The organism is Gordonia sp. (in: high G+C Gram-positive bacteria) (genome assembly GCF_052106715.1).
GTDB lineage: Bacteria > Actinomycetota > Actinomycetes > Mycobacteriales > Mycobacteriaceae > Gordonia.
Genome location: NZ_JBQEDL010000012.1, coordinates 1 through 105464, shown reverse-complemented (window position 1 = coordinate 105464; position 105464 = coordinate 1). Strand labels below are relative to the sequence as shown.

Genomic DNA, 105464 nt, shown 5'->3' with positions numbered 1-105464 from the left:
AGCAGCTCGACGACGTCGCCGCGCGAACCGGTCGGCGCACGCAACGACCCCGCGACGATGTCGGCGATCAACGATGCGGCCGTCTCCTGGCCACAGAACCGGTTGGTACCGATACCGCCGGACGCGCCCCGCTTCAGCCAACCCGCGACATAGTGGCCGGGCACAGGTTCGCCGTCGTCGCCGACGACGCGGCCGTCGACGTTCGGCACCACGCCTGCGTCGTCGTCGAACGGGAGCCCATCGACGGCGACCCCGCGATAGCCGATCGACCGGATCACCAGGCCTGCGTCGATGTCCGAGGTCGTCTCGGTCGGCGTCACTCGACCGGAGTCGGGCTCGAACGTGTTGCGCACGACCCGTACGCCGGTGACCCGGCCGTCGCCGAGGATCTCGGCCGGAGCGGTCAGGTACCGGAAGACGACGCGCCGGTCCCCGCCGCCTACTCCGTGGTCCGCGTACTCGCGAGCCAGACGGATCTTCGACCCGATCGTGCTGTCGACGCTGCCGTCGGCCACCTGCGCCGCCACCTGTGGCGACAGTTCGAGGTCGTCTGCGTTCAGGACCACGTCGACCCCGTCCACGAGCCCCATCGAGAGGAACTCGGAGTTCGTGTAGGCGCCGTCGGCGACGCTGCGTCGTCCCAGGATCACGACTTCACGGATCGACGACGACCGCAGGGCCTCGAGTGCGTGCGCTGCGATGTCGGTCGATGCGAGGCCGTCCGGGTCGGTCAGGAGGATCCTAGCGACGTCGAGCGCCACGTTCCCGTTGCCGATGATCACCGCGCGCTCGGACGACAGGTCGAAGACGTCGTCGGCGTGATCGGGATGACCGTTGTACCAAGCGACGAAGTCGGTGGCGGCCACCGACCCGGGCAGCGACTCGCCTTCGATGCCGAGTCGTCTGTCGGTCGACGCCCCGCTCGCGTACACAACGGCGTGATAACGCTCGACCAACTCGTCGTGGGTGATGTCGTCACCGACGCTCACACCCAGGTAGTACTGGAAGTTCTTCTTGCGCGCCGTCGACGAGAAGGTCCGTTCGACTCCCTTGGTCGCGGCATGGTCGGGAGCGACGCCCGCGCGAACCAGACCGTACGGAGTCGGAAGTCGATCGAACATGTCTACCTGGACGGCGGGGTGCCGAACCAATTCCTCGGTCGCATAGAAGGCTGCGGGCCCCGCCCCGACGACGGCGACGTGCACGTCGCCGTCGGGGAGCTTCGGCGTGCGCACGAGGCGCGGCTCTCCCGCCTCGACGTCGTGATCGAGGTAGAAGTCGGCGTTCAGCTGGAGATACGGCTCGTCCTCGTCAGCGAGTTCGTCGTCAGGAAAGATCGCACCCACCGGGCACGCATCGACACAGGCACCGCAGTCGATACAGGTCTGCGGATCGATGTACAGCATCTCCGCGGTGCGGAACTCCGGTTCCTCCGGTGTCGGATGGATGCAGTTCACCGGACACACGCTGACACAACTCGCATCGTTGCAGCACGGCCTCGTGATCACGAACGCCACAGATCAGCGCCCCTTCCACTCCGGCGGACGCTTCTCACGGAAGGCAGTGGCACCTTCCTTCGCGTCGTCGGACGACCGAATCGGCTCGTAGATCTCCCACATCTTGTCGAAGCGCTCAGCGTTGCTCCAGTCGCGGGCCTTCGTCCAGATCTCCTTGGTCCCGCGCACCGCGAGCGGACCGTTCTTCGCGATCCGCTCGGCCAGCTCGATTGCGGTGTCGAGTGCGTCGCCCTCCGGAGTGAGTCTGCTGATCAGACCCGCGTCACGCGCTTGTTCGGCACTGACGAAGTCACCCGTCAGCGCCCATTCGAGCCCGAGCGCGTACGGGACACGTTCGGGTAGCCGGAGCAGTCCTCCACCTCCGGCGAGCAGACCGCGCTTGACCTCGGGCAGACCGAACACCGCGGTCTCGGACGCCACGACGAGGTCGCACGCGAGGACGATCTCGAATCCGCCCGCGATAGCGTGCCCCTCGACCGCGGCGATCACCGGTTTCGCAGGCGGAGTGTGCGCGATTCCGGCGAATCCCCGGCCGTCGACAGAGGGCCGCTCGCCGGCGAGGAACGCCTTGAGATCCATTCCCGTGCAGAAGGTTCCGCCCGCGCCGGTCAGCACTCCCGCCGTGATTTCGGGGGTGGCGTCGAGTTGCTCCATCGCGTCGGCGATGGCCTGGGCCGTAGCGGTGTCGATCGCATTCTTCACTTCTGGGCGGTCGATCGTGACGACGAGGACGCCCCCTCGCGTCTGCGTGTGAACTGTCATTTCGGTGCCATCCTGATCGCGCCGTCGAGTCGGATGACTTCGCCGTTGAGCATGCCGTTGTCGATGATCGCCATGGCCAGACGCGCGTACTCGTCCGGATCACCCAGGCGCGCCGGGTTCGGAATCTGCGCGGCGAGGCCGTCGCGGATCTCCTGCGAGAACCGGGAGAGGATCGGGGTGTCGAACACCCCGGGCGCGATGGAGTTGACGCGAACCAACTTGCGCGCCAGGTCGCGCGCTGCGACGAGAGTCATGCCAACGACGCCCGCCTTCGCGGAGGCGTACGGGATCTGACCGATCTGGCCCTCCCACGCGGCGACCGACGCGGTCATGACGACCACGCCGCGTTCGCCGTCGACGACCTCGTTGTTCACCATGCGGGCGGCGGCGAGCCGCAGCACGTTGAAGCTTCCGATCAAGTTGGTGGTGATCAACGACGTGTAAGTCTCGAGCGAGCCGGGCTCGCCGTCGCGTTCGACGACACGGACGGTGCCGCCGCGCCCGGCGCAGTGCACCACGGTGCGCAACGGGCCCCGGTCCTCGGCGAGGTCGAGCGCCGCGTCGACGGCCACCGGATCGGCGACATCGGCCGGCCCAAACTGGACCAGGTCGCCGAGCTCAGCCGCGACATCGGCGCCCGCCGAGGTCGGCAGGTCGACGATCACGACGTGGACGCCTTGTTCGATGAGGCGATTGACGGTGGCCAGGCCGAGACCGGACGCACCTCCGGTGACGATGGCCGACGAGTTCGCCAGTTGCATGTCAGTGTTCCTTTCTCATGGACGGATCAGTGTCGGTCGAGCGCCGATCAGGCCAGCGACTCGACGATCGTCGCGTTGGCCATACCGCCGGCCTCGCACATGGTCTGCAGCCCGTAACGTCCTCCGGTAGCGGCCAAATGATTGATCATGGTCGTCATGATCCGGGCACCGGAAGCCCCGAGCGGATGCCCGAGCGCGACCGCTCCGCCCACCGGGTTGAGTCTGTCGTCGGCCACCCCGAGTTCGCGTTGGAAGGCGAGCGGTACAGAGGCGAACGCCTCGTTCACCTCGAACGAGGCGATGTCATCGGCGGCAAGTCCCGCCTTGGACAGCGCCTTGCGCGACGCCGGGATCGGTGCAGTGAGCATGAGCATCGGATCGTCGCCAGTCACCGCCGAGGCGACTATTCGGGCGATGGGCGTGAGCCGGAGCGCCGCCGCCTTCGCCTCGCTCATTATCAGCAGGGCTGAAGCTCCGTCGGTGATCTGGGAGGCGTTACCCGCGGTGACCTTCCAGTCGAGATGCGGAAAACGCTCAACGTTGGCTTCGGTACCGAAGACCGCCCGCAACCCGCCGAGCTTCTCGGCGGTGGTCCCGACACGGATCGACTCGTCTGTGTCGACGACTCCCGCCTCGGTCCGCACTCCGACGATCTCGTTGTCGAAGGCCCCGCGCGCAACTGCGGCGGCTGCGCGCTCGTGCGAACGCGCCGAGTACGCGTCCAGCGCGGCCCGCGAGATGTTCCATTTCTCGGCGACGAGTTCGGCGGCAACGCCCTGACCGATGAGTTCACCGAACCGGGCACGGACTCGGGGACCGAACGGGTCGACTTCGCCGCGTGCGCTCCCCATCGGGACGCGGCTCATCGACTCGACGCCGCCCGCGATCACCATGTCGTACGCGCCCGCCATGACTCCCTGGGCGGCGAAGTCGACGGCCTGCTGACCGGATCCGCACTTTCGCTCGATGGTCACCGACGGAACGTGGACGGGAAACCCCGCTGCCAGCGCGGCCATTCGACCCGGGGTCGCCGACTGTTCCAGGTTCTGTCCGACACAGCCAACCAGGATGTCGTCGACCTCCCCCGGGTCGATGCCGGTTCGCCGCACGAGAGAGTCGAGCACCCCGGCCAGCAGGTCGACGGGGTGAACGCCTGCGAGTGCGCCGCCTTCGCGCCCCTTTCCCATCGGGGTACGGACCGCGTCGACGATCACTGCGTTCGGCATAGGGGAACCTCCACGTTCGCATCGCATCGTGCGTGACTACTATTGATGATTATCTTTACCACAATTTATCTCAGGTGACGGGGAATCGGCGGCGACACGGGCCGACACCGCCAACTTGGTGAGACGCAATTCATATTTATGATAATCCTTGTAATGGTTCGGGACATCGGCACCGATCGAGCGGGATCACGCAACCCTGCAGAACAGGAGTTTCAGCATGCCAGTCACACCGGCCGTCGCCGAGAGCGCACGAGAGGCCATGTACCGGTACGCCAGAGCCGTCGATGACGCCGACGAGTCCGCGCTCGCGGCATGCCTGCATTCCGACGTCGTCCTGCACAGAGTCGACGGCGCACGCACAGGCCGCGACGAGGTCCTCGCGTTCTACCGCACCGTGTTCGACGGCCCCACGTCGTGGAGCAAACACTTCGTCGGCAACATCTCGTGCAGCGGAGACGACCTGGCCGTCGATGTGCACGCGTACTTCCAGGCGGTCGCGCTCACCGAAGCTGGCCCCACCCTCGTCTTCGGCGAGTACAACGACCGCCTCGTCGCTGACCGGAGTGGCGGACTACTCCTGTCGATCAAGAGCATCGACGTCCAACTGACGATCCCGCTAGGAGCCCCGAAGTGACCAGCAGACCCACAGTCGTCGTAACCGGAGCGGCACAAGGCATCGGCGCGGCAATCGCTCGCAAGTTCGCCGCAGCCGATCATCGAGTGATCGGGGTCGACCTCGACTCGGATCGATTGTCCGAGACCGTCAAGACATGGGCGGGTTCCGGCCACCTGTCCGTGCGGGGAGACGCAGCGTCACCCGACGACGTCTGCCGGGCGTGCGACCTCGCCGAGGGGCACCTCACCGCCTTCGTCGCGAACGCAGGCTTCGCCAAAGCCGGCGATTCGACCGAGTACTCGCTCGACGACTGGAACGCGATGCTCCGCGTCCACCTGACGGGAGCCATGGTCGGCGCACAGGAATCCGCCGCCCGCATGCCCGAGGGAGGCTCGCTCGTGATGATGTCGTCGCTCAACGGCATATTCGGCTTTCCCGGCCGCACCGCCTACGGCGCCGCGAAAGCCGGAGTGGCCGGGTTGGTCCGTGGCCTCGCGGCAGAGTGGGCGTCGCACGGAATCCGCGTGAACGCCATCGCACCGGGTTCGATCGTCACCGAGTTGTCGCAGGACTTCATCCGACGGGGCGTCGTCCGCGAGCGAGAGTTCCTCGATCGAATTCCGATGAACCGATTCGGCGAACCGGAGGAAGTCGCCGAGCTCGCATACTTCCTCGGAACCTCGCTGTCGTCCTACATCACCGGTGCCACGATTCCGATCGACGGCGGCTGGGCCGCCCAGGGGATCACCTGAACCCGAGTACCGGCGCGCGAAAGTCACCCAAAGCGGAACTTTCTCGCCGGATAGTGCATCTCCGTGCAATTAATGATTATAGTTATTACAGTTGCTACGTCGGAGGTCACACCCGACAGGCCGCGAACAACGGCCACAGGCACCCGACAGCGTTCACACGATACGAGGAGAGGGGTCGCAATGCCGCCGACCACACCCCACACGGACACCGACGATCTTCAGGCCATCAGACAGTTGGCCGCGCAGGTAGCACAAGAGCGCTTCGCGCCGAAGGCTGCACAGTGGGACGCAGACCGCACTGCGGTGCCCCTGGAGGACCGTCAGTTCCTCGGGTCTCTCGGATTCCTCGGCATCGCACTGCCCGAAGAGTACGGCGGCTCGGGCGCCCCCCTCTCCCACGCACTCGCGGTCATCGAGCAACTCGCCTACCACTGTCGGCCCGCCGCGTTCCAGGTCTTCGAGTCCAACACGGGCCCGGCGCAAGTCATCGCACGGCTAGGGACCCCTGACCAGAAGCAACGATTTCTGCCCGGCATCATCGCAGGCGACATCACCATGGCGGTCGCGATCTCCGAACCGGACGCCGGATCAGCTGCCACCGACCTGACCACCAAGGCCGTTGTCACCGACGACACAGTCCGGGTCACCGGCAACAAGCGGTGGATCTCCAACGGCAGCGAAGCCGACGTCTACCTCGTGTATTCGCGGATGTCGGATGCCCCTGGTGCGAAGGGCATCGGCGCGGTGCTCGTCGAGGCCGACCGCGACGGCATCAGCTACGGCGCACGCGAGAAGCTGATGGGATTCCGCGGCATCCCCTCTGCCGACATCTACTTCGACGACGTCGAGGTCCCGAAGGAAAACATCGTCGTCGAGCCCGGCGGCTTCCGGAGACTGTTCACCGCGTTCTCCATCGAGCGTCTGGGAAACTCCACGATGAGCCTGGCCCTCGGTCAGCGCGCCCTGGATCTGACGCTGAAGTACGTGCAGGACCGCGAGCAGTTCGGCAAGCCGCTCATCGAGTTCCAGGCTGTGCAGATGACCGTTGCCGATATGGTGCTGCAGGTGGAGCAGGCGCGCTTGCTCCTCGAACGTGCCGCCGCAGGCGTGGTGACCGGTTCAGACCTCCCGAACCCACTCCACGTCTCGCTCGCCAAGTGCACTGCCAACGAGATGGCCAAGAAGGTCACCGACCTCGCGATGCAATTGCACGGCGGCAACGGGTACACCGAGGAATTCGGCATCGAGCGGATGCACCGTGATGCGCACGGTTGGGCGCTCGCCGGCGGCACGCCGACCATGCAGCGCACCCGCATCGTCTCCGAAATGCTCGGACGCGGCTTTGACCAGCGCAAGTGACAAGGAGAACCGATCAATGGACGTCTACACAGATCTGACCCCGAACTTCGCTGATCCTGACGATTGGACCCTGGCGACAGTGCTGCGCACACACGCCACGCGCACCCCGGACGCGCCGTGTCTGTTCGCGCCGGAGGAGGATGTCGAACTCACGTACGCACAAGCGCTCGCCGAAGCCGAGAAGATCGCGGGCTCGTTCGACGCGGCAGCTGTTCAGCGCGGCGACCGGGTCGCCATCATGGCACAGAATTCCTCACGCCTCGTGCTCAGCTGGTGGGCCACGGCCATGGGCGGCACCGTTCAGGTGCCGATCAACACCAATTACGAGGGCGAGTTCCTCAAGCACCAGTTCACCGTCGCCGACGCGCGTTGGGCCGTCATCGACGACGACTACGCCACGCGGTTCGCGGCTGTCGCCGACCACGACTCGGCGAACGGCGTCAACCGGGTCGAGAAGTTCTGGGTCATCGACACCGGCTCGCTCGACGCCGCGATCAGCACTTTGACCGCGGCCGGATTTCAGGCCGAGCCGTGGGACCGTCTACCTGCAGGCGAGCCGCTGAACGCGCCCGCGCCCGCGCCCGCCGATCTCGGCGCGATCTTCTTCACTTCCGGTACGACCGGGCCGTCGAAGGGCGTGGCGATGCCGCACGCGCAGTTGTACTTCTTCGCCCAGGAGGTCGTGTCACTGACCCGTCTGACGGCTGTCGACCGATATCTGACGGCCACTCCGCTCTTCCACGGGAACGCCCAGTTCATGGCGGTCTTCCCGGCGCTCGTCGCGGGCGCGAGTGCGGTGATCCGACGAAAGTTCAGCGCCAGCCGCTGGATCGACCACGTGCGCGACTCCGAGGTGACCGTCACCAACTTCGTCGGCGTGATGATGGACTTCGCGTGGAAACAGACACCGCGCGAGAACGATCTCGACAACAAGCTCCGATGCATCTACGCGGCACCGATCGCCTCGACGATCGCCGAAGACTTCAAGAAGCGCTACGGCGTGGAGACCTTCGTCAACGCGTTCGGCCTCACCGAGACGTCCGCTCCGATCCTCTCGCCGTACAACGTCGAGATCCCGCCCGGCGCGGCCGGCCTGCAGGCCTCGGACTGGTTCGACATCCGCCTCGTCGACCCGGACACCGACCGTGAGGTGCCCATCGGGGAGGTCGGCGAGCTCGTCGTCCGCCCGAAATCCCCGTACATCTGCAGCATGGGGTACTACGGGATGCCGGAGAAGACCGTCGAGACCTGGCGCAACCTGTGGTTCCACACCGGTGACGCCCTCCGCCGCGACGACGCCGGCTGGTATTACTTCGTCGATCGGTACAAGGATGCGCTACGCCGTCGCGGCGAGAACATCTCGTCGTACGAAGTGGAGCAGGTCGTGCTGGCACATCCGGGGGTGCACGAGTGCGCAGTGATCGGCGTGCCGGCCGACGTGGACGCTGGGGAGGACGAGGTCCTCGCGGCGATAGTCGTCACCGAGACCGTCGATCCGGCAGAACTCCTCGCATTCTGCGACGGCCGCATCCCAGCGTTCGCCAGGCCTCGATACATCCGCACGGTCGACGCGTTGCCGAAGACTCCGTCGGAGAAGGTCCGCAAGGCCGTCCTCCGCGACGAGGGCATCACCCCGGACACCTTCGACGCCGAACGCGCGCCCGTCTGACTTTTCGAGCCCAACGCAGAGAGACACGACATGGACTACACCCCGGATTCCACGCATGAAGACATCCGCACGGCCATCGAGCAACTGTGCCAGCGCTTCCCCGATGAGTACTGGATGGAGCACGACGACTCGCACGAGTTCCCGTGGGAGTTCTACAACGCGATCGCCGAAGGCGGCTGGCTCGGGCTGACCGTCCCCGAAGAGTACGGCGGCGGCGGACTCGGTGTCACAGAGGCGGCCGTCGTCGAACGAGCCATTTCCGCGTCCGGTGCCGGAATGGGCGGTTGCAGCGCCGTTCACATCGGGATCTTCGGATTCGAGCCGATCATCCACCACGGCAGCGACGAGATGAAGCGTAAGTATCTGCCGCGCGTGGTCACCGGCGAACTGCACACATCGTTCGCAGTCACCGAACCCGATGCTGGCACGGACACCACGAACATCAAGACGTTCGCCAAGAAGGTCGACGGCGGATGGCTGGTCAGCGGCAAGAAGGTGTGGATCACAAAGGCCCAGGAGGCCGAGAAGATGCTGCTGCTGTGCCGTACCTCTCCTCGCGAGGAGGGCGGCAAACGCACGGCAGGCATGACGCTGCTGTTCGCGGATATGGACCGCGACCATGTGCAGATCCGCGAGATCCCCAAGATGGGCCGCAACGCCGTCGACACCAACGAACTGTTCATCGATGAGCTGTTCGTCGCCGACGAGGACGTAGTCGGAGAGGTGGGGCACGGGTTCCGCACGATTCTCGGCGGGCTCAACGCCGAGCGCGTCATCTCCGCGAACGCCGCTCTCGGCATCGGTGAGGCAGCGCTCCGCCGCGGCGTGCGTTACGCGAACGAACGCGAGGTGTTCGGTCGTCCGATCGGTAAGAATCAGGGCATCGCATTCCAGCTCGCCGAATCACGCATCAAGCTCGACGCCGCGCAGGCCGTCCTCGACAAGGCCGCGTGGATGGTCGATCAGGGACTGCCGTGCGGCCGTGAGGCGAACGCCGCCAAGTACCTGTGCGCCGAAGCAGGCTTCTTCGCCGCGGATGCGGCACTTCAGGTCCACGGCGGCTTCGGATTCGGTAAGGAGTTCCATGTGGAGCGCTACTTCCGCGAGGCTCGACTCATGCGCATCGCGCCGATCAGCCAGGAGATGGTGCTCAACTACACCGCCGAGCACGTCCTCGGTCTGCCCCGCAACTACTGACGCAACGGCGTACGCGCCGAGAGCACGCACGAGAGAGGCAACCATGCATCCCTACCGTTCCATCCTCTTCGTTCCCGGGCACCGTCCCGCGTGGGCTGAGAAGGCCGTCGCGGCGGGCGCCGACTGCATCGTCCTCGACCTCGAGGACTCGGTACCCGCGGCAGAGAAAGCCGTGGCGCGCGACACCGTCGCCGAACTGATCGGCGACGTCCGTCGGAACAACCCGACGATCGGGTTGTTCGTCCGAGTGAACCCGCTCGCGACCCGCCTGACCGGCAGCGACCTCGAAGCCGTCGTCGTTCCCGGCCTCGACGGTGTCTTCGCTCCGAAGATCGAGACCGAGATCGACGTCGTCCGATACGACGCACTCCTCGACCACTTCGAGATGCGCAACGGCGTCGAGGGCCTCGAGTACATCGTCCCGGTCGAGACGGTGAAGGCGATCTGGAACTGCCGTGAGATCGCTGCGGCGTCACCGCGCGTCGGCGCGATGATCGGCCCGACCGCTGAGCACGCCGACATCGCCCGCGAGGTCGGATTCGAATGGACGCCGGAAGGCCAGGAGTCGCTCTACCTGCGCAGCCGAATCCTGCTCGCCTGCCGGGAATCCGGCCTCCACGCCCTCACCGCGCTCTGGGAGGACTTGGAGAACATCGACGGCTTGCGCGCATTCGCGACTCACGGCCGAGGCCTCGGATTCCGAGGCATGATCGCGATCCACCCGAAGCACGTCGAGACCATCAACGACGTCTTCAGCCCATCTGACAAGGACATCGAGTTCTACCAGGGCATGGTCGACGCCTATGAGAAAGCCGCCGCCGACGGGGTCGGCGCGTTGCGCTACCGCGGTCTGCACATCGACAAGGCCCACTACGACAAGGCCGTGGGCTGGCTCGAGCGCGCCGCGGCCATCACGAACCACTGACCACATCGCAGCTTCGAAAGGAGTCTGTCATGCCTGATGCTGACCAGACCGTAGACCAGAGTTGGGTTCCACCGAACCGCACCCTGCTGATCGGCGGCGCGGACGTCGAACCCACCGGTGAGACCTGGGAAGTCGTCAACCCGGCGACCGAAGAGGTCATCGCCGAGGTCGGAGGTGCCTCGTCAACACAGGTCGACGCCGCCGTCGCCGCAGCGCGCACAGCGTTTCCGAAGTGGGCTGCGCTCTCCGGGGAAGAGCGCAGCGTGCACATCCACCGCTTCGCCGACGCGCTCGAACGCGCTGCGCACAAGTTACTTCCGTCGATCGTCAACGAGGTCGGCACTCCGGTGTCGCTGGCCGAGTACCTACAGGTCAAGATGGCCGTAGACGAGCACCTGCGGTGGGCGGCCGAGGCTGCGAAGACCGACCGCACGCTGCACCTGGGCGAGTACGACAAGCCCGTCCCAACGATGAGCGACGTGGTCCACGATCCCGTCGGCGTGGTCGCCGCGATCACCGGCTACAACTATCCGCTCAATCTGGCGGTGTTCAAGTTCGGCGCCGCACTCGCCGCCGGCTGCACCGTGGTGCTCTTCCCGTCGCCGCGCACACCGTTGACCACGTTGTTCCTCGCCGAACTCATCAAGGAGTCGGGACTTCCCGACGGCGTCATGAACATCGTGATCGGCGGCGTTGACGTCGGCAAGCAGTTGTCCTCGCATGCCGGGGTGGACCGGGTGTCGTTCACCGGTTCGGACGGCGTCGGCGCACAGATCATGGCTCAGGCCGCGACCAACCTGACCGGCGTGACACTCGAGTTGGGCGGAAAATCGCCGAACATCGTGCTTCCGGGCGTCGACGTCCAGAAGATCGCCGTCGAGATGCACCTGCGCTGGTCCCGCAACGGCGGACAGGGCTGCGCCGCTCTCGCACGTCTTCTGGTCCACGACAGCGTCTACGACGAGTTCCTCGAGGCGGGAGCAAGCGCGTTCGACCAGATGATCGTGGGCGACCCCTGGGACCGGAACACCAACATCGGACCGATGATCCGCCCGGATCACCGGGCAAGCGTCCAGAGCTTCATCGACGACTCCGTCGCGGACGGCGGCACCAAGCTCCTGGAGGTGACCAAGCCGCTGCCGGAGAAGGGCTACTTCATCAATCCGGTCCTGCTCGGCGACCTGCCGCCCGACGCGCGTGCCGTCCAGAAGGAGATCTTCGGCCCGGTCGCCGTCATCCTGCCGTTCAAGGACACCGACGACGCGATTCGCCTGGCCAACGACACCCCGTTCGGCCTCGCTGCCAACGTGTGGTGCGACGACCCGATCGAAGCTCGCCGCGTCGCCGAACAGATCCGTGCGGGAACAGTCTGGATCAATGGCGGCGGCGCCATGCGGCCGGATGCGCCGTTCGGTGGCTACGGCAGGTCCGGCGTCGGCCGCGAACTCGGCGAATGGGGTATGCGCGAATACCTCGAGCCCAAACACATCCAGTGGAGGATCTGATGTCAACGAATGGCGCACCCCTCGCAGGCCTGAAGGTGGTCGAACTCGGCACCATGTACGCGGCGCCGACCGCCGGTCGCATGCTCCGCGACTTCGGCGCCGACGTGGTCAAGGTCGAGGATCCGAATACGGGCGACTATGCACGGCAATGGATTCCACAGAAGGACGGCCTCTCGCTCGGCTTCTCACGGCTGAACGCTGGCAAGCGTTCGGTCGGGATCGATCTGCGTACCGAGCAGGGCCGCGAGTTGGTCAAGAAGCTCATCGCCGACGCCGACGTCGTCGTCGAGTCGTTCCGGCCGGGCCGACTCGAGGACTGGGGTCTGGATCCTGACGCACTCCACGAGATCAACCCCGGCCTCGTGATGGCTCGAGTGTCCGGTTTCGGTCAGACCGGCCCGAATCGACTGCTGCCGGGATTCGGCACTGTTGCCGAGACGGCCAGCGGGTTCGCGAACGTCAACGGTCAGCCCGAAAGCCCGCCGACCTCTCCGCCGTTCGGATTCGCCGACTCGATCGCCGGACTGTCGGCAGCCATGGGCGTGTCGATGGCGCTGTTCAACCGCAGCCGTACCGGTCGTGGTGAGGTCGTCGACGTCGCCCTGTACGAGCCGCTGATGTTCATCATCGGCGACATGTTCCTCAAGTACACGGCGCTCGGCGAGGTCCAGCAGCGTATCGGCAACTCCACCGGAGCCGCGTCGCCGCGCGGGATCTATCAGGCAGGCGACGGCAAGTACCTGTCGATCGCCGCGTCGAATCAGGCGATCGCCGCGCGGCTGTTCGCCGCGATGGGCAGGCCCGAGGTCATCGAGGATCCTCGGTACGCGACCAACGCGGACCGTCTCGCCAACAACGACGAGGTCCAGGCCATGGTCATCGACTGGTGCAAGCATGCGCCGCGCGAGGAGATCCTGGCGATCCTGGAGAAGTTCGAGGTGGTGTCGGCAGCGGTCAATGACGCATCCGATGTCGTCAAGGACCCGCACTTCCAGGAGCGGACCCTCGTGGAGATCACCGGAAACGAGATCCTGCGCAATACGCTGATGCCGGGCCCCGTCCTCCACATGGCCGGCTACGACGGACCCGTGTACGACGGCGTCCCCACCGTCGGCGAGCAGACCCGCGAAGTCCTGATCGAGCGTCTCGGTCTCGACGACGCCGAACTAACACGTCTCGCTGCGGCAGGCGTCATCAATCATGGAGGCGATGAATGAGCATCGACGAGACCGGGTTGTTCGCACTCCCCGCGAGATACCTCGAGCTGCAGGAGCACGCGCGTGAACTCGCGGTGTCCGTGCGCGACATCGCGGCCCGCGCCGACGAGTCGAGCGAGACCGACCCCGACGTACGCGCCCGTCTCGCGGCGTCGAGATTGACCGAACTCGCCGTGCCCAAGCGGTGGGGCGGCCGTTTCGACGCCGTCGATTCGCTTGCGATGACCGTGGTGCGCGAGCAGTTGGCCGCCGAGAGCGGTCACCTCGACTCGATGTTCGCGATGCAGGGTATCGGCAGTTATGGCCTGGCCGTCGCCGGTTCGGATGCGGTCCGCGACAAGTGGCTGCCGAAGGTGGCCTCACTCGAGGCCATCGCGGCACTGGGTCTCACCGAACCCGACGTCGGATCGGATCTGAAGGCGTTGACCACGACGGCGATCGTCGACGGCGACGAGCTCGTCGTGAACGGTCACAAGTCGTTCATCACCAACGGTGGCGACGCCGCGATCTACAGCATCCTGGCGCGTGAGGGTGACGGCTACTCGCTGATCCTCGTCCCCGCGGACAATCCCGGCGTGCGCACCGAGCGGCCGCATCAGATCATTGCGCCGCACGTGCTGTCCGATGTGATCCTCACCGACGTCCGAGTCCCGCGCGACCATCGGATCGGCGAGCCCGGAAAGGGCTTCTCGCTGGTGCTCGCCACGTTGGCGACCTTCCGTGTGTCGGTGGCCGGCGCATCGGTCGGCATGGCCGAGGCCGCGCTGCGACAGGCCCTCGACCACGCGAACAGTCGCGAGCAGTTCGGGGGCCCGCTGTCACGTCTCGGTTCGGTCCCCGAACATCTCGCCTCGTGCTGGACCGACATCGAGGCCGCCCGCTCACTGACCTACCGAGCGGCCGCTGCGGCGGCGCGCGATCCGCTCGCCAGCTTGCACCTGTCGTCGATGGCGAAGGTGGCGGCCACCGAGACGTGCGGACGGGTCGTCGACCGGGCAGTTCAGATCATGGGGCGCTTCGGCATCACCCGCGGCACCGATATCGAGCGCCTCTACCGCGAGGCGCGTCCGACGCGCATCTACGAGGGGTCGACCGAGGTCATCTTCGATTCGCTCGCAAAGCAACTCATCAAGAAGGGCATCTGACGCATGGGCATCCTTGACGGAAAAGTCGCGTTCATCACCGGAGCCGGGCACGGCCAGGGCCGCGCGCACGCGGTCACGATGGCGAGAGAAGGCGCCGACGTGATCGTGATCGATATCGACGAGCCGATCGAGAACGTGGCATACGAGCACGGATCTGCCGACGACCTCGCCGAGACCGCGCGACTGGTCGCCGATACCGGGCGCCGGGTACTCTCGCGCATCGCCGACGTGCGATCGTCCGACGCTCTGAACTCCGTGGTCGCCGAGGGTATTGAGACGTTCGGCAAGATCGACGTCGTGGTCGCGAACGCCGGGATCTTCACCCAGGCGCCGTTCTGGGAGATGGACGAGAAGACCTGGGACGACGTTCAGGACGTCAACTTGAAGGGCGTGTGGCGGACGATGAAGGCGGTCACCCCGCACCTGATCGAACGCAAGGCGGGTTCGATGATTCTGACCTCGTCGGTGAACTCAGTCGAGGGCAACCCGGCAGCGGCCCACTACACGGCGGCCAAGCACGGCGTGGTGGGGCTCATGCGGAGCGCCGCGCAGACCCTCGGCGCCTACGGGATCCGCGTCAACTCCGTGGCGCCCGGCCTCATCGACACTCCGATGACGAACTTCCAAGCGATGTACGACCAGATGGCAGGCCACCCGAACGCCGATCGCGCCGATTACGACCGTGCGTCACTGCATTTCGGAGCGATCGCCGGCCAGGGCGCGCTGGCCCCGGAATCGATTGCCAATGCTGCGGCATGGCTGGCCTCCGACGGCGCATTCGCGATGACGGGCCAGAACATCGTTGTCGACGCCGGGCACACCATCCTGGCCGGATTCAACCCCAATCCCGTTCTGCCGGACTGACCCGGACGCGGCGATGCCCGCCCCACGATCGATTCACGACTATAGAAGAGGTGACGCACGATGACGGTACCGACTGTCGATGTGCTCGTTCTCGGAAGTGGTGCGTCCGGACTCTGCGCCGCCCTGTCTGCGGCGCACGCGGGGGCATCGGTCGCTGTCCATGAGAAGGCAGACCAGTTGGGCGGGACCACCGCGTTGTCGAGCGGGGTGGCATGGCTCCCCGCCAACCAGTACGCGGCGGAGGCCGGCGTCACCGACAGCGTCGATGACGGGTTGGCCTATCTGGATGCACTCTCCAATGGGATGATCCTCCCGGAGATGGCCGAGGCGTTCGTTCGGACGGTCGGCCCGATGCTCGATTGGTTCGAGACATCGACGCCGCTTCGCATGCGCCTGGTTCCCGGCTATCCGGACTATCACCCCGAGTTTCCCGGCGGACGGCCGCACGGCGGCCGATCGGTGGAACCGGGACTGTTCGGCTTCGATGCGTTGGGCAATTGGGCCGATCGCATCTTCGGATCACCGCGGCGGATGTACGTGAGCGAATCGCCGGTCGGCGGCGGAACTGGGTTCCTCACCGAGGACGACGACCGAGAACGCACCGCAGGCCAGTTGGAGGGGCTCGGTCGCGCACTTCTCGGAGCGTTACTAAAAGGTCTGCTCGACCACGGAGTCGAGCCGATCCTCTCCAGCGCCGCCACCGAACTGATCACCGAAGACGGAGCAGTCGTCGGCGCGAGATTCGCCGACGGCCACGAAGTTCGAACCCGCCGGGGAGTGATCCTTGCGACCGGCGGCTTCGAGCGTGACCCCGAGTTGACCACGACGTTCCTGCGCGGGCCGATGAGTCATCCCGCGGGCGTACCGACCAACACCGGCGACGGTCTGCGGATGTCGATGCGGATCGGCGCGAAGCTCGGTGTGATGCGCGAGGCGTGGTGGGTTCCCGTCGTCGCCGAGCCCGGGGATCCGGCCGAGCAGTATGCACTCAACGGTGTCCAGCTCGTCCAACGCGAACGCTCGCTGCCGCGCAACATCATCGTCAACGTCCGCGGACAGCGATTCACCAATGAGGCTGCCAACTACAACGCCTTGGGCGGCGCGTTCCACGCGTTCGATCCGACGCAGTTCCGTCATGTCAACCAGCCCTGTTGGATTCTGTTCGATCAGGGCTTCGTCGACGAGTACGGCGGCTACGGCACGCCTGCCGGAGGATCGATGCCGCAGTGGATCACGCGCGCCGACTCGGTAGCCGAACTCGCAGCCGAACTCGGGCTTCCGCCCGGGGAGCTCACCGCCACTGTGGATCGGTGGAACGAACTAGTCGACAAGGGCCACGACGACGACTTCTTGCGTGGAGACAGTGCGTACGACGGCTGGTGCGGCGATCGGTCGCACTATCCCGGCGTGCTGTCGACTCTCGGACGCATCGACAGCGGCCCCTTCTACGCGGCACCGCTGCACAGCAGCACGCTCGGCACCAAGGGCGGTCCGCGGACCACTGTCGACTGCGAAGTGCTCGACGTCGACGGCGATGTCATCCCCGGTCTGTGGGCTGTCGGGAACGCAATGGCCGCCCCTACGGGCATGGTCTACGGCGGCGCCGGAGGCACCCTCGGTCCGGCTCTCGTGTTCGGCTATCGCGGAGGACGGTCGGCAGCCGGACATCCGGTGCGCGGCCAGGTCTCGACTCCGCTCGACCGGCAGAGCTGAAACGCCTTCGTGTGAGTGTTACCCCGTGAACCAACTGCCGAGCATCGCGCGCGGTTCGTCGCCGGGAAGTCGGACCCGGTCGTCGGCGGGAAGGATCTCGCCGTAGCGGTCCGAACGCGCCGCGTAGACGAACCGGATTCGACGGGACGCGAACACCCACCACCCGTCGTGTACGACGTAGGCGTCTTCGTACTCATGCGCGGCAAGGACGACTCCCCGCCCGGTAACGAGTTCGGCGTGCGCCGTCGCGATGCCCTCGGCCCTCGTCCCTTCGACGTGGACGACATGCGTCTCCGGCGTGTGCAGCATTCGCCGGAATCCGCGCATCGACGCGGCCAACAACTCCAGCACCGCGTCTCGTCCGGACACCGTCTCACCGTCTCGCTTGAGCACCATGTCCGGATGGAACATGACCGCCAGCGCGTCGAGGTCGTGAGCGTCGACGGCTATCGCATAGAGGATGGCGAGATCGCGCAGCGATTCGCGGGAGGCAGCGGCGTCCGGCGTCCCACACTCCGATATGCCAGACTCCGATATCCCGCATTCCGACACCGCGGTCCGGGCGCGCACCCACGCCGACAGGTCTCTCATGCCACGTCGAAACTCGGTGCAGGCAACGTCGCCAGGACGTCGAGCATCCGCTGCGGTATCGGGGCCTTCGCAAAGTCTGCGTCGCGGACGGCGAACGTCATCTGCCCCTTGGTGACGAGTTCGCCGTCTCTCGTGAACTCGAAACCCACACTGTACGAAGTGGTTCCGATACGGTCGGCGACCGCTTGGCAGCGGATCCGGTCGAACACCGTCACCGTCTGCTTGTACTGGGCAGACGAGTTGAGACCGACGGTCACGACTCCGACCTGATCCAGCAGCTCACCGCCGCGCAGTCCGTTCGCGAACATCCACGTCGTATAGCACCGTTCCATCCAGCGGTAATAGATGCCGAAGTAGGCGATGCCGACCATGTCGCAGTCGCCATAGGCGAGCTGGAAGTCGAGGGTTCCGTTTGCGATCGGATCCTGCGGGTCCATGTTCTGGTCCGGGTGGTTCACGGTATCTGTCATCGTCTCTCTCACTTCTTCAGGACCACGGTCGCGGTCCCCGACATAGCGCGTCCGGCACCGTCGACGTCCAGCCAGACCTCGCATTGGACCAGTCGGCCGTCCGGCCCGTCCTCGATACCGGTCACCTCGGCACCTGCCCGCACCGTCTGCCCGCCGAACACGTTGCCGAGGAATCGGCAGCGGAAGCTGCAGATCCGGTCGCGGCCGCCCGCCCACTCGGCGAGCATCGTCTGGATGTACCCCATGTTCAGAGGCCCTTGGTTGACGGGTGCCTCGCCGAGTCCAAGCTCGGCCACAGCGCGCGTGTCCCAGTGGATCGGGTTCGGATCGGCCAGGAGCGCCGCCATCGTCTTCATTCGCGCAGGGTCTACGGCGATCTCACGGCCGGTCACGACATCACCTATCGAAACGGTCACGACTCGCCCTTCCTCGGCAGCACAAGTGAATTCCAGCAGGTGGCGACCTTCTGGTCGTCGCGCCACAGATCGAATTCATACCCCACGATGTCGAATGTCCCGGTACGACGGCCGACCTTGCGGTCGAACGAGGTGATCTGTCCGGTGACCTGGTAGTCACCGCAGGTCAGGGGCGCGTGGAATGTGGTCTGGTGTTCGCCGAACATCGGACCGTCCGCAGCCGTCGCACCGAACCAGGCGAACAACTCGTCCCAGGTGATGCCCTTTCCACCGACGGACGCCATCCACGCCATCATCGGGTGCGGCGTCTCGTCGTACGGGTCGTCGCCGAGTACGTCGGCGACCAGCCACGCCCGCCACGGTTCGATCGTGTACGTGCCGCCGGGAAACTCACGACCCACCAGGGCCGTGTACCTCTCGACGTCGTCAGACATTCCCGTCATGCCCCTCCCAGTACGGTCTGCGGAGTTCACGCTTGAGGATCTTCCCTGTGGGAGCCTTCGGCAACTCCGCGACGAACTCGACCGACCTCGGCTTCTGATAGCTCGCGAGATTCGCGCGCGCCTGGTCGATCAATTCTTGCTCGGTGGCGCCCTGCCCGGGTTTGAGGACCACGAAGCCCTTCACCGCCTCGCCCCACTCATCGTCGGGTACGCCGATCACCGCGCACTCGAGAACTGCGGGATGGGTCGCGATCGCCTCCTCGACCTGCACCGAGTAAATGTTCTCTCCACCCGAGATGATCATGTCCTTGGCCCGGTCGACGATGAAGACATACCGCTCGTCGTCCCAGGTGGCGATGTCGCCCGTCCACATCCACCCGTCACGAAGGGTGCGTTCGGTCTGTTCGGGTTTGTTGAGATAACCCACCATGTTGGCCGGGCTCTTCACAATGATCTCGCCAGGCGTCGAGCCGTCGGTCGGCACCAGTTCACCGGTGAGCGGATCAACGATCCTGACCTGCGTCACGAATCCTTCCCGACCACACGACTTGAGTCGCTCGGGGCGCACACCGCGGACGGCGGCGAGGTGGTCTTCCTGCGAAAGGAAGGTCATCGTGGTGCCCTCGGTCTGACCGTAGCCCTGGATCAGAGTGCACGGGAACGAGTCGAGCGCCTGTCGCACGATGTTCGATGGCATCGGACCGCCGCCGTACTGGATGTTCCGCAGACTCGAGAGGTCGTACGACGCGAAGTTCTCTTGCGCCATCATCCAGTTCAACATCGTCGTCACGCCGAGGAATGCCGAAACCTTCTCGTTCTCGATCAGGTCCAACGCGAGTTTGGGCTCGAAGTTCATCAGGACGAGCGGGCACCCGTGCTTCATGTAGTTCATTGCGAGCACGATCGGGATGTGGAACATCTGCCCGGTGAGCATGTAGACGTCGGTGGGGACGACTCGTTCGGCCACCGTCTGGTTGAGCATGCCCGCAGCCGCACTCGCGTGCGTGTGCAGAGCGCCCTTCGACGGTCCGGTGGTTCCACCGGTGTACAGGAGGAAGAACGGATCGTCTTCGGCGACTTGGACGGTGAGTTCGTCCATCGATCCGCCATCGATCAGTTCGTAGAGGCTGCCGTCGCCGCCCTCTCCGAACGAGAGCCAGTGCGGAATGTCGACCGTTCGCTGCAGTTCGGACACCACGTCAGCGAACTCGGCTTCGGCGATCAGTACCTTAGGTCGGGCATCGCCGAGCAGCTCGCCCAACGCAGGCGTCGCGAGCCGCCAGTTCAACGGCTGGGCGACCAGCCCTGCCCGGCCCGCTGCGAAGTACAACGCTTGGAACTCGACGCAGTTGCGCGAGATCATGGCGACGACGTCGCCCTTCTGGAGTCCGAGAGTCAACAAGCCATTGGCCATGCGACGGACGAGTTCGTCGAGCTCTCGCCAGTCGACGCGCCGATCGTTCGTCGAATCGTAGATCGCCTGGTTGCCTGGGGTCAGTGCTGCCCACTTGGCTGGAATCAGTCCCTGATTCATCGTCGTTCTCTGTTTCAGTAGGGCCGGTCGAGTTCTAGATCAAGAGTGCGCAGCCGCGGGTCATCGTCGTCGCCGATGATCTCCAGTCGATACACGCCCGCGCTGAGCACACGGATCTCGCCGTTCTCCGTCGCGAGAAGCGTCAGATAGTGGGTCGTGCGCGTGACACCGTCTTCAGTGCCGTGCACGATGAGATTCGAGTTGACGTGGCGACGCTGGTCGGTCTGGGATTCGGCGGACTGCTTCATCAGCGACAGAATGGCGTCCTTGCCGTCGAAGACGACGGGCTCGTTGCCGGGCAACGTCATCCGGAAGACTGCGTCGTCGGAGAAGCACACGTCGATCGCGTCGAAGTCGGCGGTGTCGTAGCCCAGCGAGTAGCGGCTGATCAGGTTCTCGATCGATTCACGGGTTGGCATGGTTCCGGCCTTTCGGGTCAGGAGGGACAGACGGGGTGGTGTTCATCGGTTCGCCAGAGACCGCAGCCAGGACAGGTCGCCGCCGGTGAGAACGGACGGCCAGTCCGCGGGGCGGGGGTCTCCGTACGCGAGGTTGCGGTCGCCGGTCCGCATCGTCTCGACATAGCGGTCGGCAGGCGTGTAGTAGAAGTACGACATCACTCGATTCGCGATCCGCCAGCCGTCGGACGTGCGTCGATAGGTGTCCGCATAGCGCAGTCCGACGATCATCGGGGTCCCGTTCCGAACCACTTCGGCATGCCCGGTCAACGTGCCCGATGCGACGTCCGGGTCTGCGTCGTCGAACGCGACGATCAGTCCGTGCGAGTAATGGAAGGTAGCACCGAGCGCGTCGAAACGTCCCTGATAGGTCTCGGCGATCGTGTCGAGACCAGTCGCGTCGAAGACTCCGTCGCCCGAGCCGAGATGCGCGTCCTGGGTGAAGATCTTCGGCAGGAGGTCGAGATCCCGTTCGTCCATGACGTGGAAGTACAGCAGGACCAGCTCGGCCAACTCCTGGCGGTCTTCGACCCGCCGCAGTCGGGATTCGAGTTCTGCGGTCATCGCGGGATCACCCCGAAGGTGTCGATTTCGACCGGAGCGAGCATCGAATCGTCGAGCAGTGCGGTGCGGGCCACCGCGATACGCTTCGCGGTCAGAACCCATCGCCCACCGTGCCGGGCCATCGTGTCGTGGTAGCGGCCCCAGATCTGGCGGGCACCGCCCGACGCGTGAGTAGTGATGGCGATGAACGTCGAACGAACGTCGACAGAGCCGTCGTCGTTGGTCGTCGCCACCACGTTGGTCGCCATGTGCTGAGCATCGCGGACGTCGGAGGCCGCGAAACGGCGGTAGAGGTCGAGGAATGCCTCGCTTCCGTGGGTCGTGCCGTCGTGCCTGGTCAGCTCGACATCCGGGTGGACTATCTGTGCCAGACCGTCGATATCTCTCGCGTCGACGAGCGCTTGGTACTCATTCAGAAGACTGGTCGCCGCGTAGCTGATCGTTACGGGGTCTGTGGGGTCCAGCGACATCTGCTTCCCTTCGGTAGACCGGAGTGTTCCTTGCAATCATATTCATAGAATGAGTCACACGTCACGCGATCGACAATCCTCGCGGCAGCATTGGAGATTCTTTCCGACCCTCCCAAATCAGTGCATACTATGCGTATAGTTTACGTCACAAGCCAGGTCTTGTGTCTCGCACACCTCCCAACACAGACACCACTACCGCCGCCGGAAAGAAGGAGCACCGATCCATGCCTGAAACCCTCCCAACGACGTCCGTCGCCGACTACGAAGTCCTCGTCGTCGGCGCAGGTTTCTCCGGCCTGTACCTCCTGCACCGTCTGCGCAACGAAGGGCATCGCGTCCACGTCGTCGAACAGGCTCCCGAGGTCGGCGGGACCTGGTATTGGAACCGCTATCCGGGCGCGCGATGCGACGTCGAGAGCGTCGACTACTCGTACAGCTGGGACAACGATCTTCAGCAGGAGTGGGACTGGACTGAGAAGTACCCCGCGCAAGGCGATATTCTCGCGTACCTCAAGCATGTCGCCGATCGCTTCGACCTGCGCAAGGACATCGATTTCGACACGACGCTCACGAGCGCGGAATGGGATGAGTCGCAAGGTCTGTGGACCGCCACCGCCGCGGACGGACGCATCTACCGCGCGCGCTACCTCCTGATGGCTGTCGGGTGCCTGTCCGTCCCCAAGGACATCGACCTTCCCGGCTTCGACACGTTCGAGGGGCGGGTTCTACGTACCTTCGACTGGCCCGAGGGCGAGCACCTGGCCGGACAGCGGGTCGGAGTGGTCGGCACCGGTTCGACCGGGGCACAGGTCATCCCCGCGCTCGCGGAGACCGTCGCAGACCTGACCGTCGTTCAGCGCACACCGAACTTCGTCATTCCCACGCGTAACCGCCCGCTGCACGACGGCGAACTCGAGGAGATCAAGGCCGACTACCCCGACCGGCGAGTCCGGAACCGAACACACCCAGCAGGGGTCTTCCGAGACGACAACCCGAAGAACGCCTTCGACGTGGACCCCGAGGAGCGTCGATCGACGTTCCAGGAACGCTGGGAGGGTGGCGGCATCAACTTCCTCGGGTCGTTCGCCGACCTCATGTTCGACCAAGCTGCGAACGACGCGGTCGCCGAGTTCGTCCACACCAAGATCGACGAGATCGTCGACGATCGCGAGACAGCAGACTCGCTCAAGCCCACGAGCTATCCGCTCGGCGCGAAGCGCCCCGTCGTCGCCACCGACTACTACGAGACGTACAACCGCGACAACGTCCACCTCGTCGACGTGAAGAAGACCCCGCTCGACACGTTCACCGAGAAGGGCTTCCGCCTCACAGACGGCACCGAGTACGAACTGGACGCAATGGTGCTCGCCACCGGCTTCGACGCCTTCACCGGACCGTTCACCAAGATGGACATCCGCGGCACCGACGGCGGCAGCCTGGCCGAGACTTGGGGCCGACACGGCGCCAAGACGCACCTTGGGCTCGGCACCGCCGGCTTCCCGAACATGATCATCGTGGCGAGCGTCGGCAGCCCGTCAGTGCTCGCCAACATGGTCACCGCCATCGAACAGCACGTCGAGTGGATCTCACAATTGCTCGACACCATGCGCAGGGAGGGCTACACGATGATCGAGGCCCAGGAACCCGCACAGGAAGCCTGGGTGCAGACGGTCGAGGAGGTCGCCGCGATGACTCTGTGGCCCAATGGCGACTCCGGGTCCTGGTATCGGGGAGCCAACATCGACGGCAAAGTGCAGATCTTCATGCCATACGCCGCCGGGATCGTCGAGTACGGCAACGCTATCGATAAGTCCGCCGCCAATGACTACGAGGGCTTCACGCTCTCCTAATCCGAACAGAACTTCCACCGAACTGAAAGAGGAATCTCATGGCAATCCCCAGCTACGAAAAACTGTTCATCGGCGGCGAGTGGGTCGAGCCTGCGACCGACCGCAAGATCGAGGTCGTCTCCCCCATCGACAATCAGGTCATCGCAACGGTCCCCGAAGCCACCGAGGCGGATATGGACCGTGCCGTCGCTGCGGCCCGCGAGGCGTTCGACAACGGCCCGTGGCCGCGGATGACCCCAGAAGAGCGAGCCGGTTACCTCAAACGCGTGGGCGAGGAGGTCGTCAAGCGCAGCCCGGCGATGGCCGAGTCGTTCACACAGGAGATCGGAGCCCCGGCCGCTGTGGCGGACGCCTTCCACGACAATGCGCGCAAGATGTGGGACGACGCATCGACCCTGTACAAGCGCTTCGAGTTCGAAGAGGAGCGCACCTGGGACGAGAGCGGCCGCGGAAAGCTCGTTCGTGAACCCGTCGGTGTGGTCGCCACGATCATCCCGTGGAACGGCCCCGTCGCCACCGGTTCACTCAAGCTCGGCCCGGCGCTCGCCGCAGGCTGCACCGCCGTGTTCAAGCCTGCGCCAGAGGGTCCCGTCAGCGTCATGATGCTCGCCGAGGCGTTTGAGGCAGCGGGGCTGCCCGCCGGCGTCGTCAACGTCGTCCCGGCAGGCCGAGAGGCAGGCCAGTACCTCGTCGAGCACAACGGCGTCGACAAGGTCTCGTTCACCGGCAGCACTGCGGCAGGACGCAAGATCATGGCGTCGGTGGCCGAGCGCATCGGCAACATCAGTTTGGAGCTCGGCGGCAAGTCGGCGGCCATCCTCACCGAGGACGTCCCGTTGGAGAAGGTCCTGCCGACCCTCGTCTTCGGCGGCTTGGGCAACTCGGGCCAGGTATGCGCCGCGCTGACCCGCATCCTCGTCCCCCGGTCCCGTCAGGACGAACTCGTCGACGCCATGGTCGCCGCCTACCAGGAAGTCAAGGTCGGCGACCCCCGAGAGGAGGGCGTCGCCCTCGGACCGCTGGCGGCCAAGCGTCAGCAGGAGCGCGTCCTGGACTACATCGAGATCGGCAAGCGCGAAGGCGCCCGCGTCGCTATCGGCGGCGGCGTCCCCGAGGGATTCGAGGAGGGTGCCTACGTCGAGCCGACCATCTTCGCAGATGTGACTCGCGACATGCGTATCGCCAATGAGGAGATCTTCGGTCCAGTCATCGCCGTGATCCCCTACGACACCGTCGCCGAAGCCGTCGACATCGCCAACAGCACCGACTACGGCCTCTCCGGTGCCGTGTACGCAGCCGACGACTCCACGGCCGAGGCGATCGCACGCCGGGTCCGGACCGGCCAGATCGGCGTCAACACCTGGGACATGTGCGTCACCCAACCGTTCGGCGGCTACAAGCAGTCCGGAATCGGCCGCGAAGGCAACGTCGAGGGCCTCAGCGCATTCCTCGAGACCAAACTGTTGATGTACTGACCCGGGTCCCTGCTCGCGCAGCGAACCCGCCACAACGCAGAGGGGCTCCGGCGGTCGCCAGGCCGAAGGAGCCCCTCTGCGTTGTGGCGGGTCGTAGGCGGACTCAGACGAGACGCGGCCGACACGAAAACCACTGGGCTGTGAGTGGCATTCGTCCCGGCCGCGTCGGATGAGAGGTTGTCACTAGTCGTCGATCACCGTGAGTGCGACCTCCGGGCACGACTCGACGCCGAGCACAGCGCCGTCTTCCAAATCTTCCGGGATGTCACCGGTGAACCGCACGATCACTTGGCCTTCGTCATCGGTGTCATAGACATCCGGAGCCGACATCCGGCACAAACCATGACCCTGGCACTTAGACTGATCTGCTTGAATCCTCATCTTTCAACCTTTCTCCTTCGAGCCGTGACCAGCAGCGGGATCGACCCATGCGATTCACCCGCGGTGATCATCGTCGCGCCGGTCGATGGTCGCGACTTGACGTCCAACTAGTAATAACTATTATCATAGTAACAGTGAGACGGCACACATAAAGGAGAGCACAGTGACCAACGAGCGCCGCTGCCCGGTTACGCAGTTTGATCACCATTCAAGCGAGCACACGCGAGACCATGTGGCCATCTACCGAAAGCTGCGCGAAGAGACTCCGGTCGCGTGGACTGAGACGCACGGCGGATTCTGGGTGCTGTCAGACTACGCGTCCGTCTACGAGGCCTCGCGCGACGACGACTTGTTCTCCTCCGCCCGTCACGACGAGTACGGCGGCGCAGGCCTCGCGGTCACGATTCCGAAGGCTCCCACTGAGTTCCATATCCCGATCGAGATCGATCCGCCGAACTCGGCTCCGTATCGCAAGCTGATCAATAGGGTCACCGCGCCGAAGGCCGCCGAGAAGCTCGAGCCCATGATCAAGCACTACGTGACCGGCATCCTCGATTCGGTGATCGAGAGCGGCGAGGCCGATCTGGCCATCGTCGCCGGCGTCCCGGCCATGGTCGTCATCGACTGGCTGGGCCTGGATCCCGCCGAGTACCAGGTATACGTCGACGCGATGCATACCTTGGTGTCCGCGGCTCCGGACTCCGACGAGTACAAGCATGCCGCCGAGGTATCCGTCCCCTGGGTCGAGGCGACCGTTCGCGAGCACATCCGTCACCGCCGCGAACACCCTGCCGACGACATCACCACCTACTTCATCGACTCCGAGATCAACGGCGAGAAGATGACCGACGACGAGATCTACTCCATCCTCGAACTCGTCATCTCCGGCGGAGTCGGCACCACCGCATCGCTGGTGACCCAGTCCCTGGTGTGGCTGTACCAGCACCCGGACGAGCGTGCGCAACTCATCGAGAACCCGTCGATGATCGACGTCGCGATGGAGGAGTTCCTCCGCGTATTCTCCCCTACCCAGGCACTCGGCCGGACCGTCATGCAAGACACCGAGTTCCACGGCTGCCCCGTGCAGAAGGGCGATCGCGCCCTCCTCTCATGGGCGTCGGCCAACCGCGACGCCGAGCAGTTCACCGACCCCGACGAGGTCGACATCACGCGTTGGCCCAACCGGCACATCGCTTTCGGCGTCGGAGTCCATCGGTGCGCGGGGCTGTACATCGCGAAGGGACTGGCGCGCGAGATCTTCACGCAGGTCTTCGAGCGGATGGGCGACTACGTCGTCGACATGGACAACGTCGTCACCTACCCGGACCAGGGGACCAACGCGGGCTTCCACTCGATCCCGGTCACCTTCACTCCGGGCAAACGGCTCCTCGGCGACACGCCGCTGTTCGCCGAGCACTACACGAAGGTCTGATGGGCACCGTGGAGGAGAGCACTGGCCCCGTTCGGCTCGACGGCCGCGTGGTAGTCGTCGGCGGCGGACTCGCTACGGCCCGCACCGTCTCGACGTTGAGGCGTAAGAAGTTGACCGGACCGATCGACATCGTCAGCGCCGAAGGGCACCTGCCGTACGACCGGCCTCCGCTGTCGAAGGACGTTCTCTCCGGTGCCAAAGACAGCACCGCGCTCCCCTTCGACCCGGTCAAGCTGGACGTCACCGTCCACACCGAGCGAGTCGCGACCGGCGTCGACACCCGGGCACGAGTGTTGCACACCGGCCGCGGCGACCTCCCGTTCGACGGTCTGGTCATCGCGACGGGGGCGGAACCGATCCGACTACCGGGCGACGGCGAGCAGATTACGCTTCGGACGATCGACGACGCGTTGACACTGCGCGATCGACTGACACCGGGGGCTCGCGTCGTGATCATCGGCGCGAGTTGGATCGGCGCCGAGGTCGCAACGGCGGCGACGGCTCACGGCTGCCAGGTCACGTGCCTCGAATACGCGGATGCTCCGTTGGCGAACGCGCTCGGCGCGGACGTGGCGAATCGTCTTGTACCGTGGTGGTCCGGCACCGATCTGCGGTGCGGGACGTCGGTCCGGGAGGTGAGCGGCGAGGGTGTCGTCCTCGCCGACGGCACGGTGATCCCCGCCGACGTGGTCGTCACCGGTATCGGGGTTCGACCGTCGATCGGCTGGCTCGACGGCTCAGGCCTGGCGACCGACCGCGGCGTCCTCACCGATGAGTTCTGCCGTACGAGCGTCTCCGGTGTCGTCGCGCTCGGCGACGTCGCGCAACGCTGGTCCCCGCGTACCGGTCGTCATGTAGCGGTGGAGCACTGGGACGACGCAGGCGGCGCAGCGGCGACCGCAGCCGTCGCGCTGCTCGGCGAGGCTCCCGCGTACGACCCGGTGCCGTACTTCTGGTCGGACCAGTTCGGCCACAAGATCCAGTACGTAGGTGCGCACACATCGGACGACATCGCGACGATCACGACCTCCGATTCCGGCGACCTCGACACCGTCACGTGGACAGCGCCCGACGGCACACTCGCGGCGTGGCTGGGTGTCGACCGTCCGCGCGACGTCATCGCCGCGCGCACCGCAGTCGGCACGTCGGCGACCGACTTCGCCACCGCGCATGCCTGACACCATTCGATCGCCGCACGGCGATCCCAACTGAAGGAGGCTCGCCGATGAGTGGCGTGAACGTGACTCGGAAAGACGACGTCGTCTGGGTCGAACTCGACCGGCCGGAACGTCTGAACGCCTACGACATCGACATGGCGCGCGACATGATCGAGGCGTTCAAGTCAGCGTCGGACGCGTACGCGGTGGTCTTGACCGGTGCAGGCCGCGGCTTCTGCGCAGGCGGAGCCCTCAATCAACTCGATGACCCGGATCCGGCGCTGCTCCGCGAACTCTTCACCGCATCACTGCAGGTGTGCGACGCGATCCGTAGCTGCCCACGTCCCGTTATCGCCGCAGTGAACGGTGCAGCGGCCGGCGGTGGAAACGAGTTGGTGATCGCGTGTGATTTCGCGATAGCGGCCGAAAAGGCGACCTTCGGTCAGACCGGGCCACGCGTCGGCTCATCACCTGTGCTCGGCGCGACGAACATCCTGCCGATTCAGATCGGCGAGAAGCGCGCCAAGGAGATGGCGATGCTGTGCCGCCGATACACCGCTCAGCAGGCGCTCGACCTCGGCCTGATCAACGAAGTCGTGCCGGGCGATCAGCTGACGACGCGCGTGGACGAGTGGATCGACGAGATCAAGGCGCTGAGTCCTCGGTATCTGGAGATCACGAAGCTGAGCAGCAATCTGTACTGGAACAATGCGCAGGACTCGATGCGCAACGGCCTCGGCATGCTTCTGCAGGCCATCGGCAGCCCCGACATGGTCGAGGGCGCGGGTGCGTTCCTCGCCGGACGCGCGCCCGAGTTCCCGCCGCCCCCGCGACCCCGTGACCAGTAGCCCACGTCCCCCTTTTTCACCTGAGCGACAGGAGTGTGCGACGACCATGTCCACAACCAGCTATGACCTGACCGGCAAGGTCGCCCTCGTCACCGGCGGCAGCCGCGGCCTCGGCCGCGCCATGGTCGGGGCCCTCGCCGAGGCCGGCGCCGACGTCGTGATCGCCAGCCGAAAGCTCGACGCGTGCGAGGTCGCCGCAGAGGAGATCCGCGAGTCCACGGGCCGCCGTGCCCTTCCCCTCGCCTACCACGTCGGCAACTGGGACGACGCGCAGCCGACCGTCGACGCGATCGTGAAGGAGTTCGGGCACCTGGATATCCTGATCAACAACGCGGGCATGTCACCGCTCTATGACGGAGTCGAGACGATCAGTGAAGCGTTGTGGGACAAGGTTTTCGACGTGAATCTGAAGGGTCCGTTCGCGCTGTCGATCGCAGCGGGGCAGCAGATGGCGAAGCAGGGCGGCGGTTCGATCATCAGCATCAGCAGCCGTGCGTCCGAGCGCCCGCGTCCCCACACTCTGCCCTATGCTGCGGCGAAGGCAGGGCTGAATGCGATGACGATTGCGTTAGCGCATGCCCTAGGCCCCGAGGTCCGCGTCAACGCGATCATCGCAGGCACCTTCCTCACTGACGTGAGCAAGTCGTGGGACGCCGACGCCTTCGCTGCGCGCGCCCAGACGTTCGCGCTCGGCCGAGGCGGCGACCCGACCGAGATCACCGGAGCCGCCCTGTATCTGGCCGGAGATGCCAGTTCATACACGACCGGTTCGATGCTCACCGTCGACGGTGGCCAGCTCTGATGGTCTCGCCGTCCCCTACTTCTCGAAGGAGATTCCCATGCCCGGCCTCTGGTACGAAGAGTTCGAGATCGGCAAAGAGTATCGTCACGCCTGGTCTCGGACCGTCACCGAGTACGACAACATCCTGTTCACGTCGATCACGATGAACCCGGCGCCCATCCACCTCGACGCCGAGTACATGGCTACGCAGCCACACGGGCAGCGTTTGATGAACAGCCTGTACACGGCGGGTCTCGTCGGCGGCATGATCGTGTACGACCTCACGATGGGAACGACGCTCGGCAATCTCGGGTACACCAAGTTCGACTTCCCGAACCCGGTCTTCCACGGCGACACCATCCGTGCGGAGAGCACCATCCTCGACAAACGAGAGTCCAAGAGCCGCACCGACTCGGGCATCGTCTACTTCGAGCACCGCGGCATCAACCAACGCGATGAGCTGGTCCATATCTGCCACCGCGCAGGCCTCATGCTCAAGAAGCCGAAGGACGCCTGAGCGGGTCCCGATGTCGAGACGACTATTTGACCGAGGCGATCATTTGACCGAGGCGATCATTTGACAAGGACCCCCGCGTCGATCGGCATCGCCACGCCTGTCACGTACCGTGCCTGTTCACCGGTCAGAAAGACGATCGCGTTGCTGACGTCGTCGACCTCCACGTACGGAATGTCCAGGACGTGCATCCCACGCATGATCGGTTCCACCTGGTCGCGCGTCGGGTCACTCTCGTCGGGCAGGAACAGCCGGTAGATGGCGTCGTTGAGCAGCATCGTGGTGTCGACGTTGGTCGGAAGGACCGCATTGACTCGGATCCCGTCGGGACCGAGCTCGTTCGCGAGGCTGCGCATGATCCCGAGGACGCCGTGCTTGGCCGCCGCATAGTGGGCGTTGTTCGGCAGCCCTTTCAGTCCGGCGACCGAACTGGTCAGCACGACCGCGCCTCCTCGACCGGTGGCCCGAAGGTGCGGGACGGATGCCTTCACCGTGTTCCAGACTCCGGTGAGGTTGATGTCGATCATGTCCTTCCAGATCTCGTCAGTGAGGTCGTCGACCGGGAAGCTGCCTGCGATACCCGCATTGGCGACCACGATGTCGAGCCGACCGAACTCCGCGGTCCCCTCTGCCAGGACGGCCGCGACGGCAGCCGAGTCGCGGACGTCGGCCTGCCTCGCACAGATCTGTCGCCCCTGCGCCTCGACGAGCCGTACCGTCTCGTCGAGGTCGTCGGGTTCGGCCATCGGATACGGCGCGCCGCCGACCGGCGCACACAGGTCGAGCGCGATGATGTCCGCGCCCTCTGCCGCCAAGCGCACCGCGTGATTGCGCCCCTGACCTCGTGCGGCCCCGGTGATGAAAGCGACCTTGTCGGACATGCGTGACTCCTCTCAGGGATGTTCTTGTAGCTGACGACGCTCAGGCCGGAGCCTTGAAATCCACACTCTGCAGGTCGGCCAGCGGCTCGACCACTTCACGTCCGACGCGCTCGAGGTACGCCTCGGTCTGCTCGGCGTCCATGCCGGGCCAATGCGGGCGCACCAGGAGCGGGCCGATCGGCAGCCGTCCGGCGATGTCGGTGATCTGCTGGCGCACCTGCTCGCCGGAACCGAGAAGCACGTGGTCCTTCACGTTCTCGAGGAATTCGTGCTCGACCCGCTCCTTGTCGAGCAGCCCCATGCCCTGGCCGGCGTACGAGACGTACTTGACGCGGGCCACGCTCGCGAAGTCATCGAGAGCCTGGTCGAAGGTATCGGCGACCTGCAGCTCGCGGCGCAGGGGAAGTTTGTTCAGCGGCAGACCGAGCGCACGACGTTCGGCTACGTAGAGGTCGACGAGGTCATCGAGCTGCTCGAGTGTCTGCTGAGGGGTGATGGTCCAGACGTCGCCGTGGCGAGCGGCGCGGCGGACGCCCTGTTCTTTCATGGCGCCCAGCCAGATCGGCGGTCGCGGCTTCTGGATGGGGTGCAGATGCGTCGGCCGATCCTCGACCTGCCAGAACTGTCCGTGGAAGGTCACGCGATCCCGTGTCCACAACTGAGTCATCAGATCGATCTGCTCTTCGAGGAGGCTGTACCGCTTCTTGTACTGGCGGTCGAAGACCTCGTATTCGTGCTCGAGATAGCCGGTTCCGATCCCGACCACGAGCTTGCCCTTCGTGATGACGTCGAGCGTCGCAAGATCTTCAGCGAGTTGAACCGGGTGGTGCAGCGGACCGATCAGCACGGTGGTGCCGATCCGCACGTCGTCGTCGAGCTCGGCCGCGAGGCGGGCTAGCAGCGGAATCGGCTGGAACCAGCGGAAGTCCTGATACAGAAAATGCTGCCCGATGGTCAGGTATTTGAAGCCCGCGCGCTGCGCTGCCTCCACTTTGCGAAGCATCAGATCCAGATGCTCTTCCGGTGGCGTCGAGACCGGCTGGTCTCCCATCAGGATTCCGAAGTCCAATGTCGTTCCTCTCGCAGCACTGTCGAATGATCAGAAGCAGACCATGCGGCGACTCCGGCCGGAACAGTGACCCGGCGCGCGGGGCCGCATCGAACGTGAGCGCGGTCTCGCGCTTCACATTATCCGACCATGATCATGAATATCAATTATTTGTCGGTAGCTTTGGCTTCACCCCTTTCCGTTAACGATGATAATCGTTATGGTGATAGTCGTCACTGATCGTCGGTTGCGAGATCGACCCGCACACCGACACCCACCCCTGAAAGGAAGGGTCCCATGACTGACGCCGCCACCACTGAGTCCGCAGCCGACGCCGTCGACGCCGTCGTGATCGGTGCCGGATTCTCCGGCATCTACATGGTCCACAGGCTCCACGAACTCGGGCTCACGGTCCAGGGATTCGAGGCGGGCGACGGCGTCGGCGGAACCTGGTTCTGGAACCGCTATCCCGGCGCGCGGTGCGACGTGATCAGCATGGAGTACGCGTACACGTTCTCCCCCGAACTCATCGAGGAGTGGGACTGGACCGAAAGGTATCCGTCGCAGCCGGAGATCCTGCGTTACCTGAACTTCGCCGCAGACCGCCTCGGCGTCAAGCCGCACTACAGGTTCAACACGCGGGTGGTATCCGCCTGGTTCGACGACGACGCCGACCAGTGGGTCACCACCACCGACACTGGCGCCGTGACCCGGTCCAGGTATCTGGTGACCGCTGTCGGGTGCCTGTCGACGTCGATGACTCCCGATTTCCCCGGCCTCGATCAGTTCGCTGGCGAGATCTACCACACCGCCGACTGGCCCGAGCACGACGTCGACTTCGCGGGTAAGCGCGTCGGCGTCATCGGTACCGGGTCGTCCGGCGTCCAAGTGATCCCCCTTGTCGCCGAGCAGGCCGATCACCTGACGGTGTTCCAACGGACCCCGGCGTTCAGCCTCGCATGCGGGAACCGCGCGCTCACCCCGGACGAGATCCGCGACTTCAAAGACAACATCGACGACCACCTGGAACGCTCGAAGGCCAGCGGCACCGGTCAGTACACCGACACCTTCGAAGAGAGCGCGCTCGACCACACACCGGAGCAGCGGCAGGCGATCTACGAGGAACGGTGGGGTCGCCACCGTGCGATCGATCTGATCGCGTGCTACCCGGATCTGTTCGCGAACCGGGAGGCGAACGAGACGATCGCCGACTTCTTCCGCGGCAAGATCCGCGAGACCATCACCGACCCGGAGTTGGCCGAACGCCTCACCCCGCGCACCTACCCGCTCGGCGCAAAGCGCATCACGCTGGACACGAACTACTACCAGACCTTCAACCGGGACCACGTCGACCTCGTGAGCCTGCGCGAACAGCCGCTCGAGACGTTCACCTCCAGTGGCATCCGCGCGGGAGGCGTCGACCACGAGCTCGACGCGGTCGTCCTCGCGACGGGATTCGACGCGATCACCGGACCGTTGCTGAACATGGACATCCGCGGTGCGGGTGGCCGTCGCCTCAAAGACAAGTGGGCCGACGGACCGGTCACGTACCTGGGCATCGCCGTCGACGAGTTCCCCAATATGTTCATGCTCACCGGACCCGGCAGCCCGAACGTGCTGACCAACGTGGTCTGCGCAATCGAACAGCACGTCGAATGGGCGGGCGACTTCATCGCCTATCTCGAGAGTCGCGGAGTCACGCGCGTCGAGCCCACGGCGCAGGCGTCACGCACCTGGACCGATGAGGCCGCGGACATGGCGAAGGACACCCTCTACCCCGAAGGCGAGTCGTGGTACACGGGTGTCAACATCCCCGGAAAGCCGCAGGTCATCATGTCGTACGTCGGCGGTCTCGACGTGTACCGACAGGCGTGCGACGAGGTCGCGGCAGAGGGCTACCGCGGGTTCACGAGCGTGACCCGTCACGACCAGAGCGCGACGTCACCACGACTGGCGTCGGCCATGGCGCGATGACACGCCGGACAGCGACCGTTACGAGGGCGCGCCCGATCCGATCCGGCGAGCCGCCCATGACTACCGATCACCAGGGAATGGACGTTCCGTGAGCCACGATGCATCGACCCTCGAACACACGATCCGGCGAATCGCCGACAACGAAGAGATCCGCGATGTCCTGATCCGATACGCGATGGCGATCGACGCTCGCGACTGGCGCCTGCTGCACGACGTGTTCACCGCCGACGGCGTCGCGAACTACGGTGAGCTCGCGGGTGTCCACGAAGGACCCGACGCCGTCGGCCAGGCCTGCCACCAAGCACTGTCGGGCCTGGACTCGAGCCAGCACCTCATCACCAACATCACCATCAGGCACGACGGCGACGACAGCGCGTCCACGGTGTGCTATTTCCATGCGCAGCACTACCTCGTCGACTCGCGCGGTGGCAACACCTACGTCGTCGCGGGCACGTACCGGGATCGACTCACGCGGACCGTTACCGGTTGGCGGATCGCGTATCGCACACTCGAGACCACCTGGACCGACGGCGATTCCAGTGTCTTCGAACTCGCGCAGGCCCGGCTCGCCGAGCGCGAAGCCGACGACTGACCGCTCATCGAGAACTCAGGCCCGCCCCGAGAAACATCTCGGGGCGGGCCGCTCGTCGATTACGTCAGTTCGACACTCCGGAGGATGCTTCGCTGTCGAAGGGTTTCGCCCGATCTACTCCCGTCACGGAAGCTTCACCGGTCTCCGCCGACTGCGCAGAAACTATCCGCCAGAGCCGATACGTGGCGATACCGCCAATCAACAGGGGAATGGCAGCTAGCATGTACAGCGCCTCTGGCGAGATCGCTGTGACGAGCACCCCCACGGCCAGCGGCGAGACGATTGAGAACAGTCTTCCGATGCCGACCATTGAACCGGCTGCCGTCACACGCGACTGGGCCCCGTAGAGCGGGACCACGAGGGTTGTAATCGCGACGATCGCGATGTAGGTGAACGTTCCGACCAGCGTAGTCATCAGCAGTGCTGCGCCAGAAATCCCGAATACAGCGGCCAACCCGAGCATGCTCGCCGAAGACACCAGCATCGAGATCCACACCATCGGGGCGGCACTGAACTTGATGCTGAGGACGGCGAAGGCAATGGCTCCGATGAAGCCGCCTGCGCTGAGGATGAGTCCAGCATTGGTTCCGGCGTCGGCATCGCCCGTAGCCGACGTAACCAATTGCGGCGTCCAGGTATTCGCGAAGTAGAACGCGATCATCAGGCAGGCGTACGACACCCAGAGCAGCACTGTGCGTTCGGTCTGGCCGTCTTCGAACAGACCACTGCGCGTCCCGGAGCTCTGCTTCTGACTGGCTTCGGGTCGCGCCGTCGGATCGACGTCTGGGTTGCGTAGTCTTGCGGCGATTCTGTCCAACTGTCGCTGACCGCCTCTTGGATTCTTCGCCACGATGAAATCGACGGATTCTGGGACGCGCCACACACTCAGTAGCAGGGCTAGGACCGTCAGCCCGGTACCGAATGCGAACATCGCCTGCCACGCACCGTCGAAGACATGGACGAGGCCTGCACCGATGTACCCGCCAAGCACACTTCCAAGAGGAAAGCCGACGGAGAAGATTCCGAAGACTATGCCCCGCATTCGGTCCGAGGTGAACTCCTGTACGAGCACCGACACGCTCGATGCCATGCTCCCGACGCCTATGCCGGTCACCAGACGCCAGAACGTCAGTTCCAGTCCGCTTCCGGCCGCGGTGCTCGCTGCCATCCCCACAACGCAGACCAGAAGACTGAGATTGATGACACGCCTTCGTCCGATCCGATCTGCGAGCGGCGCTAAGAGTAGCGCTCCGGCAGCCATCCCTGCGAGTCCCGACGACAGCAGCAGTCCTCGCTCGGAGTCAGTCAGAAATCCGTCTGGAAGATGAGGTAAGGCAAATCCCATGATGAACACGTCGAAGCCTTCGATCGTCATGATGCATAGACATACGATGACGACCACGTATTGGTAGGCCGTCATTCGCGACTGCCTCATTGAAGTCAGGACATCCACCGGTAAATCTCCACTCTCAGGCTCGACGAGAGCCCATCCGTGTGATCGGGATCGGACCGTCCTCGATCACGCGGGGACGCGTTACCAGGCAGCCCGATCCCAAAGGCGGCCTTGTGTCAGCGAGGTCGTTCGTCAGTCGACGACGACGAAGACGGGGACCGAGGCGTGCCGCGGTTCGTCCCCTGAGTTCACAAATCGCACCGACACCCTTCGTCCGGTCAGGACCTGCTGGTTGTAGTCACAACCCGGGACGATCAGCTCCGACCACCACCACGGCCCCTCATCGAGTTCGACGATGCCGATCGTGTATCGGGGCGTCGATGCTCCGTCGCCGTCCTTTCCATAGATGACACTCGATGTGACGACACGGCCGCCGCCTGACGCCGCGAAGGGCGTCACGTCGCTCGCGCCACAGGCGTCTTGAGGGGCGATCACATCGCCTGATGCGGTCCTGAACAGTAGGAACTCTCCCCGTTCGGCGGCGGCGAAGAACTGCTCGGTGCCGATGGCGGGCATCACCGGTGCAAGGTTGGCGAGCGTGACTCGGGGATTCATTCGGCTACCACCAAACCGCTGTTCGCGCCGAGTACAAGAGTCGAGTGGTGGTCGAGCACCCCGCCGTTGCCCGACACCAGAGCGAGGTCATGTGCCGAGACCTGTCTGGCACCTGCGTCACCACGGAGTTGAATGATCGCTTCCGCAAGCGGCGTGAAGCCCCACATGTAATACGACGAGAGCTGCCCGCCACCGGTGTTGAGCGCGAGAGTGCCGCAAGGACCGAGCATTCCTGTCTCAGAGACGAATTGGCCGCCCTCACCCTTCTCGCAGAATCCGTAGTCCTCCAGCGTGACGAGAACCGTGTACGTGTAACAGTCATACAACTCGACGAGATCGATGTCGTCGATGCTCACACCGGCCTGGGCGAGCGCCCGCGGCCCGGCCTGGGCTGCGCCCGTCACTAGACCGAAATCGTCTCGTCGACGCATGTAACGGCCCGGATGCGCTTGTGCCGCTCCCAGGACCGATACTGCGGGGCGACGCAAATCAGCAGCTCGTTCTTCGCTGGTGAGAATCACCGCGACTCCGCCGTTCGAAACCAGACAGCAGTCGAGCAGGTGCAGAGGACCGGCAATCAGTCGCGACGCTTGGTGATCATCGAGCGAGATGGGGTCGCGCATCTGCGCGACCGGATTGCACTGTGCCCATTGTCGCTGTGCGACAGCAATCGACCCCAACTGCTCAGACGTCGTGCCGAATGTGTCGATGTGTCGTTGGACGGCTAGCGCGTACAGCGCATTCGCGCTGTTCACTCCGTTGACGCGCAGGATTCCCTCCCAGCCCGACACAGCCGAGTTCGCTTGTGCGTACGCGTCACCGACTGACCGTCGCTCCCTCAGGGGGGCATCCGCGAATACGCACGCGACCACGTCCGCGTCACCAGCGTCGATCGCACGGGTCGCCATCTGGATCATGAGTCCGGCCGTCGACCCGAATGCCTGCACCTCCGACAGCACCCGAAGATCCTGCATGTCCAGGGCCACCGCGAGCGGGAGACCCAACTCGCCCGTGACACCACTCGAGATGAGCAGCGCGTCGATCTCGTCGAGTTCTAGTCCCGCGTCAGCTGCGGCGAGCCTGACTGCATCCGCGCCGAAGTCGATCGCCGTCCGGCCATAAACCTTGCCCATCTCTGTCATGCCCAGACCGGCAATCGCGGCCGCGGTCATGATCGGGCTCCGGGGAGCCGTACGTCCACAACGGACGGACCGACGGTGACGCCGGCGTCGTCTTCGCTGACCAGCCGGAGTGACACGACTTCGGACTCTGCATCGACAGCGACGACCTCGCCACCGACCCGCGTCGTGGTACCGACTAGGTTGAACCGCCGCATCGTGAATCTCTTGAAAGCGATGATCTGCGCACCCGACCCCGCCCAGTCGCGAACTGCACGCTCCCACATCCCCATGAGAAACAGAACGTTCGCGTAAGCGTCCGGAGCACCGCTCAATCGTGCGTACTCGCGGTTGTGGTGAATCGAGTTGAAGTCCCGGTTGCTTCCCGCCGCCATCGCGAGGCGGTACACGTTCACTGGAAACTCCACCGACTCGATGGTGTCCCCGACCGCGACATCTTCAATCCTCCGCATTCTCCTGACGTCGATCATCACTGAGGCTCCTCGATTCGGTTGTATGCGTATACGACGTTTCGAACGACCGCTACGACGTCGCCGCGATCGCTGACGAGGTCGTACTCCCAGGAGATGAATGCTCCGCGACCGACCGACGTCTGTTTCGGTGTCACCGATACGAGTCGGCGTCCGCGTTGGCCAATCCGTTCTCCCGCAACCACCGGGCGATGAAAACTGAGGTCCATCGAGGCGGTGAAGAATCCTGTCGTGTCAGGTTTCGGATACGGTTCCTCGTTATTGATCGGACTTCGCGTCGGCTGGGCGTCGGCTTCGGCTGAGTCGAACAGTTGCGCTTCACCGGGACGCCACATGGGTGGGATGGCCCATGAGAGGAGCCCGGTCACAGGAACCGCGATTCCTGAGTAACCGGCACGTCGGGCCGCGCCCTCGTCGTAATGAATTGGATCCGCGAGTTCGAGGGGCTCCAGATACCGTCTGATCGCACCTGGCTCGATCCGGTCAGCTCCCCACCGGACGGTGCCGTCGGAGAAGTCCGTGCCAACTAAAGAGATCAGTTCATCCCAGTCGGATGCCCAGTCGGCCCGTTCGTCGATACGCGGCATAGTCTCGTTCGTCAATTCAGTACACCTCGTTTCTCGAGATCTTCGATTTCCTCGTCTGTCATTCCCAGAAGGTCTCGCAGAACTGCGTCACTGTGCTCCCCGATCGTCGGGGCAGCCCCGTCAACCTGCAGCGGCGTATCGCTGAGTCGATAGCGCGGCCCTTCGACCGTCGTCCAGCCGGTCACCGAGCTCTCGACACTCACGAAGTGCTCCCGGTGTCGCAGTTGAGGATCGGCGATCAGGTCGGCACTCGACGCGCTGATATGCGCTGGAATACCTACCTCCTGCGCCATCGACTCGACCTCTGCTGCGGTATGGACGGAGATCGCTCGCTCTACTTCTTCGTCGAGTTCGTCTTCGAACGCTCGCCTGTCCGAGACCGTCGTGAACCGCGGGTCACCGGCCATGGTTGGGGAGAATGTGCCGACGAAAACTGGCCACTGCTCCGAGTCGACCGATATCGCAACATAGTTCCCGTCGGATGCCCGGTACACGCCGCTTGGAACATCGACTTCATCGCGGTTCCCGCGACGACGAGCGACCATATTCTCGGCGGCGTTTCGCGCTATCTCTGGCTGGAGTAGGTACGTACCTGCCTCGACCTGAGATAGGTCGATATAGCAGCCCTCACCGCTTTCGTCACGCGCGATGAGTGCTGCGAGCAACGCCGCCAACGCGAAGCGCGGAGCGACGTAGTCGGTGTACGGCCCGAAGGGGCCGAATGGTGGGCGATCGGGCCAGCCGACTATTGATTGAAATCCCGACAGCGCGGCTCCGACGTTTCCGTATCCAGCCAACCCCGCGAGTGGTCCCGTCTGACCGTTGATCGAACTCGACAGCATTATCAGCCTGGGGTTCTCGGCGCACAGCGTCTCGTAGTCGAGGCCCCACTTGTTCAAACGCCCCGGCGCGAACGACTCCACCACGACATCTGCTCTCGATGAGAGGTCCCGCACCACTTGACGCCCCTTCTCAGTCGTCAAGTTCAGTGATAAGCCAAGTTTGCCCGCGTTACATGTGCCATAGAGGGCAGAGCTCTCCGGGCCCGGAGCACCGTGGAACGGTGGCATCATTCGCGCAGTCTCGATGCGAGTAGACGATTCGACACGCACCACAGTGGCACCGGCATCCGCCAGCGCACGTCCGACCAACGGCCCCGCAACAACCCACGCGAGATCAACCACGACCAACCCGTCAAGCGGCCTCATCAGGATGCCTCCTCAAAAGGCTCTGCACCCGAAGCGGTCTGCCGCGGTGTCCAGTGCAACCACTCACCGAGCACTTCGTGATGGTGTTCACCGATGCGCGGTGCGGGTAGTCCGATACGAAACGCGTCGCGATTCACCACCGCGAACCCGCTCTGGATTCGAGTAGCTCGGTCGCCTTCGCCGACCGTCGTGAAGGTGTGACGTGCTGCGGCTTGCGGGTTGACGTGGATCTCGTCGGTCTCGTAGATCGGCACGGCAACGAGTCGCCGTTCCAACGCCGCACGCAATACCTCGGACTTGCTCTTGCCGGCAAGGAAGGTCGCCACGGCGCTCCTCGCCTCCGCGAGATCATCGTCGGTCAGCTTCCCCGTTTCAAGGAGTCGTGGCGCTCGACACCAGTCGATGTCCGCGAACCGTTCGACCCGCGCACCTTCGTCGCGCATCCATTCGAAGAAGGCCGTCGTGAAGGCGCCCGCGGCCGCCCCGATCGCCAAATGGAGTTCGATCAGCCCATCGCGGCACCGCCACTTCTTGAGCACGGGATCGGTGCCGGCTCCAGAGCCAGACTGATCGACGGAGCCCCGGGCTTGTATCCCGTTGTCCCAGCCAGGGTTCGCATCGCCTACCGCTGATGCCAACGCCTGCCCCAGTGTCGCCGTTGTCAGGCTCGCTTGGGCGGAAACGTCGACAGTCTGGCCTCGACCAGTTCGACGGCGCGCTAACAACGCCATCAGAACGCCATCGGCAGCATCGGCGCTCGCGTGCGCGAAAGCCTGAGGAACCGAGATCCGCACGGGGGCCCTCGCGTCGTCGCGATGCGGATCCAACGGTCCACCGGAGGCCCAGACCGTGAGGTCGCTGGCTGCCCAGTCCGCTTTCGGTCCGGTCAACCCGAACGGTGTCACTGCGACCTGAATCAACGCTGGATTCACCGATGCCAACGTCTTCTCGCCAAGCCCCACTACGTCGAGTTCTCTGGGACTAGACGGCATGACGAGCACGTCCGCAACGCTTGCGAGCGCCAGAACCGTCGCTCGACCGACTGGATTGTCTACGTCTGCGACGACACTGCGACTGCCGGCCGCGAATGTGTCCCACAGATACGATCCAGCACCACGTCGGGGCGTGGCCCGCCTGGCCGGAGATCCAGTCGGCGGCTCGACGTGGACAACATCCGCGCCTAGATCGGCAAGAATCCGGCCGGTGAGGAGGGCCCGCGAATCAGACAGGTCCAGGACACGTACACCATGAAGAAACGCCATGAGAGTCTCCCATTCGTGAGAGCGAGTAATTACTGAACGTAAACCGTCAGTAATTGAATCGTAGACTGAGTCGGGCGTCACAATCAAGAGAAATGATGATAATAGTCATGATCGAACATCAGACAGGGGCGCGGGCAGGAAGGCCACGCGATCCCGAAGTGCGTACACAGACACTCGCAGCCGCGATCAGCGTGTTCGCTGATCGCGGCTGGGCTGGATTCTCCATCGAAGCTGTTGCTCGCGAATCAGGCGTCGGCAAGGCATCGATCTACCTCCGGTGGTCGAACAAGGCCGACCTGCTATTCGACGCCCTCGCGACGCACATCCGCACCCAGGATGCACCTGACACCGGCGACATCCGTTCCGACCTGTTGACACTGGTGACTGAGCTGTTCGACCTCTATGTCTCCGATGCGGGCAGAGCGCTGCTCCGCATGAGTGCCGGCGGCGAAACTATCCCGGGAGTATGGGAGCGATTCGTAAAGTTCCAGAATCAGCAGACTCTAGCCGCTCGTGCGCTCGTGCGACGGGCCATCGATGACGGCAGGCTTCCGTCGAGTACCTCGGTGACACTCTTACTCGAAACTCTGATCGGAGCGGTGCTCCTCCATAGCCTGAGTACGCCGCCGGATCTACGCCAGACGATGACCGACAGCTCACATGACTATCTGTCAGAACTCGTCGACTACACGCTCAAGAATGTCGAGACTCGGTGACTGCCTACGTCCGCTCTCTCCAGAACGCGGCCACGAGGCCCCGCGTCGAGCTGTCCATCTCGTCGGAGGGTCCGCCACCGGCCCCGAGCGCTGGTGCGAGTTCGACCGCGGAGGCCTTCCCCAATTCCACTCCCCACTGGTCGTAGGAGTCGATACCCCACACCGCGCCCTGCACGAAGACCTGGTGCTCATACAGCGCGATCAGTTGTCCCAGCGTAGACGGGTCCAGCCGCGGACCGAGGATGGTCGTCGACGGACGGTCGCCCGGCATCACCTTGTGCGGCGCGAGTCGGGGGTCCACACCGTCTGCCATCACTTCCGACTTCGTCTTGCCGAAGGCCAACACTCGCGATTGCGCGAACATGTTGGCGGTCAAGACCTCGTGCATGGTGGTCGAGCCGTCCCGCGAGACGAAGTCCTCGGCCGGTCGAGCGAATCCGATGAAGTCGGCCGGGATCAGTCGAGTCCCCTGATGGAGAAGCTGGTGGAAGGCGTGCTGCCCATTGGTGCCCGGCTCGCCCCAGATCACCTCACCGGTCGGCACGCCGACCGGTGAGCCGTCGCCGCGCACCGACTTCCCGTTCGACTCCATCGCCAACTGCTGCAGGTATGCGGGCAGCCGGGCGAGATCATTCGCGTACGGCAGAACCGCCCGTGCGTCGGCACCGTGCACGCTCGCGTACCAGACGCTCAGCAGGCCGAGGATCACCGGCGCGTTGGAATGGATCGGCGCGGTGGCAAAGTGCTCGTCGACCGTTCGAGATCCGGCGAGGAATTCGGCGAACCGCTCGCGCCCGATCGCGGCCATCACCGAGAGTCCGACGGCTGAACCGACCGAGTAACGACCGCCTACCCAGTCCCAGAATCCGAAAACGTTCGACGGTTCGACGCCGAACTCCGCGACCAGTCGAGCGTTCGTCGACACCGCTACGAAGTGGGAGGCCACCGCGTCCTCCCCGAGGGCGTCGACCAGCCAACGGCGCGCGGCGTGCGCGTTCGCCATGGTCTCGAACGTCGAGAAGGTCTTCGAGACGACGACGAACAGCGTGGTCGCCGGATCGAGGTCGGCGAGCGTTGGGAGCAGGTCCGCCGCATCGACGTTCGACACGAAACGAACGTCGGGACCGTCGCAGTACGCACGGAGTGCCTGGTGCACCATGGCGGGCCCGAGATCGGAGCCGCCGATCCCGATGTTGACGACGGTCGAGATCGGGCGCCCGTCGGCCCCACGCCACGACCCGTCGCGCACGCGATCGGTGAAGTCGCCCATCGCGTCGAGAACTGCGTGCACGTCCGCCACCACATCGCGTCCGTCGAGGTAGACGGTCTCGTCGCGGCGCTTGCGCAATGCGGTGTGCAAGACCGGTCGGCCCTCGGAGACGTTGATCGGATCGCCGCGGAGCATCGCGTCCCGCTTCTGGAAGACGTGCGTCTCCCGAGCGAGCAGATGCAGCAGCCGCATCGTCTCGCCATTGATCCGATGCTTGCTGTAGTCGATGTACAGGTCACCGACCCCGACCGACATCGCCGTTCCGCGTGCCGGGTCGGCGGCGAACAGATCGCGGATGCTCTGCCCGGCGATCGATGCGCTGTGCTCGATCAGCGCCGTCCACGCCGAGGTGTCTGCCACGTTCATGCCAGCTCCCGTAGTCTCGGCGCGAGGTCGCGCTCGAACAGGTCGAGGAACCGCCGTTGATCGTGGCCGGGTGCGTGGAACACCAGATGATTCAGGCCTGCATCGAGATACGGCTTGATCTGGGCGAGCGCCTCGTCCGGATCGGAGGCGACGATCCACCGCTTGGCGATCTGCTCGATCGGGAGCGCGTCTGCGGCGGCCTCCATCTCGATCGGATCGTCGATGCTGTGCTTCTGTTCAGCTGTCAGCGACAGCGGCGCCCAGAAACGCGTATTGTTCAGCGCCGCATCGGGATCGGTGTCGTACGACAGCTTGATCTCGATCATGCGGTCCATTGCGTCGAAGGATCGGTCTGCCTGTGCCGCACCTTCTTGGACGGCCGGGATCAGCTTGTCGGTGTACAAGTCCATCCCTTTGCCCGACGTGCAGATGAATCCCTCGCCCGCACGACCCGCGTAGCGTGCGACCAGAGGACCGCCCGCCGCGATGTAGACCGGAACGGCCCCCGACTCCGGGACGTCGTAGATCGACGCGCCCGTGGTCTTGTAGTAGTCGCCTGCGAAGTCGACCCGGCCGCCCTGCCACAGTTCCCGCATCAACGCGACCGACTCGCGCAGCCGCGCGAATCGCTCCTTGAATGCAGGCCATTCGCCGTCGAACCCCGTCGCGATCTCGTTCAGCGCTTCCCCAGTGCCGACCCCCAACATCACGCGATCGGGATACAGACACCCCATCGTGGCGAACGCCTGCGCGATGACCGCCGGATTGTAGCGGAATGTCGGCGTCATCACCGAGGTCCCCAACATGATTCGGTCTGTCCGTTCACCGACAGCCGTCATCCACGAGATCGAGAACGGGGCGTGGCCTCCGTTGTGACGCCACGGCTGGAAGTGGTCCGAGACGGTGGCCGAGTCCATCCCGTGCCGTTCGGCCAGAACTGCGAGCTCCACCAGTTCACGAGGCGCGAACTGCTCCGCCGACGCCTTGTATCCGAGCTTGATCATTCGCCTGCCTCCGGGTTGGTACGTACTCGGTGTCCCCCGAACTGTTTGCGGAGTGCAGCCACGGCCTTCATCGCGGGCGACTCGTCCTGCCTAGACGAGAAGCGCGCGAAGAGCGCGGCGGCGATCACGGGTGTCGGCACGGCGTGACCGATCGCCTCCTCGAGGGTCCACCGCCCTTCACCGGAATCGTCGACGTATCCGGCGATCTCAGCGAACTCCGGATCCTCGTCGAGCGCGGAGACAAGGAGTTCGAGAAGCCACGAGCGCACCACGGTGCCCGACTGCCAGGCCGTCATCACCTTGGCCGGGTCTGCGATCCGCGGCTCTGCCGCCAGCAACTCGTACCCCTCGGCGTATGCCTGCATCAGGCCGTACTCGATGCCGTTGTGCACCATCTTCGCGTAATGTCCCGCACCGGTCCGGCCTGCGTGCACGAACGCGCGTTCGCGCGGGCCGTCCGGCCTCAGACTGTCGAAGATCGGCATCGCACGATCGACGTCGTCGGGTGTGCCACCGACCATAAGGCCGCAGCCCTCGGCCGCTCCCCACACTCCGCCCGAGACTCCGCAATCGACATAAGCGATGCCACGTGCCCCGAGTGCGGCGGCGTGCGTCTGATCGTCGGTGAAGCGAGAGTTGCCGCCGTCGATGACGAGATCGCCCTCAGCGAGCAGGTCAGCGAGTTGTTCGATGACGTCGCGGGTCACCTCTCCTGCGGGGACCATGGTCCAGACGAGACGAGGTCCGGTGAGTCGTTCCACGAGATCCGGAAGCGAATCGACGTCACCGACACCGGGCGCTGCGTCATAGCCGATCACTACGTGCCCACGCGCCCGCAGACGGTCGCGCATGTTCGCGCCCATCCGGCCGAGGCCGATCAGTCCGATCTCCAATGGGGACTCCCTTCACGAGGCCTTCCCGGAACCACTCAGAAGAGAACCGAGAGTGCACGAACTCGTGCATTGCATGCACGTAATAATGCAACCAGGTGCACCATGTGTCAAGATTCACGCATGACAGAATCTCTAGCGCACCGCCGCGAGGCGCTCGATGGCCGCTGACGACAGGCGGCGGGAGATCCTGCGCCGCCTGCAGATCGACAGCTACGTGGAGGCGGCCGAGCTGTCCCGAGACCTCGGGGTCGACGCATCGACCATCCGCCGTGACCTCGATGCCCTCGCTCGATCCGGTCACGCCGAGCGCACACACGGCGGTGCGCGCGCCACCGCGGGTGCGCCGAACGACATTCCGTACGCCGTCAAAGAAGGCGAGCGGCGGCGGGAGAAGGTCGCTATCGCCCGTGCGGCGGCGGCCGACGTGCGCGACGGTCAGAGGGTCGTTCTCGACAGCGGATCGACGACCTACCAGATCGCTCTGGAACTCCGACACCGACAGGAGTTGACGATCATAACCAATGACCTGCGCATCGGGAAGTACGCGGCGACACTGCCCAACGTCCGGCTACTCGTCACCGGCGGCGAGTTACTCGGTTCCGTGTACACGTTGGTCGGCGAACGCGCGGTCGACTTCATGTCCGACTATTCCGCCGACTGGGCTTTCCTCGGGGCCGATGCGATCGATCCGATCGCGGGGATCACCAACACGAACACCCTCGAGATCCCGATCAAGCGCGCAATGCTGCGTGCGGCAAGTACATCGGTCGTCGTCGCCGACAGCTCGAAGTTCAATCAGCGCGCCCTCGCAAAAGTGGCGGCGATCGACGAGGTGGATCAGATCGTCACCGACCGCGAGCAGCCGGTGGAGCGGATCGCCGAGTACGGACCGACGCTCACGTTCGCGTGAGCGCATCAGCCGAGCAGTTGCCCGTTTCGCCACCCGATGTCCCAGGTGATCGGTCTCGCCAGCGCCTCGGGAAACTTGCGCGCCATGAAACGGGAGTACTCGTCGATGTGATCGGTCATCGCGGCCTCCGACGCGTCGCCATCGCGCAGTTTCAACGCGTCGAGGATCCGACGATGCGCTTTGAGGACGGCATGCCGGCGCCGCTCGTTGTAATCGACACCGACAACGGTGCCGTCGAAGATGTCGAGCATCGCATCGACGAGGAACCCGAACAGCGAGTTCTGCGTCGCCCACGCCACCGAGTTGTGAAACTCCTTGTTGGTCTCCAGGAAGACCCCCAGGTCGTCGAGATGCACGGCCATCCGGTCCACAGAGCACTCCAGGTCTGTCATCGCGGCGTCAGACATCCGGGAGGCCGCCAGCCTGGCGAGCAGCGGTTCGATACCGCCGCGGGTCTCGGCGACGTTGGCGAACGGTGCGTTCTCGAACTGCAGGAGAAGGAGCATCGCATTGGAGAGCGCCGACGAGTCGGGCTTCTCGATGGTCGGTCCGCCGCCCGGGCCGGGCTTGAGCGACAACACATTCTGCAGTTCCAGAAACCGCAGCGCTTCACGGAGCGTACCCCTACCCACACCGTATGTCTCCAGCATCGCGCGCTCGGCCGGCAGCCGATCACCTGCCGTCAGTCCGCGGCGATCGATGTCCTGCACTATGCCGCGCGCGACGATCAGCGCGGCCTTCTCCGGCCGAGAGCCTCCCCGGTGCAACGTCATCTGCGTATTCCTTTCCGACGATGACGTACGAGCGTATCGCCATCCACCCCTGCGCCTACCCGTTGACGATCAACCTGGGTAAACACCGAATATTTATGCTATCGATAATAATGGAATAGAGGCCGGTGCCCGTCATCGACGCGTTCTGAACGCGTGAACGGCGTCCCTGTGCTCGTCGGTGCCGAACAGGAGCGCGATCGCCTCGACCGACTCGGCGTAGCCAGACCCGGTGTCCCGGTTGAGGAACGCCTTACCGACGCGAACACCAAGCGGAGAATGCGCGGCGATCTCCCGCGCCGTGGTCAGTGCCCGCTCGACGAGTTCGTCATCGTCGACCGTCTCGATCACGAGGCCTGCCCGCTCCATGATCTCCGGGCCGACCGCGCGACCCGTCAACGACAGGTATCGCGTCCAATGCCTGCCGATCACATCCGGTGCGCGGATCACGCCGTAGCCGGGCATCAGCCCGACAGTGACCTCTTTGAAGGAGAACGACGCCGACCTGCCCGCGACGACGATGTCGCACGCCAATGCCAACTCGGTGCCACCGCCGAATGCGATGCCGTTGATCGCGCCGACCACCGGCACCGCACACGTCTCCACACTGTGGAACGCCTCGTAGACGAAGCGCAGATGCGGCCGGACGCGGGAGACGTCACCCGCCAGATCGGCGAACATGTCGATATCGCCGCCCGCAGAGAAGGCACGGCCTTCGCCGGTCAGCACGACGGCGCGCACATCCGCACTGTCGCCGAGCTCCGCGGTGAGCGCGGTCAGTTCGGCGAACCACTGCTGGTCCATCGCGTTGAGTTTGTCCGGCCGACACATCGTGACCAGGCGAACGCCGTCCCCGACGTCGTCGATTCGGAATCGTTCGTACGTCATGCCTGCACCTTCTCCCGGTCCCACGTATCCGCGGTCACGCCTTCAGCGCGCAACCGGTACTTCTCGACGCGTTGGCTGTGCGTCAGCGGAAGCGCGTCCATCACTCGGACGTACCGCGGTCGTGCGAACGAGGTCAGTTGTCCGTCGATACGACCGACGAGTGCAGCCGGATCGATCCGCACGCCCGATGCCGGGACCACTGCGATGACCACGTCTTCCTCAGACAGCTCGGACGGCACACCGTAAGCAGCGACCCTGACGACGTCGACGTCGTCGGCGACGACTCGTTCGATCTCCCAGGACGAGATGTTCTCACCGCGCCGACGGATCGTGTCTTTGACGCGGTCGACGAACGTCAGGAAGCCATCCTCGTCGAAGACGCCGCGGTCGCCGGTGTGGAACCACAGGTTCTGCCACGCCTGGACCGTGGCTTCGGGCCGTGCGTCGTAGCCGTCGAACATCATGCCGGCCTTCTTCGGCCGGACGACGATCTCGCCGATCACACCGGGAGCGACCGGCTCGTCGTAGTCGTCGACCACGCGGACGTGATAGTTCACCGATTCGGTGCCCGCGGTCCCGACCCGCCGCCGTGCAGGCGGCATGTCGCACACGATCGACGTCTCGGTACTTCCATATATCTCGGTGAGTTCGATACCGAAACGCGACTCGACGTCGTCGAAGATCTCCTTCGGGCAGGGGGCTCCGAACGCGGCGCGCACGGCGTGGTCCCGATCGTCGGTCCGGGGCTGCTGTTTGAACAGGATGCTCATCATGGCGCCCTGGTAGTTGAAGACAGTGATCTTCTCTTCGCGGCAGATGTCCCAGAATCGCGTCGCCGAGAAATTCCGGTGCATCACGAGGTCGGCACCGGCTTCCAGTGCCGACATCACCGAGCAGTAGCGGGCGTTGGAGTGATAGAGCGGGAACACACTGTAGAGGCGGTCGTCGCTCGTGTACTTCATGAGTCCGACGGTGTGGCGCGCGAGGTTGACGTTCGCGCGATGACTCAACAGGACGCCCTTCGGCGGACCCGTGGTTCCGGACGTGTAAAGGATCACTGCGGTCGATCGAGGGTCAACGATCGGGAGGTCCTGAGTTTGAGTCGCCATGAGTTCGGCGAACTCGTCTCTATCCCCTGCGGCCTCCCCAACGACGACGACCTTCTCGATCGACTCGACGCGATCGGCGATGTCGGCGATCAGATCGGCGAACTCGGCATCGCAGATCACGATCCGGACTGCGGCGTGCTCGAGGCAGTACTCGAGAAGCGCCGGGCCGGTTCCCGGGTTCAACGGGACTTCCACGAGGCCGGCACGCGCGATAGAGAACCAGGCGTGCAGCGCCGCGACGGACGCCTTCATCACCACACCGACCCGATCGCCCGCGACGAGCCCGAGTGATCGCAGGCCCGCGGCTCCCCGGGAAGCCGCGACGTCGAGCTCGGCCGACGACGTCCGAACACCGTCCACATCGATCACCGACGACTGGTCGGCACACTGCGTCAACCAGTCCCCGATGCTTGGAACGTCCATGATCTGAGTCATCGAGCGTCGTCCTTCCGCGCCGGCCCACCGCGCCCGTCGCCGGCAAGCCGACGAGAGTCGTGGCTGGCCACGACGGCCGTCGGCGTCACCTCGATGAGCAGGCGCCCCGGACTCGAGAGCAGTTCCATGAACTTCTCCGGATGGGCGGGCGCCAATCGGGAAGCCAGGAGCTCGAGCCGGTCGTCGAGCCCGCCGATGTCACGGTGAACGGTCGCCGTCCCCTTGATCGACAACATCTGCCTCCCGGGCGTCCCGGTCCCGGTGCCCGAGATCACGAGCGCTACGCGCGAATCCCGCTGTACGCCGCGCACCTGGACGCGACCGGCCACACTGGTGATCCAGAAGTGCCCGTCGTGCAGGGCGAAGCTCAACACCACCGCTGCGGGCCCGCCATCGTCGTCGAGGAAGCAGAAGGTGCACTCGGTCTGCGCGGCGAGCAGTGCGGCTTTCGCGTCGGCGGTCAGTCGGGCACCCGACAACTGCTCGATGTCCTTGGTTCCAGGCTTGTCCATGCCGTCTCCTCAGTCGTCGCCGTCTCGCCGCGCTCGCCCGACTTCGGTCGCGTCGGATCCAGTCGAGTCGGATCCAGTCGGGTCGAGAGCCGATTCGCCGAGGACTGCATGCACCGCAGCCTTATCTGCGTCGGCGGCCGCGCCGTTCCAGACGGTCCTGCCTCGCGTGATCACCGAGACCTGATCGGCCACCCGGAGTCCCGCGTCCGCGTTCTGCTCCACGATCAACACTGCGATGCCGCGGTCGGCGATCTCACGGACCTTCGCCATGACCGAGTCGACCATCGTCGGCGCCAACCCCATCGACGGCTCGTCCATGAGAATCACCTTGGGCTGGGACATCACCGCTCGGCCGAATGCGAGCATCTGCTGCTCGCCTCCGCTGAGCAGGCCTGCCTGCTGACCTCTACGATCCGCGAGAATCGGGAACTGCTCGTAGACCTCGGTCATCGTCGTCTCGACCTCTGACCGGGTTGCGCGGTACCCGCCGATCCGTAGATTCTCCTCGACGGTGAGCGTCGCGAAGACGCGCCGGCCCTCGGGAACCAGGACCAGCTTGTTGCGCACCATCTTGTGCGCCCTGCTGCCCGCGAGGTCCACCCCGTCGACGAGAACCGATCCCGACCGGGGCCGGTGGTAGCCGGCGAGAGCCCGCAGGCTCGTCGTCTTCCCCGCGCCGTTCGCGCCGAGTACCAGCGTGACCTTGCCGACGTCGGCGCGGAGGCTGACCCCTTGCACCGCGTTGACCGCGCCGTAGCTGACGTTCAGATCGTTGACCTCAAGCATCGTTCGCCTGCTTTCCGAGATACGACTCGCGGACGGCCTCGTCGGCGACCACGGCCTCCGGTTCGCCCTGCGCGATCAGTACTCCCTGGTTCATGCCGAAGAGGTAGTCGCAGACGTCGACCATCATCTGAACGTCGTGCTCGACGAGGAGTTGCGTGAGGCCCTCGCCCTGCAGCGCCCGCATGAGGTCGCTGACCTCGTCACGTTCTTCGGTGTTCATCCCTGCGGTCGGCTCGTCGAGGAGCAGTAGACGCGGTTTGCCCACGATCGCGCGCGCGATCTCGACGCGACGTTGCATCCCGTAGGACAGCTCGCTCGGGCGCATCCGCTGCACCGCGGTGATCCCGACCCGCTCCATCACCTCGTCCACCGACGATGTCAGGCCGGCCCGCTTGCTGCGGAGCACCGTGTCCACGCCGAGTTGGACGTTGTCGCGGACTGTGCGGTCGTCGATGAGTCGGACGGTCTGGAAAGTGCGTGCCACGCCCAGGTGAGCGACTTGGTACGGCCGCACCTTGGTGAAATCCTCGCCGTCGAACCGCATCCGTCCACGGGTCAACGGGTTGAGCCTGGTAACCGCGCCGAGAAGCGTCGACTTCCCGGACCCGTTGGCGCCCATGATTCCGTAGATACCGCCCTGCTCGAGGTCGATCGACACGCCGTCGACCGCTTTGACGCCGCCGAAATGCACTGCGATGTCGGTCAGTTCGAGGAGCGGAGTGCGGTCTTCGCTGCTGGTCATGACGTCACCTTCGCACTGTCGGGCCGGGTGGCTTGCTCGCCTGTGTCGCGTACGTCCCGCGTGCGGATCCGATGCCAGAGATCGCGGGCGACGCCGAGGACACCGTTAGGCAGGAAGAGGGCGGCGAGCACCACGATGACGCCGTAGATGAACTCCTCCCATTCGCTGACGAACGAGACCACGGTGGGAAGCCAGACGAACACGATCGATCCGATGACGACACCGACCCAGGAACGGGTTCCTCCGACGACGATGACCGTCAACGCGAGGACGACGAGATGGAAGTTGACCTCGGCGGGGGTTATGGTGCTTCGCAGCAGCGTGGTGATGCCGCCTGCGAGGCCGCCGACCAGCCCGGCAGCCAGGAAGCTGAGCTTCCGGTACCTCGCAACGTTGATGCCCATCGCGTTCGCGAGTTCAGGGTCCTCGCGCACCGCGTCGATCCGGCGGCCGAGGCCGCGCGACTCGGTGAGCTGTGTGATCGCGATGACGATGACGGTGACGACGAGGATCGACTCGAAGGTCAGGTCGCCCAGCGCTCCGAACAATCCGGCCGCCCCACCGGTGAGTTCGCCGCCGTTGACCGCCACCACAGCCACGATCAACGTGAATGCGATGGTCGCCATGCCCAGGTACAGACCGTTCAGCTTGTGAATGATCAGGCCGAGCACGTAGACCACTACGCCGGGGATCACCATGCCGAGGACGATCGAGGGAAAGGTCCCCCATCCGAGGTGGAGCATCGCGGCGGCAGCGGTGTAGCCGCCGATGCCGAATGCGCCGATGCCCGCGAAAGAGAACACGCCCATGCGCATCGGGATCTGAATGCTCAGCGCCATCAGCAGGGTCGTGAGCGTCTGCTGGAGCAGAACCGTGTTGGAGTAGTACCAGTCGCTCATGTGCGTCTCACTTCCTTGGTTCCGAAGATGCCCTGAGGTCGGAACAGGAGCACCAGGAAGATCAGCCCGAACGAGACCGCGTCCACCCACGTCCCGAACTCGAAGTGGATCATCAGCGTCTCCGCGGCAGCCAGAATGTAGGCGCCGAGAACTGCGCCGCCCATCGATCCGAGGCCGCCGAGGACGATGATCGCGAAGGCCTTGATCAACAACGGATCACCCGATTCGGGCGCGATCGCACCGAGTTGCAAGGTCAGGAGTGCGCCGGCCAGGCCCGCCAGTCCGCCTGCGACGGCCATGGTTCCCAGTGCGAGCGCACTGCGGTTGACGCCCATGCCCTCACTCGTCTCCTGATCTACACCGATCGCACGCAATGCCAGCCCCTGTCGCGACTTCTTGAGCCACGCGGTGAGACCGACACCGATGCCGATCGCGGCGATCAGGATGATGATGGTCGTCGTGGTGAGGCGGATGCCCGCGAACTCGTACACCGACGCCTGGTAGTCGGTGTCGAAGCCGAACGGGCTCGCGCCGCTGACGCGCTGGGCGATCGCGATCGGAATGGATGAGACGCCGATGCCCGCGATGATGATCCTGAGCTCGGTGGCCCGGTGGTTCGTTCCATCGGCGGCGATCTTCTGGAACACCAGCAACTGTGTGAGCAACGACAGGGCCGCGCCCACTGCGATCGCGATGATCAGGATCACCGGGAGGGGCAGTGCCACTTCTTTCGTGACCATATGCGCGACGAGCACCGAGAACACGAACGTCGCACCGTGCGCGAAGTTCAGGATTCCGATGGTGCCCCACGCCAACGCCATCCCCAGCGCGAACAAGAGGTACACCGACCCCAGCGTCGCGGCATTCAGAACTTCCTGCATGTCGGACTTCCTCTGTGTAGGTCTGCGCGTGCGCAGTCCGGGTCGGTCTCCGGGACGATGTTCATCGGAGGAGCTGTTCCTTTCCGTCCTGCCACTTGACGACCACTCCCGGAACACGCATGTCGTTTCCGTCGAAGGTGATGTCGCCCATCGCGCCCGCGAAGCCCAGATCCGCGACCTCGCTCAGACCCTCGCGGACGCCGTCGCGCGAAGAGTCGTTCGACGCCTTGATCCCTCGAGCGATCCACCAGAGCGCGTCGAAGCCCTCAGCCGCGTACGGGTCCGGGGTCTGTCCGTACTCCTTGGTGAACGCATCGACGAAGGCCTTCGACTCGGGGGTGTCCATCGACGCCGAGAAGTCGACCGGATACACGAGACCGTCGGCGGCGGGACCTGCGGGAGCGATCATTCCTGCGCTCTGGTTGGTCGACCCAAGCACTTGCCCGGTGTAGCCCGCCTGACGCAACTGCTTCATGAACGTGACCGACTGCGGTGCCGTGAGGAGCATGATGACCGCCTGCGGCTTGGCCGCCGCGATCTGCTGCGCCTGGCTGGTGAAGTCCAGCGTCGTCGACTGCACTTCCACTCGCTGATCGATCGACAGCCCGTACTTGCGCTGGTCGGGTGTGATGACGTCCTCGACGAGGCTCGCGTACGTCGGCAAGGTGCCGTTGTAGATCAGGGACAGCTTCGTCAGGTCGTTCTCGGCCAGCCATTTGTCGCCCGAGCTGTAGTAGGTCTCCATCGGAGCGGTGGCGCGGAACGTGTAGTCACCGGTGACGACCCCCGGCGAACCGGACTGGGTGAACACGGTCGGCACCTCGCGTTGGTTGACGATCGGGGCGACCGCGGCGGCCTGCTGACCGAGCGTGGGGCCGAGGATCGCGGACACGTCGTTGTCTGCCATCGCCTTGGTCATGTCGCTGACCGCTCGCTCGATCTCCCCTGCCGGGTCGGACTGCGTCAAGTCGATGACGACGCCGTCACCGAGGTAGCCCTGATCGTTGATCTGCTCGACGGCCAGTCGGGCGCCCTGGCTCGCACTGATACCCGCATAGCCCACCGGACCGCTCTGGTCGTTGACTGCTGCGATGGTGATCTGTTTCGCGATGCCCTGACCGCTCTGCTGAGCTCCGCCACCACTCGGACTGCACGCCGTCGCGGCGAGCAGACTCGAGACGACGACTGCGGCAAGAACAGGTCCTGTTCTTCTTGACTTCACTGGTGTCACGCACCTCTCGTGCTGGTGGAATCGGGCGAGTTCGTCCGCGACGACTCGTCGGAAGGCGATCGCCGTGCTCATTCGGGGGTCTGGTCTAGCTGACGACCGACTCGTCGCCGCCGGTCCACTCGACCATCGCTCCGGTCACCCGCATGTCGTTGCCGTCGAACGTCAGATCCCCCATGGCTCCGGGGAATCCTTCGCCTGCGACCTGCGCGAGCCCCTTCTGAACGCCCTCGCGTGACGAGTCGTCTGACGCCTTGATGGCGCGCGCGATCCACCAGATCGCGTCGAAGCCTTCTGCCGCGTAGGCGTCGGGCGCCGCGCCGTACTTGTCGGTGAACGACTTCGTGAACGCCTTGGCGGTGTCCGTGTCCATCGCAGCCGAGAAGTCGACCGGGTAGACGAGGCCGTCGGCCGCGGCTCCCGCGGATGAGGCGTTGCCCGACCCCTGCACCGAGGTGCCGACGATCTGCCCCTTGTAACCCGCCTGACGCAACTGCTTCATGAAGGTCACCGCCTGCGACGCGATCAACATCATGACGACCGCGGGCGGGTTCGCCTGCGCGATCTGTTGTGCCTGGCCGGTGAAGTCCTGGGTCGTGGACTGCACTTCGAGCGACTGACCGATGTTGACACCGGCCGCCGCAGCTTCCTTGGGGAACACGGTCTTCCCCAGGTTGGCGAACGTCGGATAAGTCGCGTTGTAGATCACCGAGACGTCCTTATGTCCGTTCTCGCTGAGCCACTTCGCCGCGATGTCGTAGTAGCTCTCCATCGGCGCGGTCGCCCGGAAGGTGTAGTCGTTGACGACCACGCCTTCGGCACCCGACTGCGTGAACACGGTCGGCACCTTGCGCTGGCCGACCATGGGCGCAACCGCCGCAGCCTGCTGCGCCATCGTCGGACCGAGAATGGCGGACACCTCGCCGTTGCCCATGGTCTTGGTCATCTCGCTCACGGCGCGGTCGATCTCACCGGCCGTGTCGACCTGGTCGAGCGAGAGCTTCACGCCGTCGCCGAGGTACCCCTGGTCGTTGATCTGCTCGATCGCCAGCTCGGCACCCTTGCTAGCGCCGACGCCCGCGTAGGCCACCGGGCCGGTCTGGTCGTTGACCGCCGCGATCGTGATGTTCTCGGCGATCCCCTGCCCGCTCTGCTGGGCGCCTCCGCCACCTGAGCCGCAGGCGCTCACCGCGAGCACGGCGACCGCGACGACCGCGGTCAGTGCGGTCTTAGTCGTTCTGATCTTCATGATTGAGCGTTCCTTTTCATGTACCCGAATCGAGAGACCGGCACCGGAGGGCCGACCGGCATGGGAAGTGACGACCAGAGGTCGGATCGCCATCATTCCATGATCATAGTAAATATGATTATCACCACTGTGTCAACGGTCACTCAGGCACGGACGGCAGCTCCCGCATCGACTGGGAACGGGACGCCCGTCACGTATCGCGCCTCGTCGCTCGAGAGGAACAGCACCGCGTTGCTGATATCCGCGGATTCGACCCACGGCACCTGCAGTGCATTGAGGGAGACGAAGCCTTCGCGCACGTCGTCGACGGTCGGCTCGGTGACGTCCGGGGCGAACATCGCGTACGTGCCCGGGTTATGGATCATCGTCGTGTCGACGTTGGTCGGATGCACGGTGTTGACCCGAATTCCGTAGGGGGCCAGCTCGTTCGCCATGGTCCGCATCAGGCCGACGATCCCGTGTTTGGCCGAGACGTAGTGTGCGACGTTCTGAATTCCCTTGAGTCCGCCGATCGATGACGTGAACACCATCGAACCGCCGTTGCCCGCGGCGATCATCGGCTCGATCGCGACCTTGGCCGTATGGAAGACCCCAGTCAGGTTCACGTCGATCATGTCGCGCCACTCCTTCGCGGTGAGCTCCCACGACTTCGCGAACGACGCGATGCCTGCGTTCGCGACCACCGTGTCGACGTGGCCGAACTCGTCGAGCCCCTTACCGAAGGCGGCCTGCAGTCCGTCGAAGTCGCGGACGTCCGCTACCTCCGCCACCATCCGGCGGCCGGTCTTCTCGACGAGCTCTCGCGTCTCGTCGAGGTCGTCGGGTGTCGCGAGCGAGTACGTCGACACCGAATCGATGTCGGCGCAGATGTCCACACCGATGATGTCGGCGCCCTCTTCGGCCAGCCGGACCGCGTGACTTCGGCCCTGCCCCCGTGCGACGCCGGTGATGAAGACGACCTTGCCCTGCATACGATTTCCCACAGCTACTCCTCCATTGTTCGGTCGAGCGTTGTTCGATCGGGTCGAGGTCCGACCCGAGTAGTCAAGCGATCGGTGCACCCGCGAGCTCGTGACCGATGAGATAGGCCAGCGTGAGGCCGCGGCCGAGAGCGATGCCCGAGTTGTACGCCGTCCCCGTCGTGGTCAGCGCTGCGACCGAACCTGCGGCGTACAGTCCGCGAATCGGCGCACCGGATCTTCCGTCGAGCACCCGGCCGTCACCGTCGATGTGCACACCGGAGGTGCCGATCCCGGTACCGACGAATCGCAGACGGATCCCGAAGAACGGCGCCTGCTCGATCGGTCCGAGCACCGGCGACGGCGTGTTGTCGGGATCGCCCGCGAATCGGTTGACGTAGTCGACACTGCCGCGACCGAAGTCGGGATCGTCTCCGTCCCGGGCGAATCCGCTGAACCGTCGGGCGGTCTCCTGTAGGGCCGCACCGTCGATACCGAGCTGAGCGCCGAGGTCCGCCAGAGTCTGCGCCTGCTGCACCCAGCCCTCGGGATACTCGCCGCCGGGCGGCGTCGCGGCCAGGCCGTACTTGAGGCGGTGCTGATCGTCCCAGATCAGAAAGAAGGGTAGGTGACGGTCGTCCGGATCCAGGGTCTTGCGGCAGATATCGACCCAGTACGAATCGTTGCAGTACCGGCGCCCGGTCCGGTCGACGATCATCGAGTGCGGCATCGCGTACTCGGGTCCGTAGCCGAAGCCGGTCCCCACCTGAGATCGCCAGCCGGGCAGGATCGGCGTGGCGTTCGCGGGAATCCTCGCGAGTTCACCGCCGACCGACTGCGCGAGACGGAGTCCGTCACCCCGGATCGATTCCGGAGCGACCGACCCCCAGTCCTCGGGCTCGAGTCCGAGGATGTCCGACACGGCCTCCGGATCCCAGTCGTAGGTGCTGGTCGCCAGGACGACCGGCCCGGACACCTGGACCTCACCAGTCGGAGTCTGCGCGCGAACACCAGTCACTGCACCGTCCTCGTCCTGCAGCAATGCGGTGACTCGATGTTCCAGACGGATCTCGATCGACGGCTCGGCGAGCACCCGGCGCAGGAACGACGCGACCACGCCCGTGCCGTAGGTCAGCGGATCGCCGTCGGCGGGACCGTCGAACCCGGTGTCGTCTGCGAGGCCGAACGCGGGCAGCCCGGCGTGCGAGTGCTTCGCAGCCTCGCCCTCGTTCCCGTCGTCGTCGACGTACGTCGCCCTTCGCCCCTTGTCGAGCAGTTCCCGGTAGGTCGTGCCGACCGGGAAGTACGGGCTGTACCGCAGTTTATCCCGCCAGGACCCGAGCACCGATCCGTCGATGACCTCGTTGGTGAGGTACCTGCCCTGGGGCAGCGCCCCGTCCGCCTCATTGTGGTAGTCGGCCAACCCGGGGATCACCGTCCAGCGGATCGCGTCGAGTTCCTCGAAGTACTTCATCGCTGCGGGCGAGGTCTCGAGCCACCGCATCAATGCGCCCTCGTCGAGTACGTCGGGTGCCAGATGCCGAGCGACGTCGCGAATGTAGGTCTCGGCGAGGTCGAGAGAGTCGCCGGCTATGCCCTCGCGCCGCGCGACGTGGTTGGCGCCGCACCAGATCTGCCCTCCCGAGTAGGCCGCAGCGCCGCCGACGAGTTCCGCGGCCTCGAGGACGATCGCCCGCCGACCGTTCGTCGCGCTCGCGAGCGCGGTGGCCAGACCCGAGAGCCCGCCGCCCACGACCACGATGGGTTCCGTGGTGTCCATGTGTGTCTCCTTGATCAGATCAGCTGCTGCAGGCGATCCCCGACCCGAAAACGGCAGCGATGAGCGCCTTCCCGGCCAGGACGGGCCGAGACGGACGCTCACCGAGCGGGAGTCAGGCAGTGGTGTCGGTCAGACTTCGAAGCCGTCCATCTGCGGGGTGGTCATCGGTGAGATGACGCGTTCGGAGATCTTCCAGCCGTCTGACGTGCGGACGTATTTGTCGCGGTTGAGCGCGATCGCCTTGATCGCGGCGCCGTTCTTCATCTCGGCCTCTGCGAACACGTAGTTCGTGCCGTGCGCGTGATCATCGTCGTCGAAGTCGATGATGTGGTTGGTCAGGATGTGAGCACCGCGTTCCACGGCTGCTGCGTCGGCGACGAAGAACGCGTGGATGGCGTCATACCCCTCGTAGCGTTCCAGTCCGACGGCCGTCGCATCCCACACGCCGTCCGAGGCGAAGGCCGACGCGGCCTCGTCCGGATCGGCGAGGTCGAGACCGCGTGCGTACAGGTTGGTGGCACGCACGATGTCGTGGATGTCGTCTGCTCGCATGAGTGTCCTCTCAGGTGATCGTCGGCCGGGGTCAGAGGTCGTACATGATGACGCCGCGGATGTTCTTGCCCTCGCGCATGTCGGCGACGGCCTCGTTGACCTGCTCGAGTTCGTAGGTCTTGGTGACCAGCTCGTCGAGTTTGAACTCGCCGCGCCGGTACATGTCGGCGATCAGCGGGATGTCCCGTCGCGCATTGGTCGAGCCGTACAGAGTGCCCTGCAGACGCTTACCGCTCATCGCGAAGGTGAACAGGTCGAACGGGACGTCGCGCTGGGTGACCGGGGCGGCCGAGGTGAGCACGAGGGTCCCGCCGCGGCACACCATCTCCTGCGCCGGATTGAGCAACTCGCCGTGGGCGACGTCGACGGTGATGAGCACCTTGTCGGCGCCCTGCCCGTTAGTGATGTCGGAGACCAGCTCTGCGGCCTGCGTCATGTCACTGACCGTGTGGGTGGCGCCGAACTTCTTGGCCTGGTCACGCTTGAACTCGACCGGGTCGACTGCGATGAGGTTCTTCGCGCCCTTGTGCAGAGCACCCTGCACGGCGTTCATACCGACTCCGCCGGTGCCGATGACGACGACGGTCTCTCCGAGCTGGACGTCGGCGGCGTACACCGACGACCCCCATCCGGTGGGTACGCCGCACCCGATGAGCGCGGCCTTGTCGAGTGGGATGTCCTTGCCGATCTTCACACACGAATCGATGTTGACCACGACGTACGGCGCGAAGGTCCCGAGGTAGGAGAACGGGCCGACGCCCTGCCCCCGCGCGTGAACGCGATAGGTTCCGTCGGGCGCGAACCCGCCGAGGACGCCGGCACCCATCGTGCACAGGTTGGTCAGTCCGACGTTGCACTTCTCGCAGTGACCACATGCCGGCATGAATGACAGGACGACGTGGTCGCCGACCTCGAAGTCGGTGACGTGGGGACCGACCTCTTCGATGATGCCCGCGCCTTCGTGTCCGCCGATGATCGGTGCCCAGTCGAGCGGGATGTCACCGGTGTCGACGTGGTCATCACTGTGACAGATGCCCGACGCCGCGAGCTTCACCTTCACCTCTCGGCTCTTCGGCGGATCGATCTCGATCTCTTCGACGCTCCAGCCCGACCGAGTCCCGGGCTCCCAGATCAGCGCACCCATTGTCTTCATCAAGTTCTCCTCAGAGTCGCCCGTCGCCGCTGTCGACGAGATATGTGCCACTGCATAGGCATCACGTGATCGACGTCTCGTGATGCTAATCACGCTAACCATTATCATGATAGAAGTAAAGTGCGCAGATCAAAGAATTGCTCAGAGAGTGACCGAGGAAGTGGAGTACGAGCAGGTGAGAGCGATTTATTCATCGGTTGACTCGCCAGGGTCCCGCTTAGCAGCGGCCTATGGATCGGCCGCCACGGTCGCGTTCTGCCTTCTCGTGGTCGGCTCGAACATCCCTGGCCCGCTACTGCCGATATACCGCGACCGACTGGATCTGAGCACCGTCACGGTCACCGCATTGTTCGCCGCATATCTGGTCGGACTCGTCGCAACGTTCACCGTCGTCGCCCGCACTCGCCTCCCCGCGTACTCCACGCACATGCTTGCCGCCGCCGTCGCCGTGTGCTTCGCCGGCGACCTGGCACTGCTCGTCGGCGTGGACACCGTCGCGTGGCTGTTCGTGGGTCGGGTTCTGGTCGGCGTCTCGGTCGGACTGGGGACCGGTGCGGCGGCGACCATCGTCCTGGCGACCAGGGGAGAACGCGGCCGCGCGATCGCCGCGACCGGCACACTGCTCGGATCGTTCCTCGGCCTACTGCTCGCAGCCGTCGTCGCCGACATACTGCCCGGGCCCACCACTACCGTCTACTACATCCACCTCGCCCTACTGGCGCTCGCAGCCGTCGCACTGGCGGTGACCCACGCGAGGTCGCGAGACACCGTGCCGCACCTCATCCGAGGATCGGTTGACGAGCCGACCGGCTTCCCGGTGGCCGAGGCCCACTCACCTCGGGTTCACTCACCTCGCGTGCGATTCGCCGGGTTCGCGCTCGGCACCGCCGGATGGGCGATCGGCGGGGTGGTCGTCGGGCTGCTCCCGACGGTCGTCACCGATATGACGGGTTCCGGGTCGATCCTCGTCACGGCTCTCGGTCCTATCGTGCTCATCGGCGTCGCCTGCATCGCGCCGCGCATCATCGCGCCGCTGCGGTCGCCTGTGAGCGCGTGTGCGATCGGCGCGGGCGCCGTCCTCTGCTTTCTCGGCGTCTGGATGAGCAGCCTGCCGACGATCATCGTGTGTTGCGTGGTGTGGGGTGTCGGACAGGGATTCGCCTACGCGAACGGGTTGAGAATCGTCACCGCCGGACTACAGCCGGTGGATCAGGGTCGCATCGCATCGCAGTACGCCTCAATCGCCTACGGATTCACCAGCGTCCTCTCGGTGTCCACCGGCTTCGTCGTAAGTGCGTTCGGCATGGTGACAGGCCTCGGGTACGCAGCCGTCGTCTTCGTCGCACTGACGTGCACCACACTGAGCCTGGGCTACCGCAGATGGCCTGACTGACCGGCCGGCTCCCCTCCGCCGTCAGATCCGAACGGCAAGCAGGCTGGCATCCCGCGTGTCGCGGCGTTGGTGCTCCGACGACGACGGAGCAGCGCACCCGAAGAGCACGTCTCGGTTCGCACCGCCCACCGCACACGCGAACACCCCTGTGTCGAAACGCTTCTCGTCGAGGACCTCCCCGCCTTCGGCGACGCGAATGACCCGACGATTGAGCGCGTCGGCCACCCAGATCGTGCCGTTCTCGCCGATGCAGATGCCGTCCGGAGCGACCTGAGAAGCCGCCATCGCGTCGCGCACAGAGGTTCGGGGAACCTCCGGACCGAATGCGGCCCACACTCGCCGCCGCGTCAAGGCACCCGCCTGATCGAGATCGAACGCAGTCAGGCGATTGCCCATGCTCTCTGCGACGACGAACGTGCGGACGCCGTCGTCAAGCGAGCCCAGGATCACCGAACCGTTGGGGAAGAGCAAGTCGTTCGCGGCCACTCTCGACGATCCGTCCGGGGCAACGTGGAGCAGAACCGCCGACTCGACGTAGGAGCGCGAACGGAACTCGAAACCGAACGTCGAGATGAACGCGTGACCGCGCTCGTCCACGGTCATGTCGTTGAGCTTTCCAGTCGCGAGTCGTGAGAGGTCGGCGTGCTCGGACATCGACTCCGGATCGTTCGCGTCGTCGCGAACGAGGACTTTCCCGTCGACCATCGACACGATCAGCAACCGCCCGTCCGGCAGCCAACCGAGTCCCGATGGCTGATCCGCCATCCGGGCCTCGAGTCGCACATCATTGCCGTCACCGACCGAGAGAACCTCGTGGGCATACAGGTCAGAGACCCAGAGCCGACCGTCACGCCATCGGGGGCACTCGAGGAACGCACGCCCGTCCAGCACTGTCTCGATCGTGGACTCGTTCGTCATCAGTTCTCCTCACTCGCATTCACAGCCCACACGATTCTGGACCGACTCGACCCAATCATGCACATAGTCTCGAGCACATCTCAAACGCCGCTGTGATCGTTGACACCTTCTAGGTTCCATACTTATGATGAGCATCAATATTCCTTAGTCGATCGACGAGAAGGCGACCTCAGAATGAGTTTGGACGAAGCGACCGCAGCATTCCTCGCGCAGGCTGCCGAGGGTGGCGGCAAGCCGCTGTACGAGATGACACCGGACGAAGTCCGCGCGATGAATGACGGCTTCATCGACCTGTACGGGCCGGGCCCCGATATGGCCTCTGTGGAGAATCTGGCTGTCGACGCGGCCGACGGGTATCAGATCCCGGTGCGAATCCTCTCCCCCTCCGACAACCCGCGCGGCGTGCTGGTCTATTACCACGGTGGCGGCTGGGTGATCGGCACTCCGGACCAATTCGACACGCTCGCAAGGCAACTCGCAGTGGGCACCGGATGCACCGTGGTCCTGCCGGACTACCGTCTGGCACCGGAGAACGTCTATCCCACCGCAGCCAACGATGCGTGGGACGTTCTCGTCTGGACCGCGGAGCGTTTCTCCGGACTCCCCCTCATCGTGAGCGGCGACAGCTCCGGAGGCAACCTCGCCGCAGTCGTCGCACAGCAGGCTGCTCACGCGGGCGGCCCCGACATCTCATTCCAGGCGCTCGTGTACCCGGTCACCGACAGCGACACCGACAACGCAACCTACCTCGATCCTGCCAACCAGCTGATGCTCGATAAGAAGGCGATGGATTGGTTCTGGGAGTTGTACACCCCGGACGCCGGCACCCGTGCGAATCCGAACGTCTCTCCTCTACAGGGCGACGTCACAGGCACCGCGCCCGCCCTGATCGCGATCGCCGAGCACGACGTGCTCCGCGGCGAGGGCGAGGCGTACGCCGCCAAACTCGAGGCGGCGGGCGTGCCCGTCCAGACACGCGTGTTCGACGGCCAGATGCACGGCTTCTTCCAGTTCGTGAATATCCTCCCGGGGTCGGCCGCCGGCGTCGAATACGTCTGCACCGCAGTCTCCGCCCACCTCGATTCGCTGTAGAGAGAGGACCCGCCCGTGTTCCGTATAACCGTCAACTACAACCACCCCGAGAACCCCGAACAGTTCCTCGAGCACTACCGCACGGTCCACGCCCCATTGACCGCGACGATGCCCGGCGCGAAGTTCGAATGGGGCGTCTGCGAGACGCTCGACGGAACCACGCCCGAGCACTTCGTCGTCGGTGTCCTCACCTTCGACTCGAAGGAGGCCGCGATCGCAGGCCTGTCGTCGCCCGAGGGCCAAGCAGGCAGCGCCGACATGGCCAACTTCGCGGCTGCAGGCGCAGTGATCGATATGCACGAAGTCAACGCCACCTGATCCTCCTGCCAGGTCCGCGCCCCGACTCCTGGTCGGAGCCTCTCCTGACGAAGCGACTCCCTCCCCGCACCGGCCGACTGCTGAGTTCAGTAGTCGGCCGGTGTCGTCGTGTGACCACTGCGTCCGGCACGTCGTCGCCAGTAGTACCGTGATGTCTGTCATGTTTCGTCCGCTGCGCAGACTGTGCGCGTGCGGGCCGTCGGTCAGAGGGGGTCATTCGAGTGCACACCGGTAGGTTCGAGCGTTCGGCGATCGGAGTCCACAGGTGACGGGCCCGTCGCGGTCGCCGAAGGCCGCGGTGGTCGTCAGCCAGCGGATCGTTCAAGAAGCGCTCGATGCCGGACTCGGTCCCGGCGACCTCCTGCCCTCCGAGAAGATCATGGTCGAGAAGTACCAGATCGGGCGCGGTACCCTTCGCGAGGCGCTGCGCCTACTCGAGTTCCAGGGCGTCGTCGTCATGAAGCCCGGACCTCGCGGCGGGCCGGTCCTACAGAAACCGACCGGCGCATTCCTATCGGGTGCATTCGTGCTGCTGATGCAGTTGCGGAACGCCCCACTGCGATCGATCTTCGATGCGCGACTGTCCATCGAACCGGTCATCACCCAGTTGGCGGCGGCCAACATCTCCGACCAACGACTAGCCGAAGTCGGCGCCACGGTGGAGCGGATGTCGGCGGCGCTCAAGAGCGACCGGCGCGCCTTCCTGGAAGCCAATAAAGAATTCCACGACATCATCGCGTGGTCGACCGACAATCCCCTCCTCGGATACCTCGCGGACTCCCTGCTCGAAGTCACCAACAGCACGATCGTCGGCATGGATTTCCCGCAGGCGCGCCGAAAGGCGACCCTGGCCGCGCACCGGTCGATCTTCACCGCGATGAGCAACCGCGACGCCGACGCGTCGATGGCCGCGATGAGCGAGCACATCGACGACTACCTCAGGTATGCGGAGAAGAAATTCCCCGACATCATCGGATCGGTCGTCCGCTGGGACAGCGACCTATAACAGTTCAGGGACTCCCGAGTGCCGCCGTCAACTGCTCGACCCAAGTCCTGACGACCTGCGCGCGACGACGCGAGTCGTCCGACAGCGTCCCGGCGAGGCCGAGACCTCGGGCGAGGTCGAGTGTGGCCTGCGCGAGCCGGTACGCATTCGGGTCCGTTCCCTCGGGGTCGAGGCCTGCGAGTGTCATGGTGTGCGCGGCGCGCGCGAATTTGGCCTCCAACGGCAAGATCTGTTCACGGAGCGCTTGGTCGGACGCTGCGGCCGCCCACACCTGCAGTGCTGCACGGAAATTCCGTCCGACATAGATGTCGACAGCGCGCTCGACGACGACCTCGATCCGTTCCGGTCCGGCAGGCAAATCGTCCAGGTCATCGGCTGCGAGGGCGGTCAGGTCGTGGAACATCTGATCGAGCGCCGCAGTGATCAGCGCTTCCCGCGTCGGAAAGTGATGCTGTGCGGCACCGCGCGAGACTCCCGCAACTTCGGCCACGCGAGCGACAGTCGCCGCTGCCCACCCGTGATCGGCGAGGAGGTCGACCGTCGATGCCAGCAACCGTTCACGCGTCAGTCGAGAGCGGTCCTGCTGGGGCTCACGGGTCGGCACGTTCACGACGCGCTCGCGTCCCATGACGGCTTCTGCTTCGACATGAACGCCGTCATGCCCTCGTGTGCATCCTCGGAGGCGAACAATGCCGCCGACTCGGCAGCACGGGTATCCGCACTCGACCGGAACTGGGCGAGGACATCGGCGGTGGTCAACGCCTTCGACGCGGCCAAACCCTGTGGCGATGCCTTCCGGATGCCCTCGCAGATGCACTCGAGTTCGTGATCGAGGTGGTCGGCGGATCCGAGTGCACGGCTCACGACGCCCGACTCCTGTGCCTCGTGTGCCGTGAACGTCTCACCGGTCAGGAAAAAGCGGCCCGAGGCTCGTGCCGACATCTTCGGCAACAACACGAGGGAGATCATCGACGGGGCGAGGCCCAGCCGCGACTCGGTGAGCGCGAACGTCGCCTTCGGCCCGGCGATCGCGATGTCCGCGGCCCCGAGCAGACCGAAGCCGCCCGCGCGCACATGACCGTCGGCCACTGTCACGATAGGTTTCGGCATCTCGAGCATCGCCCCCATCAGATCGGTCATCGCCCTCGTCCCCTCGGCCGTCGCCTCTTCCGGCGAGAGACCGCGGCCGAGCGCCTCTTTCAGGTCTCCACCCGCACAGAACGTACCTCCGGTGTGAGTCAGCACGACGGCGCGGACGGCGTCGTCCGACGCTGCGTCGGCCAGCGCCTTCCGCAACTGCGCGACCAGCACCGAACTCAACGCGTTCCGATTCGCCGGCGAGTCGAGCGTGATCGTCGCGATCGCCGCCCGCACCTGTGTGCGGACAAGAGTCTCGGTCATCTTGCTTCCCTTGAGTGTTGTTCGATCACATTCTTCACTGCCATCGCCTGCGAGCCGTTCCGGGTGTCCCGTCGAACATTGTCCCGCTCGGCCTGGTCGCGTCGTCCGAGTCCCGGGACGATCGAGACTCCGATCAGTACGACTTCGGCAACCCAAGACTCGTCTGCGCCACGAAGTTGAGGATCATCTCTCGGCTCACCGGAGCGATTCGAGTCAGGCGCGACAACGGGATCATCGCTGCCACACCGTATTCCACGGTGAGACCGTTGCCGCCGAGCGTCTGCACCGTCTGGTCGACGGTCTTCACACAGGCTTCACCTGCCGCATACTTGGCCATGTTGGCCGGCTCGGCGGCACCCCACTCGTCACCGTCGTCGTACAACGTCGCGGCCTTCTGCATCATCAGTTTGGCCATCTCCAGTTCGATCTTGCACTGCGCGAGCGGATGCGAGATCGCCTGATGAGAGCCGATCGGGGCCTTCCACACGGTGCGGTCGTTCGCGTAGGCGACGGCCTTCTCGAGTGCGAAGCGACCCATGCCCACGGCGGACGCCGACGCCATGATCCGTTCCGGGTTGAGCCCCGCGAACAGCTGGCTCAGGGCTGCGTCCTCGGAGCCGATGAGTGAGTCGCCAGAGAGCCGGACCTCATCGAGGAACAGGGTGAACTGCTTCTCGGGGTTCTTCAGGTCCATGTCGATCATCGTGTGACTCAAGCCGGGCGCATCGGTCGGCACGATGAACAGGGCAGGCTTGAGACGGCCGGTCTTGGCGTCTTCCGTACGCGCGACGATCAACACGGCCTGCGCCTGGTCGACGCCCGAGATGAACACCTTCTGGCCGGACAGGATCCATTCGTCGCCGTCCCGGCGCGCCGTGGTCGTGATGTTGTGCGAGTTCGATCCGGCGTCTGGCTCGGTGATGCCGAACGCCATGGTGATGCTGCCGTCAGCGAGACCGGGAATCCACCGCTGCTTCTGCTCGTCCGTGCCGAACTTGGCGATGATGTTGCCGCAGATCGCCGGTGACACGACGAGCATGAGCAAGCCGGTTCCGGCTGCGGCGATCTCCTCCATGACGATCGCCAACTCATACATGCCCGCGCCGCCACCGCCGTACTCCTCCGGGAGGTTGACGCCGATGAAGCCCAGTTCTCCTGCTTCCCTCCACATCTCGTCGGTCTTACGGTCGGTGTTGGCACAGTCCAAGAAGTACTGCTGGCCGTACTTGCTCGCCAGCCCGCGGACGGCCTCGCGGAGGGCCTTGCGTTCTTCGGTCTCGATGAAGGTCATGGGTGATTCCTATCTGGTGGTCTCGACTCCGCTCGACCGGCGGAGAGTGGTCTCGACTCCGCTCGACCGGCGGAGAGTGGTCTCAGGTCCGGCTCGACCGGCGGAGAGTGGTCTCGACTCCGCTCGACCGGCGGAGAGTGGTCTCAGGTCCGGCTCGACCGGCGGAGAGTGGTCTCAGGTCCGGCTCGACCGGCGGCCAGGGCCTCCGGTTCGGTGATGACGGCGAGAACGTCGCCAACAGACACTTGGCGGCCGGCTTCGACTGCGAGGACCGATACGACGCCGTCCGACGGTGCGCTGATGGTGTGCTCCATCTTCATGGCCTCCAGCCACAACAATGGCTGACCGGCTGTGACGGTGTCTCCTTCGGACGCGGCGACTCGAATCACCGATCCAGGCATCGGCGCGAGTAGCGACCCGGGCCGTGTCTGAGCTGCCGGATCGATGTAGCGCGGCACACGGGTGAGCGCGACCGACGCGCCCGGCCAGTCGACGTTCACGGCCCCGTGCTCGGCCGCAGTCACCGAGTACCGTCTGGTGATTCCGCCGGACATGATGACGACCTCGTCCGCAGCGACCGAGCAGACGGTCGCATCGCTTAGATCGGGGAGCTCGATGTCGCCGCGACCGATCCGGTATCGCGCCACGATCTCGCCGCCCTGGGGGCTCGTGTACGTCTTGGTTTGATAGCCGGACGCGATGTTGCGCCAGCCTGACGGCAACGAGCCGACCGCGCGGGCCGCCGACCGATTCGCGGCCGAGGAAGCGAGCGCAGCGGCGAGGGCCGCAGTCGCGACGTCGTCGTCGGAGGCGAGCGGTGCCGCGAGGACGTCGAGTCCGACGGTGTCGAGGTATGCGGTGTCGGTGTCCCCGGATCGAAAAGTCTTGTCGCGCAATGTCCGGACGAGCATGTCTCGGTTAGTCACCAGCCCGTGGATCCTCGCATCGGCCAGCGCCCGGGCCAGCATCGCCGCCGCCCTGTCCCGCGTCGGCGCCCACGAGATGACCTTGGCGAGCATCGGATCGTAGAACGTGGAGATCTCGCTGCCCGCCGCGATTCCGGAGTCGACACGGATACCGGGACGGGTCAGCAGCTCGAACTGCGCGGCGGCCGGCAGGTCGAAGGCAGTGACCGTGCCCGACTGAGGCTGCCAGTCATTGCCCGGGTCCTCCGCATACAAGCGGACCTCAATCGAATGCCCGCTCGTGACCGGCTCGTCAGCGGGCAGTGCCTCGCCCTCCGCGACGCGGATCTGCCAGGCGACGAGGTCGGTGTCGGTCGTCAACTCGGTCACCGGGTGTTCCACCTGCAGGCGGGTGTTCGTCTCCAAGAAGAAGAAGCTGCCGTTCTGATCGGCGAGGAACTCCACGGTTCCCGCGCCTCGGTATCCGATCGAGCCCACGGCCAGGCGGGCCGCCGCATACAGGCGTTCGCGCATGTCCCCGCCGACCCGCTGCACGAGAGGTGCGGGAGCCTCCTCGATCACCTTCTGGTGGCGCCGCTGAATGGAGCATTCACGCTCGCCGACCGCCCACACGGTGCCGTGCTCGTCGGCCATCACCTGTACCTCGATGTGGTGGCCCCGGTCGATGTACGGTTCGCAGAACACCGTCGGGTCGCCGAACGCCGATTCGGCTTCTCGCCGGGCGGCCGCGACCGCGTCGTCGAGTTCGGCGACGTCGCGGACCACCCGCATCCCGCGTCCTCCGCCGCCCGAGGACGCCTTGATGAGCAGCGGCAGGTCCGACTCGGTCACCGCGTCGGGGTCGATGTCGGTGAGCACGGGGACTCCGGCCTTCGCCATCAGTTCCTTGGCGTTGACCTTAGAGCCCATCGCCGTGATCGCGTCCGCGGGCGGACCGATCCACACCAGACCGGCGTCGATCACAGCGCGCGCGAAATCGGCGTTCTCCGAAAGGAATCCGTAGCCGGGGTGAATGGCGTCGGCACCTGCGGCCTGCGCAGCCGCGATGATCTTCTCGGGTCGAAGATAGGTCTGCGCCGATGTCGAACCGGGAAGCGCCACAGCCGAATCGGCCATTCGGACGTGGGGTGCGTCAGCGTCCGGATCGGAGTACACGGCGACGGTGCCGAGCCCCATGGCCTTACACGTGGTGAACACCCGGCACGCGATCTCGCCGCGGTTGGCGACCAGTACGGACGTGATTGTCGTAGTCATGGAGTCTCTCCTCACATCCGGAAAACGCCGAAGTTGCTTGTGCCCTCGACGGGCGCGGTCGCGATCGCGGACAACGTCTGACCGAGGATCGTGCGCGTGTCACGCGGGTCGATCACCCCGTCGTCGTAGAGCATCCCCGACAGGAACGTCGGAACCGACTCCGCCTCGATCTGAGCTTCGATCATCGCCCGCATCCCGGCGTCCGCCTCTTCGTCGACGACGCCGCCGCGGGCCTCGGTCGCCGCGCGGGACACGATGGAGATCACGCCTGCCAACTGCTGCGCCCCCATGACGGCGCTCTTTGCGCTCGGCCAGGCGAACAGGAATCGCGGATCGTAGGCTCGGCCGCACATTCCGTAGTGGCCCGCTCCGTAGCTGGCGCCGACGAGGACCGAGATGTGCGGGACCGTCGAGTTGGAGACCGCGTTGATCATCATCGCGCCGTGCTTGATGATGCCTCCCTGCTCATATTCTTTGCCGACCATGTAGCCGGTCGTGTTGTGCAGGAACAGCAGCGGCGTGTCGCTGCGATTGGCGAGTTGAATGAACTGCGTGGCCTTCTGTGCCTCTTGCGAGAACAGAACGCCCTGCGCGTTCGCGAGGATCCCCACCGGGTACCCGTGGATCATTGCCCAGCCGGTGCACAACGACGCCCCATACTCCGGTTTGAATTCGTCGAAGTCGCTGCCGTCGACGACGCGTGCGATCACCTCGCGTGGATCGAACGGGATCTTCAAGTCGCCGGGCACGATGCCGAGGAGTTCCTCCTCGGCGTAGCGGGGCGCGACGACGTCGGCCGCCGGTTTCGGCCCCTTCTTGCGCCAGTTGAGTCGGGCGACGATCCGTCGTCCGATACGGACCGCGTCCTGCTCGTCTGCTGCCAGGTAGTCACCGAGACCCGAGGTGCGCGCGTGCATCGCGCCACCGCCGAGCTCCTCGTCGTCACTGACCTCGCCGGTCGCCATCTTGACCAGTGGCGGACCACCGAGGAACACCTTGGAACGTTCATCGATCATCACGACGTGGTCGCTCATGCCGGGAACGTAGGCACCGCCCGCCGTCGAGTTCCCGAACACGAGCGCGATCGTCGGAATCCCGGCGGCCGACAGCCGCGTCAGATCCCGGAACATGCGACCACCCGGAACGAACACCTCCTTCTGCGTTGGAAGATCAGCACCGCCAGACTCAACCATCGAGACCACCGGGAGCCGGTTCTGCAGCGCGATATCGTTGGCGCGCAGAATCTTCCGCAGCGTCCACGGGTTCGAGGTCCCACCTTTGACCGTCGGATCGTTCGCGACAATCATGCATTCGACGCCTTCGACGACGCCGAGGCCGACCACGACCGATGCGCCGACCGTGAACTGGGATCCGTGCGCGGCGAGCGGACACAGTTCCAGGAACGGCGAATCCTCGTCGATCAACATCTCGATGCGTTCGCGGGCAGTCAGCTTGCCGCGTTCACGGTGCCGCTGCACGTACTTCTCCCCGCCGCCCACCAGCACGGCGCGAAACTCGACGTCGAGGTCGGCGAGTCTGGCGTTCATGACGTCGGCGTTGGCGACGAATTCGTCGGACGTCGTGTCGACCCGAGACTTGAGAACAGTCATGTCAGGGTTCCTCCCACTGGCTTCATCTCTCTGGGTTCGGTTTCACTGGGCTCGGCCCGACTGGTACCCCAGTCGCTTCGCGGCCAGACCGGTCAGGATCTCGGTCGTGCCGCCGCCGATGCCGATGATGCGCATGTCGCGGTACTGGCGCTCCACCTCGGATTCGCGCATGTACCCCATGCCGCCGAACAGTTGGACGGCTCTGTTCGCGACCCATTCGCCCGCCTCGACGGCGGTGTTCTTGGCGAAGCAGACTTCGGCGATGAGGTCGTCGTTCGCACCGGGTGTGACCTGACCCGACTCGACGGCGACTCGCCGCTGGACGACGGCACGTGTGTAGGTACGTGCGACGTCGATCCGGCGCGCCATCTCGGTGACCGAGTCCTGCACCGACTGCCGGGTGATGAGCGGCTGACCGAAGGTCTCGCGGTCGCGGACCCAGTCGAGCGTCAGGTCGAGGCAGCGTTGCGCGCTCGCGTACGCCTGCACCGCAAGTGCTGCTCGCTCGGTGACGAACGCCTGCGCGATCTGCGCGAAGCCGGAGTTCTCCGGACCGACGAGGTTCTCGCGCGGCACCCGGGCGTCGATGAACGACAGTTCCGCGGTGTCCGACGAGAGCCAGCCCATCTTGTCGAGCTTGCGCGCCACCTCGAATCCCGGCGTACCCTTCTCGATGACGAGTAGGGACACCCCTGAGGCACCGGTCCCCGAGGTGCGGACCGCGGTGACCACAAAGTCGGCACGCACGGCCGAGGTGATGAAGGTCTTGGCGCCGTTGACGACATAGTGGTCTTCGAAGCGTTCGGCCGTCGTCCTGAGGTGTCCGACGTCGCTGCCGCCGCTCGGCTCGGTGATCGCGAGGCTGCCGATCATGCGGCCTTCCAGGGTAGGACGCACCCACCTCTCGATCTGCGCAGGGTCACCCGCGCGGATCAGATGTGGCAGGGCGATCCCGTTGGTGAACAGCGACGCGAACACACCGCCTGCTCCGCCTCGGTAGTGGAACTCCTCGCCGAGGATCGTCGCGTCGATCAGGTCGCCGCCAGATCCGCCGAGCTCTTCCGGAACCCCGAGCCCGAACAGGCCGATCTCGGCCGCGGCCAGGTGCAGTTCTCGCGGGATCAGACCGGTCCGTTCCCACTCGTCCTGGCGACCGATCACGTGTCGTCGTACGAACCTGGCGACGGTCTCGCGTAGCGCGAGCCGCTCCGGGCTGTCCCACAGTGGACTGGTTATGGGCATTGTTCTCCTTCTGAAATAACGAGTCCGGTGGCGTAGTCCCCCAGGCTGGTCGAGTAGTCCGAGCCGCTAGGCGAGGACGTATCGAGACCCCGTCGTCGGCCGCTCGGTGCGCTCACTCGGTCAGGCTCACTGGCACGTCCACCACTCGCGATCGAAGCCACTCGCCGAGACCTTTGGCCTGCGGATCGAAGCGAACGTTCTCGGCAACGCCGCGACCGAGGACGCCTTCGACGACGAAGTTGAGGGCGTTGATCTTCGGGAGCCGGTATCGGTGAACCCTCAGGTCTGCCACCTCGGGCAACAGTTCCTTGAGTATGGCGACGGTCAGCGTCTGGTCGAGCCAGGCGAACTCGGCGTCGCCACGAGTCCACACGCCGATGTTGGCGCTGCCGCCCTTGTCGCCGCTGCGAGCGCCGACGAGCTCGCCGATCGGTGCACGCCGGGTGGGTCCCCAGTCGTACACGACATCTGAGTCGGGAACGCTGACGTCGCCCGTCGGTTCGGTGCGCAAGGGGGACGGCTCGATCAGGACGGAGACGCCGTCGGGCTGATTGACACGGTGCTCGACGAGTCCGGCGTCGACGTAACCCGGTTCGAAGACGCCGTACGGCGCCCCGTTGCCCGGCGGTGACGTCAGAGTGAAGCCGGGGAAACTGGCCAGCGCCAGTTCGACGGCGGTCGCGCTGAACGGACGGCCGACCGCCTTGGCATCGGTGTCGCGAGCGACGCACCGCAGCAGAGCGCTGGCCTGCTCCTGTGTGTCGGCGTCGGCCCTGTCGAGACGGGACAGCTCCCAGGTCATCTCGGCGGGCCTCGTCGGCAGCGCCGCCTCGAACTGGTTCCGGAAGAGGGCGGCCTTCTCCTCGACGTCGAGACCAGTGATCACGACATCGATCTCGTTGCGCGTCCCCGCGAGGTGGTTGAGCGAGACCTTGAGGTCTTTGGGCGGCGCTTCGCCGTGCACGCCGGAGATCGCGACGCGATCGGCGCCGGCCTGCGCAAGTTCGATCGTGTCCATCAGCGCGGTGACGTCCGGGTTGTAATACCGCGGCCCCTGGATCTCGTACAGGAGTTGCGCTGTCACCGTCCCGACGCTCACGGCGCCGCCGGTGCCGCCGTGCTTCGTGATGATCGACGACCCGTCCACGGCGACTTCGGCGATTGGGAAGCCGAGCGGGCGGTCCATCGAGATCTCGCGGAAGAACGAGTAGTTGCCGCCGGTGGCCTGTGTTCCGCACTCGATCACGTGGCCCGCGACCACCGCGCCCGCAAGCGCGTCGAGGTCGCTGTAGCCCCAGCCGAACGCAGACGCAGCTGGACCGACGGTCAGGGAAGCGTCCGTGACGCGACCGGTGACGACGACGTCGGCCCCCCGGTCGAGCGCGGCTTTGATACCGAAGCCGCCGAGATAGGCGTTGGCAGTGATCGGCGTGCCGAGTCCTAGTTCAGCCGCGCGCGGCGCGAGGTCGTCGCCGTTGACGAAGGCGACCTGGGCGTCGACGCCGAGTTTCTCGGCGAGTTCGCGGAGTGCGACGGCCAGTCCGTGCGGATTGAGTCCGCCCGCGTTGACCACGATCTTCACGTTCTTGTCGACGGCGAGCCCGAGGCTGGTCTCCATCTGCCGCAGGAACGTCTTGGCGTAGCCGCGCGACGGATCCTTGAGGCGATCCCTCCCGAGGATCAACATGGTCAATTCGGCGAGGTAGTCACCGGTCAGGTAGTCCAGGCTGCCGCCATCCAACATCTCGTGCACGGCGCTGAGCCGGTCCCCATAGAAGCCGGATGCGTTGCCGATCCGGACGGAGTCGGAAGCCATATCAGTGTCCTTCCTTCAAGGGGGGCCGCCCCGGTCCGGGCGGGCCTGCGAAACATTGCGCGATCGATGCCCATTGCGTCGCGTCATCACCGACGAGTGCGAGATCGAGGTCGGCCAGGGCACGGCGCTGAGTCACGAGTGCTGCGAAGTCCAGGGCGGGTCCGCGAACGGTGTTCGACGCCTCATCCGGGCCCCACGTCCACACGTCGCCCCCTGGTCCGGTCAGCTCGAAACGGAATGGCTCGAGCGGCGGCGTGAGCCCGTTCACCAGGTAGGCGAAGTCTCGTGTGCGGACACCGATGTGCGCCACGTTGCGAAGCCGGTCGGTTGGCTGGACGCTCACCCCGAGCGCGTCTGCCACGTCGAGCCCGTGCGCCCAGGTCTCCATGATTCGCGCGGTCATCATCGACGGCGCAGACATCGGCGGCCCGAACCACGGGAGGCGGACACCGTCGGGAACGGCGACGAGGACGTCGACGAGTGAGCTGCGCGTCTCGCGCCAGTCGGCAAGGACCTCGGCAGGCGGACGCGAAGCCTCGAGTTCGGCTGCGGCGTTGACGAAGCCAGCCGCGTGGTCCATCCCCACGGCGAGGACATCGATCTCGAATCGGTCGGGATCGGTCGCCGCGATCAACGACACCCGGTCGGTCCAGAAGACATGACCGATCTGATGCGCGATCGTCCATCCCGGTGCGGGCGTCAACCTGGACCAATGGTCGGCGGGGAGGTCCGCGACGAGGTCGTCGAGCGCGGCGTACTCAGCCCGCAGATCGTCAGCGATCATCATGCGTCGAGCGTCACATACGACTCCGAAATAATCAAGCATGACTGATTTTTTCTACGAACGATGCCGTCGCCTGCGACACCGGTCACATGAATGCCCCTGGTAGACAGGTCGATATGAGCCACAGCCCTGCCGACCCATTCAACGCTTTCGCCGTCGGCCGGGACGAGGGCTTCGACGGAGCCGTGATGCATCAGTACCTCGGCACGTCGGTCACTGACCACCGCGGCCTCATCGAACTGCCCGCACTAGCCGTACTGTTCGACGATCTAGGCGGATACCGCTTCTACTTCCAGGATCCGTCCGCGTCATCATTGCAGTCGCGCTTGACGATGTCGATGCTGGCCCGTCCGAGCATCGACGAGAGACTGCAGGCGACCGCGGATCTGCGCATGTCCTCCCACGAGTACGGGACCACCGTTGTCGAGATCACCGGCACCGACGGCCGAGTGCTCTGCTCAGGTCTCGCGCGCAACGTCCGGGTGGGCCGCGCACAGAACACTGACGCCGGGTCAGCCTCCGCCACCCCTCAGGGCCTGAACGACCTGCCCGCCGTCGGCGGTCCGCCCGCCGACGCCACCGGAAGAGAAGTGATCGACGAGATCCGACGCGGCGCGCCGATCGGCCCGATCGCCGAGCTTCTCGGCGGGTCGATCTCTGCCGCGGACGACGACGGCCTCAGCTACACGACCGAGACCGCGCCGTGGATGGGCAACATGATGGGCACAATGCACGGCGGAGTGATCGGCGCGGTCGTCGCCCAAGGTTGTTCGTTCGGCGCCCAGCACTACACACGCGCAGGCCAGCAGTACCAGATCATCGACTTCACCGTCGCGTTCCTACGCTCCCCCGCCGTCGACGGGCGCCGTATCCACACCCGCGTCACCCCGGTCAAGCTCGGGCGTCGACTGTCGGTGTTCGACGCCGATCTGCGCGACGACGACGGGACACTGCTCGCGCATGCGACGGCGGACGTGCGTTTCGACGTCTGAGGCGAGGGTGAGGGGTTCGACTCGCTTCGCTCACTCAACCGGCTGAAACAGACACACGCTCGCTGGTCACACCACCGTCAACGGGAGCGCACGCGACGGCCCGCGGTCGGCGAAGGTGAACGATGCTCCGCCGGAGAACCGGACGATCGCAACCTCGCCTGTCTCGCTCTGCGGTTCGCCGCGGCCGATGCGGACCACTCTCTCGAGCGGAGTGTCGATCCTCTCGCCGACGACCCACGTCGGGTCGACCGCGGTCGCCGCGGCCTGCAGGGCGTCCAGCCTGCCCTCGTCGAGGAGACGGAGCCACCCGCCGTCGTCCAGTGCCTTCGAATCACGGGAGATGTGGACCTCGACCCGCTCGTCGTCGATCGCCTCGGCGTAGAAACCCGTGTACTGCCGCGGACCGAACACCGGATTCAGATTCAGTACGTCGGCGAGCGCCTCCGCGTCAGAACGGTCCTCGCACACCGCCGACCGCACTCGCTCGGAGGCGATGCCCGCAATGCCGATGAGCTGCTTGTCGAAAATACCGTCCGTCGCGATGTCGTCTGCGCGGCGACTCACTGCGTCGAGGAAGCCGAGCGCCAGAAGTTGGTGCTGGAGAGTCACTTCCTCCAGTACTCGTCGCAGCGCCGACGTCGACCATTCGGCGAAGTTCACGTCCTCCATGAGTGGCCCGCGATAGTCGACGAACCCGTCCGTCGCGTCCACGTCGATCGGGGTCAGCTCCACCGCCGCGGCCTGCGTGACCAGCATCGGTTCAGTCACCTTCGGCAGCGGAAGTTCTTCGCGATCGGGCTCGATCGTCACCACCCATTCACAGTGCGGCGCACGGTCGGCAGGCACTCGCGGCGGACGATGCACCGGTCGGATGCGCGCTCGCCGATTGGTCGCGATGGCCGTCGCGTCGAACGTCGGGTCCTCGATGGTGTGACACATCGCGGTCACGTATTCCTCGCCCATCGGTTCGACGTCGAGCAATGCGCCGCAGTGGTCCAGCACGAACGCTCCGTGATGATCGTCGTCGACGCGGTACCGGAAGTCCATGAACTGAGGCGGTGCACCGATGTCGAACTGCAGGCACTTGAACATGTCGACGACGCCGTCGCCGTCGATGCCGAGCGCCGCCCGGATGCGTCCCGTGTACACGGGACTGGCGGCCATCCACTCCTCGATCGCGACCTGCGCCATGCCTTCCCGACCGAACGCCGAGATGAGGTGCGCCATGCCGCTCCGGTCGATCAGCTGTCCGGTCAACAGCAACTCCGGCACGAGTGCGGCGAGTTGATCCTTGGTCAGTCGATCAATCATCGGTTCACTCCTCGAGGATCTTCAGGGCTTGCGTCGGACAGAATTGCACGGCGGCTTCGACCTCGGCGCGGCGCGACTCGTCGGGGGTCTCATCGAGCAGGTTGACGCTGTCCCGGCCCGCTTCGAAGACGTCGGGGGCCTCCATCTCGCACATCCCGTGCCCCTGGCACAGATCCAGATCGACGACGACGCGCATCACGACGCCTCGGCGGCAGTCTCAGTGCCGTTCACGTCCCGGCGCCGGTAGGCCACGCGGCACGGCTGCTGCAGCTGGACGACCATCTTCGAGTGATCGTTTCGGTAGCTGTCCGGCTCCTGGACGAGGCTGAACTCGTAGTTGCGCAACAGGACAGAAAAGATCGCCTTGAGCTGCATCATCGCGAACTGAGCGCCAACGCACCGGTGACGACCCGCACCGAACGGGATCCACGTCCACCTGTTGACGAGGTCTTCCTTACGGCCTTCCGCGTACCGGTCCGGATCGAACGAGTCGGGGTCCGGGAAGTCTTCTGGCAGACGATTCGAGACGGCGGGCGACACCGCGACCGACTGCCCCTTCTCCACGGTCACGCCGCCAACCTCGAACGCCTCCTGCACCACACGCATGAGAATGATCAGCGGCGGATGCAGGCGCAGAGCCTCCTTGAGAGCGCCTTCGAGTCTCGGAATCTGCCGCATCGCCGCGAACGAGTATTCGATGCCGTCAGCGTAGATCCCGTCGAGCTCTTCGGTGACCTGCGCGAGATGATCGGGATTCTTCAACAACTCGATCAGCGTCCACGCCGCTGTGCCCGACGTCGTGTGGTGGCCGGCGAACATCATCGAGATGAAGATGCCGGTAACTGTGTTCGCGTCGAACATCGGTGAGCCGTCGTCGTTCATCAGCGAGACGAGCACGTCGACCAGGTCACGGTCGTCCTTGTTCTCCGGCGGGTTCTCGACCCGTCCCTGCATGACCTTCCCGATGAACTCGACGAGTTCGGCGCGGGCGGCGTCGCGGCGCCGGAAGCTCTCGATGTCGGCGTGCATGTCGACGTACGCGATCGGGTCCGTGCCCTTCTCCAAGTCGTGGAAGAGATGAGCGACGTGGGCGTCCAACTCCTCGCGGAACTTGCCGCCGATCAGACACGACGACGACGTGTACAACGTCAGTTCGGCGAAGAACTCCAGAAGGTCGATCTCCCCTTCGTCGCCCCAGTCGGCGATGATGCGTTCGACCTCGAGGGGGATGGTCACCGCGTGCTGCTTCATGTGCGCACCCTTGAGCGCCTGGTTGTGCAGCATCTCGCTGCGCCGTTCCGGGCTGGTGTCGAAGACGACGCCCTCGCCGAACACCGGTGTCATGAACGGATACGCTGCCGCCTGATCGAGCACGTCGTCGGGGGCACGGAAGAACTCCTCGTTCGCGGCTGCGCCGCTGACCAGAACCACTTCGCGGTCGGCCAACTGGAACGCCCCGACGTCGCCACACTCGTCGCGCACCCGCTGGAACAGAGCGATCGGATCGGTGGCCATCTCGTCGAGATGGCCATGCTCGCCTGCCCCGCCGGACACGCGCTTAGAGGTGACAGCAGTCATGTCGGTTCTCCTTGAGACTGTTGATGTTTTCGGGGGTTGGGGGATCTCGACTCCGCTCGATCAGCGGAAGGATCTCGACTCCGCTCGATCAGCGGAAGGATCTCGACTCCGGTTCTTCGGAGCAGAGTCGAAGGGCTCGACCGGCAGCGAGGCTCAGCCAGAGGTCGTGGCGGTCAGTTTGCCTTCGGCCTCGACGTCGACGGCTTTCATGTGCGCCCCGGGCGGGAGCGTCACCATCGCCTCGACCGCGTGCGCGAGGTTGTCGGGTACCAGGAAGTGCCCGTGTCGGGCGAGACCGAACTCGACCCAGTCGCCGAGCATCTCCTCGGTGGCCTTCTGATCGAGATTCATCCCCATACCGGTCATCGTCTGACCTGGTCGGACCAGACCGGCGCGGACGCCCGTGCCTTCGAGTTCCATGTATGCGGTCGCGACGAGCCCTTCGACGCCGTACTTGGCCGCGACGTACGCCGACGACCAGGGTCGCGGGTGCGAGACCACATCCGAGCTGATGAACACGAAGTCACCGCGGCGTCGTTCGATCATATCGGGCACCACTGCGCGATACAGCCGGTAGGCGCCGACCAGGTGCACGTCGATCTGTGCCGCCCACTCGTCCACCGACATCTCATGGGCGCGGCCGATCTGCAGGTCACCCGCCCCGGAGACCACGATCTCCATCGGGCCGAGTGCGTCCTGCGCGGATCTCATTGCCGAGGCCACCGATTCGGTCGAGGTGACATCGAGTTCTACGGCGAGCGCTTCACCGCCTGCACCGTTGAGTTCGTCGGCTAGTGCGGTGAGCTTGTCGATTCGGCGGGCGGCGAGCGCCACCGGATAGCCGAGACCGGCCAGACGTCGGGCGGTGGCCTCGCCGATCCCGGACGATGCGCCTGCGACGAGAACGGGTCGACGGTCGGGGTGAGGTTGGAATCTCATCGTGGGTCACCGGGCCTTCACGGTCATGGGGAGGTCGGCGAAGCCGCGGACGTTCACCGAGTGAACGCGGGCCGCACGTTCGAAGTCGATGTCGAACGAGCTGACGGTCTGAGCGATCTTCGCCAGACCGATCTCGGTCTCCAGTCGAGCGAGGTGCGCACCGAGACAGAAGTGTGTGCCCAGGCCGAAGCTCATGATGGTGCGGTCGCTGTCACGTCCGATCACGAACTGGTCGGCGTCCTCACCGAAGACCTCCTCGTCTCGGTTCGCCGATCCGATCAACAGCAGAACCCGGTCGCCCGCCGGGATCGTGAACTCGCCGTACTCGACGTCTTCGACGACTCGGCGGATCAACATCTGGGTGGATGTGTCGTAGCGCAACGTCTCCTGCACCCATGGAGCGACGGCTTCGAGGGCGGCGTCCTCGTCGGTCGCCGCCGCGATGATCGGGGCGATCTGGTCCGAGTCGCGCCCACCCCAGAACATCGAGTTCGCGAGCAGCTTGGTGGTGGTCTCGTTACCGGCCACGACCATCAGCATCATGAAGCCGACGATCTCCTCGTCCCCCAACGCAGTGCGTTCGCCTCCGTCGACGAGTTCTGCGGTCGTCAGCGCCGACACCAGGTCCTCGCCTGGGTTCTTGCGGCGCTCGGCCAGGAGCGAGGTGTAGAAGCCGTGCAGATCGAGGTAGGCGTTGATCGCGCCGGGTGGGACGTCGGTGACACCCTCTTCGCGGTGGATCAACAGATCCGACTGTGCCCGCAGGTGCGCGCGATCGGATTCCCCGACGCCGAGGAGTTCGGACACCACGTCCATCGGAAGTAGTCCGGCGAAGTCGTGCACGAAGTCGAATTCGCCCATCTCCAGGCACCGATCCCAGTGCTGAGCGGTCAGTTCTGCGATACGGGGGGCGAGCTGGCCGACACGGCGCGGTGTGAAGCCTTTCGAGACGAGCTTGCGCAGACGCAGGTGCCGCGGATCGTCCATCGCGAGGAAGCTCATCGCGTACTCGGCGTTCTCGTTATAGGCGGTCGGGTCCAGCGACACGCCCCAACTGTTCGACAGTCGAAGATTGTCCCGAAAGGCGTCGGCGACATCGTCGTGACGCGACAGCGCCCAGAAGTCGCCCTCTGAGTTTCGGTACACGGGAGCTTCGGCCCTCAGCCGCGCATACGTCGGATACGGATCCTCATGAAAGGCGTAGTCGTACGGGTCGAACGGAACCCGTTGCTGCATACCCGAATCAGCGACTGTCATGCGTCGCGTCCCATCAGCAGTGCGGCGGCCGCGACGAGACGATCCGACGTCGCCTCGTAGCTGAGGTGCCCCATGCCCGCAGTCACCAGGCCGCCCGCGTACAGCATCTGGAGCGCGTCGACGAGCCCCCGTGGGTCGTCGACGTCGTCGCCGACTGCCGCCGCCAGTCGGTCGTGGATGAAGCCACCGATCCGGAGTCGCAGATGCTGCGACTCCGGATCGTCGGACAGAAGCGCGACCGTGACCGCGCCGCCGAGTTGCCCCTCCCCTGCGACGACCATCGACACTCCGCGCAGGACCTGCGCGACACGCTCGAACACCGGCGACGCCGGATCCGGTTCGGGGACGCCGACCGCGAGTCGACGCCAGAACACCTCCGCGACGAGGTGCCCCTTCGAGCTGAAGTACGTGTACGCCGTCGCCGGAGCCACCCCGGCCCGCTTCGCGACGTCGCGCACCGACAGCTTGTCGAATCCGTCCGCCAACACGATCTCGACCGCCGCATCGGTCATCCTCGCGATCTTCTCGGCCTGCTGTGGCGTGAGCCGTCGACGAGTGGATTCGGTTTCCAAGGAAGTGGACATGCGACCGACCGTACTCGCGAACCGAAATAAAGTCCAGACACCTGTCCAGAATAGAATCCGGTTGGTAGTCGGCGCAGATATGGAATACGTTTCAGTCGGGTCCGCTGTTACTCGATCTACTCCTGCCTGGACGGACCCAACCTGCCCCATCTTCTCCGGAGCCGCCACGTCGCGGCTCCCCCGACACTCCGAGGTGGCCGATGGACTTTCGACTCGAGGACGTCAACGCCGATGAGATCGCACGCCGGATCGGTGTGGTCGAGCCGCTCACCGACTCCGTCCGGGGCCTCATCGACGCAGTGATCCGCACCGACGTCGACGACGCGACGCTCGACGACGCGCGGCGACAGATCGACGACATCGTCGCGCGCCTGCGTACCGACCAGAAGCCGGGTGGATTCGGCGTGCCGTTCACTCGCGATCTCGTCGGCATGCCGTGGGGCAACGCAGCCATGGGCGTCCGCAACGCGATAGCGCCTCCCCTGCGGTCGGTCGGATCCGACGGCGTCGCGACCGCTGAGGTCGCGCTCGGCGCCGCATACGAGGGACCCGGCGGCCACGTGCACGGCGGCGTCTTGGCACTCCTCCTGGACCAACTCGTCGGGGAATGCGCGAGCAGCATCGATTCGGTCCCACATTTCACCGGCACCCTGACCGTGCGGTATCTCCGTCCGACCAGGCTCGGGACGATATCCCTGCGTGCCGAGATCACCGAATCGCAGGGCCGCAAGACATTCGTCCGAGCAGAGATCCGGGACGACGACGGACCGACTGCCACCTGCGAGGCGATCATGGTCCGCCCCAAGGAGTTCCCCGGACGCGATGGACTGATCGCCGCGATCGCCGAGTCTGCAGAACACGACTGACTCACGGTGGGTAGCGTCACAGGCATGTGCGAGGACCACGGGATCGAGCCGTTCTCTGCGGCCGAGGCGAGTGCCGTTCGTGAGCGTTGGGAGGGGCTCGGACTCCCCGGAATCATCGACGTCCACACGCACTTCATGCCGAGCCGCGTTCTGGACAAGGTGTGGGCGTACTTCGATTCGGCCGGACCGATGATCGGCCGCGAGTGGCCGATCACCTATCGCGCCGACGAGGAAGCGAGGGTCGAGAGGCTCCGCGACTTCGGCGTCCTCGCCTACTCGTCGATGCTCTACCCGCACAAGGCGGGGATGGCGCAATGGCTCAACTCGTGGGCCGCCGACTTCGCGGCCGGACACCCCGACTGCCTGCACACGTCGACCTTCTACCCCGAACCCGGAGCGGGCGACTACGTGCGAGGGGCGATCGACGCAGGGGCCCGGGTCTTCAAGTCGCATGTGCAGGTCGGCGAGTACTCACCGATCGATCCGCTGCTCGACGACGTCTGGGGTGCGATCGACGATGCGCAGACGCCGGTGGTCATTCACTGCGGCTCCGGTCCCGCCCCCGGTACCTTCACCGGACCCGAACCGATCGAGACCCTGATGTCCCGATTCCCGACGCTGCCGTTGATCGTCGCCCACATGGGGACCCCCGAGTACACCGAATTCCTCTCGCTCGCTGAGAGGTTCGAGAACGTCCGACTCGACACGACCATGTCGTTCACCGACTTCTCCGAGCAGGACGCCCCGTATCCCCGCGACCTGTTACCCCGCGTGGCCGACCTCGGTGACAAGATCCTGTTCGGCAGCGATTTTCCGAACATCCCGTACGGATACACGCACGCCGTCGACGCGGTGCTCCGCCTCAACCTCGGCGACGACTGGTCGCGCCGGGTCCTGCACGACAACGCGGCCCGCCTGTTCGAGATCGGATAACCGCGTATGCTCGTCGACACCACGCTCACCTGCCCACTCGGCGAGATGCCTGCACGCGCCGCCGCCGCTGAGGAGTCCGGGTACGACGGGGTGTGGACCTTCGAGGGCGCACACGACCCGTTCCTGCCGCTGCTCCTCGCCGCCGAGCACACCGAGACCCTCACTCTCGGCACGTCGATCGCCGTCGCGTTCGGGCGGAACCCATTGCTGTTGGCGACCATGGGCTGGGACCTCCAGGCGTATTCGCGCGGGCGGTTCGTGCTGGGGCTCGGCACCCAGATCAGGCCGCACATCGAACGACGCTATTCGATGCCGTGGAGTCATCCGGCCGACCGGATGCGCGACCTGGTGACCGCGGCCCGAGCCATCTGGGACAGTTGGCTCACCGGCGGACGCCTCGACCACCGCGGCGAGTTCTACACGCAGACGCTCATGCCGCCGCTGTTCCGACCGGAGGCAGGCGACGTCGACGGTTTCGGTCCCCCGCCGGTGTGGCTCGCCGGTGTCGGGCCGCGAATGACCCGAGTCGCAGGCGAAGTCGCCGACGGATTCCTGTCCCATCCGCTAGCCACTCCGGAGTTCCTGCGCAACACGACGCTCGTCGCGCTCGACGACGGCGCCGCCGGCCGCTCGCGTCCCGCCGTGCACCATTCGGCGATGGTGATCGTCGGACGCGACAACACCGAGCGTTCCGCCGCGCGGGCCGCGGTCCGGGCTCAGATCGGATTCTACGGTTCGACGCCCGCCTACCGCCGGGTCCTCGACTCGGTCGGTTTCGGCGATCTCCAACCGCGGCTCCGCGAACTCACCAGGGACGGCGACTGGCAGTCGATCGCCCGACTCGTGCCCGACGACCTTGTCGACGCCGTCGCAGTGACGGTGGACGATCCCGCCGATGGCGCGGCCGAGGTCCTGCGACGGTACGGATCGTCGGTCGATCGTCTCGGCTTCAACACCCCGTACCGCGCCGACCCCGAGTTGCTCGCCGACCTCGCTCGCGAAATCCGGCGAGTCGACGGCTAGAAGCGCTTCCCGCGACAGTCAGTTGCTACTCCGAGACGTGTACGACGGCCTTGCCCTTGATTCGACCGTTGGCGAGGTCGTCCAGTGCGGCAGGGAGTTGATCGAGTTCGTAGGTGTACGACACCGGCGGACGCATCCCCGCAGCGATCATCTCGGTGAGTTCGTCGTGCAGCAGCGCGGGAAGTCCGGGGTCCTTCTTGGTGATGTACTCGCCCCACGCCGCGCCGACGATTGAGATGTTCCGGAACAGGACACGGTTGAGTTTGACCGTCGGAATCCCACCGGCCGCGAAACCGATCACGACGTAGCGGCCGTCCGCGCCGACGGTGCGCAACGCCTCGTCGAAGACATCGCCGCCGACGGGGTCGATCAGCACGTCGACGCCGCCGTCCGACAGTTCGAGGACCTTGTCCTTCCATCCGTCGGTCAACTGCACGACCTCGTCGGCTCCGAGACCGCGCAGCATCTCCTCTTGGCCGGTGCGGTGCACCACGGCGATCACCTTGGCGCCCATGGCCTTCGCGACTAAGATCGACGCGACCCCCACGCCGCCGGCCGATCCGAGGACGGCGACGACTTCACCTGGGGCAGTCTGCGCGCGGACCTTCAACGCGAAAAGTGCCGTCTGGAAGTTGATGCCCATCGCCGCGCCCTCGTCGAACGACAATTCGGCGGGCATCGGCACGATCTGCGTCTCAGTCGCCGCGACCCGTTCACCGAACCCACCGGTGAGCGAAGTGACGAGGACACGATCGCCGACGGCGTATGCCCCACCGACTGGAACCTGCGCGAGAACACCGGCCACCTCGGTGCCCGGGATGTACGGGACCGGCGGACGGATCTGATACTTACCTTGGGACATGAGCAGATCGGGGAAGCACACGCCGCACGAACGGACGTCGACCAGGTACTGCCCGTCCTGCGCCTGGGGGGCCGGAACTTCTTGGAGTTCGAGTCCGTCGGGGCCGGTCTCGCTGACGATCATCTGAGCCTTCATGGCTTTCACCGTAGCTGTAACGCGCACCACCCGTACGATCGAGCCATGTCTTCGCCCACTGAATGCTCCACACTGCCCGCCGACCGCCGCAGGGTCGCCGACGAGACTCCGGGCTTCATGCCGTCCGATGAGGCCGACGCCTTGCACGAGGTCGCGAATCGTATTCTGTCCCAGTCTGATTCAGTAGGGATCGGAGTGGAGATCGGTACGTACTGCGGGAAGTCCACCGTTTACCTCGGCGACGCTGCGCAACGGCACGGCGCACTCATCGTGACCGTCGACCATCACCGTGGCTCCGAAGAGCACCAGCCGGGCTGGGAGTACCACGACACAGCCCTGGTCGACGAGCACGCGGGTCTCCTCGACACCGCGGCGCGATTCCGCCGCACCATGTTCGACGCGAAGCTCGAGGAGACCGTCCTCGGCCTGCTCGCTCCGTCGACGGCAGCTGCCCGCGTGTGGGGTCGGCCCGCAGACTTCGTGTTCATCGATGGCGGCCACTCGATGGAAGCCGCCCAGAACGATTACGACGGGTGGGCGCACTGGGTGCGTCCCGGCGGCGCGTTGCTCATCCACGACGTCTTCCCCGACCCGGCGGACGGCGGCCGGCCACCGTACGAGATCTACTGCCAGGCAATCGACTCCGGGCAGTTCACCGAAGCGCAAGCGCACGGCTCGTTACGCGTGCTGATCCGCGGCTAACTCACGACGCGGCTGGCGGCGACGTCTCGGAAGATCCCGCTTCCCGGCGTCGTCCGACTGATCGCATCAGCCGCGAGCACTACGGCGGCCGCGGTCCAACAACTTCGCTCCACGGGCCAGCGTTTTCCATCGGAGAAGACCAGTCCGGTCCAGTACGAGCCGTCGTCTTCGCGGAGATGCTGAATCGACTGTACGAGGTCGGCGGCCCGCCCGACCTCGCCGACGGCCTCCAACGCCATCGCGAGCTCGCATGTCTCCGCGCCCGTCACCCACGGATGGTCTTCGACGCAGCGTGCGCCGAGTCCTTCGACGACGAAGTCGGACCACCGCACAGCGAGCAGGTCGCGGCCTGCGTCGCCGCGTACCGCGCCGCCGAGCACCGGGTAGTACCAGTCCATCGAGTGGTCCGACGCAGGGTCGAGGACACTGCGGTCGACGACCCACCTTCCGAACAGCTCGCCGAGGCGCCGACTCGCAGACTCCCACGGCCGCCTCGACTCGTCGAGAATCTCGGCGATCCGTACCGCACAGTCCAATGCCGAGAAGATACTGGCGTTGCCGGTGATGAGCGCGTTCGGAAACATCTCGCCGCTCTCATGATCGGCGGCCCAGCGAAGTGCGCCGTCGTCGCGCGCGAACACCAGCGTCCGATCGATCGCAGCGCGCACTGTCGGCCACATGCGCCGCAGGAACGCCGCATCGTCGAACACCAGGAAGTGGTGCCATACCCCAACCGCGATATAGGCGCAGAAGTTGCTGTCGACGCCGGGATCGACGACACGTCCCGCCCGTAACTCGATGGGCCACGACCCGTCGGCCCGTTGGGTGCGCCGGGACCACTCGTAGGCAGCTTCGGCTTCGCGGCGTAATCCGCAGGCCGACAACGCCATCGCCGATTCGACGTGATCCCACGGATCGGTCTTGCCGCCGGGGAACCACGGCAAGGCGCCCGACGGTTCCTGCATTGCGGCGATCGAGCATCCCGTCGCCCGGACCTGGGCGGAGGTCAGCACATCGTCGATGTACGGGGCCGCCATGCCTATTCCGGTTTACGCAGGTAGATGGCGACCGATTTACCGACGAACGGATTGAGCAGTTGCTCGCCGACGCGCGTCACCCACGGTTTGCTCATCATGTCCCACACGAGCATCTTGTGGTAGCCCTTGACCAGTGGATTGTCGTCGTTCTCGACGCCGACGGCGCATTTGAGCCACCAGTACGGCGCGTGCAGCGCATGCGCATGGTCGGTCCCATGTACCTGCAGACCTGCGGCCTGTAGCTTCGCCGCCAGCTCGGAAGCCTTGTAGATACGGACGTGTCCGCCCTCGACCTCGTGGTATTCGTCCGACAGCGCCCAACAGATCTTCTCGGGCCAGAACCTCGGGACGGTGACCGCGGCCAGCCCCCCGGGTTTGAGGATGCGAGCCATCTCGGCGATCGCCGACTCGTCGTCGGGAATATGCTCGAGGATCTCCGACATTAGCACGACGTCAAATGACGCGTCCTCATAAGGCAGCCCGAGAGCGTCACCGACTCGTGCGTCGGCGTTCCCCGTCGCCGGGACCTCGCCCGCCGCGACCAGGGCCCCGAACATCTCGGAGACGTCGGCCATATCGGAGGCGCTCATGTCGAATGCGGTCACGTCGGCTCCGCGGCGCAGCATCTCGTACGAGTGCCGTCCCTGTCCGGCACCGATGTCGATGACCCGCACGCCCGGACCGACCTTGAGTCGATCGAAATCGACTGTCAGCATGGTGTTCCCTTTCGTCCACGGGTGGATTCGATCGCCGCGCGGTACCGCTCGACGGTGGCGGCGGCGACCGCCGACCAGCTGTACTTCGCCGACACGCGTTCACGGCCTCCCCGGCCGAGGCGATCGCGCAATCCGTCGTCGCCGAACAGTCGCAGGAACGCTTGTGCGAGCTGTCCGGCGTCGCCCGCATCGACCAGCACCGCGGCCTCCTCGTCCTCGCCGACTACCTCGGGAATCGCGCCAGCACGGGTCGCGACCAACGGCGTCCCACAGCTCATCGCCTCGACGGCGGGAAGGGAGAAGCCCTCGTACAGCGATGGGACGCACGCGATCTCGGCGCTCGCCAACAGCTCCGCGAGTTCCGCGTCTTCGATACCCGACACGACCGACACCCGGTCGGCGATCGACAGTTCGTCGATCAACGCGGCGGACGGACCGTTCGGGTCGAGTTTGGACACGAGCGTCAAGTGCACGGGCTGCTCGGCTGCGACTTTCGCCACCGCTTCCAATAGGTAGGACACTCCTTTGAGGGGTGCGTCAGCACTCGCGACGCACACTATGTGTCCCGGGTCGCGACCGCCGCGCGGTGCGAAGACCTCAGTGTCGACGCCGAGTGGGATGGTCGCCAGCGAGTCCTCGCTGACCCGGAATGCGCTACGGATGTCCTCTTCGCTGCTGCGCGAGACTGTCAACAACGACGGAATGCGGCGCGCGACGCGCCCCTGCATCGCGAGAAACGAATGCCACCGCCATGCGCTGACCTTCTTGATGCCGCGCGCCGCGCGCACGGCGAGGGCACGGTCGCGCGTTATCGGGTGATGGATGGTCGCGACCAGCGGGAAGCCCGCCCGTTTGACCGACAGGAGACCGTATCCGAGGCACTGATTGTCATGGACGACGTCGAACCCTCCGGTCGGGTCCCCCGCCGCTGCGCTCGCTCGACGACGCTCCTTCAACAGTCGCGCCACGCGGAGGCTGAACGTCAACGGCTCACCGAACGCCGCCGTCCACATCTGCGCGACCTCGACGACGTCGATCCAGTCTCGATACTCCTTGGGGCGCGGAGTCCGAAACGGGTCGGGCTCGCCGAACAAGTCGAGGCTCGGCACCTTCGTCAGGGTGACGCCCGCATCGAGCGCTGACTCGTCGAGGTCGGGGTACGGCTGGCCCGAGAAGATCTCCACGTCGTGCCCGAGCAGCGCGATCTCCCGTGCGAGGTGACGGACGTAGACGCCTTGGCCGCCGCAATGCGGCTTGCTGCGGTACGACAGTAGCGCGATCCGCAACCGCTCGTCGTCCGCGCTCACGCGCCCTCTCCCGCGGCCCGTTCGAGCTCGGCCAGCGAGACGAGTTTGATCCGCCGCCTGCCCACGGCCTTGCCCGCAGCCTTCTCGACGGCGTCGATCGCCTTCCATCCAGCACGATCCACGCGATTCGCTCCGCGCGAGGCCAAGAGCTCCTCGAGGCTGTCGGCGCTCACCGTCGGCGACGGCAGCTCACGGTTCGCGAAGTCGGCGAGCACCGCCTTCGCTGCTTCCTCGCCGCAATACCGATTGCGACCGATGCCGCCGGTCGGACCGCGCCTGATCCAGCCGGCCACGAACAGTCCGGGAATCCGCTCGCCGTCCGGGCGGTCGAGCACCCGCGCATCGTCGCTTGGCACAACTGCCCGCTGATCGTCGAACGGCAGACCGTCGACCGCTTGACCTCGGTACCCGACCGACCGCACCACGGCGCCCGCGTCGAGCTCGCCGGTCTCGTCAGTCGGTTCGATCGACGATCCGTCGACGTACCTGTTTCGCACGTACTGGATCTTCGCGACGCCGTCGTTGTCGCCGACGATCGCCGTCGGCGACGTCAGGAACTCGAACACGATCCGACGCTCCGCGTCGCCGACCGGCTTGTCGGCGAACTCGCGAGCCAATCGGATCTTGGTCCCCATCACCGAGTCGATCGAGTCGTCCGCTTCTGCGGCGGCGGCTTCGGCGGACAGGACCAACTCGTCCGGCATCACGACGTCGACGCCGTCGAGTTCGGTGAGAGACAGGAACTCACTGTTGGTGAAGGCTCCGTGCTCGATGCCGCGACGCGCCATGACGACCACCTCGCGCACTGCGGACTGACGCAGCGCGTCGAGCGCGTGATCGGCGATGTCCGTCCGTGCGAGCACATCGGGGTCGGTGACGAGGATGCGGGCGACATCGAGCGCGACGTTGCCGTTGCCGATGATGACGACGCGCTCCGACGACAGATCGAACGTGCGGTCCGCGTGGTCGGGATGGCCGTTGTACCAGGCGACGAAGTCGGTGGCGGCGATCGACCCGGGCAGATCTTCGCCGTCGATGCCGAGACGACGATCGTGCGCGGCCCCGCCCGCGTACAGCACAGCACCGAAGCGTTCGCGAAGCTCGTCCACGGTGATGTGGACCCCGACCTCGACGTTCAGGTGGTAGGTGAAATTGGCCTTCTTCTCCACCGCAGCGAAGGTCGACTCGACCCCCTTGGTCTTCGCGTGATCGGGTGCGACGCCTGCGCGCACCAGACCGTAGGGCGTGGGCAGCCGATCGAACATGTGCACCTTGACCTGGCGCTTCTTGACCAATTCCTCGGCCGCGTAGAAGGCGGCCGGCCCCGCGCCGACGATCGCGACGTCCAGTTCCTCGTCGTCGGGCAGCTTCGGCGCCTTGGGATGCTTCACCAGGCCCCCGTCGACGTCGTGGTCTTTGTAGTAGTCGGCGTTGATCTGCAGGTACGGCTCGTCGAACTCTTCGAGTTGATCATCGGGGACGATAGCGTCAACCGGGCACTCGTCGATGCACGCGCCGCAGTCGATGCACGTCTCCGGGTCGATGTAGAGCATCTCCGCTGTGAGGAATTCCGGCTCGTCCGGCGTCGGATGAATGCAGTTCACCGGACACACCGCCACGCATGACGCGTCGTTGCAGCACGGGCGGGTGATTATGTGCGCCATCTGGTCTTTTCCTCCAAGCCGAGAACCGGCGATCCGCAGGGGGAACGTGTTCTAATTTTGCCCTCCAGGATAGCGTAATGCGTCACACCGAAAGCAGGCGGACCCGCGTACAGATCGGGACTCCGGGTTGACGCCAGACGCCGACATCGTTAGAAGGCCCCCGACAGAATCAACTCCATCAGCTTGATCGGCGCATCGCACGCGTCGCCGCGGGCAGCACCGGACGGCTCGACCCACCAGGTGTACACACCACCGCTCGGAGCCTTGGAAGTGACGCCGCAGACGTCCGGCCGCTTCGGGTCGCGAGCAGTGAACGCCGCCTGGCTCCGCACCGTGACGTTCTCGGTGGTGTACCCGAGCCGCTTGGCGGTGTCCTTCTCGTGGTTGTACGACCCCCACTCGAACCAGTTGAACATCACCTCGACTGCGCTGGGCGCCATGACAGTCCACCGACAGTTGGCTCCGAAGAAGCTGGGATCGGCGATCTGCCCGCCGACCGCCTCTGCTATCTGATTCGCGGGGAGGATTTCACATTCGGCGAGGAGGTTCTCGAACTCGTCAGTGTCGACGTCTCCGGTGTCGGCTCCAACGTCTCGCCCCTCACGCACGGGGGCACCGTCGACGTCGCACGCGCCGACACCGATCACCGTGGCGATCGCAACAGCCGCCGCGACGCCTGCCCGCCGCATTCGGAAACCCGCCATCACGACGCCCCCTTCACGACCGTTTCGGTGAGACGTTTAGTCGCCGCACACGTCTCGTCGGTGGTCTTGGTCGACGTCCCGTCCGGCGATGCGGACTGCACCGAGATCTCGATGAAGTCGGCATCCCATGCGACGCCGATCTCGCAGATCGAACTGTGGTGGGCAATGAAGCCTGGCTGGCCATCGATCTCGTAGTCCTGCGTCGAATCGCGCGACAACTGCTCAGTTCCGCGTTCCCGCCCGATCGGCGACCCGCGGTACCAGTTGAACGAGACGGACGGCGCGCCGGCCGAACCACGCCGCCACTCGCAGGCCGACGGGTTGTTCACGATCTCGTCCAGTCCGGCGAGGCCGGTGAGACGGACCACGTCGTCGGCAGTGAGACCACCGCACCGCTCGAAGTCCGGACCGGTGCCCGTCTTAGGTTCCGGCGTGGAGTTCACCGCGTCGGACGTCCCGTCGCCGCCGCAGGCCGACAGCCCCAACGCAGCGACCGCAAGAACGACCATCGTCGCCCCGCGGAACCGGTCGAGTTCGCGGCGCTCGCGTTTGGTCGGCCGGCCCGCCCCTCGGTCACGGCGCGGAATCGACGCGATCACTTCTCGTGGCGGCGGCGGAGGGCTGTGATCTATGTAGTTCTGTGCGGCGACGGATGCGGAGACTCGTTTGCTGATCAGACCGGTCACTTCGACGATGCGTTCACGTGCGCCTTGGCGAACGCTCACGCGGTCGCCGATCGAGACGGTCGTCGAGGCCTTCACCGGGGCACCGTTGAGTCGGACGTGGCCGCCCCGACATGCGGCGCCCGCGGCAGAGCGGGTCTTCGTCAATCGGATCGCCCAGATCCAACTGTCGATGCGGGTCGCCATGGGCAGTCCCCTCTCGCAGAACGCAGTGATCGGTTCGCGTCCCAGAGTATCGGTCCGTGACGGTGGACACGGCGCGCCCACGATCGTTCGACCGACGGGTTTCAGGAGAACACTGCGGCCACCCGGCGCGAAGAGCCGGGCGGAATGGCGATGGCCGTTCCGCCCGGGCTCGTCTCAGAACGCCTCAGGCAGCGAGCGCCTTCGACTTAAGTACCTCGTACTCCTCCTGCGAGACGACGCCCGCATCGAGCAACGACTTCGCGGTCGCGATCTGGTGCGCAGGAGAGGTCTGACCCGCAGCATGTTGGATGTACTGCTCTTGCGACCGCGCCGCTGCGACGGCCGCCGCATGACTTCGTTCGGTCATGCCTTGACCGCGCGCGAGGATGTACACGAACGCCGTCAGGTACGGGAAGATCACCAATGCGACGATCCACACGACCTTCCATCCGGCACTCAACTTGTGGTCCCGGAACAAGTCGCTGAGGATCATGAACAACACGATCAGATATGCGATGAATGCGAAAATCACGAGGGTGTACCAGAGCACACCCCAGAACGAACTCCAGTCCACTTTCGTGCACCTTTCTTAAATGTCGGTAATGACCAAATATCGGCAATGCCACAGTATCCCGCACACCGTCGTCTCGACGCCGAACACGCACTCCACAGATGACCTGCGACGACGACCGGGTGACAGCGTCATTCGAACAATGGACAAAATACACATAAACGGGCAAATAGTTGCGTGCGAGATTAGGCTTTGCGGCTACGCGAAGTTCCCCCGGACAGTCTCGGCCGTCGAGTGCGACGATCCTGGAAAAGACCCTAAGGTCGGCACCACGTTTCAATGCGTCGCCGACGTCGACGGCACCGACGTCCGAGTCGACGTCACCACCACCAGCGAAGACATGGACGTCAAATACCAGACGGTCGACACCTTGTATGACATGGCCTTCGCGTCGAAGACGCTCGCACCGTCCGTTTCGCAACAACTCGGCCTCCAGGTGACCGTTAACTGTGGAAACGGCCTCAAGGCGCTGACTCCCGGATCGACGTACGAGTGCGCGGTGTCGAACGACGCCGGGCAGTCGGACACCCTGACGTACTTCGTCACCGAAGGCGGCGGCCAGGACCGCTGGGAGATCAACTGAGCGCCCTGTGACATTGACCTAAAGTCCCTGGTCGAGGTTCGACGCGACGACGAGGTTACGATACCGTAATCGTCGTCGTTGACCCCGAACCTTCCCAGGAGATGCCCGATTATGGCAGCTGTCATCCTCTACGGCACCGAGACCGGTACAGGCGAACTCGTCGCCGACGCCATCGCCGACGTGCTGGCCGCCGACCACGATCCGTCGATCTTCGACATGGCCGAGTACGCCGCCGAAGACCTGAACACCGACGACTTCCTCGTTGTGGTCTGCTCGACGTACGGCGAAGGCGAACTCCCGTCGAGCGCACTGCCCCTCGCGGACGAACTGGACGAAGACAAGCCGGATCTCGCGGGTCTGCGCTTCTCTGTGTTCGGACTCGGCGACACTGTCTACGACGACACATTCAACCGTGGCGGCGAGGTCATGGCCGAGAAGCTGACAGCGCTGGGTGCTGTCGAGGTAGGCGAGCACTACCGCCACGACGCGTCGAGCGCGGAGAAGCCCGCCAAGGCGGCCGAGGCCTGGGCCGAGCGACTCAAGCCGGTCATCGACCAATAGACCAGTCGGCGAGGGCCTGAATCGGGCGCCGAGGGGCCTGAAGCCTCCCCTGTTCACCGATCCGCGGGCACCGGCTCACGCTGGTCCCCGCGGATCGCTGCATGTTTGGCCAGCTTCACCACTGCCACCACCGAGAGCGCCAGGATCGCGGCCAAAAGGACCGTCGCGGACACCCCGACCTTCAGAGTCTCGCCAAGGAGCGCGACGCCTAGGACCATCGCGACCGTAGGCTCCATGACGTTCATCGCCGGAAACGACGTCTGCAGATCGCCAGCACCGAATGCACGTTGTTGTGCGACCACGGCGAGCAATACCACCGGGACCAGCAGGTACACCTCGAAGTGGACGAACACCGACAACGGAGCGTCGACCACCCGAAATGCCACGGCCTTGATGAGCAGCGACGACACCCCGAACAACGCGCCGGACGCCAGCCCGTACAGCAGCGACTTGTGGTGCCTATTGCTGCACCGCTCGGCGACCACGACAAGCGCGATCAGGCCCGCAACCACGGCTCCGACCGTGCATCCCATGATCACTACGTCAGGTCGACGGTCGGTCGAGACGGGGCGCGCGATCAGCAAGAAGGCGACGACGCACACCACGAGGGCTCCTCCCCACGCCCATTCGGACCGGCGGGGGTTCCGATGGTCGGCCCAGGCCTCCAACGGCAGAGCGAACAGCACCGCGAGGACGACGAGCGGTTGCACGAGGAGGATGGACCCGAGGCCCAGCGCCGATGCCTGGAGGAGGAAGCCGGAGAACGCGATCGAGGCACCGATCCACCATCCGGCAGCGATGGCTCCGCTCGCCGCAGACGACCGCTGCCGTAGCACGGTGCCTGCCGCGATCAACAACGCTGCGGCGATGGCCAACAGTGCGGGAACCCAGGTATGCATCCCGCCCAGACTATCGGGCAGCAACGGCTCACAATACGTTCGCGACCGCGTCGAGCGGATATGTCACATATGCGGATGAGAAGGTCCGTGACCACATCACCCGCGCTCCGCGTCTCCACAGTTTTGCGCACCTCCGCAGAATTGCGCGCCTCCACAGAATTGCGCGCCTCCACAGAATTGTCAGGGGTCGGATCTACCGTTGACTCATGTATCGCAGCGAACTGGAGCGCCTGATCACTCTGTCGTCGGCGGAGATCGACGCCGCCTGCCGCGGCGAGCGGCTACCGAGTCTCGTCACACGATGCGTCGACGAACACCTCGAGTTGGCCGAGTTGGCGGACGAGGCGGCCAGCTCCTGCGACATCGACGCCCACGCGTACTACACGCAAGAGGCGGCTGCTTGGCGCGCGACCGCACAGACGCTGCGGACAATGGCGACCGAGTCCCCGGTTCACCGTGCCGAAGGTGCGGCGTGAGCCGAACCCTGATCCTGCTCCGGCACGGCAAGAGCGACTATCCGCTCGGCGTCCCCGACCACGAGCGGCCGCTCAACGAGCGCGGTCGCCGTCAGGCTGCGCTCGCAGGCGACTGGATCCGTGACGACGGACTCCACGTCGACGCCGTCCTCTGCTCGACGGCCACCCGTACCCGCGCGACTCTGGAACGGACCGGGATCGACGCACCGACCGACTATCTCGCCGAGATCTACGGCGGGACGCCCGACGAACTGCTCGAACTGCTTCGGATTCATGCGCCGACAGGCGCCGAGACGATCTTGATGGTCGGGCATTTCCCTGGCATGCCCGAGACCGCACTGACACTCGACGCCGACGGGGCAATCGACCGGTTCCCGACATCGGCGTACGCGGTGGTGAGGGTGGGCGTCGAGTGGAACCGGATCGGGCTCGATGTCGACCAGGACGCGAAGCTGGTCGCGCTCAGAATTCCCCGATAACGTCGGAGCGTGGCCTCCCTGACCACCGTCGCCCCCCGAGAGATCTCATTCACCTGCGCCGTTGCGTCGATCTGGCGCGCGAAGCTGCTGATGCGGGCGACGAGCCGTTCGGCTCACTACTCGTCGACGACCGCGGGCGCGTGGTGTTCGAGGACCGCAACCGCGTGTCCAGCGGTGACGCGACCCGGCATCCCGAGCTGGCGATCGTGATGTGGGCCGTCGAGAATCTGTCACCAGCACAGCGTGCGCGGTCGGTGACGTACACGTCCGGCGAGCACAGCTCGATGTGCTCGGCGGCCCATGCCTGGGTAGGGCTCGGCCGCATCGTCTACGCAGGCAGCACCGCGCAGCTGGGGCAATGGCGATCGGAGTGGAAGGTGCCTGCATCGGGCGACGTCGCAGGCGCGCGCGCCGCGATCTCGGCGGGCGCGGACCTCGAAGCCAGGGACCGTCTGGGACGCACGCCTCTCGTCGCCGCCACCACGAACCGCGACGCAGCGCTCGCGATTGCCCTTCTCGACGCGGGCGCCGATCCGACGATCGGCGATGCGGACGGCGTGACGCCGAGGCAGCACGCCGTCGCGCACGGGCAGACGGCTCTCGTCGCGGAGTTCGATCGCGCGCGGTGGCCGTCGCCCGCCGCGTCACACGTCGAGCAGTTCCAGTCGGACCGCCAGGAGTCGCACGGGACGTTCCAGGTCGAAGGCGTCGACGAGGCCGTCGACGACTGGGCCGATCACTGAGAAATCGATGCTCGGCTCTGCCATCTTCCGCATCTTGGTGCGAGTGTGGAACGTCGACGTCCGAACCGTGAGACCGACCCGGAACGGGATCCGGCCTTCGGCGACGACCTGCTCGAGTACCTCGTGAGTCAGCGTGGTCGCTGCGGCACGGACCTGTTCGCGATCGGTCAGGTCCTCGGGGTACGTCCGCGATCGTGAGTGCGACTTCGCGGTCCACGGTTCCATCGCGATCGTGTCGTCGCCTCCTCCGCGGCACAAGACGTACAGCCAGTTGCCCTGACTCGGCCCGAACAGTTCGATCAGCTCCTCGCGTGCGACTCCCTGCAGTCGTGCCACGGTATCGATCCCGTGGTCAGCGAGTCTCGTGGCCGTCTTCGGGCCGACGCTCCACAGGTCACGGCACGCTCGGGGCCCCATGAGGGCGTTCCAGTTCGCGTCGTCGAGTGCGAACACCCGATCGGACGGCGCTGCGTCGGCCGACCGCACGGCCGCCTTCGCGAGCCCAGCCGCCATCTTGGCACGCTGTTTGTTGTCGGAGACGCCGAGGCAGCACGGAAGACCGGTCGCATCCGAGACCGTCCGGCGGATCCGCTCCGCGAGCGCGACGATCTCGGTCCGGTCGTGGCTCGGCACACTGTCTCGAGCGTCGACACCGAGGTAGGCCTCGTCGAACCCCCATACCTCGACCGGGCGCCCCGACTCCCGAAGCACGTCCATCACGCGAGTCGACACCTGCGTGTAGTACTCCATGTCGAGCGGGAGGAACACCGCATCCGGGCACTTCTTCTTCGCTGCAGGCAACGGCAGCCCGGCGCGGGCACCCGCGGCACGCGCTTCGTACGACGCGCACGTGACGACCTGTCTGCCGCGCGACGGATCGCCGTCGCCGCCGACGATGACCGCGGCACCGACCAGCTCGGGTCGGCGCAGGCGTTCGGCAGAGACCTGGAACTGATCCAGGTCGATGTGCAGCAACCATCGGAATCTCGACGACGACCGTTCTCGGTCCGTGCGCTCGGCCACGATCTCCACTGTAAGAGGCCATAGGCACCTCATCTGACCGAACTGCACTGACGGGCACGCATCGATCGAACAACAAAGGTGTAACGCGGTTCGGCGCAGCGGCCGCCCATCCCGCATCGCCGCGCCGCCGTCCATGCATCGGGTGATCGGCAACCATGTGCTACACCCGGTGGGAAACCAGCGGGGCTCCCCTCCTTCTACATGCTGCCGGGAGCAGGTGGCGCCGAGGACGGCGTCTCCTGGTACCACAACGGCGGCACCCAGAACTTCTTCGCCGGTAAGCGGCTGAACGTCGCCCTGCCGATCGGCAGCAAGTTTTCTATGTGGACGGACTGGACGCCCCCGACCCGGTACTCGCCTCGTACGGCGGCTGCCCGCGTGCCAGCGATCGGCTCGGTATCCTCGCGAACACCGCGGTCGTCTCGCGCGGCGGCGGGAACACGGCCAACATGTGGGGGCCACCCGGCACCGCCCAGTGGCGACGCCACGATCCGATCGTCAATGCGGGCAGACTCCGCGGCACGGCGATCTATCTCTCGGCGGGCTCCGGTATTGCGGGCCCGGTGGACGGCAGCATCCTCCGCAACGGCGGCGGGTTCGTCGGAGGCAACGTGATCCCCCACCGATTCGTCCACCGCCGCGACGGCGTCCATACCTGGGCCTGTTCAACGCCGACCTCCGCGGCTCATGGCCGATGATCGCTGGGTCGATCGGCGCGTGACGGCATCGTTCGCCGTTCCGTCGGCGCAGGGGAGCCCTTACCGACTGACTGCCTCGGCTCGAGCACCGAGCGCCTGCGTCGCCGCGGCGAACTTGCCGACCATCGACTTCCCTAACAGGGCCTTCACGACCACCGAGAGCGCACCGTTGATCTCGAAGTGTGACTCGTACCGGGAGCGCCCGGCGTCGAGTTCGACGACTCGCTGTCGGCGAAGGCTCCTCACGAGCCCGAACGGCGCCGGCTTCATCCGATAGGTGAACCAGCGGTTCGCCTCGTCGACTTCGTCGATGAACTCGCGCTGGCGCATCGGCCCGCCCGGGCCGAGGTCGACCTTCATATCGATCGGAGCGCCCGGCGTGAACGCGGTCGAGCATTCCAGCTGGAAGGGATTCCATTCGCGGTATGCGTCGAAGTCGGTCAGCACTCGCCAAACAACGTCGGCGGGTACGTCGACCTCGATACTGTCGTCAGTCACAAAGCTCATGCCGCCACTTTAGAACACGTTCTAGAGGGTGGGCAGGCTCGACTCCGCTCGACCAGCGAGGCGGCGGGAGATCACGAGGAGGCCCCCACCTCGCGGTGGGGGCCTCCTCGTTCAGCGGATCAGCGGAAGTCGCCGCCGAAACCGTAGTCGTCCAGCGGGACGGCCGCACCACTCGGAGCACCGAACGGGCTGTCCGGGCTGTAGTAGGTGTCGTCGTACGTCGGCAGCGCGTACGCCGCGGCGCGCGCCTCCTCGGTCGGCTGAACCTGGATGTTGCGGTAGCGGTCGATGCCGGTACCGGCCGGGATCAGCTTACCGATGATCACGTTCTCCTTGAGGCCGACGAGCTTGTCGCTGCGGCTGTTGATCGCCGCATCGGTCAAGACACGCGTCGTCTCCTGGAACGATGCCGCCGACAGCCACGAGTCCGTAGCCAGCGACGCCTTCGTGATGCCCATGAGAACTGGACGGCCGGCAGCCGGCTCCCCGCCCTCGGAGACCACCGAACGGTTGGCGGCCTCGAACTCGGCGCGCTCGGTCAACGAACCCGGCAGGAACTCGGTCGCACCGGAGTCGATGATCGTCACGCGACGGAGCATCTGGCGGACGATCGTCTCCACATGCTTGTCGTGGATGGACACGCCCTGGCTGCGGTACACCTCCTGGACCTCGTTGACGAGGTGGATCTGCACCTGGCGCGGACCCATCACGCGAAGGACCTCGTGCGGATCGGCAGCGCCTTCCATGAGCTGCTGGCCGACCTCGACATGGTCACCGTCGGTCAACAGACGCTCGGTGCCGTCGTCGTGCTTGAAGACACGCATGCGCTGGCGCTTCGAGATCTTGTCGTAGACGACCTCGTCGCTGCCGTCGTCGGGGACGATCGTGATCTTGTAGAAACGATCGTCGTCCTCGATGGAGACGCGGCCGGACACCTCGGCGATCGGAGCCTTGCCCTTCGGCACGCGAGCCTCGAACAGCTCGGTGACACGCGGCAGACCACCGGTGATGTCGTCACCGACGCCACCCTGGTGGAAGGTACGCATCGTCAGCTGAGTACCGGGCTCACCGATCGACTGGGCGGCGATGATGCCGACTGCTTCGCCGATGTCGACGAGCTTTCCGGTCGCCATCGAACGGCCGTAGCAGTACGCACACACTCCGGTGCCGGTCGCGCAGGTGAGGACCGAACGGACCTTCACCTCGGTGACACCCGCCGCGAGGAGAGCCTCGATCGCCGGGTCGCCGAGGTCGTGGCCCTTCTCGATGACGACCTTGCCGTCGGCGTCGAGTGCGTCCACCGCCAGCGTACGAGCGTACGCAGAGGTCTCGACGTGCGCGTCACGGATGAGCGTGCCGTCAGCCTGCCGCTCCGCGAGCGGCACGTTGATGCCGCGCTCGGTGCCACAGTCCTCTTCGCGGACGATGACGTCCTGCGAGACGTCGACGAGACGACGAGTCAGGTATCCCGAGTCCGCGGTACGCAAAGCGGTGTCGGCAAGACCCTTACGAGCACCGTGCGTGTTGATGAAGTACTCGGCGACGGTCAGACCCTCACGGAACGACGACTTGATCGGACGCGGGATGAACTCACCCTTCGGGTTCGTCACCAGGCCCTTCATGCCCGACAGGTTGCGCACCTGCGTCATGTTGCCGGTGGCGCCCGACTTCGGGATCATCGTGATCGGGTTGTCGTCCGGGTAGTAGTCCTCCAGAGCCTGGCCGACCTCTTCGGTCGCCTGCTTCCAGATCTCGACCAGAGCGTCGCGCCGCTCCTCAGTGGTCAGACCACCGCGCTGGTACTTGCGCTCAAGCCCGTCGGCCCGCTCCTCGTAACGCTCCAGGATCTCGGCCTTGGCCGGCGGGACCAGAACGTCCGACATCGAGACCGTGACGCCCGAACGCGTCGCCCAGTAGAAGCCGACGTCCTTCATCTTGTCGACGGTCTGCGCGACGACGATCATCGGGTAGCGCTCGGCGAGATCATTGATGATCACGGCCTGACGCTTCTTCGGCATCTGCTCGTCGATGAACGGGTAGTCCGGCGGGAGCAGCTCGTTGAAGAGCACGCGGCCCAGGGTGGTCGTGGTCTCCCACGCCATGCCCTTGCGCCAGCCGTCGGAGAACAGTTGAGCTTCGAGTTCTGCGGGCGGACGCTGATCGGTCAGACGCACCTTGATCGACGCCTGGATGCTCAACGCACCGAGGTCGACGGCCATCTGAGCTTCGGCCGGGCTTGAGAACACGCCGCGCTCGACGTCGTCGCCGGTCTCCGGCTTGTACTCGCCCTTCTCCCCCGGCTTCTGGGTGGTCAGGTAGTACAGACCGGTCACCATGTCCAGACGAGGCATGGCGAGCGGGCGGCCCGACGCAGGCGACAGGATGTTGTTCGAGGACAGCATCAGGATGCGAGCCTCGGCCTGCGCCTCCGCCGACAGCGGCAGGTGCACGGCCATCTGGTCACCGTCGAAGTCGGCGTTGAACGCTTCACAGACGAGCGGGTGCAGCTGGATCGCCTTGCCCTCGACAAGCTGCGGCTCGAATGCCTGGATGCCCAGGCGGTGCAGCGTCGGCGCACGGTTCAGCAGAACCGGGTGCTCGGCGATGACCTCTTCGAGGACGTCCCACACGGCGGGGCGCTGACGCTCGACCATGCGCTTGGCCGACTTGATGTTCTGCGCCTGGTTCAGGTCGACCAGACGCTTCATCACGAACGGCTTGAACAGTTCGAGCGCCATCAGCTTCGGCAGACCGCACTGGTGCAGCTTGAGCTGGGGGCCGACGACGATGACGCTACGACCCGAGTAGTCGACTCGCTTGCCGAGGAGGTTCTGGCGGAAACGACCCTGCTTGCCCTTGAGCAGATCAGAGAGCGACTTAAGCGGACGGTTACCCGGTCCGGTGACCGGACGTCCGCGACGGCCGTTGTCGAACAGTGCGTCCACCGACTCCTGAAGCATGCGCTTCTCGTTGTTGACGATGATCTCGGGCGCGCCCAGATCGATCAGTCGCTTGAGTCGGTTGTTGCGGTTGATGACGCGGCGGTACAGGTCGTTCAGGTCGGACGTCGCGAAGCGACCACCATCGAGCTGAACCATCGGCCGGAGCTCCGGCGGGATCACCGGCACGGCCTCGAGGACCATGCCCTTCGGCTCGTTGCCCGAACGCTGGAACGCCGCGACAACCTTCAGTCGCTTCAGCGCACGCAGCTTCTTCTGGCCCTTGCCGCTGCGGATCGTCTCGCGCAGGTTCTCGGCCTCGGCGTCGATGTCGAAGGTCTCGAGGAGCTTCTTGATCGCCTCGGCGCCCATCGCACCGGTGAAGTACTCGCCGAACCGGTCCTCCAACTCGCGGTACAGCTTCTCGTCGATGATCAGCTCGCCCGGGGACAGCTTGGTGAACTTGTCCCAGATCTCGTCGAGAGCCTCGACCTCGCGGTTGGCGTGGTCACGCATGCGCTTGAGCTCGCGCTCACCGCCGTCGCGGACTTTGCGCTTCGCGTCGGCCTTGGCGCCCTCGGCCTCCAGCTCGGCCAGGTCGGCCTCGAGCTTGGTCTGGCGCTCGGCCAGTGCGGCTTCGAGATCGTCCATGATCGCCTTGCGCTCGACGCCGACCTCGGCCTCACGAGTCGAGAGCTCGGCGTGACGCAGCTCGTCGTCGACCGACGTGATCACGTAGGCAGCGAAGTAGATGATCTTCTCGAGATCCTTCGGCGCCAGGTCGAGCAGGTAGCCGAGACGGCTGGGCACGCCTTTGAAATACCAGATGTGCGTGACCGGTGCGGCCAGCTCGATGTGGCCCATGCGCTCACGACGCACCTTGGCCTTGGTCACCTCGACACCGCAGCGTTCACAGATGATGCCCTTGAAGCGGACTCGCTTGTATTTACCGCAGTAGCACTCCCAGTCCCGAGTCGGACCGAAGATCTTCTCGCAGAAGAGTCCGTCCTTCTCCGGCTTCAGGGTGCGGTAGTTGATGGTCTCCGGCTTCTTGACCTCACCGTACGACCAGGTGTGGATATCGTCGGCCGTCGCCAGACCGATCTTCAGTTCGTCGAAAAAGTTTACGTCGAGCAATCTATTGCCCTTCCTCAGAAAGCTAATCAGCTCTATAAGCGTCGAGGTCTAAGTCGTGTCGTCGGGGGCGGCTCCGTCCCGTGAACCGATGGTCAGACCAGCGGATTCACGGGGACGGAGTTCCCCATGCGTGGATCAGTTCGCGAGGTCGTCGACCGTGGCGTTCTCGTTACGCGAGAGGTTGATGCCCAGATTCGCGGCGGCCCGCTCGAGGTCTTCGTCGTCGCTGTCGGCCATCTCGATGGCTGCACCGTCGGACGACAGCACCTCAACGTTCAGACAGAGCGACTGAAGCTCCTTGAGCAAGACCTTGAACGACTCCGGGATACCCGGCTCCGGGATGTTCTCGCCCTTGACGATCGCCTCGTACACCTTCACGCGACCGACGACGTCGTCCGACTTGATGGTCAGAAGCTCCTGGAGCGTGTACGCGGCGCCATACGCCTGCATCGCCCAGCACTCCATCTCACCGAAGCGCTGTCCACCGAACTGCGCCTTACCACCGAGCGGCTGCTGCGTGATCATCGAGTACGGACCGGTCGACCGCGCGTGGATCTTGTCGTCGACCAAGTGGTGCAGCTTGATGATGTACATGTAGCCAACCGCGACCGGGTACGGGAACGGCTCGCCGGAGCGACCGTCGAACAGGGTCGCCTTGCCGTCCGCACCGACCATGACGTCGCCGTCACGGTTCGGCAGGGTCGAGCCGAGCAGACCCGCAAGCTCGTCGTCCTTCGCGCCGTCGAACACCGGAGTCGCGGTGTTCGTGTTCGGCTCGGCCGAGCGCATGTCGGCGGGCAGACGCTTGGCCCACTCCTCCTCGAGCTTCTCGGTGTCGATGTTCCAGCCAGCCTTGGCGACCCACCCGAGGTGCGTCTCCAGGATCTGACCGATGTTCATACGACGCGGAACACCGTGGGTGTTCAGGATGATGTCGACGGGTGTGCCGTCAGGCAGGAACGGCATGTCCTCCTGCGGGAGGATTCTGCCGATGACACCCTTGTTGCCGTGGCGGCCGGCCAGCTTGTCGCCGTCCTGGATCTTGCGCTTCTGCGCGACGTACACGCGGACCAACTCGTTGACGCCGGGGGCGAGATCGTCGTCGTCGTCACGGCTGAACACGCGGACGCCGATGACCTTGCCGGTCTCGCCGTGCGGAACCTTCAACGAGGTGTCGCGGACCTCGCGCGCCTTCTCACCGAAGATCGCGCGGAGCAGACGCTCCTCCGGGGTCAGCTCGGTCTCGCCCTTCGGCGTGACCTTGCCGACCAGCACGTCGCCGTCGCGGACCTCGGCGCCGATGCGCACGATGCCACGCTCGTCGAGGTCGGCGAGGACCTCATCAGAGACGTTCGGGATGTCACGAGTGATCTCCTCGGCACCGAGCTTGGTGTCGCGGGCATCGATCTCGTGCTCCTCGATGTGGATCGAGGTG

At 65.3% G+C, this 105464-nt stretch carries 102 protein-coding genes and 3 pseudogenes; 38 read left to right on the top strand and 67 right to left on the bottom strand.

The features are described from left to right. The 4 genes from ACTIMF_RS08570 to ACTIMF_RS08555 form a co-directional block, all read right to left on the bottom strand. On the bottom strand, window positions 1-1517 hold a 1517-nt coding region (locus ACTIMF_RS08570), incomplete at its 3' end, for an FAD-dependent oxidoreductase (protein ID WP_442349856.1). A gap of 3 nt (window positions 1518-1520) precedes the next feature. Then, window positions 1521-2279 (bottom strand): crotonase/enoyl-CoA hydratase family protein, encoded by a 759-nt coding sequence (locus ACTIMF_RS08565; RefSeq protein WP_442349855.1) that lies wholly within the window; start codon window positions 2277-2279, stop codon window positions 1521-1523. Next, the gene (locus tag ACTIMF_RS08560) at window positions 2276-3040 is read right to left on the bottom strand and encodes an SDR family NAD(P)-dependent oxidoreductase (RefSeq protein WP_442349854.1); all 765 of its coding nucleotides are present in this window, start codon (window positions 3038-3040) and stop codon (window positions 2276-2278) included. Before ACTIMF_RS08560 ends, ACTIMF_RS08565 begins: the two co-directional genes overlap by 4 nt. A gap of 47 nt (window positions 3041-3087) precedes the next feature. Then, window positions 3088-4266, bottom strand: a complete 1179-nt coding sequence (locus ACTIMF_RS08555; RefSeq protein WP_442349853.1) for a thiolase family protein — start codon at window positions 4264-4266, stop codon at window positions 3088-3090. Between the two features lie 217 nt (window positions 4267-4483). Here ACTIMF_RS08555 and ACTIMF_RS08550 point away from each other — a divergent pair, with 217 nt between their 5' ends. The 11 genes from ACTIMF_RS08550 (at window position 4484) to ACTIMF_RS08500 (ending at window position 17228) form a co-directional block, all read left to right on the top strand. Further along, window positions 4484-4900 (top strand): nuclear transport factor 2 family protein, encoded by a 417-nt coding sequence (locus ACTIMF_RS08550; protein ID WP_442349852.1) that lies wholly within the window; start codon window positions 4484-4486, stop codon window positions 4898-4900. Next, entirely contained in the window at window positions 4897-5634 is a 738-nt protein-coding gene (locus ACTIMF_RS08545; RefSeq protein ID WP_442349851.1) for an SDR family NAD(P)-dependent oxidoreductase, read from the top strand. The genes ACTIMF_RS08550 and ACTIMF_RS08545 overlap by 4 nt, the downstream gene beginning before the upstream one ends. Before the next feature lie 180 nt (window positions 5635-5814). Next, complete coding sequence (locus ACTIMF_RS08540) at window positions 5815-6993, top strand: acyl-CoA dehydrogenase family protein (protein ID WP_442349850.1); 1179 nt, start codon at window positions 5815-5817, stop codon at window positions 6991-6993. Window positions 6994-7009: 16 nt separating this feature from the next. Beyond that, window positions 7010-8662, top strand: coding sequence for an AMP-binding protein (locus tag ACTIMF_RS08535; RefSeq protein WP_442349849.1), 1653 nt, complete (start codon window positions 7010-7012; stop codon window positions 8660-8662). 30 nt (window positions 8663-8692) lie between these two features. Next, window positions 8693-9859, top strand: a complete 1167-nt coding sequence (locus tag ACTIMF_RS08530; RefSeq protein ID WP_442349848.1) for an acyl-CoA dehydrogenase family protein — start codon at window positions 8693-8695, stop codon at window positions 9857-9859. A gap of 43 nt (window positions 9860-9902) precedes the next feature. After that, on the top strand, window positions 9903-10784 hold the full coding sequence (locus ACTIMF_RS08525; RefSeq protein ID WP_442349847.1) for an HpcH/HpaI aldolase/citrate lyase family protein: 882 nt from the start codon (window positions 9903-9905) through the stop codon (window positions 10782-10784). A gap of 29 nt (window positions 10785-10813) precedes the next feature. Beyond that, on the top strand, window positions 10814-12289 hold the full coding sequence (locus tag ACTIMF_RS08520) for an aldehyde dehydrogenase family protein (protein ID WP_442349846.1): 1476 nt from the start codon (window positions 10814-10816) through the stop codon (window positions 12287-12289). Continuing rightward, the gene (locus tag ACTIMF_RS08515; RefSeq protein WP_442349845.1) at window positions 12289-13506 is read left to right on the top strand and encodes a CaiB/BaiF CoA transferase family protein; all 1218 of its coding nucleotides are present in this window, start codon (window positions 12289-12291) and stop codon (window positions 13504-13506) included. The genes ACTIMF_RS08520 and ACTIMF_RS08515 overlap by 1 nt, the downstream gene beginning before the upstream one ends. Further along, window positions 13503-14651 carry an acyl-CoA dehydrogenase family protein gene (locus tag ACTIMF_RS08510; protein WP_442349844.1) on the top strand — a complete coding sequence of 383 codons (1149 nt, stop codon included), beginning with the start codon at window positions 13503-13505 and terminating at the stop codon, window positions 14649-14651. Before ACTIMF_RS08515 ends, ACTIMF_RS08510 begins: the two co-directional genes overlap by 4 nt. Before the next feature lie 3 nt (window positions 14652-14654). Further along, window positions 14655-15515, top strand: coding sequence for a mycofactocin-coupled SDR family oxidoreductase (locus ACTIMF_RS08505; protein ID WP_442349843.1), 861 nt, complete (start codon window positions 14655-14657; stop codon window positions 15513-15515). A gap of 60 nt (window positions 15516-15575) precedes the next feature. Further along, complete coding sequence (locus tag ACTIMF_RS08500; protein ID WP_442349842.1) at window positions 15576-17228, top strand: FAD-dependent oxidoreductase; 1653 nt, start codon at window positions 15576-15578, stop codon at window positions 17226-17228. Window positions 17229-17246: 18 nt separating this feature from the next. Here ACTIMF_RS08500 and ACTIMF_RS08495 read toward each other — a convergent pair whose 3' ends face one another. The 8 genes from ACTIMF_RS08495 to ACTIMF_RS08460 are packed head-to-tail and all read right to left on the bottom strand — an operon-like array spanning window position 17247 to window position 22174. After that, a complete protein-coding gene (locus ACTIMF_RS08495) occupies window positions 17247-17819 on the bottom strand; it encodes a nuclear transport factor 2 family protein (RefSeq protein WP_442349841.1) in 573 nt (190 codons plus the stop codon). Next, complete coding sequence (locus ACTIMF_RS08490; RefSeq protein ID WP_442349840.1) at window positions 17816-18289, bottom strand: acyl-CoA thioesterase; 474 nt, start codon at window positions 18287-18289, stop codon at window positions 17816-17818. Before ACTIMF_RS08490 ends, ACTIMF_RS08495 begins: the two co-directional genes overlap by 4 nt. 8 nt (window positions 18290-18297) lie before the next feature. Next, window positions 18298-18705: a MaoC family dehydratase gene (locus tag ACTIMF_RS08485; RefSeq protein WP_442349839.1), complete on the bottom strand. Its 408-nt coding sequence runs from the start codon at window positions 18703-18705 to the stop codon at window positions 18298-18300. Further along, the gene (locus ACTIMF_RS08480; protein ID WP_442349838.1) at window positions 18702-19139 is read right to left on the bottom strand and encodes a hypothetical protein; all 438 of its coding nucleotides are present in this window, start codon (window positions 19137-19139) and stop codon (window positions 18702-18704) included. The genes ACTIMF_RS08485 and ACTIMF_RS08480 overlap by 4 nt, the downstream gene beginning before the upstream one ends. Next, window positions 19132-20682, bottom strand: a complete 1551-nt coding sequence (locus ACTIMF_RS08475; protein ID WP_442349837.1) for a class I adenylate-forming enzyme family protein — start codon at window positions 20680-20682, stop codon at window positions 19132-19134. Before ACTIMF_RS08475 ends, ACTIMF_RS08480 begins: the two co-directional genes overlap by 8 nt. Window positions 20683-20696: 14 nt before the next feature. Further along, window positions 20697-21101 carry a nuclear transport factor 2 family protein gene (locus tag ACTIMF_RS08470; RefSeq protein ID WP_442349836.1) on the bottom strand — a complete coding sequence of 135 codons (405 nt, stop codon included), beginning with the start codon at window positions 21099-21101 and terminating at the stop codon, window positions 20697-20699. Window positions 21102-21143: 42 nt separating this feature from the next. Next, on the bottom strand, window positions 21144-21704 hold the full coding sequence (locus ACTIMF_RS08465; protein ID WP_442349835.1) for a nuclear transport factor 2 family protein: 561 nt from the start codon (window positions 21702-21704) through the stop codon (window positions 21144-21146). Beyond that, on the bottom strand, window positions 21701-22174 hold the full coding sequence (locus ACTIMF_RS08460; protein WP_442349834.1) for a nuclear transport factor 2 family protein: 474 nt from the start codon (window positions 22172-22174) through the stop codon (window positions 21701-21703). The genes ACTIMF_RS08465 and ACTIMF_RS08460 overlap by 4 nt, the downstream gene beginning before the upstream one ends. A gap of 224 nt (window positions 22175-22398) precedes the next feature. On the opposite strand from ACTIMF_RS08460, the gene ACTIMF_RS08455 reads away from it, so the two are divergent. After that, on the top strand, window positions 22399-24024 hold the full coding sequence (locus tag ACTIMF_RS08455) for a flavin-containing monooxygenase (RefSeq protein ID WP_442349833.1): 1626 nt from the start codon (window positions 22399-22401) through the stop codon (window positions 24022-24024). Window positions 24025-24062: 38 nt separating this feature from the next. Next, the gene (locus ACTIMF_RS08450) at window positions 24063-25499 is read left to right on the top strand and encodes an aldehyde dehydrogenase (RefSeq protein ID WP_442349832.1); all 1437 of its coding nucleotides are present in this window, start codon (window positions 24063-24065) and stop codon (window positions 25497-25499) included. A gap of 183 nt (window positions 25500-25682) precedes the next feature. Here ACTIMF_RS08450 and ACTIMF_RS08445 read toward each other — a convergent pair whose 3' ends face one another. Beyond that, window positions 25683-25880, bottom strand: a complete 198-nt coding sequence (locus tag ACTIMF_RS08445) for a ferredoxin (protein WP_442349831.1) — start codon at window positions 25878-25880, stop codon at window positions 25683-25685. A 163-nt stretch (window positions 25881-26043) separates the two neighbouring features. Between ACTIMF_RS08445 and ACTIMF_RS08440 the strand changes: the two genes are divergently transcribed. From ACTIMF_RS08440 to ACTIMF_RS08420, 5 genes are read left to right on the top strand one after another with little or no spacing between them, the layout of a single operon-like run. After that, window positions 26044-27312: a cytochrome P450 gene (locus tag ACTIMF_RS08440; protein WP_442349830.1), complete on the top strand. Its 1269-nt coding sequence runs from the start codon at window positions 26044-26046 to the stop codon at window positions 27310-27312. Then, window positions 27312-28490 (top strand): NAD(P)/FAD-dependent oxidoreductase, encoded by a 1179-nt coding sequence (locus ACTIMF_RS08435; protein ID WP_442349829.1) that lies wholly within the window; start codon window positions 27312-27314, stop codon window positions 28488-28490. The genes ACTIMF_RS08440 and ACTIMF_RS08435 overlap by 1 nt, the downstream gene beginning before the upstream one ends. Before the next feature lie 47 nt (window positions 28491-28537). Further along, window positions 28538-29317 (top strand): enoyl-CoA hydratase/isomerase family protein, encoded by a 780-nt coding sequence (locus tag ACTIMF_RS08430; RefSeq protein WP_442349828.1) that lies wholly within the window; start codon window positions 28538-28540, stop codon window positions 29315-29317. Window positions 29318-29363: 46 nt separating this feature from the next. Beyond that, window positions 29364-30119, top strand: a complete 756-nt coding sequence (locus tag ACTIMF_RS08425) for an SDR family NAD(P)-dependent oxidoreductase (protein WP_442349827.1) — start codon at window positions 29364-29366, stop codon at window positions 30117-30119. Between the two features lie 37 nt (window positions 30120-30156). Continuing rightward, window positions 30157-30615 (top strand): MaoC family dehydratase, encoded by a 459-nt coding sequence (locus ACTIMF_RS08420; protein WP_442349860.1) that lies wholly within the window; start codon window positions 30157-30159, stop codon window positions 30613-30615. A 56-nt stretch (window positions 30616-30671) separates the two neighbouring features. Here ACTIMF_RS08420 and ACTIMF_RS08415 read toward each other — a convergent pair whose 3' ends face one another. Together ACTIMF_RS08415 and ACTIMF_RS08410 are read right to left on the bottom strand one after the other, a co-directional pair. After that, a complete protein-coding gene (locus ACTIMF_RS08415; protein ID WP_442349826.1) occupies window positions 30672-31493 on the bottom strand; it encodes a mycofactocin-coupled SDR family oxidoreductase in 822 nt (273 codons plus the stop codon). 40 nt (window positions 31494-31533) lie between these two features. Further along, on the bottom strand, window positions 31534-32562 hold the full coding sequence (locus ACTIMF_RS08410) for an LLM class flavin-dependent oxidoreductase (RefSeq protein ID WP_442349825.1): 1029 nt from the start codon (window positions 32560-32562) through the stop codon (window positions 31534-31536). A gap of 276 nt (window positions 32563-32838) precedes the next feature. Here ACTIMF_RS08410 and ACTIMF_RS08405 point away from each other — a divergent pair, with 276 nt between their 5' ends. Further along, entirely contained in the window at window positions 32839-34515 is a 1677-nt protein-coding gene (locus ACTIMF_RS08405) for a flavin-containing monooxygenase (RefSeq protein ID WP_442349824.1), read from the top strand. A gap of 88 nt (window positions 34516-34603) precedes the next feature. Continuing rightward, window positions 34604-35107: a nuclear transport factor 2 family protein gene (locus ACTIMF_RS08400; RefSeq protein WP_442349823.1), complete on the top strand. Its 504-nt coding sequence runs from the start codon at window positions 34604-34606 to the stop codon at window positions 35105-35107. A 64-nt stretch (window positions 35108-35171) separates the two neighbouring features. Here the strand turns inward: ACTIMF_RS08400 and ACTIMF_RS08395 are convergent, their stop codons facing one another. The 7 genes from ACTIMF_RS08395 to ACTIMF_RS08365 all read right to left on the bottom strand — a co-directional run bounded on the left by ACTIMF_RS08395 (window position 35172) and on the right by ACTIMF_RS08365 (window position 41781). After that, complete coding sequence (locus tag ACTIMF_RS08395; RefSeq protein ID WP_442349822.1) at window positions 35172-36527, bottom strand: MFS transporter; 1356 nt, start codon at window positions 36525-36527, stop codon at window positions 35172-35174. A gap of 165 nt (window positions 36528-36692) precedes the next feature. Continuing rightward, complete coding sequence (locus ACTIMF_RS08390) at window positions 36693-37115, bottom strand: Zn-ribbon domain-containing OB-fold protein (protein ID WP_442349821.1); 423 nt, start codon at window positions 37113-37115, stop codon at window positions 36693-36695. After that, a complete protein-coding gene (locus tag ACTIMF_RS08385) occupies window positions 37112-38287 on the bottom strand; it encodes a thiolase family protein (RefSeq protein ID WP_442349820.1) in 1176 nt (391 codons plus the stop codon). The genes ACTIMF_RS08390 and ACTIMF_RS08385 overlap by 4 nt, the downstream gene beginning before the upstream one ends. Beyond that, entirely contained in the window at window positions 38284-38661 is a 378-nt protein-coding gene (locus ACTIMF_RS08380; protein WP_442349819.1) for an acyl dehydratase, read from the bottom strand. The genes ACTIMF_RS08385 and ACTIMF_RS08380 overlap by 4 nt, the downstream gene beginning before the upstream one ends. Window positions 38662-38723: 62 nt before the next feature. Then, window positions 38724-39326, bottom strand: a complete 603-nt coding sequence (locus ACTIMF_RS08375) for an FAS1-like dehydratase domain-containing protein (RefSeq protein ID WP_442349818.1) — start codon at window positions 39324-39326, stop codon at window positions 38724-38726. Then, window positions 39323-40519, bottom strand: coding sequence for a CaiB/BaiF CoA transferase family protein (locus ACTIMF_RS08370; RefSeq protein WP_442349817.1), 1197 nt, complete (start codon window positions 40517-40519; stop codon window positions 39323-39325). The genes ACTIMF_RS08375 and ACTIMF_RS08370 overlap by 4 nt, the downstream gene beginning before the upstream one ends. Next, the gene (locus tag ACTIMF_RS08365) at window positions 40519-41781 is read right to left on the bottom strand and encodes a CoA transferase (RefSeq protein ID WP_442349816.1); all 1263 of its coding nucleotides are present in this window, start codon (window positions 41779-41781) and stop codon (window positions 40519-40521) included. The genes ACTIMF_RS08370 and ACTIMF_RS08365 overlap by 1 nt, the downstream gene beginning before the upstream one ends. A 158-nt stretch (window positions 41782-41939) precedes the next feature. Here ACTIMF_RS08365 and ACTIMF_RS08360 point away from each other — a divergent pair, with 158 nt between their 5' ends. Further along, on the top strand, window positions 41940-42497 hold the full coding sequence (locus ACTIMF_RS08360; RefSeq protein WP_442349815.1) for a TetR/AcrR family transcriptional regulator: 558 nt from the start codon (window positions 41940-41942) through the stop codon (window positions 42495-42497). Window positions 42498-42501: 4 nt separating this feature from the next. On the opposite strand, the gene pgi is transcribed toward ACTIMF_RS08360, so the two are convergent. Genes pgi through gnd form a run of 3 tightly spaced genes read right to left on the bottom strand, consistent with a single transcriptional unit; the run spans window position 42502 to window position 46030 of the window. Beyond that, window positions 42502-44127: a glucose-6-phosphate isomerase gene (pgi, locus tag ACTIMF_RS08355; RefSeq protein WP_442349859.1), complete on the bottom strand. Its 1626-nt coding sequence runs from the start codon at window positions 44125-44127 to the stop codon at window positions 42502-42504. 2 nt (window positions 44128-44129) lie between these two features. Next, window positions 44130-45137 (bottom strand): glucose-6-phosphate dehydrogenase (coenzyme-F420), encoded by a 1008-nt coding sequence (gene fgd / locus ACTIMF_RS08350; protein WP_442349814.1) that lies wholly within the window; start codon window positions 45135-45137, stop codon window positions 44130-44132. Next, window positions 45134-46030, bottom strand: a complete 897-nt coding sequence (gene gnd, locus ACTIMF_RS08345) for a phosphogluconate dehydrogenase (NAD(+)-dependent, decarboxylating) (RefSeq protein WP_442349813.1) — start codon at window positions 46028-46030, stop codon at window positions 45134-45136. Before gnd ends, fgd begins: the two co-directional genes overlap by 4 nt. A 157-nt stretch (window positions 46031-46187) precedes the next feature. Between gnd and ACTIMF_RS08340 the strand changes: the two genes are divergently transcribed. Continuing rightward, window positions 46188-46940 carry a DeoR/GlpR family DNA-binding transcription regulator gene (locus ACTIMF_RS08340; RefSeq protein WP_442349812.1) on the top strand — a complete coding sequence of 251 codons (753 nt, stop codon included), beginning with the start codon at window positions 46188-46190 and terminating at the stop codon, window positions 46938-46940. 5 nt (window positions 46941-46945) lie between these two features. Here ACTIMF_RS08340 and ACTIMF_RS08335 read toward each other — a convergent pair whose 3' ends face one another. The 14 genes from ACTIMF_RS08335 to ACTIMF_RS08270 form a co-directional block, all read right to left on the bottom strand. Beyond that, on the bottom strand, window positions 46946-47713 hold the full coding sequence (locus ACTIMF_RS08335; protein WP_442349811.1) for a FadR/GntR family transcriptional regulator: 768 nt from the start codon (window positions 47711-47713) through the stop codon (window positions 46946-46948). Between the two features lie 132 nt (window positions 47714-47845). Then, on the bottom strand, window positions 47846-48598 hold the full coding sequence (locus ACTIMF_RS08330) for an enoyl-CoA hydratase/isomerase family protein (protein WP_442349810.1): 753 nt from the start codon (window positions 48596-48598) through the stop codon (window positions 47846-47848). Next, window positions 48595-50142 carry an AMP-binding protein gene (locus ACTIMF_RS08325; protein WP_442349809.1) on the bottom strand — a complete coding sequence of 516 codons (1548 nt, stop codon included), beginning with the start codon at window positions 50140-50142 and terminating at the stop codon, window positions 48595-48597. Before ACTIMF_RS08325 ends, ACTIMF_RS08330 begins: the two co-directional genes overlap by 4 nt. Further along, the gene (locus ACTIMF_RS08320; protein ID WP_442349808.1) at window positions 50139-50654 is read right to left on the bottom strand and encodes a pyridoxamine 5'-phosphate oxidase family protein; all 516 of its coding nucleotides are present in this window, start codon (window positions 50652-50654) and stop codon (window positions 50139-50141) included. The genes ACTIMF_RS08325 and ACTIMF_RS08320 overlap by 4 nt, the downstream gene beginning before the upstream one ends. Window positions 50655-50663: 9 nt before the next feature. Next, window positions 50664-51440 (bottom strand): ABC transporter ATP-binding protein, encoded by a 777-nt coding sequence (locus ACTIMF_RS08315; protein WP_442349807.1) that lies wholly within the window; start codon window positions 51438-51440, stop codon window positions 50664-50666. Continuing rightward, window positions 51433-52182 (bottom strand): ABC transporter ATP-binding protein, encoded by a 750-nt coding sequence (locus ACTIMF_RS08310; protein WP_442349806.1) that lies wholly within the window; start codon window positions 52180-52182, stop codon window positions 51433-51435. Before ACTIMF_RS08310 ends, ACTIMF_RS08315 begins: the two co-directional genes overlap by 8 nt. Beyond that, a complete protein-coding gene (locus ACTIMF_RS08305) occupies window positions 52179-53081 on the bottom strand; it encodes a branched-chain amino acid ABC transporter permease (RefSeq protein WP_442349805.1) in 903 nt (300 codons plus the stop codon). The genes ACTIMF_RS08310 and ACTIMF_RS08305 overlap by 4 nt, the downstream gene beginning before the upstream one ends. Beyond that, window positions 53078-53962 carry a branched-chain amino acid ABC transporter permease gene (locus ACTIMF_RS08300; protein WP_442349804.1) on the bottom strand — a complete coding sequence of 295 codons (885 nt, stop codon included), beginning with the start codon at window positions 53960-53962 and terminating at the stop codon, window positions 53078-53080. The genes ACTIMF_RS08305 and ACTIMF_RS08300 overlap by 4 nt, the downstream gene beginning before the upstream one ends. Window positions 53963-54023: 61 nt before the next feature. Next, a complete protein-coding gene (locus ACTIMF_RS08295) occupies window positions 54024-55265 on the bottom strand; it encodes an ABC transporter substrate-binding protein (RefSeq protein WP_442349803.1) in 1242 nt (413 codons plus the stop codon). A 13-nt stretch (window positions 55266-55278) separates the two neighbouring features. Continuing rightward, window positions 55279-56439, bottom strand: coding sequence for an ABC transporter substrate-binding protein (locus ACTIMF_RS08290; protein ID WP_442349802.1), 1161 nt, complete (start codon window positions 56437-56439; stop codon window positions 55279-55281). Between the two features lie 143 nt (window positions 56440-56582). Beyond that, on the bottom strand, window positions 56583-57410 hold the full coding sequence (locus ACTIMF_RS08285) for a mycofactocin-coupled SDR family oxidoreductase (protein WP_442349858.1): 828 nt from the start codon (window positions 57408-57410) through the stop codon (window positions 56583-56585). 73 nt (window positions 57411-57483) lie between these two features. Beyond that, window positions 57484-59178 (bottom strand): FAD-dependent oxidoreductase, encoded by a 1695-nt coding sequence (locus ACTIMF_RS08280; protein ID WP_442349801.1) that lies wholly within the window; start codon window positions 59176-59178, stop codon window positions 57484-57486. Between the two features lie 129 nt (window positions 59179-59307). Beyond that, window positions 59308-59730, bottom strand: a complete 423-nt coding sequence (locus ACTIMF_RS08275; protein WP_442349800.1) for a nuclear transport factor 2 family protein — start codon at window positions 59728-59730, stop codon at window positions 59308-59310. A 31-nt stretch (window positions 59731-59761) separates the two neighbouring features. After that, a complete protein-coding gene (locus tag ACTIMF_RS08270; protein ID WP_442349799.1) occupies window positions 59762-60883 on the bottom strand; it encodes an NDMA-dependent alcohol dehydrogenase in 1122 nt (373 codons plus the stop codon). Window positions 60884-60965: 82 nt separating this feature from the next. On the opposite strand from ACTIMF_RS08270, the gene ACTIMF_RS08265 reads away from it, so the two are divergent. Then, window positions 60966-62276, top strand: a complete 1311-nt coding sequence (locus tag ACTIMF_RS08265; RefSeq protein ID WP_442349798.1) for an MFS transporter — start codon at window positions 60966-60968, stop codon at window positions 62274-62276. A gap of 21 nt (window positions 62277-62297) precedes the next feature. On the opposite strand, the gene ACTIMF_RS08260 is transcribed toward ACTIMF_RS08265, so the two are convergent. Beyond that, on the bottom strand, window positions 62298-63194 hold the full coding sequence (locus tag ACTIMF_RS08260; RefSeq protein WP_442349797.1) for an SMP-30/gluconolactonase/LRE family protein: 897 nt from the start codon (window positions 63192-63194) through the stop codon (window positions 62298-62300). A 174-nt stretch (window positions 63195-63368) separates the two neighbouring features. Here ACTIMF_RS08260 and ACTIMF_RS08255 point away from each other — a divergent pair, with 174 nt between their 5' ends. The 3 genes from ACTIMF_RS08255 to ACTIMF_RS08245 all read left to right on the top strand — a co-directional run bounded on the left by ACTIMF_RS08255 (window position 63369) and on the right by ACTIMF_RS08245 (window position 65610). After that, window positions 63369-64286 (top strand): alpha/beta hydrolase, encoded by a 918-nt coding sequence (locus ACTIMF_RS08255; RefSeq protein ID WP_442349796.1) that lies wholly within the window; start codon window positions 63369-63371, stop codon window positions 64284-64286. Window positions 64287-64301: 15 nt separating this feature from the next. Then, window positions 64302-64604 (top strand): EthD family reductase, encoded by a 303-nt coding sequence (locus ACTIMF_RS08250; RefSeq protein WP_442349795.1) that lies wholly within the window; start codon window positions 64302-64304, stop codon window positions 64602-64604. Window positions 64605-64869: 265 nt separating this feature from the next. Continuing rightward, the gene (locus ACTIMF_RS08245; protein ID WP_442349794.1) at window positions 64870-65610 is read left to right on the top strand and encodes a FadR/GntR family transcriptional regulator; all 741 of its coding nucleotides are present in this window, start codon (window positions 64870-64872) and stop codon (window positions 65608-65610) included. A 4-nt stretch (window positions 65611-65614) separates the two neighbouring features. Here the strand turns inward: ACTIMF_RS08245 and ACTIMF_RS08240 are convergent, their stop codons facing one another. The 8 genes from ACTIMF_RS08240 to ACTIMF_RS08205 all read right to left on the bottom strand — a co-directional run bounded on the left by ACTIMF_RS08240 (window position 65615) and on the right by ACTIMF_RS08205 (window position 75937). Further along, window positions 65615-66238 carry a TetR/AcrR family transcriptional regulator gene (locus ACTIMF_RS08240; RefSeq protein ID WP_442349793.1) on the bottom strand — a complete coding sequence of 208 codons (624 nt, stop codon included), beginning with the start codon at window positions 66236-66238 and terminating at the stop codon, window positions 65615-65617. Beyond that, entirely contained in the window at window positions 66217-67011 is a 795-nt protein-coding gene (locus ACTIMF_RS08235; protein WP_442349792.1) for an enoyl-CoA hydratase family protein, read from the bottom strand. Before ACTIMF_RS08235 ends, ACTIMF_RS08240 begins: the two co-directional genes overlap by 22 nt. A 133-nt stretch (window positions 67012-67144) precedes the next feature. Further along, window positions 67145-68302, bottom strand: a complete 1158-nt coding sequence (locus ACTIMF_RS08230) for an acyl-CoA dehydrogenase family protein (RefSeq protein ID WP_442349791.1) — start codon at window positions 68300-68302, stop codon at window positions 67145-67147. A 143-nt stretch (window positions 68303-68445) separates the two neighbouring features. Then, entirely contained in the window at window positions 68446-70482 is a 2037-nt protein-coding gene (locus tag ACTIMF_RS08225; protein WP_442349790.1) for an acetyl/propionyl/methylcrotonyl-CoA carboxylase subunit alpha, read from the bottom strand. An 11-nt stretch (window positions 70483-70493) separates the two neighbouring features. Then, on the bottom strand, window positions 70494-72092 hold the full coding sequence (locus ACTIMF_RS08220; protein WP_442349789.1) for an acyl-CoA carboxylase subunit beta: 1599 nt from the start codon (window positions 72090-72092) through the stop codon (window positions 70494-70496). A gap of 42 nt (window positions 72093-72134) precedes the next feature. After that, window positions 72135-73334, bottom strand: a complete 1200-nt coding sequence (locus ACTIMF_RS08215; RefSeq protein WP_442349788.1) for an acyl-CoA dehydrogenase family protein — start codon at window positions 73332-73334, stop codon at window positions 72135-72137. Between the two features lie 112 nt (window positions 73335-73446). Beyond that, window positions 73447-75150 carry an acyclic terpene utilization AtuA family protein gene (locus tag ACTIMF_RS08210; protein WP_442349787.1) on the bottom strand — a complete coding sequence of 568 codons (1704 nt, stop codon included), beginning with the start codon at window positions 75148-75150 and terminating at the stop codon, window positions 73447-73449. Window position 75151: 1 nt separating this feature from the next. Next, a complete protein-coding gene (locus tag ACTIMF_RS08205; protein WP_442349786.1) occupies window positions 75152-75937 on the bottom strand; it encodes a TIGR03084 family metal-binding protein in 786 nt (261 codons plus the stop codon). 113 nt (window positions 75938-76050) lie between these two features. On the opposite strand from ACTIMF_RS08205, the gene ACTIMF_RS08200 reads away from it, so the two are divergent. Continuing rightward, window positions 76051-76926: a PaaI family thioesterase gene (locus tag ACTIMF_RS08200; RefSeq protein ID WP_442349785.1), complete on the top strand. Its 876-nt coding sequence runs from the start codon at window positions 76051-76053 to the stop codon at window positions 76924-76926. A gap of 66 nt (window positions 76927-76992) precedes the next feature. On the opposite strand, the gene ACTIMF_RS08195 is transcribed toward ACTIMF_RS08200, so the two are convergent. The 6 genes from ACTIMF_RS08195 to ACTIMF_RS08170 form a co-directional block, all read right to left on the bottom strand. Beyond that, a complete protein-coding gene (locus ACTIMF_RS08195; protein WP_442349784.1) occupies window positions 76993-78237 on the bottom strand; it encodes a hypothetical protein in 1245 nt (414 codons plus the stop codon). A 4-nt stretch (window positions 78238-78241) separates the two neighbouring features. Continuing rightward, window positions 78242-78433, bottom strand: coding sequence for a ferredoxin (locus ACTIMF_RS08190; protein ID WP_442349783.1), 192 nt, complete (start codon window positions 78431-78433; stop codon window positions 78242-78244). Beyond that, the gene (locus ACTIMF_RS08185; RefSeq protein ID WP_442349782.1) at window positions 78433-79815 is read right to left on the bottom strand and encodes a cytochrome P450; all 1383 of its coding nucleotides are present in this window, start codon (window positions 79813-79815) and stop codon (window positions 78433-78435) included. The genes ACTIMF_RS08190 and ACTIMF_RS08185 overlap by 1 nt, the downstream gene beginning before the upstream one ends. 153 nt (window positions 79816-79968) lie before the next feature. Beyond that, the gene (locus ACTIMF_RS08180; RefSeq protein ID WP_442349781.1) at window positions 79969-80754 is read right to left on the bottom strand and encodes an SDR family oxidoreductase; all 786 of its coding nucleotides are present in this window, start codon (window positions 80752-80754) and stop codon (window positions 79969-79971) included. Window positions 80755-80760: 6 nt separating this feature from the next. Next, complete coding sequence (locus ACTIMF_RS08175) at window positions 80761-82011, bottom strand: cytochrome P450 (protein WP_442349780.1); 1251 nt, start codon at window positions 82009-82011, stop codon at window positions 80761-80763. Next, window positions 82008-82595 carry a TetR/AcrR family transcriptional regulator gene (locus ACTIMF_RS08170; RefSeq protein WP_442349779.1) on the bottom strand — a complete coding sequence of 196 codons (588 nt, stop codon included), beginning with the start codon at window positions 82593-82595 and terminating at the stop codon, window positions 82008-82010. The genes ACTIMF_RS08175 and ACTIMF_RS08170 overlap by 4 nt, the downstream gene beginning before the upstream one ends. 200 nt (window positions 82596-82795) lie before the next feature. Here ACTIMF_RS08170 and ACTIMF_RS08165 point away from each other — a divergent pair, with 200 nt between their 5' ends. The 3 genes from ACTIMF_RS08165 to ACTIMF_RS08155 are packed head-to-tail and all read left to right on the top strand — an operon-like array spanning window position 82796 to window position 85417. Further along, on the top strand, window positions 82796-83461 hold the full coding sequence (locus ACTIMF_RS08165) for a PaaI family thioesterase (protein ID WP_442349778.1): 666 nt from the start codon (window positions 82796-82798) through the stop codon (window positions 83459-83461). Window positions 83462-83485: 24 nt separating this feature from the next. Continuing rightward, a complete protein-coding gene (locus ACTIMF_RS08160) occupies window positions 83486-84394 on the top strand; it encodes an amidohydrolase family protein (protein ID WP_442349777.1) in 909 nt (302 codons plus the stop codon). Between the two features lie 6 nt (window positions 84395-84400). After that, window positions 84401-85417 (top strand): TIGR03617 family F420-dependent LLM class oxidoreductase, encoded by a 1017-nt coding sequence (locus ACTIMF_RS08155; RefSeq protein WP_442349776.1) that lies wholly within the window; start codon window positions 84401-84403, stop codon window positions 85415-85417. A 25-nt stretch (window positions 85418-85442) separates the two neighbouring features. On the opposite strand, the gene ACTIMF_RS08150 is transcribed toward ACTIMF_RS08155, so the two are convergent. After that, window positions 85443-86414, bottom strand: a complete 972-nt coding sequence (locus ACTIMF_RS08150; protein WP_442349775.1) for an NADPH:quinone oxidoreductase family protein — start codon at window positions 86412-86414, stop codon at window positions 85443-85445. Between the two features lie 45 nt (window positions 86415-86459). Here ACTIMF_RS08150 and ACTIMF_RS08145 point away from each other — a divergent pair, with 45 nt between their 5' ends. Continuing rightward, window positions 86460-87116, top strand: coding sequence for a class I SAM-dependent methyltransferase (locus ACTIMF_RS08145; RefSeq protein ID WP_442349774.1), 657 nt, complete (start codon window positions 86460-86462; stop codon window positions 87114-87116). Here the strand turns inward: ACTIMF_RS08145 and ACTIMF_RS08140 are convergent. The 7 genes from ACTIMF_RS08140 to ACTIMF_RS08110 form a co-directional block, all read right to left on the bottom strand. Next, a complete protein-coding gene (locus tag ACTIMF_RS08140; RefSeq protein WP_442349773.1) occupies window positions 87113-88153 on the bottom strand; it encodes a prenyltransferase in 1041 nt (346 codons plus the stop codon). The genes ACTIMF_RS08145 and ACTIMF_RS08140 overlap by 4 nt on opposite strands. A 2-nt stretch (window positions 88154-88155) precedes the next feature. Then, the gene (locus tag ACTIMF_RS08135) at window positions 88156-88869 is read right to left on the bottom strand and encodes a class I SAM-dependent methyltransferase (protein ID WP_442349772.1); all 714 of its coding nucleotides are present in this window, start codon (window positions 88867-88869) and stop codon (window positions 88156-88158) included. Next, the gene (locus tag ACTIMF_RS08130; RefSeq protein ID WP_442349857.1) at window positions 88863-90155 is read right to left on the bottom strand and encodes a glycosyltransferase family 4 protein; all 1293 of its coding nucleotides are present in this window, start codon (window positions 90153-90155) and stop codon (window positions 88863-88865) included. Before ACTIMF_RS08130 ends, ACTIMF_RS08135 begins: the two co-directional genes overlap by 7 nt. A gap of 17 nt (window positions 90156-90172) precedes the next feature. Next, window positions 90173-91840: an FAD-dependent oxidoreductase gene (locus ACTIMF_RS08125; RefSeq protein ID WP_442349771.1), complete on the bottom strand. Its 1668-nt coding sequence runs from the start codon at window positions 91838-91840 to the stop codon at window positions 90173-90175. A 149-nt stretch (window positions 91841-91989) separates the two neighbouring features. Continuing rightward, the gene (locus ACTIMF_RS08120) at window positions 91990-92544 is read right to left on the bottom strand and encodes a DUF3558 domain-containing protein (RefSeq protein WP_442349770.1); all 555 of its coding nucleotides are present in this window, start codon (window positions 92542-92544) and stop codon (window positions 91990-91992) included. Then, window positions 92544-93413: a DUF3558 family protein gene (locus ACTIMF_RS08115; RefSeq protein ID WP_442349769.1), complete on the bottom strand. Its 870-nt coding sequence runs from the start codon at window positions 93411-93413 to the stop codon at window positions 92544-92546. The genes ACTIMF_RS08120 and ACTIMF_RS08115 overlap by 1 nt, the downstream gene beginning before the upstream one ends. Before the next feature lie 184 nt (window positions 93414-93597). Continuing rightward, the gene (locus ACTIMF_RS08110; RefSeq protein WP_442349768.1) at window positions 93598-93987 is read right to left on the bottom strand and encodes an SHOCT domain-containing protein; all 390 of its coding nucleotides are present in this window, start codon (window positions 93985-93987) and stop codon (window positions 93598-93600) included. Between the two features lie 19 nt (window positions 93988-94006). Between ACTIMF_RS08110 and ACTIMF_RS08105 the strand changes: the two are divergent. From ACTIMF_RS08105 to ACTIMF_RS08095, 3 genes and pseudogenes are all read left to right on the top strand, one after another. Continuing rightward, window positions 94007-94312 (top strand): annotated as a pseudogene (locus tag ACTIMF_RS08105) (DUF4333 domain-containing protein); the annotation flags it as partial. Window positions 94313-94324: 12 nt separating this feature from the next. Further along, the gene (locus ACTIMF_RS08100) at window positions 94325-94567 is read left to right on the top strand and encodes a hypothetical protein (protein WP_442349861.1); all 243 of its coding nucleotides are present in this window, start codon (window positions 94325-94327) and stop codon (window positions 94565-94567) included. Window positions 94568-94678: 111 nt separating this feature from the next. After that, window positions 94679-95128, top strand: coding sequence for a flavodoxin domain-containing protein (locus ACTIMF_RS08095; RefSeq protein WP_442349767.1), 450 nt, complete (start codon window positions 94679-94681; stop codon window positions 95126-95128). Window positions 95129-95181: 53 nt separating this feature from the next. On the opposite strand, the gene ACTIMF_RS08090 is transcribed toward ACTIMF_RS08095, so the two are convergent. Then, a complete protein-coding gene (locus ACTIMF_RS08090) occupies window positions 95182-96027 on the bottom strand; it encodes a DMT family transporter (protein WP_442349766.1) in 846 nt (281 codons plus the stop codon). 206 nt (window positions 96028-96233) lie between these two features. On the opposite strand from ACTIMF_RS08090, the gene ACTIMF_RS08085 reads away from it, so the two are divergent. The 3 genes and pseudogenes from ACTIMF_RS08085 to ACTIMF_RS08075 all read left to right on the top strand — a co-directional run. After that, the gene (locus ACTIMF_RS08085) at window positions 96234-96503 is read left to right on the top strand and encodes a hypothetical protein (RefSeq protein ID WP_442349765.1); all 270 of its coding nucleotides are present in this window, start codon (window positions 96234-96236) and stop codon (window positions 96501-96503) included. Further along, entirely contained in the window at window positions 96500-96982 is a 483-nt protein-coding gene (locus ACTIMF_RS08080) for a SixA phosphatase family protein (RefSeq protein WP_442349764.1), read from the top strand. Before ACTIMF_RS08085 ends, ACTIMF_RS08080 begins: the two co-directional genes overlap by 4 nt. Beyond that, window positions 96979-97368 (top strand): annotated as a pseudogene (locus ACTIMF_RS08075) (nucleoside deaminase); the annotation flags it as partial. The gene ACTIMF_RS08080 and the pseudogene ACTIMF_RS08075, both read left to right, overlap by 4 nt. Before the next feature lie 258 nt (window positions 97369-97626). Here the strand turns inward: ACTIMF_RS08075 and ACTIMF_RS08070 are convergent. Continuing rightward, entirely contained in the window at window positions 97627-98748 is a 1122-nt protein-coding gene (locus ACTIMF_RS08070; RefSeq protein WP_442349763.1) for a DNA polymerase IV, read from the bottom strand. Window positions 98749-99071: 323 nt separating this feature from the next. On the opposite strand from ACTIMF_RS08070, the gene ACTIMF_RS08065 reads away from it, so the two are divergent. Then, window positions 99072-99446 carry a hypothetical protein gene (locus tag ACTIMF_RS08065; protein ID WP_442349762.1) on the top strand — a complete coding sequence of 125 codons (375 nt, stop codon included), beginning with the start codon at window positions 99072-99074 and terminating at the stop codon, window positions 99444-99446. A 60-nt stretch (window positions 99447-99506) separates the two neighbouring features. On the opposite strand, the gene ACTIMF_RS08060 is transcribed toward ACTIMF_RS08065, so the two are convergent. From ACTIMF_RS08060 to ACTIMF_RS08050, 3 genes and pseudogenes are all read right to left on the bottom strand, one after another. Next, a complete protein-coding gene (locus tag ACTIMF_RS08060; RefSeq protein WP_442349761.1) occupies window positions 99507-99953 on the bottom strand; it encodes an SRPBCC domain-containing protein in 447 nt (148 codons plus the stop codon). A gap of 119 nt (window positions 99954-100072) precedes the next feature. Then, window positions 100073-104029 carry a DNA-directed RNA polymerase subunit beta' gene (locus tag ACTIMF_RS08055; RefSeq protein WP_442349760.1) on the bottom strand — a complete coding sequence of 1319 codons (3957 nt, stop codon included), beginning with the start codon at window positions 104027-104029 and terminating at the stop codon, window positions 100073-100075. 135 nt (window positions 104030-104164) lie between these two features. After that, window positions 104165-105464, bottom strand: a pseudogene (locus tag ACTIMF_RS08050) (DNA-directed RNA polymerase subunit beta); the annotation flags it as partial.

Bases quoted from the DNA above. Each gene is read 5' to 3' on its own strand.
- ACTIMF_RS08565 (WP_442349855.1), bottom strand. From the start codon at position 2,279: ATGACAGTTCACACGCAGACGCGAGGGGGCGTCCTCGTCGTCACGATC.
- ACTIMF_RS08560 (WP_442349854.1), bottom strand. From the start codon at position 3,040: ATGCAACTGGCGAACTCGTCGGCCATCGTCACCGGAGGTGCGTCCGGT.
- ACTIMF_RS08555 (WP_442349853.1), bottom strand. From the start codon at position 4,266: ATGCCGAACGCAGTGATCGTCGACGCGGTCCGTACCCCGATGGGAAAG.
- ACTIMF_RS08550 (WP_442349852.1), top strand. From the start codon at position 4,484: ATGCCAGTCACACCGGCCGTCGCCGAGAGCGCACGAGAGGCCATGTAC.
- ACTIMF_RS08540 (WP_442349850.1), top strand. From the start codon at position 5,815: ATGCCGCCGACCACACCCCACACGGACACCGACGATCTTCAGGCCATC.
- ACTIMF_RS08535 (WP_442349849.1), top strand. From the start codon at position 7,010: ATGGACGTCTACACAGATCTGACCCCGAACTTCGCTGATCCTGACGAT.
- ACTIMF_RS08530 (WP_442349848.1), top strand. From the start codon at position 8,693: ATGGACTACACCCCGGATTCCACGCATGAAGACATCCGCACGGCCATC.
- ACTIMF_RS08525 (WP_442349847.1), top strand. From the start codon at position 9,903: ATGCATCCCTACCGTTCCATCCTCTTCGTTCCCGGGCACCGTCCCGCG.
- ACTIMF_RS08520 (WP_442349846.1), top strand. From the start codon at position 10,814: ATGCCTGATGCTGACCAGACCGTAGACCAGAGTTGGGTTCCACCGAAC.
- ACTIMF_RS08515 (WP_442349845.1), top strand. From the start codon at position 12,289: ATGTCAACGAATGGCGCACCCCTCGCAGGCCTGAAGGTGGTCGAACTC.
- ACTIMF_RS08510 (WP_442349844.1), top strand. From the start codon at position 13,503: ATGAGCATCGACGAGACCGGGTTGTTCGCACTCCCCGCGAGATACCTC.
- ACTIMF_RS08505 (WP_442349843.1), top strand. From the start codon at position 14,655: ATGGGCATCCTTGACGGAAAAGTCGCGTTCATCACCGGAGCCGGGCAC.
- ACTIMF_RS08500 (WP_442349842.1), top strand. From the start codon at position 15,576: ATGACGGTACCGACTGTCGATGTGCTCGTTCTCGGAAGTGGTGCGTCC.
- ACTIMF_RS08495 (WP_442349841.1), bottom strand. From the start codon at position 17,819: ATGAGAGACCTGTCGGCGTGGGTGCGCGCCCGGACCGCGGTGTCGGAA.
- ACTIMF_RS08490 (WP_442349840.1), bottom strand. From the start codon at position 18,289: ATGACAGATACCGTGAACCACCCGGACCAGAACATGGACCCGCAGGAT.
- ACTIMF_RS08480 (WP_442349838.1), bottom strand. From the start codon at position 19,139: ATGTCTGACGACGTCGAGAGGTACACGGCCCTGGTGGGTCGTGAGTTT.
- ACTIMF_RS08475 (WP_442349837.1), bottom strand. From the start codon at position 20,682: ATGAATCAGGGACTGATTCCAGCCAAGTGGGCAGCACTGACCCCAGGC.
- ACTIMF_RS08470 (WP_442349836.1), bottom strand. From the start codon at position 21,101: ATGCCAACCCGTGAATCGATCGAGAACCTGATCAGCCGCTACTCGCTG.
- ACTIMF_RS08465 (WP_442349835.1), bottom strand. From the start codon at position 21,704: ATGACCGCAGAACTCGAATCCCGACTGCGGCGGGTCGAAGACCGCCAG.
- ACTIMF_RS08460 (WP_442349834.1), bottom strand. From the start codon at position 22,174: ATGTCGCTGGACCCCACAGACCCCGTAACGATCAGCTACGCGGCGACC.
- ACTIMF_RS08455 (WP_442349833.1), top strand. From the start codon at position 22,399: ATGCCTGAAACCCTCCCAACGACGTCCGTCGCCGACTACGAAGTCCTC.
- ACTIMF_RS08450 (WP_442349832.1), top strand. From the start codon at position 24,063: ATGGCAATCCCCAGCTACGAAAAACTGTTCATCGGCGGCGAGTGGGTC.
- ACTIMF_RS08445 (WP_442349831.1), bottom strand. From the start codon at position 25,880: ATGAGGATTCAAGCAGATCAGTCTAAGTGCCAGGGTCATGGTTTGTGC.
- ACTIMF_RS08435 (WP_442349829.1), top strand. From the start codon at position 27,312: ATGGGCACCGTGGAGGAGAGCACTGGCCCCGTTCGGCTCGACGGCCGC.
- ACTIMF_RS08430 (WP_442349828.1), top strand. From the start codon at position 28,538: ATGAGTGGCGTGAACGTGACTCGGAAAGACGACGTCGTCTGGGTCGAA.
- ACTIMF_RS08425 (WP_442349827.1), top strand. From the start codon at position 29,364: ATGTCCACAACCAGCTATGACCTGACCGGCAAGGTCGCCCTCGTCACC.
- ACTIMF_RS08420 (WP_442349860.1), top strand. From the start codon at position 30,157: ATGCCCGGCCTCTGGTACGAAGAGTTCGAGATCGGCAAAGAGTATCGT.
- ACTIMF_RS08415 (WP_442349826.1), bottom strand. From the start codon at position 31,493: ATGTCCGACAAGGTCGCTTTCATCACCGGGGCCGCACGAGGTCAGGGG.
- ACTIMF_RS08405 (WP_442349824.1), top strand. From the start codon at position 32,839: ATGACTGACGCCGCCACCACTGAGTCCGCAGCCGACGCCGTCGACGCC.
- ACTIMF_RS08395 (WP_442349822.1), bottom strand. From the start codon at position 36,527: ATGACGGCCTACCAATACGTGGTCGTCATCGTATGTCTATGCATCATG.
- ACTIMF_RS08390 (WP_442349821.1), bottom strand. From the start codon at position 37,115: ATGAATCCCCGAGTCACGCTCGCCAACCTTGCACCGGTGATGCCCGCC.
- ACTIMF_RS08385 (WP_442349820.1), bottom strand. From the start codon at position 38,287: ATGACCGCGGCCGCGATTGCCGGTCTGGGCATGACAGAGATGGGCAAG.
- ACTIMF_RS08370 (WP_442349817.1), bottom strand. From the start codon at position 40,519: ATGAGGCCGCTTGACGGGTTGGTCGTGGTTGATCTCGCGTGGGTTGTT.
- ACTIMF_RS08365 (WP_442349816.1), bottom strand. From the start codon at position 41,781: ATGGCGTTTCTTCATGGTGTACGTGTCCTGGACCTGTCTGATTCGCGG.
- fgd (WP_442349814.1), bottom strand. From the start codon at position 45,137: ATGATCAAGCTCGGATACAAGGCGTCGGCGGAGCAGTTCGCGCCTCGT.
- ACTIMF_RS08340 (WP_442349812.1), top strand. From the start codon at position 46,188: ATGGCCGCTGACGACAGGCGGCGGGAGATCCTGCGCCGCCTGCAGATC.
- ACTIMF_RS08335 (WP_442349811.1), bottom strand. From the start codon at position 47,713: ATGACGTTGCACCGGGGAGGCTCTCGGCCGGAGAAGGCCGCGCTGATC.
- ACTIMF_RS08330 (WP_442349810.1), bottom strand. From the start codon at position 48,598: ATGACGTACGAACGATTCCGAATCGACGACGTCGGGGACGGCGTTCGC.
- ACTIMF_RS08325 (WP_442349809.1), bottom strand. From the start codon at position 50,142: ATGACTCAGATCATGGACGTTCCAAGCATCGGGGACTGGTTGACGCAG.
- ACTIMF_RS08320 (WP_442349808.1), bottom strand. From the start codon at position 50,654: ATGGACAAGCCTGGAACCAAGGACATCGAGCAGTTGTCGGGTGCCCGA.
- ACTIMF_RS08315 (WP_442349807.1), bottom strand. From the start codon at position 51,440: ATGCTTGAGGTCAACGATCTGAACGTCAGCTACGGCGCGGTCAACGCG.
- ACTIMF_RS08310 (WP_442349806.1), bottom strand. From the start codon at position 52,182: ATGACCAGCAGCGAAGACCGCACTCCGCTCCTCGAACTGACCGACATC.
- ACTIMF_RS08305 (WP_442349805.1), bottom strand. From the start codon at position 53,081: ATGAGCGACTGGTACTACTCCAACACGGTTCTGCTCCAGCAGACGCTC.
- ACTIMF_RS08300 (WP_442349804.1), bottom strand. From the start codon at position 53,962: ATGCAGGAAGTTCTGAATGCCGCGACGCTGGGGTCGGTGTACCTCTTG.
- ACTIMF_RS08295 (WP_442349803.1), bottom strand. From the start codon at position 55,265: ATGAGCACGGCGATCGCCTTCCGACGAGTCGTCGCGGACGAACTCGCC.
- ACTIMF_RS08290 (WP_442349802.1), bottom strand. From the start codon at position 56,439: ATGAAGATCAGAACGACTAAGACCGCACTGACCGCGGTCGTCGCGGTC.
- ACTIMF_RS08285 (WP_442349858.1), bottom strand. From the start codon at position 57,410: ATGCAGGGCAAGGTCGTCTTCATCACCGGCGTCGCACGGGGGCAGGGC.
- ACTIMF_RS08280 (WP_442349801.1), bottom strand. From the start codon at position 59,178: ATGGACACCACGGAACCCATCGTGGTCGTGGGCGGCGGGCTCTCGGGT.
- ACTIMF_RS08275 (WP_442349800.1), bottom strand. From the start codon at position 59,730: ATGCGAGCAGACGACATCCACGACATCGTGCGTGCCACCAACCTGTAC.
- ACTIMF_RS08270 (WP_442349799.1), bottom strand. From the start codon at position 60,883: ATGAAGACAATGGGTGCGCTGATCTGGGAGCCCGGGACTCGGTCGGGC.
- ACTIMF_RS08265 (WP_442349798.1), top strand. From the start codon at position 60,966: ATGCTAATCACGCTAACCATTATCATGATAGAAGTAAAGTGCGCAGAT.
- ACTIMF_RS08260 (WP_442349797.1), bottom strand. From the start codon at position 63,194: ATGACGAACGAGTCCACGATCGAGACAGTGCTGGACGGGCGTGCGTTC.
- ACTIMF_RS08255 (WP_442349796.1), top strand. From the start codon at position 63,369: ATGAGTTTGGACGAAGCGACCGCAGCATTCCTCGCGCAGGCTGCCGAG.
- ACTIMF_RS08240 (WP_442349793.1), bottom strand. From the start codon at position 66,238: ATGGGACGCGAGCGCGTCGTGAACGTGCCGACCCGTGAGCCCCAGCAG.
- ACTIMF_RS08235 (WP_442349792.1), bottom strand. From the start codon at position 67,011: ATGACCGAGACTCTTGTCCGCACACAGGTGCGGGCGGCGATCGCGACG.
- ACTIMF_RS08230 (WP_442349791.1), bottom strand. From the start codon at position 68,302: ATGACCTTCATCGAGACCGAAGAACGCAAGGCCCTCCGCGAGGCCGTC.
- ACTIMF_RS08225 (WP_442349790.1), bottom strand. From the start codon at position 70,482: ATGACTACGACAATCACGTCCGTACTGGTCGCCAACCGCGGCGAGATC.
- ACTIMF_RS08220 (WP_442349789.1), bottom strand. From the start codon at position 72,092: ATGACTGTTCTCAAGTCTCGGGTCGACACGACGTCCGACGAATTCGTC.
- ACTIMF_RS08215 (WP_442349788.1), bottom strand. From the start codon at position 73,334: ATGCCCATAACCAGTCCACTGTGGGACAGCCCGGAGCGGCTCGCGCTA.
- ACTIMF_RS08210 (WP_442349787.1), bottom strand. From the start codon at position 75,150: ATGGCTTCCGACTCCGTCCGGATCGGCAACGCATCCGGCTTCTATGGG.
- ACTIMF_RS08205 (WP_442349786.1), bottom strand. From the start codon at position 75,937: ATGATGATCGCTGACGATCTGCGGGCTGAGTACGCCGCGCTCGACGAC.
- ACTIMF_RS08200 (WP_442349785.1), top strand. From the start codon at position 76,051: ATGAGCCACAGCCCTGCCGACCCATTCAACGCTTTCGCCGTCGGCCGG.
- ACTIMF_RS08195 (WP_442349784.1), bottom strand. From the start codon at position 78,237: ATGATTGATCGACTGACCAAGGATCAACTCGCCGCACTCGTGCCGGAG.
- ACTIMF_RS08190 (WP_442349783.1), bottom strand. From the start codon at position 78,433: ATGCGCGTCGTCGTCGATCTGGATCTGTGCCAGGGGCACGGGATGTGC.
- ACTIMF_RS08185 (WP_442349782.1), bottom strand. From the start codon at position 79,815: ATGACTGCTGTCACCTCTAAGCGCGTGTCCGGCGGGGCAGGCGAGCAT.
- ACTIMF_RS08180 (WP_442349781.1), bottom strand. From the start codon at position 80,754: ATGAGATTCCAACCTCACCCCGACCGTCGACCCGTTCTCGTCGCAGGC.
- ACTIMF_RS08175 (WP_442349780.1), bottom strand. From the start codon at position 82,011: ATGACAGTCGCTGATTCGGGTATGCAGCAACGGGTTCCGTTCGACCCG.
- ACTIMF_RS08170 (WP_442349779.1), bottom strand. From the start codon at position 82,595: ATGTCCACTTCCTTGGAAACCGAATCCACTCGTCGACGGCTCACGCCA.
- ACTIMF_RS08165 (WP_442349778.1), top strand. From the start codon at position 82,796: ATGGACTTTCGACTCGAGGACGTCAACGCCGATGAGATCGCACGCCGG.
- ACTIMF_RS08160 (WP_442349777.1), top strand. From the start codon at position 83,486: ATGTGCGAGGACCACGGGATCGAGCCGTTCTCTGCGGCCGAGGCGAGT.
- ACTIMF_RS08155 (WP_442349776.1), top strand. From the start codon at position 84,401: ATGCTCGTCGACACCACGCTCACCTGCCCACTCGGCGAGATGCCTGCA.
- ACTIMF_RS08150 (WP_442349775.1), bottom strand. From the start codon at position 86,414: ATGAAGGCTCAGATGATCGTCAGCGAGACCGGCCCCGACGGACTCGAA.
- ACTIMF_RS08145 (WP_442349774.1), top strand. From the start codon at position 86,460: ATGTCTTCGCCCACTGAATGCTCCACACTGCCCGCCGACCGCCGCAGG.
- ACTIMF_RS08140 (WP_442349773.1), bottom strand. From the start codon at position 88,153: ATGGCGGCCCCGTACATCGACGATGTGCTGACCTCCGCCCAGGTCCGG.
- ACTIMF_RS08135 (WP_442349772.1), bottom strand. From the start codon at position 88,869: ATGCTGACAGTCGATTTCGATCGACTCAAGGTCGGTCCGGGCGTGCGG.
- ACTIMF_RS08125 (WP_442349771.1), bottom strand. From the start codon at position 91,840: ATGGCGCACATAATCACCCGCCCGTGCTGCAACGACGCGTCATGCGTG.
- ACTIMF_RS08120 (WP_442349770.1), bottom strand. From the start codon at position 92,544: ATGGCGGGTTTCCGAATGCGGCGGGCAGGCGTCGCGGCGGCTGTTGCG.
- ACTIMF_RS08115 (WP_442349769.1), bottom strand. From the start codon at position 93,413: ATGGCGACCCGCATCGACAGTTGGATCTGGGCGATCCGATTGACGAAG.
- ACTIMF_RS08100 (WP_442349861.1), top strand. From the start codon at position 94,325: ATGGACGTCAAATACCAGACGGTCGACACCTTGTATGACATGGCCTTC.
- ACTIMF_RS08095 (WP_442349767.1), top strand. From the start codon at position 94,679: ATGGCAGCTGTCATCCTCTACGGCACCGAGACCGGTACAGGCGAACTC.
- ACTIMF_RS08090 (WP_442349766.1), bottom strand. From the start codon at position 96,027: ATGCATACCTGGGTTCCCGCACTGTTGGCCATCGCCGCAGCGTTGTTG.
- ACTIMF_RS08085 (WP_442349765.1), top strand. From the start codon at position 96,234: ATGTATCGCAGCGAACTGGAGCGCCTGATCACTCTGTCGTCGGCGGAG.
- ACTIMF_RS08060 (WP_442349761.1), bottom strand. From the start codon at position 99,953: ATGAGCTTTGTGACTGACGACAGTATCGAGGTCGACGTACCCGCCGAC.